The 109,553-nt window shown below is 65.7% G+C and carries 103 protein-coding genes and 1 tRNA gene (1 of these 104 cut by a window edge); 42 read left to right on the top strand and 62 right to left on the bottom strand.

The genetic code is table 11. From position 1 onward, the window contains the following. The first annotated feature begins 222 nt into the window (after positions 1–222). On the top strand, positions 223–2,958 hold the full coding sequence (locus tag IEW98_RS09465; protein ID WP_243450660.1) for a TonB-dependent receptor: 2,736 nt from the start codon (positions 223–225) through the stop codon (positions 2,956–2,958). A 46-nt stretch (positions 2,959–3,004) separates the two neighbouring features. Continuing rightward, the gene (locus IEW98_RS09460; RefSeq protein ID WP_207792540.1) at positions 3,005–4,591 is read left to right on the top strand and encodes a family 43 glycosylhydrolase; all 1,587 of its coding nucleotides are present in this window, start codon (positions 3,005–3,007) and stop codon (positions 4,589–4,591) included. On the opposite strand, the gene dacB is transcribed toward IEW98_RS09460, so the two are convergent. Both dacB and IEW98_RS09450 read right to left on the bottom strand, forming a co-directional pair. Then, entirely contained in the window at positions 4,492–6,093 is a 1,602-nt protein-coding gene (dacB, locus tag IEW98_RS09455; RefSeq protein WP_243450659.1) for a D-alanyl-D-alanine carboxypeptidase/D-alanyl-D-alanine endopeptidase, read from the bottom strand. The genes IEW98_RS09460 and dacB overlap by 100 nt on opposite strands. Before the next feature lie 59 nt (positions 6,094–6,152). Then, positions 6,153–6,530, bottom strand: a complete 378-nt coding sequence (locus IEW98_RS09450) for a winged helix-turn-helix transcriptional regulator (protein ID WP_188762685.1) — start codon at positions 6,528–6,530, stop codon at positions 6,153–6,155. A gap of 201 nt (positions 6,531–6,731) precedes the next feature. Between IEW98_RS09450 and IEW98_RS09445 the strand changes: the two genes are divergently transcribed. Further along, on the top strand, positions 6,732–8,189 hold the full coding sequence (locus tag IEW98_RS09445) for a nitrilase-related carbon-nitrogen hydrolase (protein WP_188762684.1): 1,458 nt from the start codon (positions 6,732–6,734) through the stop codon (positions 8,187–8,189). Positions 8,190–8,309: 120 nt separating this feature from the next. On the opposite strand, the gene IEW98_RS09440 is transcribed toward IEW98_RS09445, so the two are convergent. From IEW98_RS09440 to tldD, 7 genes are all read right to left on the bottom strand, one after another. Then, a complete protein-coding gene (locus IEW98_RS09440; protein WP_188762683.1) occupies positions 8,310–9,731 on the bottom strand; it encodes an ammonium transporter in 1,422 nt (473 codons plus the stop codon). A 29-nt stretch (positions 9,732–9,760) separates the two neighbouring features. Continuing rightward, the gene (locus IEW98_RS09435; protein WP_188762682.1) at positions 9,761–10,099 is read right to left on the bottom strand and encodes a P-II family nitrogen regulator; all 339 of its coding nucleotides are present in this window, start codon (positions 10,097–10,099) and stop codon (positions 9,761–9,763) included. A 180-nt stretch (positions 10,100–10,279) separates the two neighbouring features. Next, positions 10,280–11,074 carry a patatin-like phospholipase family protein gene (locus IEW98_RS09430; RefSeq protein WP_188762681.1) on the bottom strand — a complete coding sequence of 265 codons (795 nt, stop codon included), beginning with the start codon at positions 11,072–11,074 and terminating at the stop codon, positions 10,280–10,282. Between the two features lie 14 nt (positions 11,075–11,088). Beyond that, positions 11,089–11,289 (bottom strand): putative signal transducing protein, encoded by a 201-nt coding sequence (locus IEW98_RS09425; protein WP_188762680.1) that lies wholly within the window; start codon positions 11,287–11,289, stop codon positions 11,089–11,091. Beyond that, positions 11,280–11,621 (bottom strand): DUF2784 domain-containing protein, encoded by a 342-nt coding sequence (locus IEW98_RS09420; protein WP_279380361.1) that lies wholly within the window; start codon positions 11,619–11,621, stop codon positions 11,280–11,282. The genes IEW98_RS09425 and IEW98_RS09420 overlap by 10 nt, the downstream gene beginning before the upstream one ends. 26 nt (positions 11,622–11,647) lie before the next feature. After that, positions 11,648–12,196: a pyridoxamine 5'-phosphate oxidase family protein gene (locus tag IEW98_RS09415; protein ID WP_188762679.1), complete on the bottom strand. Its 549-nt coding sequence runs from the start codon at positions 12,194–12,196 to the stop codon at positions 11,648–11,650. Between the two features lie 19 nt (positions 12,197–12,215). Then, the gene (tldD, locus tag IEW98_RS09410) at positions 12,216–13,646 is read right to left on the bottom strand and encodes a metalloprotease TldD (RefSeq protein ID WP_188762678.1); all 1,431 of its coding nucleotides are present in this window, start codon (positions 13,644–13,646) and stop codon (positions 12,216–12,218) included. A 213-nt stretch (positions 13,647–13,859) separates the two neighbouring features. On the opposite strand from tldD, the gene IEW98_RS09405 reads away from it, so the two are divergent. Further along, positions 13,860–14,438 (top strand): hypothetical protein, encoded by a 579-nt coding sequence (locus IEW98_RS09405; RefSeq protein ID WP_188762677.1) that lies wholly within the window; start codon positions 13,860–13,862, stop codon positions 14,436–14,438. Positions 14,439–14,772: 334 nt separating this feature from the next. Then, positions 14,773–15,657, top strand: coding sequence for a trypsin-like peptidase domain-containing protein (locus IEW98_RS09400; RefSeq protein WP_188762676.1), 885 nt, complete (start codon positions 14,773–14,775; stop codon positions 15,655–15,657). A gap of 268 nt (positions 15,658–15,925) precedes the next feature. On the opposite strand, the gene IEW98_RS09395 is transcribed toward IEW98_RS09400, so the two are convergent. The 3 genes from IEW98_RS09395 to IEW98_RS09385 all read right to left on the bottom strand — a co-directional run bounded on the left by IEW98_RS09395 (position 15,926) and on the right by IEW98_RS09385 (position 18,139). Next, on the bottom strand, positions 15,926–16,855 hold the full coding sequence (locus IEW98_RS09395; RefSeq protein WP_188762675.1) for an IS1595 family transposase: 930 nt from the start codon (positions 16,853–16,855) through the stop codon (positions 15,926–15,928). Between the two features lie 73 nt (positions 16,856–16,928). Then, positions 16,929–17,831, bottom strand: coding sequence for a hypothetical protein (locus IEW98_RS09390; protein ID WP_188762674.1), 903 nt, complete (start codon positions 17,829–17,831; stop codon positions 16,929–16,931). Positions 17,832–17,890: 59 nt separating this feature from the next. Next, complete coding sequence (locus IEW98_RS09385; protein ID WP_188762673.1) at positions 17,891–18,139, bottom strand: zinc-finger domain-containing protein; 249 nt, start codon at positions 18,137–18,139, stop codon at positions 17,891–17,893. 200 nt (positions 18,140–18,339) lie between these two features. On the opposite strand from IEW98_RS09385, the gene IEW98_RS09380 reads away from it, so the two are divergent. The 6 genes from IEW98_RS09380 to nadB all read left to right on the top strand — a co-directional run bounded on the left by IEW98_RS09380 (position 18,340) and on the right by nadB (position 25,359). Continuing rightward, positions 18,340–20,652, top strand: coding sequence for a TonB-dependent receptor (locus tag IEW98_RS09380; protein ID WP_188762672.1), 2,313 nt, complete (start codon positions 18,340–18,342; stop codon positions 20,650–20,652). Between the two features lie 422 nt (positions 20,653–21,074). Then, positions 21,075–21,308: a hypothetical protein gene (locus IEW98_RS09375; protein ID WP_188762671.1), complete on the top strand. Its 234-nt coding sequence runs from the start codon at positions 21,075–21,077 to the stop codon at positions 21,306–21,308. Beyond that, complete coding sequence (locus IEW98_RS09370; protein ID WP_188762670.1) at positions 21,305–22,516, top strand: radical SAM/SPASM domain-containing protein; 1,212 nt, start codon at positions 21,305–21,307, stop codon at positions 22,514–22,516. The genes IEW98_RS09375 and IEW98_RS09370 overlap by 4 nt, the downstream gene beginning before the upstream one ends. Beyond that, positions 22,509–22,724, top strand: coding sequence for a hypothetical protein (locus IEW98_RS09365; protein WP_188762669.1), 216 nt, complete (start codon positions 22,509–22,511; stop codon positions 22,722–22,724). The genes IEW98_RS09370 and IEW98_RS09365 overlap by 8 nt, the downstream gene beginning before the upstream one ends. A 102-nt stretch (positions 22,725–22,826) precedes the next feature. Then, positions 22,827–23,744 carry an ABC transporter ATP-binding protein gene (locus IEW98_RS09360; RefSeq protein ID WP_188762668.1) on the top strand — a complete coding sequence of 306 codons (918 nt, stop codon included), beginning with the start codon at positions 22,827–22,829 and terminating at the stop codon, positions 23,742–23,744. Then, the gene (gene nadB, locus IEW98_RS09355; protein ID WP_188762667.1) at positions 23,737–25,359 is read left to right on the top strand and encodes an L-aspartate oxidase; all 1,623 of its coding nucleotides are present in this window, start codon (positions 23,737–23,739) and stop codon (positions 25,357–25,359) included. Before IEW98_RS09360 ends, nadB begins: the two co-directional genes overlap by 8 nt. On the opposite strand, the gene xth is transcribed toward nadB, so the two are convergent. The 4 genes from xth to ruvB all read right to left on the bottom strand — a co-directional run bounded on the left by xth (position 25,356) and on the right by ruvB (position 29,342). Further along, positions 25,356–26,126 (bottom strand): exodeoxyribonuclease III, encoded by a 771-nt coding sequence (gene xth, locus IEW98_RS09350; RefSeq protein WP_188762666.1) that lies wholly within the window; start codon positions 26,124–26,126, stop codon positions 25,356–25,358. The genes nadB and xth overlap by 4 nt on opposite strands. Positions 26,127–26,296: 170 nt before the next feature. Continuing rightward, positions 26,297–26,602, bottom strand: coding sequence for a GIY-YIG nuclease family protein (locus IEW98_RS09345; RefSeq protein WP_243450658.1), 306 nt, complete (start codon positions 26,600–26,602; stop codon positions 26,297–26,299). A gap of 103 nt (positions 26,603–26,705) precedes the next feature. Further along, positions 26,706–28,118, bottom strand: a complete 1,413-nt coding sequence (gene leuC, locus IEW98_RS09340) for a 3-isopropylmalate dehydratase large subunit (protein WP_188762664.1) — start codon at positions 28,116–28,118, stop codon at positions 26,706–26,708. 189 nt (positions 28,119–28,307) lie between these two features. Continuing rightward, on the bottom strand, positions 28,308–29,342 hold the full coding sequence (gene ruvB / locus IEW98_RS09335; RefSeq protein ID WP_188762663.1) for a Holliday junction branch migration DNA helicase RuvB: 1,035 nt from the start codon (positions 29,340–29,342) through the stop codon (positions 28,308–28,310). 60 nt (positions 29,343–29,402) lie between these two features. Between ruvB and IEW98_RS09330 the strand changes: the two genes are divergently transcribed. After that, positions 29,403–30,509 (top strand): dipeptidase, encoded by a 1,107-nt coding sequence (locus tag IEW98_RS09330; protein ID WP_188762662.1) that lies wholly within the window; start codon positions 29,403–29,405, stop codon positions 30,507–30,509. Between the two features lie 215 nt (positions 30,510–30,724). On the opposite strand, the gene ruvA is transcribed toward IEW98_RS09330, so the two are convergent. The 8 genes from ruvA to IEW98_RS09290 all read right to left on the bottom strand — a co-directional run bounded on the left by ruvA (position 30,725) and on the right by IEW98_RS09290 (position 35,199). Beyond that, complete coding sequence (gene ruvA, locus IEW98_RS09325; protein ID WP_188762661.1) at positions 30,725–31,318, bottom strand: Holliday junction branch migration protein RuvA; 594 nt, start codon at positions 31,316–31,318, stop codon at positions 30,725–30,727. Next, positions 31,315–31,818: a crossover junction endodeoxyribonuclease RuvC gene (gene ruvC / locus IEW98_RS09320; RefSeq protein ID WP_188762660.1), complete on the bottom strand. Its 504-nt coding sequence runs from the start codon at positions 31,816–31,818 to the stop codon at positions 31,315–31,317. The genes ruvA and ruvC overlap by 4 nt, the downstream gene beginning before the upstream one ends. Before the next feature lie 2 nt (positions 31,819–31,820). Next, positions 31,821–32,297 carry an endonuclease domain-containing protein gene (locus IEW98_RS09315; RefSeq protein ID WP_188762659.1) on the bottom strand — a complete coding sequence of 159 codons (477 nt, stop codon included), beginning with the start codon at positions 32,295–32,297 and terminating at the stop codon, positions 31,821–31,823. Positions 32,298–32,305: 8 nt separating this feature from the next. After that, the gene (locus IEW98_RS09310) at positions 32,306–33,046 is read right to left on the bottom strand and encodes a YebC/PmpR family DNA-binding transcriptional regulator (RefSeq protein WP_188762658.1); all 741 of its coding nucleotides are present in this window, start codon (positions 33,044–33,046) and stop codon (positions 32,306–32,308) included. A gap of 39 nt (positions 33,047–33,085) precedes the next feature. Beyond that, positions 33,086–33,871: an FAD binding domain-containing protein gene (locus IEW98_RS09305; protein WP_188762657.1), complete on the bottom strand. Its 786-nt coding sequence runs from the start codon at positions 33,869–33,871 to the stop codon at positions 33,086–33,088. After that, a complete protein-coding gene (locus IEW98_RS09300; protein ID WP_188762656.1) occupies positions 33,864–34,343 on the bottom strand; it encodes a (2Fe-2S)-binding protein in 480 nt (159 codons plus the stop codon). Before IEW98_RS09300 ends, IEW98_RS09305 begins: the two co-directional genes overlap by 8 nt. Positions 34,344–34,453: 110 nt before the next feature. Then, positions 34,454–34,696 (bottom strand): DUF2312 domain-containing protein, encoded by a 243-nt coding sequence (locus IEW98_RS09295; protein WP_188762655.1) that lies wholly within the window; start codon positions 34,694–34,696, stop codon positions 34,454–34,456. 176 nt (positions 34,697–34,872) lie between these two features. Beyond that, positions 34,873–35,199, bottom strand: a complete 327-nt coding sequence (locus IEW98_RS09290) for a DUF1244 domain-containing protein (RefSeq protein WP_188762654.1) — start codon at positions 35,197–35,199, stop codon at positions 34,873–34,875. A gap of 74 nt (positions 35,200–35,273) precedes the next feature. Between IEW98_RS09290 and pyk the strand changes: the two genes are divergently transcribed. Next, on the top strand, positions 35,274–36,725 hold the full coding sequence (gene pyk / locus IEW98_RS09285) for a pyruvate kinase (RefSeq protein WP_188762653.1): 1,452 nt from the start codon (positions 35,274–35,276) through the stop codon (positions 36,723–36,725). 143 nt (positions 36,726–36,868) lie between these two features. On the opposite strand, the gene IEW98_RS09280 is transcribed toward pyk, so the two are convergent. The 3 genes from IEW98_RS09280 to IEW98_RS09270 all read right to left on the bottom strand — a co-directional run bounded on the left by IEW98_RS09280 (position 36,869) and on the right by IEW98_RS09270 (position 38,742). Next, a complete protein-coding gene (locus tag IEW98_RS09280; RefSeq protein WP_188762652.1) occupies positions 36,869–37,744 on the bottom strand; it encodes an alpha/beta fold hydrolase in 876 nt (291 codons plus the stop codon). After that, on the bottom strand, positions 37,741–38,532 hold the full coding sequence (locus tag IEW98_RS09275) for a glutathione S-transferase family protein (RefSeq protein WP_188762651.1): 792 nt from the start codon (positions 38,530–38,532) through the stop codon (positions 37,741–37,743). Before IEW98_RS09275 ends, IEW98_RS09280 begins: the two co-directional genes overlap by 4 nt. A gap of 135 nt (positions 38,533–38,667) precedes the next feature. After that, positions 38,668–38,742 (bottom strand) — tRNA-Val (locus IEW98_RS09270). Positions 38,743–38,851: 109 nt separating this feature from the next. Between IEW98_RS09270 and IEW98_RS09265 the strand changes: the two genes are divergently transcribed. After that, positions 38,852–39,715, top strand: coding sequence for an N-formylglutamate amidohydrolase (locus IEW98_RS09265; protein ID WP_188762650.1), 864 nt, complete (start codon positions 38,852–38,854; stop codon positions 39,713–39,715). A gap of 229 nt (positions 39,716–39,944) precedes the next feature. Here the strand turns inward: IEW98_RS09265 and IEW98_RS09260 are convergent, their stop codons facing one another. The 4 genes from IEW98_RS09260 to IEW98_RS09245 all read right to left on the bottom strand — a co-directional run bounded on the left by IEW98_RS09260 (position 39,945) and on the right by IEW98_RS09245 (position 45,031). Then, on the bottom strand, positions 39,945–42,041 hold the full coding sequence (locus tag IEW98_RS09260; protein ID WP_188762649.1) for a TonB-dependent receptor: 2,097 nt from the start codon (positions 42,039–42,041) through the stop codon (positions 39,945–39,947). 113 nt (positions 42,042–42,154) lie between these two features. Beyond that, positions 42,155–42,721, bottom strand: a complete 567-nt coding sequence (locus IEW98_RS09255) for a cytochrome b (RefSeq protein ID WP_188762648.1) — start codon at positions 42,719–42,721, stop codon at positions 42,155–42,157. 16 nt (positions 42,722–42,737) lie between these two features. Further along, positions 42,738–43,502 (bottom strand): SapC family protein, encoded by a 765-nt coding sequence (locus IEW98_RS09250; RefSeq protein ID WP_188762647.1) that lies wholly within the window; start codon positions 43,500–43,502, stop codon positions 42,738–42,740. Between the two features lie 113 nt (positions 43,503–43,615). Beyond that, entirely contained in the window at positions 43,616–45,031 is a 1,416-nt protein-coding gene (locus IEW98_RS09245; protein WP_188762646.1) for an FAD-binding oxidoreductase, read from the bottom strand. 193 nt (positions 45,032–45,224) lie between these two features. Between IEW98_RS09245 and IEW98_RS09240 the strand changes: the two genes are divergently transcribed. The 5 genes from IEW98_RS09240 (at position 45,225) to IEW98_RS09220 (ending at position 53,729) form a co-directional block, all read left to right on the top strand. Continuing rightward, complete coding sequence (locus tag IEW98_RS09240) at positions 45,225–45,737, top strand: hypothetical protein (RefSeq protein ID WP_188762645.1); 513 nt, start codon at positions 45,225–45,227, stop codon at positions 45,735–45,737. A gap of 235 nt (positions 45,738–45,972) precedes the next feature. Continuing rightward, positions 45,973–48,987, top strand: a complete 3,015-nt coding sequence (locus tag IEW98_RS09235) for a TonB-dependent receptor (protein WP_188762644.1) — start codon at positions 45,973–45,975, stop codon at positions 48,985–48,987. Positions 48,988–49,161: 174 nt separating this feature from the next. Beyond that, complete coding sequence (locus IEW98_RS09230) at positions 49,162–50,895, top strand: DEAD/DEAH box helicase (RefSeq protein ID WP_188762643.1); 1,734 nt, start codon at positions 49,162–49,164, stop codon at positions 50,893–50,895. Between the two features lie 219 nt (positions 50,896–51,114). Beyond that, positions 51,115–51,573 carry a (2Fe-2S)-binding protein gene (locus IEW98_RS09225; RefSeq protein WP_188762642.1) on the top strand — a complete coding sequence of 153 codons (459 nt, stop codon included), beginning with the start codon at positions 51,115–51,117 and terminating at the stop codon, positions 51,571–51,573. Continuing rightward, positions 51,570–53,729, top strand: a complete 2,160-nt coding sequence (locus IEW98_RS09220) for a xanthine dehydrogenase family protein molybdopterin-binding subunit (protein WP_188762641.1) — start codon at positions 51,570–51,572, stop codon at positions 53,727–53,729. The genes IEW98_RS09225 and IEW98_RS09220 overlap by 4 nt, the downstream gene beginning before the upstream one ends. Positions 53,730–53,877: 148 nt before the next feature. Here IEW98_RS09220 and IEW98_RS09215 read toward each other — a convergent pair whose 3' ends face one another. The 3 genes from IEW98_RS09215 to aptA all read right to left on the bottom strand — a co-directional run bounded on the left by IEW98_RS09215 (position 53,878) and on the right by aptA (position 57,450). Then, positions 53,878–55,179: a cystathionine gamma-synthase family protein gene (locus tag IEW98_RS09215; RefSeq protein WP_188762640.1), complete on the bottom strand. Its 1,302-nt coding sequence runs from the start codon at positions 55,177–55,179 to the stop codon at positions 53,878–53,880. A 64-nt stretch (positions 55,180–55,243) separates the two neighbouring features. Then, positions 55,244–56,128 (bottom strand): right-handed parallel beta-helix repeat-containing protein, encoded by an 885-nt coding sequence (locus tag IEW98_RS09210; RefSeq protein ID WP_188762639.1) that lies wholly within the window; start codon positions 56,126–56,128, stop codon positions 55,244–55,246. Beyond that, positions 56,125–57,450, bottom strand: coding sequence for an omega-aminotransferase AptA (gene aptA / locus IEW98_RS09205; protein ID WP_243450657.1), 1,326 nt, complete (start codon positions 57,448–57,450; stop codon positions 56,125–56,127). The genes IEW98_RS09210 and aptA overlap by 4 nt, the downstream gene beginning before the upstream one ends. Before the next feature lie 199 nt (positions 57,451–57,649). On the opposite strand from aptA, the gene IEW98_RS09200 reads away from it, so the two are divergent. Next, entirely contained in the window at positions 57,650–58,030 is a 381-nt protein-coding gene (locus IEW98_RS09200; RefSeq protein ID WP_188762638.1) for a hypothetical protein, read from the top strand. Between the two features lie 36 nt (positions 58,031–58,066). Here IEW98_RS09200 and IEW98_RS09195 read toward each other — a convergent pair whose 3' ends face one another. Further along, positions 58,067–58,546 (bottom strand): glutathione peroxidase, encoded by a 480-nt coding sequence (locus IEW98_RS09195; protein WP_188762637.1) that lies wholly within the window; start codon positions 58,544–58,546, stop codon positions 58,067–58,069. Further along, complete coding sequence (locus tag IEW98_RS09190; protein WP_188762636.1) at positions 58,546–59,154, bottom strand: thymidine kinase; 609 nt, start codon at positions 59,152–59,154, stop codon at positions 58,546–58,548. Before IEW98_RS09190 ends, IEW98_RS09195 begins: the two co-directional genes overlap by 1 nt. A gap of 482 nt (positions 59,155–59,636) precedes the next feature. Between IEW98_RS09190 and IEW98_RS09185 the strand changes: the two genes are divergently transcribed. Further along, positions 59,637–62,213, top strand: coding sequence for a TonB-dependent receptor plug domain-containing protein (locus tag IEW98_RS09185; RefSeq protein ID WP_243450656.1), 2,577 nt, complete (start codon positions 59,637–59,639; stop codon positions 62,211–62,213). A 78-nt stretch (positions 62,214–62,291) separates the two neighbouring features. Next, entirely contained in the window at positions 62,292–62,786 is a 495-nt protein-coding gene (locus IEW98_RS09180) for a RidA family protein (RefSeq protein ID WP_188762634.1), read from the top strand. 281 nt (positions 62,787–63,067) lie between these two features. Here IEW98_RS09180 and IEW98_RS09175 read toward each other — a convergent pair whose 3' ends face one another. Genes IEW98_RS09175 through IEW98_RS09155 form a run of 5 tightly spaced genes read right to left on the bottom strand, consistent with a single transcriptional unit; the run spans position 63,068 to position 67,185 of the window. After that, positions 63,068–64,243, bottom strand: a complete 1,176-nt coding sequence (locus tag IEW98_RS09175; protein WP_188762633.1) for an acetyl-CoA C-acyltransferase — start codon at positions 64,241–64,243, stop codon at positions 63,068–63,070. A 50-nt stretch (positions 64,244–64,293) separates the two neighbouring features. Further along, positions 64,294–64,839 (bottom strand): carboxymuconolactone decarboxylase family protein, encoded by a 546-nt coding sequence (locus IEW98_RS09170; protein WP_188762632.1) that lies wholly within the window; start codon positions 64,837–64,839, stop codon positions 64,294–64,296. Positions 64,840–64,869: 30 nt separating this feature from the next. Beyond that, positions 64,870–65,328 (bottom strand): MaoC family dehydratase, encoded by a 459-nt coding sequence (locus IEW98_RS09165; RefSeq protein WP_188762631.1) that lies wholly within the window; start codon positions 65,326–65,328, stop codon positions 64,870–64,872. Positions 65,329–65,362: 34 nt separating this feature from the next. After that, a complete protein-coding gene (locus IEW98_RS09160) occupies positions 65,363–66,808 on the bottom strand; it encodes a M56 family metallopeptidase (protein ID WP_188762630.1) in 1,446 nt (481 codons plus the stop codon). Then, on the bottom strand, positions 66,805–67,185 hold the full coding sequence (locus tag IEW98_RS09155) for a BlaI/MecI/CopY family transcriptional regulator (RefSeq protein ID WP_188762629.1): 381 nt from the start codon (positions 67,183–67,185) through the stop codon (positions 66,805–66,807). Before IEW98_RS09155 ends, IEW98_RS09160 begins: the two co-directional genes overlap by 4 nt. A 124-nt stretch (positions 67,186–67,309) precedes the next feature. Here IEW98_RS09155 and IEW98_RS09150 point away from each other — a divergent pair, with 124 nt between their 5' ends. From IEW98_RS09150 to IEW98_RS09140, 3 genes are all read left to right on the top strand, one after another. After that, on the top strand, positions 67,310–67,945 hold the full coding sequence (locus IEW98_RS09150) for a glutathione S-transferase family protein (protein ID WP_188762628.1): 636 nt from the start codon (positions 67,310–67,312) through the stop codon (positions 67,943–67,945). A gap of 52 nt (positions 67,946–67,997) precedes the next feature. Continuing rightward, on the top strand, positions 67,998–71,024 hold the full coding sequence (gene putA, locus IEW98_RS09145; RefSeq protein WP_188762627.1) for a bifunctional proline dehydrogenase/L-glutamate gamma-semialdehyde dehydrogenase PutA: 3,027 nt from the start codon (positions 67,998–68,000) through the stop codon (positions 71,022–71,024). Between the two features lie 224 nt (positions 71,025–71,248). Next, entirely contained in the window at positions 71,249–72,007 is a 759-nt protein-coding gene (locus tag IEW98_RS09140; protein WP_188762626.1) for a Coq4 family protein, read from the top strand. On the opposite strand, the gene IEW98_RS09135 is transcribed toward IEW98_RS09140, so the two are convergent. Both IEW98_RS09135 and ygfZ read right to left on the bottom strand, forming a co-directional pair. After that, positions 72,004–73,200 carry a mechanosensitive ion channel family protein gene (locus tag IEW98_RS09135; RefSeq protein ID WP_188762625.1) on the bottom strand — a complete coding sequence of 399 codons (1,197 nt, stop codon included), beginning with the start codon at positions 73,198–73,200 and terminating at the stop codon, positions 72,004–72,006. The genes IEW98_RS09140 and IEW98_RS09135 overlap by 4 nt on opposite strands. Continuing rightward, entirely contained in the window at positions 73,200–74,015 is an 816-nt protein-coding gene (gene ygfZ / locus IEW98_RS09130) for a CAF17-like 4Fe-4S cluster assembly/insertion protein YgfZ (protein WP_188762624.1), read from the bottom strand. Before ygfZ ends, IEW98_RS09135 begins: the two co-directional genes overlap by 1 nt. A 160-nt stretch (positions 74,016–74,175) precedes the next feature. Here ygfZ and rpmG point away from each other — a divergent pair, with 160 nt between their 5' ends. Further along, complete coding sequence (gene rpmG, locus IEW98_RS09125) at positions 74,176–74,343, top strand: 50S ribosomal protein L33 (RefSeq protein ID WP_188762623.1); 168 nt, start codon at positions 74,176–74,178, stop codon at positions 74,341–74,343. 157 nt (positions 74,344–74,500) lie between these two features. On the opposite strand, the gene IEW98_RS09120 is transcribed toward rpmG, so the two are convergent. After that, positions 74,501–75,415, bottom strand: a complete 915-nt coding sequence (locus tag IEW98_RS09120) for a diguanylate cyclase (RefSeq protein ID WP_188762622.1) — start codon at positions 75,413–75,415, stop codon at positions 74,501–74,503. A 221-nt stretch (positions 75,416–75,636) separates the two neighbouring features. On the opposite strand from IEW98_RS09120, the gene IEW98_RS09115 reads away from it, so the two are divergent. The 5 genes from IEW98_RS09115 (at position 75,637) to IEW98_RS09095 (ending at position 78,638) form a co-directional block, all read left to right on the top strand. Next, positions 75,637–75,921, top strand: coding sequence for a DUF3572 domain-containing protein (locus tag IEW98_RS09115; protein WP_243450655.1), 285 nt, complete (start codon positions 75,637–75,639; stop codon positions 75,919–75,921). Next, on the top strand, positions 75,918–76,526 hold the full coding sequence (locus IEW98_RS09110) for an HAD family hydrolase (RefSeq protein ID WP_188762620.1): 609 nt from the start codon (positions 75,918–75,920) through the stop codon (positions 76,524–76,526). Before IEW98_RS09115 ends, IEW98_RS09110 begins: the two co-directional genes overlap by 4 nt. 1 nt (position 76,527) lies before the next feature. Continuing rightward, a complete protein-coding gene (locus IEW98_RS09105) occupies positions 76,528–76,995 on the top strand; it encodes a RidA family protein (protein ID WP_188762619.1) in 468 nt (155 codons plus the stop codon). Between the two features lie 83 nt (positions 76,996–77,078). Further along, on the top strand, positions 77,079–78,212 hold the full coding sequence (locus IEW98_RS09100) for a GNAT family N-acetyltransferase (RefSeq protein WP_188762713.1): 1,134 nt from the start codon (positions 77,079–77,081) through the stop codon (positions 78,210–78,212). Between the two features lie 39 nt (positions 78,213–78,251). Beyond that, positions 78,252–78,638 (top strand): hypothetical protein, encoded by a 387-nt coding sequence (locus IEW98_RS09095; protein ID WP_188762618.1) that lies wholly within the window; start codon positions 78,252–78,254, stop codon positions 78,636–78,638. A 93-nt stretch (positions 78,639–78,731) separates the two neighbouring features. Here IEW98_RS09095 and panC read toward each other — a convergent pair whose 3' ends face one another. Further along, entirely contained in the window at positions 78,732–79,580 is an 849-nt protein-coding gene (gene panC / locus IEW98_RS09090) for a pantoate--beta-alanine ligase (protein ID WP_371870765.1), read from the bottom strand. A gap of 73 nt (positions 79,581–79,653) precedes the next feature. Here panC and IEW98_RS09085 point away from each other — a divergent pair, with 73 nt between their 5' ends. From IEW98_RS09085 to pgmG, 3 genes are all read left to right on the top strand, one after another. Continuing rightward, positions 79,654–80,475: a division plane positioning ATPase MipZ gene (locus IEW98_RS09085; RefSeq protein WP_371870764.1), complete on the top strand. Its 822-nt coding sequence runs from the start codon at positions 79,654–79,656 to the stop codon at positions 80,473–80,475. Continuing rightward, a complete protein-coding gene (locus IEW98_RS16415; RefSeq protein WP_243450654.1) occupies positions 80,475–80,876 on the top strand; it encodes a J domain-containing protein in 402 nt (133 codons plus the stop codon). The genes IEW98_RS09085 and IEW98_RS16415 overlap by 1 nt, the downstream gene beginning before the upstream one ends. Before the next feature lie 70 nt (positions 80,877–80,946). Next, positions 80,947–82,341 (top strand): phosphoglucomutase/phosphomannomutase PgmG, encoded by a 1,395-nt coding sequence (gene pgmG, locus IEW98_RS09075; RefSeq protein WP_188762615.1) that lies wholly within the window; start codon positions 80,947–80,949, stop codon positions 82,339–82,341. A 227-nt stretch (positions 82,342–82,568) separates the two neighbouring features. Here the strand turns inward: pgmG and IEW98_RS09070 are convergent, their stop codons facing one another. Continuing rightward, a complete protein-coding gene (locus IEW98_RS09070; protein ID WP_188762614.1) occupies positions 82,569–83,003 on the bottom strand; it encodes a hypothetical protein in 435 nt (144 codons plus the stop codon). Positions 83,004–83,124: 121 nt separating this feature from the next. On the opposite strand from IEW98_RS09070, the gene IEW98_RS09065 reads away from it, so the two are divergent. From IEW98_RS09065 to IEW98_RS09055, 3 genes are all read left to right on the top strand, one after another. Continuing rightward, positions 83,125–83,634: a phasin family protein gene (locus IEW98_RS09065; RefSeq protein ID WP_188762613.1), complete on the top strand. Its 510-nt coding sequence runs from the start codon at positions 83,125–83,127 to the stop codon at positions 83,632–83,634. Between the two features lie 126 nt (positions 83,635–83,760). After that, positions 83,761–84,111, top strand: a complete 351-nt coding sequence (clpS, locus tag IEW98_RS09060) for an ATP-dependent Clp protease adapter ClpS (protein WP_371870768.1) — start codon at positions 83,761–83,763, stop codon at positions 84,109–84,111. Positions 84,112–84,233: 122 nt separating this feature from the next. Next, a complete protein-coding gene (locus IEW98_RS09055) occupies positions 84,234–84,917 on the top strand; it encodes an SDR family NAD(P)-dependent oxidoreductase (RefSeq protein ID WP_188762611.1) in 684 nt (227 codons plus the stop codon). A 53-nt stretch (positions 84,918–84,970) separates the two neighbouring features. Here IEW98_RS09055 and IEW98_RS09050 read toward each other — a convergent pair whose 3' ends face one another. Continuing rightward, a complete protein-coding gene (locus IEW98_RS09050) occupies positions 84,971–85,249 on the bottom strand; it encodes a hypothetical protein (RefSeq protein ID WP_188762610.1) in 279 nt (92 codons plus the stop codon). A 90-nt stretch (positions 85,250–85,339) separates the two neighbouring features. Here IEW98_RS09050 and IEW98_RS09045 point away from each other — a divergent pair, with 90 nt between their 5' ends. Further along, positions 85,340–86,698 carry an APC family permease gene (locus tag IEW98_RS09045; protein WP_188762609.1) on the top strand — a complete coding sequence of 453 codons (1,359 nt, stop codon included), beginning with the start codon at positions 85,340–85,342 and terminating at the stop codon, positions 86,696–86,698. On the opposite strand, the gene IEW98_RS09040 is transcribed toward IEW98_RS09045, so the two are convergent. After that, complete coding sequence (locus tag IEW98_RS09040) at positions 86,695–88,053, bottom strand: cryptochrome/photolyase family protein (RefSeq protein WP_188762608.1); 1,359 nt, start codon at positions 88,051–88,053, stop codon at positions 86,695–86,697. The genes IEW98_RS09045 and IEW98_RS09040 overlap by 4 nt on opposite strands. A gap of 54 nt (positions 88,054–88,107) precedes the next feature. On the opposite strand from IEW98_RS09040, the gene IEW98_RS09035 reads away from it, so the two are divergent. Then, the gene (locus IEW98_RS09035) at positions 88,108–88,974 is read left to right on the top strand and encodes a D-amino-acid transaminase (protein WP_188762607.1); all 867 of its coding nucleotides are present in this window, start codon (positions 88,108–88,110) and stop codon (positions 88,972–88,974) included. Positions 88,975–89,146: 172 nt separating this feature from the next. Here IEW98_RS09035 and IEW98_RS09030 read toward each other — a convergent pair whose 3' ends face one another. From IEW98_RS09030 to IEW98_RS09005, 6 genes are all read right to left on the bottom strand, one after another. Beyond that, entirely contained in the window at positions 89,147–89,698 is a 552-nt protein-coding gene (locus IEW98_RS09030; RefSeq protein WP_188762606.1) for a periplasmic heavy metal sensor, read from the bottom strand. Then, the gene (locus tag IEW98_RS09025) at positions 89,695–90,147 is read right to left on the bottom strand and encodes a hypothetical protein (RefSeq protein ID WP_188762605.1); all 453 of its coding nucleotides are present in this window, start codon (positions 90,145–90,147) and stop codon (positions 89,695–89,697) included. The genes IEW98_RS09030 and IEW98_RS09025 overlap by 4 nt, the downstream gene beginning before the upstream one ends. Further along, complete coding sequence (locus tag IEW98_RS09020) at positions 90,125–90,637, bottom strand: sigma-70 family RNA polymerase sigma factor (protein WP_188762604.1); 513 nt, start codon at positions 90,635–90,637, stop codon at positions 90,125–90,127. Before IEW98_RS09020 ends, IEW98_RS09025 begins: the two co-directional genes overlap by 23 nt. A gap of 53 nt (positions 90,638–90,690) precedes the next feature. After that, complete coding sequence (locus IEW98_RS09015) at positions 90,691–91,593, bottom strand: histone deacetylase family protein (RefSeq protein ID WP_188762711.1); 903 nt, start codon at positions 91,591–91,593, stop codon at positions 90,691–90,693. Between the two features lie 172 nt (positions 91,594–91,765). Then, positions 91,766–94,348 carry an aminopeptidase N gene (gene pepN, locus IEW98_RS09010; protein ID WP_188762710.1) on the bottom strand — a complete coding sequence of 861 codons (2,583 nt, stop codon included), beginning with the start codon at positions 94,346–94,348 and terminating at the stop codon, positions 91,766–91,768. A 162-nt stretch (positions 94,349–94,510) separates the two neighbouring features. Further along, positions 94,511–94,819, bottom strand: coding sequence for a hypothetical protein (locus IEW98_RS09005; RefSeq protein WP_188762603.1), 309 nt, complete (start codon positions 94,817–94,819; stop codon positions 94,511–94,513). A 401-nt stretch (positions 94,820–95,220) separates the two neighbouring features. Between IEW98_RS09005 and IEW98_RS09000 the strand changes: the two genes are divergently transcribed. From IEW98_RS09000 to IEW98_RS08990, 3 genes are all read left to right on the top strand, one after another. Then, complete coding sequence (locus tag IEW98_RS09000) at positions 95,221–95,700, top strand: PRC-barrel domain-containing protein (RefSeq protein WP_188762602.1); 480 nt, start codon at positions 95,221–95,223, stop codon at positions 95,698–95,700. Between the two features lie 147 nt (positions 95,701–95,847). Next, complete coding sequence (locus IEW98_RS08995; RefSeq protein ID WP_188762601.1) at positions 95,848–96,654, top strand: Rossmann-fold NAD(P)-binding domain-containing protein; 807 nt, start codon at positions 95,848–95,850, stop codon at positions 96,652–96,654. After that, positions 96,651–98,930 (top strand): xanthine dehydrogenase family protein molybdopterin-binding subunit, encoded by a 2,280-nt coding sequence (locus IEW98_RS08990; protein ID WP_188762600.1) that lies wholly within the window; start codon positions 96,651–96,653, stop codon positions 98,928–98,930. The genes IEW98_RS08995 and IEW98_RS08990 overlap by 4 nt, the downstream gene beginning before the upstream one ends. 232 nt (positions 98,931–99,162) lie before the next feature. Here the strand turns inward: IEW98_RS08990 and IEW98_RS08985 are convergent, their stop codons facing one another. From IEW98_RS08985 to der, 8 genes are all read right to left on the bottom strand, one after another. Further along, on the bottom strand, positions 99,163–99,585 hold the full coding sequence (locus IEW98_RS08985; RefSeq protein WP_188762599.1) for a hypothetical protein: 423 nt from the start codon (positions 99,583–99,585) through the stop codon (positions 99,163–99,165). A gap of 86 nt (positions 99,586–99,671) precedes the next feature. After that, the gene (locus IEW98_RS08980) at positions 99,672–100,481 is read right to left on the bottom strand and encodes a universal stress protein (protein WP_188762598.1); all 810 of its coding nucleotides are present in this window, start codon (positions 100,479–100,481) and stop codon (positions 99,672–99,674) included. A gap of 75 nt (positions 100,482–100,556) precedes the next feature. Then, a complete protein-coding gene (locus tag IEW98_RS08975) occupies positions 100,557–101,219 on the bottom strand; it encodes a Crp/Fnr family transcriptional regulator (RefSeq protein ID WP_243450653.1) in 663 nt (220 codons plus the stop codon). Between the two features lie 65 nt (positions 101,220–101,284). Then, the gene (locus IEW98_RS08970; protein WP_188762596.1) at positions 101,285–102,154 is read right to left on the bottom strand and encodes a DMT family transporter; all 870 of its coding nucleotides are present in this window, start codon (positions 102,152–102,154) and stop codon (positions 101,285–101,287) included. Positions 102,155–102,259: 105 nt separating this feature from the next. Beyond that, positions 102,260–103,270: a threonine aldolase family protein gene (locus IEW98_RS08965; RefSeq protein ID WP_188762595.1), complete on the bottom strand. Its 1,011-nt coding sequence runs from the start codon at positions 103,268–103,270 to the stop codon at positions 102,260–102,262. A 108-nt stretch (positions 103,271–103,378) separates the two neighbouring features. Next, a complete protein-coding gene (locus tag IEW98_RS08960; RefSeq protein WP_188762594.1) occupies positions 103,379–107,743 on the bottom strand; it encodes an autotransporter domain-containing protein in 4,365 nt (1,454 codons plus the stop codon). Between the two features lie 120 nt (positions 107,744–107,863). After that, the gene (gene maiA, locus IEW98_RS08955; RefSeq protein ID WP_188762593.1) at positions 107,864–108,505 is read right to left on the bottom strand and encodes a maleylacetoacetate isomerase; all 642 of its coding nucleotides are present in this window, start codon (positions 108,503–108,505) and stop codon (positions 107,864–107,866) included. Then, positions 108,502–109,553, bottom strand: partial view of a ribosome biogenesis GTPase Der gene (der, locus tag IEW98_RS08950; protein WP_188762592.1) — the 3' portion only. The gene runs 415 nt beyond the window's last position; the window shows 1,052 of its 1,467 coding nt (coding positions 416–1,467); the start codon falls outside the window, past its right edge; it ends in the stop codon at positions 108,502–108,504. Before der ends, maiA begins: the two co-directional genes overlap by 4 nt.

Genomic DNA, 109,553 nt, shown 5'->3' with positions numbered 1-109,553 from the left:
GGGGCTAGCCCCGCCATCGGAAACACTCCTACTGGCGGCATGATCGAAACCCGGGATTAGCTTAACTTCGCCGCCAAACTGTCCAAACAGACGGGACCACCTCAGTTCGACTATGCCAAGGGCGCCTTTGCCCTGTCCGCCGATGGCAACTACCAGAAGAACAGCGGTAAATGGTCGCCGCGCCTCGCCGGGCTGGTCTCGCGCAACTTTGCCGATGGCGCCATGGGGCTGTTGTTCTCGGCGGCGTACAGCAAGTCCGAAAACGAGATCGACCAGTACCGGCGCCAGGCCGGCCAATCGGATTTCGTCTATCGCGGCAGCACCTGGGCGGGCAATGAAAATCCCCAGCGCGCCGGATTTGCGGCCCCTACCGGTACCAACTTCGGGACTGCGATCACCAACCCCGAAGCCATCGCGCAGCTGTCGGGCTCGAACCCTGCCGCCTATGCCAAGCTGTTCCCCGGTGCGCCGTACAACACGCCCGGCCGCTTCGACGACACCACTGTCCGTTTTCCGTCGCTGCCATCGATCGAGCAGCAGGAAATCCAGACCGAACGCCTCGGCCTGACCGGGTCATATCAATGGCAGATTGCCGAGAAAACGCGCCTCAGCATCGACGGGCTGTATTCGCGTTTCAAGAACCGCAGCACTTATTACCAGGTCCAGGCCGTCGGGCTGAATCGCAACAACACCAACGCCGCCTTCAACACCGCCAATAACAGCCTCACCCCGCAGGCAGCGCGCGCGCTCTATCCCGGAACCTGCGTGCCTGCCGCTGCTTCCGACTTGCTGCCGGCGCAGGATTGCGGCCAAACGCTGTTCGGCACGACGCCGGCGTTCGCCACCGCGCTCAATGCCCAGAACCAGCTGGTCGGCGCGGTGCTTGCACCATCGGCAATCGTGCCGGGCGCCCTCGCCGCTGCCAATCCGGCGACATCGAACATCTTCAGCACCAATCCGTTCAACCTCGATCCCTATGACTATTACAACAACCCGGCTTCGGTCGGCTATATCCGGACCAGCAACCGGCTGGCCTTTCGCGGCGCCCTGATCGGTCGGCCGGCGGTCAAGATCGAGGATGTCAACGTCACCAACGGCAATGTCGATTATCTCGTTGCCACCAATGTCGACCTGCGCTCCGCTGCCGATCGCTCCGAATATACGACGACGTTCAAACAGGGCTCGATCCAGCTCGATCACGAATTCGCCGACAATTTCCGCACCAGTTTCATCGGCGGCATGTCGGAATCGAGCAACGTCACACAGGGTTTGCTGGTCGAGTTCAACCGAATGGATTCGCCGGGCCGCTTTATCTATGACGAACGCGAGGCCGGCAACATGCCGCGCGTCGACTTCGGCTTCGACGCCGCCGACCCCGCCAACTGGCAGACGGTGAAGGGCTTCTCGGCGATCCGCAACTACCAGCGCTATGTCAAGAATAGCTACAAGCAGGGCAAGATCGATTTCGACTGGGCGGTCAACGAAAGCTTCAACGTCAAGTTCGGCGGCAATTACCGCGAATATTCGTTCCAGACCGAGCTGTTCGAACGCAACAACGACCTGCTCAATCCGACCCTTGCGGAAGCCGGCACCAGTGCCGCGTCGGTCGGCCGCGTCGTCGATTTCGGCCAGGGCCTGACGGTCCCCGAAGGCACGCTGGCCAGCTTTTATGCCCCCAGCATCGAAAAGTTCAACGAACTGTACGATTTCACCTGCAACTGCGTCAATAAATGGGGCGACTGGCAGCTGACCAACCGGCGCAACGGTGGCCGCGAGAATTTCGAAGTGCTCGAAAAGGACACCGGCGTCTATCTCCAGTTCGACTGGAACGGCGAGCTGTTCGGGCGTCCATTCCGCGGCAATTTCGGCACCCGCATCGCCGTCACCGATGTCACCTCGAACGGCACCACCTCGGGCGGCCGCGCCATCGTCGGCACCAACAACTACACCGACTATCTGCCGTCGCTCAACATCGTCTACGAACCGATCGACGACGTGCTTGTCCGCTTCGGTGCGTCCGAAGTCATGTCGCGCCCCCTGCTCGGCAATCTGTCGCCGTCGATCACCGCAATCTCGGTGCCCAATACCGGCGACACCACCGGCGCCACGCTGACCATCGGCAACCCGCAGTTGAAGCCGTTCCGCTCGACCAACTACGACGCCAGCCTCGAATGGTATTTTGCCCCGGGCGGCCTGCTCAGCGTCGCGGCCTTCAGCAAGAACATCTCGAGTTTTCCCCAGACGATCTCCTTCGCCGCGCCGCTCTCCGCCTTTGCGGACCCTGAAACCGTGACCGCCATCCGGGCAGGCTTCACCAACCCGTTCCAGCTCGCCTATATCGACGCCAATCTGCCCTTTGTCGCGCGCCAGTTCCGCGATGCACCCGGCGGCTATCTGCGCGGTATCGAGCTGAGCTATCAGCAGGAGCTCGATTTCCTGCCGTGGATCTTCAAGGACCTCGGCCTCCAGCTCAACTACACCTACATCAAGTCGGAGCTGAACTATATCCTCGACCCGGGGTCCGCGACTGTCGCCCGGACCACCGGCAAGGGTCCGTTCCTCGGGGTGTCGCCGCACGCGGTCAACGGCACCATCTCTTATGAAACACCCAAGTTCCGCGCGCGTGTCTCGGTCGCCTATCGCAAGGGCTATTCAGCCACTTATCCGATCGCCGCCGGCTCGTGCGCGCCCGGCCTGCAGAACAGCCCCGCCAACCCGTCGGTCGCCGGCACGCCCTGTGACAGCCCCTTGGTCAACGACTTCACCTTCAGCGAAAGCACCACCAACGTCGACGCTTCGATGAGCTACATGATCACCGAAAACCTGTCGGTAACCGCGGAAGGCCTGAACCTGACCAACCAGGCCAGCGAGCGTTATGCCTATCAGGCCGCGAACGTCGTCACCCAATACGCCAGCTCGGGCCCGATCTATCGCATCGGCGCGCGCTTGCGTTTCTGACCGGCCGGCAACGGCGGGTTATGTTTCCACGAACAGGATTATCGATGTGACCATTACCCGCCGTGAAACGCTGACCGCCGCCGGAGCCGCGCTGCTGGCCTCCGGCGCACGGGCCGCGGCCCCCTGGCCGCCGCCCGCCAGCATCCCGGCGCGGCGCGGCGGCTTCGACAACCAGCGCATCGCCGATCTTGGCGATGGCCGCTTCCTCAACCCGGTGATGGCCGGCGACCATCCCGACCCAACCATCCTCAAGGACGGCCGCGACTATTACATGACGTTTTCGACGTTCGATTCCTATCCCGGATTGCTCATCTGGCACTCGCGCGACCTGATCAACTGGCGCCCCCTCGCCGCGGCGCTGCAGACCAATATCGGCGCGGTGTGGGCACCCGAGCTGTGCAAGCACGATGGGCGTTTTTACCTCTACATCCCGACCAAGAACCCGGCGACCAACTGGGTGATCTGGGCCGACCGCATCGAGGGTCCGTGGAGCGAACCCGTCGACCTCAAGCTGCACGGCCATATCGACCCTGGCCACGCCGTTGCCGAGGACGGCTCGCGCTGGCTGTTCCTGTCCGGCGGCGACCGCATCCGCCTCGCCGACGACGGCCTGTCGACCATCGGCGACGTCGAGCATGTCTATGATCCATGGCGCTACCCCGACACCTGGGACGTCGAGGGCTTCAGCCCCGAAGGTCCCAAGGTCATGCGCCGCGGCGACTATTACTATCTCGTCACCGCTGTCGGCGGCACCGCCGGACCCCCGACAGGCCACATGGTCATCGCCGCCCGCTCGAAAAGCCTGGCCGGACCGTGGCAGCATCACCCCGGCAATCCCATCGTGCGCACCACTTCGATCGACCAGAAATGGTGGTCGCGCGGCCACGCCACGATGGTCGAAGGACCGGACGGCAGCTGGTGGTCGGTCTATCACGGCTATGAAAACGGCTTGGTCACACTCGGCCGCCAGACCCTGCTCGACCCGGTCGAATGGACCGCCGATGGCTGGTTCACCATGGGCGGCGGCGACCTTTCGCAACCCATCGCCAAGCCCCGGGGCGGCACCGCCGTCCCGCATGGCCAACCCCTGAGCGACCCGTTCGAGACCATGGCTTTGGGCACCCGCTGGAATTTCTTCCGGCCCGGTCCCGGCGAACGCGGCCGCGTCCGCACCGAAAGCGGCGCCTTGCTGATGGATGCGCGCGGCAAGGCGCCGTCGGATTCGTCGCCGCTCCTGCTCATCGCCGGCGACCCGTCGTACCAGTTCGAATGCGATATCGAACTCGCCCCGGGCGGGACCGCCGGCTTGATCCTGTTCTACGACGACAAGCTCTACGCCGGGCTGGGCTTCGACGAGAAGCGCTTCGTCACCCACCAATACGGCGTGGAACGCGGCCGCCCGGCCAATCCCAATGGCCGCCGGATGCGGATGCGCGTCGTCAACACGCGCAACATCGTGTCCGTCCACACCAGCGCCGATGCCGGCAAGACCTGGGCGCGCTTCGACCGCGGCATGGATGTCTCGGGCTATCATCACAACGTCCGCGGCGGGTTCCTGATGCTGCGACCGGGCCTGTATTCGGCCGGGCAGGGAACGGCGCGCTTTCGCGATTTTCGGTATACCGCCATCTGATCGTGCAGCGATCCGGCGGCGCTAAAGTCCCTCGGCGATGACGACGAGCGCCCGATCGACGGCAGCGCTGGCCTGCCATCGGTGCCGTCGGGCATGTCGTTGGCCAGCACCGAAAATACCAGCGTGCGGCCGCTTCTGGTCGTCAGATAGCCGGACAGCGCGCGCGCGGCGTTGAGCGAACCGGTCTTGGCGAACAGCTTGCCCTCGAGGCTGGTGCCCTTGAAGCGGTTGCGCAATGTCCCGTCCTGCCCGGCGATCGGCAGCGTCTCCCGCCAGGCCGTGCCCCAGGGCTGGCGAGCGATCCAGGCAAGCAGGGTGGTCGCCGCACGCGGCGTGATGCGGTTGTACGACGACATTCCCGAACCATCGGCAAAGGTGAAGCTCTGGGCCGGGACCTGCGCCTGCGCCATCACCTGCTGCAACGCCGCCTGCCCGTCGGCGATCGACCCGTTGCCGGCCTGCCGGGCAATGCGGTGCAGCATCAGATCGGCGTGGAGATTCTGGCTCTGCTTGTTGATGATCGTCATGTCCGCCGCCAGCAGCGGGGCGGGCAGTGCCGCCAGCATCACGGGCAGCGGCGGCCGCGGCGCCGGCGCGCCGTCCCGAATGGCGGGATCGTCGGACGGAGCCAGCGGCCGGTGCCGCGTTCCGATATCGCCCGTCACCCTGACGCCGCGTTCGCGCAGCAGGTCGCGCATTCGCCATGCTGCATAATGCGCCGGATCATCGATGCTGAAATACCGGATCGCCGGCTTGGCCTCGGCGCCGATCGTCCCGGTCAGCCGGACGAGGCGCGTATTGGGCGCGCGCTCGGCAACGATCGCTTCCGCCGCGCCGGCAATCGTCACGATGCGGTTGTCGATCTGGTAATAGGCGGACGCTATGGCAGTCGGCGTGGCGCCGATGGCTCCGGGCGTGAAGGTCGCCGCGATCTCGTTGTTGTCCAGCGTCAGTGCCGAGATACCGGTGCCATAGCGGGACTGGATGTTATTCCAGCTCATGCCCGGTCCCCAGCGCTCGGCGGGAAACCAGCTATCGTCCCCGACGACATCGCGGACCTGCCGCGTCCTTGCCGCGACAGCGTCGGCGAGGGTCTGCAGGCAATCGGCGACACACTCCGGCGCGCTTGCCAGCAAGGCGTCGCCGCGGCCGTGAAGGACGACATCGAACGAGCCCCGACCGCTTGGTTCCATCCGTACGCCGGTCCCCATCGCCGCCAGCTGGAGCGCCGGGAGGTCGGCATAGGCGGCCGCGGTGGTGAACATCTTGGTGTTCGAGGCGGGAATGAAGCGTTGATCGGCGGCGATGGCGAGCAGCTCTTCGCCCTCGAGCGTCTTGACGACGAGACCATAGCGCGTGCCGGCCGGCCCCTGTGCCAGCAGCGCCTCGATGGCGGCCAGCAATGGCGCGGCGCGATCACGCTCCGCGGCGGCGGCGGCGGCGCCGGCTGCGGACGATTCCACCGGAATGGCAAAGGCGATGAGCAGGGAGGCGAGGCGCATCGGCAGGAGACTAGTCCGGAATAGCGCGGCGACGCCAGACGTCTCGACCAGGACCGTTCTCACCGGACAAACCGCGCACGCGCCGCCCTGAAATCCTTGGCTCGGCGTGTCGCCCATCTGGTCAGCGGATCGACATGCTCGATGAGTTCGAGCCCCAGTTCGGTCAGCGCATATTCGACCCGGGGCGGTACCTGGGCATAAATCGTCCGCGTCGCGAAACCGTCCCGCTCCAGCTGGCGCAGCGCCTGGGTCAACACCTTGGCGGTAATGCCGTCGACCCCGTCCAGGACCCGGCTGAACCGGATCGGGCCCTTGGCCTCGGCGAGAACGCACAACACGCCAAGCGACCAGCGCCCGGCCACTTGCCCCAGGACGTCACGCGCCAATGCGTCGTCATCGGCTATTTCGTTTTGCGCCAGCGACAACGCATGCGCCATATAAGTATCCTTTAGGTCACTATCGATCGATCAGGTGCTTTATTCCAAAAGTATACCGCCTCGTCTAGGTGTCGATACGGGGGCGACATCGCCCGGTCGGGGAACCCCATGGCATCGCTCGCAACGCGGCATATAGAGATAGTTCGACCGGGGCCGGACCGACTTCGGTTCCTGTGGCTGTGCATCGGCGCCGGCTTGTGGTTGTTCGCCGTCGGCGGGCCATGGGATATCGCCTTGGCGCCCTGGCTGTTCTCGGTTTTCCTGCTTCGTTTCTCACGAGACAGCTCGGCAATGGTCGCTATCGGGCTGACCTGGCTGGCTTCGACCGCGGCGGCGATGTTCTGGTTCTGGCAGGTCGCGATCCCGGTCGTGCCGGCCAGCATCGTCGGCGCCTTCGCCTATGGCACGTTGTTCGCCGTGCCGTTCATGCTCGACCGGCTGTTCTGGCGGCAACTGCCGCAGGCCGGCGCACTGCTGCTTTTCCCCGCCGCAGTGGCGAGCTGCGAGTTCATCACAGGGTCGTTCAGCCCGCTGGGCACGTCTTACGGCCTGTTGGCCGTCACCCAGGACAGCAACCTTGCACTGTTGCAGGTCGTTTCCGTTGCCGGTCCCTATCTTGTCGGTTTCTTGATTGGCTGGTTCGCAACGGTCGTCAATCTGGTCTGGCAAAACGGCGGTGCGTGGCGAAAAACACGGCGCCCGGTCATGGTCTACGGCACGCTCCTCGCGGCGATCACCCTGGGCGGCGCCTTGCGCCTGATCCTGTTCCCACCCCAAGCCAATTCTGTGCGGATTGGCGGCATCACGCCCAGCATGGAGGTCCTGGCCGCAGCCAACCGCGTCCTCGGCAAGGATGTCCTGGGGGCGAGCCGCCCCATCAGTGAAGCAGATCATGCGAAAATCGACCCGTCGAGATTCAGGCCGGCGTATGGACTGGTATGGGCCGAACTTCTCGGCAGTACGCGTGCCGCGACGCGGGCCGGTGCGAAAATCATTACATGGTCGGAAAATGCGGCGGTGGTGCGCGCCGAGGACGAGTCCGAACTGCTCGCCCTGGCGTCCGATGTCGCTCGGCAGGAGCAGGTCTACATCAATGTTGCAGTCAACGTCCCGTTCGCCCGCGATCGCACGCACCTGATTGCGCCAAGCGGCAAAGTCTTGTGGACCTATGACAAATCGCACCCCATTCCGGGCATGGAAAATTACGCACCGGGACCGGGCCGTCCAGCCGAGGCCCGGACGCCGTGGGGCCGGATCGCCAACGTCATCTGCTACGACGCCGATTTCCCCGCCATGATGCATGCATCGGCCGACATCATGCTTATTCCGGCTGGGGACTGGCCGCAGATCGGCCGCGTCCACACACTGAAAATGGCAAGCCTGCGCGCCATCGAAAACGGCTATTCGATATTTCGGCAGGACTATAACGGCGTGTCGGCAGCCATCGACCACCAAGGCCGCGTGCTGGCGATGCAGGACACGACAGGCCGCGGCGTGCACATGTTGATCGCGGACGTACCGACGCGGGGAGTCGTGACGCTGTACCGGGCAACTGGCGATGTATTTGCCTGGCTGAGCATGTCACTGACGTTGGCATTAGTCGCGCTGGCGGCGTGGAGACGCCGAAACAAAACCATGATTGCCCCGCCACAGCACTAGCGGACGCCCAACGCTTCAATGGTGCTGGAACGTAAAAAAGGCCCGGCGATTGCTCGCCGGGCCAGTAGGTTTCCTTGGGGAGGAACCTGTTGAGATGCTGGCCCTGTCGCGGGCCGTTCATCAATTGTTGTAGGCGCGCTCGCCGTGCTCGCCGAGATCGAGCCCTTCACGCTCGACTTCGGGCGATACCCGCAGGCCGGTCAGCGCCTTGGCGGCGTAGATGGCGATCGCGGTGCCGATGGCGGCCCAGACGATGGTGGTGCCGACCGCAAGGAACTGGGTAACCAGTTGCTTGCCCATGTCGAAATCGGCGCCGCCGGGCCCGCCGAAGCCGGGCGCATAGACGATGCCGGTACCGATGGCGCCGACGATCCCGCCGACACCGTGGATGCCGAAGGCGTCGAGCGAGTCGTCATAGCCGAGCCGCGGCTTCACGACGGCGACGAAGATGTAGCAGACGACCGCTGCGACACCGCCGAGGACGATGGCACCGAACGGCCCGCTGTTGCCGGCAGCCGGGGTGACGGCGACCAGGCCGGCGATGATGCCCGAAGCCAGGCCGAGTGCCGAAGGCTTGTGGCCGGCGATGCGCTCGGAAAGCATCCAGACCAGCGCTGCAGCAGCGGTGGCGACGAACGTGTTGATCATCGCGAGTGCCGCCGAACCATTGGCCTCGAGTGCCGAGCCGGCGTTGAAGCCGAACCAGCCGACCCAGAGCAAGCCGGCGCCGACCATGGTCAGCGTCAGCGAGTGCGGGGCCATCGAGTCCTTCTGGTAGCCGATACGCTTGCCGAGGATGATCGCCGCGACCAGCGCCGAGACGCCGGCGTTGATGTGAACGACGGTACCGCCGGCAAAATCAAGCGCACCCATTTCGAAGAACAGCCCGCCTGCAGCCCAGACCATGTGAGCGATCGGGAAATAGACGATGGTCAGCCACACCAGGGTAAAGACCATGACCGCCGAGAACTTGATGCGCTCGACGACCGAACCGAGGACCAGCGAGACGGTGATCGCGGCGAAGGTCATCTGGAAGGCGACGAAGACATATTCGGGGATGACGACCCCATCGGTGAAGGTGGCCGCGGTCGAGTCGGGCGTGATGCCTGCGAGGAACATCTTGCCGAAGCCCGAGATGTACGGCTTGAGGCCGTCCGAAGCGTCGGGGCCGAACGCCATCGTGTAGCCGTAGATCACCCAGATCAGCATCGCGAAGCAGGTCGCGGCGCCGATCTGCGTCATCGTCGACAGCATGTTCTTGGTGCGGGTGAGACCGCCGTAGAACAGCTGCAAGCCGGGCAGGATCATCAGCAGGACAAGTACCGTGGCGATCATCATGAAGCCGGTGTCACCCTTGTTGGGGACGGGCACGACTTCGGCCGGCACGGCGACGACGACTGTCGTGACCGGCGTTGCTACGGCCGGCGCAGCAGTCGTGACCGCATCGGCAACGGCCGCGGCTTCCTGTGCAAATGCCGGCGCGGCGACCAGCAGGCCAATGCCCGCGGCTGCCAGACCGAGCTTGTTCAGATCGAATTTCATGCTTCCCCCTCCCGTCATCGCGAAAGTCATCAGAGCGCCGTTTCGTTGGTTTCGCCGGTGCGGATGCGCACGGCCTGACCGATGTCGGCGACGAAGATCTTGCCGTCACCGATCGATCCGGTGTGCGCCGTCTGCTGAATGGTCTCGACGACCTTCGCGGCTTCGGCATCGTCGACGACGACTTCGATCTTGATCTTGGGCACCATGTTGGTGGTGTATTCGGCGCCGCGGTAAATTTCGGTCTGGCCCTTTTGCCGTCCGAAGCCCTTGACCTCGCTGACCGTCATGCCCTGCACCCCTGCAGCCGAGAGTGCTTCGCGCACTTCATCGAGCTTGAAAGGCTTGATCACTGCGATGATGAGTTTCATGGCCCCTCCCGACGCGAAAAACCGCGCTACGGATCGTTATGCATGGATCGTGCCAAGTGTTGCGATGCAGCATGAACCATTCATTGCGGCGTGTTAATACCTTCGAAACTGCCCGATTCTGCGGCATTGTCCTAAAGGTGGTGCAACTTTTAAGCAGGCGCACGAGCCGTTTCGGGAACTTTATAGCAGCTTGCGGATCGCATCCCAATTGTCGGCGATCGAAGCGGCGCCTAGCGCGATAAGCTCGTGCGCGCGCGTAAAATTGCGGACATCGATGTGCCCGATGGCCGGGGCGATCTCGAGGTCCGGCGGGTCGAGCAACAGGCTTTGCCGCGCCAGATGGGTCATCAACAGCGAGATGCCGGCACGGCCGACGCGGAACGGCGTCACCAGGCGCTTGCCGGGCGGCATTCCGGCTTCGGCGCGGCGCAAATAGTCGCCCTGGAGGTTGATCGCGAGCACCGGCGCCTTCGACAGCGCGCGAACGGCGCGGACCGGCACGGGGGTGATGACGCCGCCGTCGACGAGGATCATGCCGCCCGTATGGACCGGCGGAAAGACGCCGGGAATGGCGATCGAGGCGCGAATGGCGTCGACGATCGAGCCGCGGCTGAGCGCGATTTCCGCGCCACTGACAAGGTCGGCGGCGACGATGGCCACGGGCAGGAACAGGTCCTGGAGGTTACCATGGCCGAAGTGCTGGCGGAGTTGCGCGGTGACGGCGCGGCCGCCAAGGACCGAGCCGCGGCGGGGATCGATATCGATGAAGCGGACGACCTGGCGAGCGTTGATGGCACGGGCGATGTCCTCGAGCACGTTGAGGCGATCGGCGGCGAGGCAGACCGCCGCCACGGCGCCGATCGAAGTACCGCTGACGGCATCGACCTGGACGCCGCGTTCATGAAGCGCGTGGAGGACGCCGATGTGTGCCCAGCCGAGGCCGGCGCCGCCGCCGAGCGCCAGGGCAATCTTCATGTGACACCTATTGCCTAGATTTGTGACAGGAGTGCGCGCGCTGCGTCTTCGTCTTCATCGAGGACCATGAGCCGCACCCCGGACAACCCGCTGCCGATCAGCGAGACGATGCCGGCGTCGAAGATGACGGCGTCAATGCCGCCGGCTTCGAGGCGCATGCGCATGATCTCGGCCTCGACGGGATCGAAGATGGTCTGCAGGGTGATCAGCGGCATTGGCGGCGTTTCCAGAAAAAGCGCGCGTAGAACAGCGCGTTGATGCCGATCAAAATGGCGGCGAACAGTGCCTGGGTGCCGCGGGTCAGGCCCTGCGGGTAGATGATCGGGGTCAGATAATGGTCGATGAAGCCGCCGGTGTAGCCGCCCTGCCCTGCCGCTTCGCGGTAGTGCATTTCGATGGGCGTCAGCGGGCAGATGCGGCCCGACAACTCGATCCAGATGCCCCAGGCAAGCGCAGGAAGGTGAAGCCAGATGAGCGCCGGCCAGCGTACCAGTAGCCCGGCGCCGAGCAGCGCGAACAGGATGAAGGCGAAGTGCGCCGCCACCACCAGGTCGGCGGCGTGAGCGGGATTGATCAGGCGGGAACCTTCGTCGCCGGCCGAGTCGGCAATCCGTCGATGCTGCGGGTACGCCGCTCGAAGCTCTTGACCATCGCCTCGGGCGTCTTGGCGGCGTAATATTTGCGCAGCGTCTGGCGTTCCTTGTCGAAGGTCATGAAGGGCACCGCCCAGCCGCAGGAATCCTGGGTGGACTCGACGGCTATATCGAAGATCTGGCGGACGCCGGTCTCGATGGTGAAGTGCGCCGCGAGTTCCCCCCAAGCCGGGTCCTGCGGCAGGACAGGGACACCGCGGCCGTAAAGGCGCAGGATCAGCGCCGGCTGGTCGAAGGCGCAGAACATGATCGTCATGCGGCCGTCGGCGAGCAGATGCGCGTTGGTTTCATTTCCCGATCCGCCGAAATCGAGCCAGGCGACGCGGTTGGGGCCAAGGACGCGGAAGGCATCCATGCCCTTGGGGCTGAGATTGATACGGGCGTCGGGAGCGGCGGTGGCAACGAAGAACACCGGCTGGCGAGCGATGAACGCCGCCTGGTTGTCGGTAATGTGGTCGTAGAAGTCCATCCGCCGCCCCCAATAGTGTTTACGCCGCCGTGCCGCCGACCGTCAGGCCTTCGATGAGCAACGTCGGCTGGCCGACGCCGGCGGGGACGCTTTGCCCGCCCTTGCCGCAGATGCCGACGCCTTCATCGAGCGCGAAATCATTGCCGATCGCCCTCACGCGAGTCAGCACGTCTGGGCCGTTGCCGATCAACGTGGCGCCCTTGATCGGTGCGCCAAGCCGACCGTTCTCGATGCGGTAGGCCTCGGTGCAGCTGAAGACGAACTTCCCGCTGGTGATGTCGACCTGACCGCCACCGAAGCTCTTGGCGTAGATCCCCGACTTGGCCGAGCGCAGGATCTCGCCGGGGTCCTCGGTGCCATTCTCCATGAACGTATTGGTCATGCGCGGCATCGGCGCATGGGCGAAGCTTTCGCGGCGACCGTTGCCGGTGGCGGCGACGCCCATCAGGCGGGCGTTCAGACGGTCCTGCATATAGCCCTTGAGGATGCCGTCCTCGATAAGCACGGTGCGTTCGGTGGGGGTGCCTTCATCGTCGACGGTCAACGAGCCGCGACGGTTGTCGAGGCTGCCGTCATCGACGACCGTGACACCCTTGGCGGCAACGCGCTCGCCGATGCGACCCGAGAAGGCGCTGGTGCCCTTGCGGTTGAAATCGCCCTCGAGGCCGTGGCCGATGGCTTCGTGGAGCAGGATGCCGGGCCAGCCGGGCCCGAGCACGACGGTCATCTCGCCGGCCGGTGCAGCGACGGCATCGAGGTTGGTCAGGGCGTTGGCGAGGGCGATGTCGATGGCGCCGTTCCAGTTTTCGGGCGTGATCAGGCCATCATACAGGTAGCGGCCGCCGAGGCCGTGGAAGCCGGTTTCGCGGCGGCCATCCTTTTCGGCGACGATCTGGACGTTGAGACGAACCAGCGGCCGGACATCGCGGACGCGGTGCCCGTCGGCGCGGATGATCTCGACGACGCTCCAGCTGCCGAGCAGGCTGGCGCTGACCTGGACGACGCGCGGATCGCGGGCGCGGGCGGCGGCGTCGATGGTCTGCATCAGCGCGACTTTTTGCGCAAAGCTGATGCCGTCCAATGGGTTGGCGTCGGTGTAGCGGCGGGCGTTGGTGCGCTGAGGGGCGAGCGCCATCGTGCCGCCATGGCCGTCGCGGACGACGCGGATGGTGTCGGCGGCGCGGGTAATGGCGGCGTCCGACAGTTCGTTGGCGTGGGCGAAGGCGGTCATTTCACCCGCGACGCCGCGCAGGCCGAAGCCTTTTTGCGTGTCGAAGGTGGCGGCCTTGAGGCGCCCGTCGTCGAAGGAGAAGCTCTCCGAGACGGCGTACTGCATGTAGAGTTCGCCGTCGTCGCAGCCGTTGAGGGCCTCGGCGACGAGGCGCTCGGTGCGGGCGGGGTCCAGGCCGGTGTCGGCGTAGAAGATCGTGGCGGGGTCGAGATTGCTCATATCAGCAATATAGGGAGACGCAGGCGGGAGGCAAACAGGCGCGACGAAATGGTTTTAGAACGCGTGATCGATTAAGACGATTATAGGGGATTATGCACTTGAGATACCACGTTTGAAACTGTCTTGAGAACAAACCGGGGGTTTGTGGATAGGGTTGTAGGGTTTGCATTGTCGAGGCTTGCTGTTATACCAGCGCGACTCGGAGGCGCAACAATGGCAGGCAGATATCTAGAAGACGTGATTGCCTTGCGGGCTGATGCCCTGCGGGAATTACGCGAGTCCCCGGCGTTCGATGCGTTCGTCGCTTTAGATGCAGCAGCCGTGTCGCTTGGCGCTGAGCGCGCAACGCTCGATGGTCGGGCCTTTCAGGCCAATTCGCTCGGCGCCGTGCTTGTGGAACGAGCGCGCAATCGCTCAGAACTTCAGAAAGAGATATTGAGCGGTAAGCCGCCAAAGCCGCTCTCGCAGGGCGATGCTGCCGAGATCGTGTTGCGGACGACCGACATGCCCCTGCGCCTGGGCGACCTCTTGGCGGGCGTAGAGGAGCAGGGCCTTGTGCTCACAGGCGACAAGGTGGCGAACTTCCGGTCGAACATTTCACGGGACCGCCGCTTCTATTCGCTGAAGTTCGACGGTCAATATTTGTGGTGGTTCGCCGGGGTGGAACTGCCGAAGGCTTGGGTCGAAGCGACGGGTTATGATCTTGTGATCGAACCCGTCGCGTCGCTTCCATTCTCTAACCAGGAAGGGGGTGGTCCTGTTGCAACAACAGATAATACGTCTGTGACCTAGGCGCTTCCGGGTGTCAGGACGTTCGAGCGTTCTGACGTTCGCAGCCCCGTAGGGGAGCACTCGCAACGGTGATGAGCCGTCTTATCAACCTCAACCTCTAGTCGGCCTTACTTACGAGGGGCCGGCTAGAGCTGATTGTTTAACATAGCAGGACGAATCTGGCAAATGCCTGAGCAAGACCAGCCCGACGAGCCTCTATCAGAGGAAGAGGCGGCGCGCCTACGCGACGAGGTAATCAAGCGGATGCTGGCTACGCCGCCGAAGCCAAAAGCCAAATCTCCAAAACCGAAGTGATGAACTTGCATCGTAACGATCAGTAATTCATGCGCTGCACATGTTCAGAAATGCATGCGCGATTGCTCGCGAGTTCACCCGTCCTGTAATCCTGTGCCGCAAGACAGTCTCCGGGGTCTGCTCAAGCAGCATAGGGTCTTTCATCGTTCTAAATAACGAAGGCTGGATTCTGACGGCAGGGCACATCATCGACCAGTTGGACAAGCTCGTGGCCGAAGAGAAGGCCACTCGCGACCACCCGACTCGATTGGCGGCAATAAAATCAGACAGCACGCTCAGTAAGAAAGACAAGTACGATCTAATCAAAGCGCTAGGTAAAATAATGCCCGACGCCACGGAGCGGGCTGCGGCAAATTGGCATTTCCCTGGGGCTGTTCTCACTCAAGCCAAGCGTCATGGTGTCGTAGATATCGCTGTGGGCAAACTTGAACCTTTCGATCCGAGCTGGGTCACGACCTACCCGGTCATCAAAGATCCTCAGAAAGATTTTGAGCCTGGCGCAAGCCTTTGCAAATATGGCTATCCATTTCATACAGTTGTGCCCTCTTTTGATGATGCCGCAGGGAGCTTTACAGTCGAAGGAGACCCGCTTCCGCTTTTCCCTATGGAGGGGATTTTTACACGTGGTGTGAATTATGTGGTACCAGGCGGACCGCCTTCACCGTACCCGTTGATTTACTTGGAAACCTCATCGCCGGGTTTGAGAGGGCAAAGTGGAGGGCCTACATTTGATGTCCATGGCGCCATCTGGGCGATTCAATCTCAGACGCATCATTTACATCTGGGCTTTAATCCGCCAATTCCTGGTGGGAAGAACGGCGAAACTGAGCATCAGTTTCTAAACGTGGGATGGGGCGTTCATTCCACGACGATTTTGGGGGTGTTGGCGGAACTCGGTGTTACCCACACCGTTTCTGCATTTTAGGAGCTGAAGAATGCTTGAGATTGGATCGCTCGCGCCCAGCGCTGGAATCGTCTTAGTGGCATCCCAGTTTGGATATTCGACACCCGAAATATTTAGCCAATGCATTGGCGGCGACAGGGTCTTTGACTTGGTTCCCCCTTCAACGGGTTTGAACGATGTACTGCAAGCGTTAGCGGATAAGACCTTTTGCGTCGCAAGTCTCGTTCTCACCGCCGAAGCCTAATTCTATTTCCACCGTTGATTACGAGGCCGCTTGCCAGCGGGCTTTTCAGGCGGCGAGTCGGTTAGCTTGTTGGTAGGTCAACCGCTTGCCGACAACGCCGCGTAGGGCAATCACGGCCCGCTCGTTATCGTTCACGCCGTTGGCGATGCGGTTGGTATAACGGAAGTCGAACTCCGCCAGATAGCGATGCAGATGCTGTTCGCCGCAATGCTGGTAGATGCCGCGCATCCCACGCTTGAAAATTGAGAAGAAGCCTTCAATCGTGTTTGTGTGCGCCAGATCGCGGACATACTCGCCGCGTGCATGCGTCACGCGCTGGTGCGATGCGAACTCGCGGCCAACTGCCCAATAGAGGCGGGCTTCGTCGGTCATCAAGGTAGCTTCGCGGGCAACGTTGTTGCGGACGATGGTGGCGACCTCGCCGCCGGTGATGGCTTCCGAGTTGATCGAACGGACTTCGCCGGTGTCGCGGCAAACCAGCGACACTACACGCATCTTGTGACGGAAGCCGCCCTTTGGAGCGTCAACGCCCTTGCGGCGACCGATGTAGGTTTCATCGACTTCGACAAAGCCGCCAGCGCCGCCAAGCGGGCCGGTGTCGCCAGCCATCATTGCTTCGCGGATGCGGTGGGCCATGAACCATGCCGTGCGGTACGAGCCGAAGCCAAGCGTGCGGAACAACCGGTGGGCCGAAATGCCCTTCTTGCTTGACACCATCAACTGTGTCGCCAGCAACCACTTGTGCAGCGGAATGTGCGAGCGTTCGTAGATCGTGCCCATCGTGGCGGTGAACGGCTTGCGGCAATCCTTGCACTTGTAGAGGCCTGGGCGGGTCGTCTTGCCCTGCATCAAGGTCGAATTGCCGATGACGCCGCAATGGGGACAGACGCGACCATCGGCCCAACGGATTGCCTCGAAGTGCGCACGCGCCGCGTCTTCGTCATGGTAGATCGCGGCGGTGAGGTTCGTGGTCATGCATTCTACCTACGCTCATGGCGTGGTATGTCAAGTGCATAATCCCCCGATTATAACCTGTTTGGTTTCTTTGTCAAGTCCCGAAGGCGCAGGTGAGATGCCAGGCCTTGCCCGGCCGGTCGAATTCGATCCGCGAGCAATGGCTTAGCACATCGCCGCCCAGCAAAATCCAGGGGTTGCGGCCCTTCTTGCGGCTGGCGGTGACGGTAATGGTGTCATCGTCGTCCTCGACGGTGCTGGTGCCGGCCTTGGCCTGGGCGTCGAGGGCCTGGGCCTGGATTTCGGTGATGCGGACGCCGGGTTTCGACATCGGCAGTCCTAGCAGGGTGGCGCCGGGTGCGGGCGTCATGCGCTCAAAGGGCAGCGCAACTCCCGGAAAAGGCTTCCAGAATCCAACCAGGCCGTTGCGCTTCATGAGGCCGGCGGCGACAAGGGCAGCGGCGGCGCGGCCATTCATCACGGTGTCGGGGCTGTTGAGTTCGAGGGCGACGTCGATGTTCTCGTCGCCGATGCGGGCTTTGAGGCCGGCGTCGCCCTTGCCCTTGCGGGTGAGGGTGTAAACCTTTGAATTTGCAGCTTGCGGTCCAAGTTCGACGATGATGCGGTCGGCCTTGAGCACCGACAGCGCGAGCACGCCTTCGGCATCGGCGGCGATGGGGCGATCGACCCAGATCACCGGAAGTGTCGACTTTTTAAGGCCTTGCGGGGTGACGCCGAACAGATTGCCGCGGAAGGTGGCCTCGCCGCCGGGGATCAGCGCGCTTTTGAACGTGCGCTTGCCGATCAGCGGAAACGGCTTGAGGCCGGCGCGCTGGGCCGGCTCGGTGTTGAGGATGAGCGCCGAATCAAAGCTGAGCGCCAGCCGGATATCGAGCGTCGATTGCTTGAGGCGGACGGGAATATGGGGCTGTTTGCCGGGCGCGGCGGTGATGACGAAGGGTGGCTGCGGGGCGGTTTGCGCCCCGAAAGCGGGCATGGCGAGTATCGCGACGGCCAGTCCCAGGCAGGTTTGCGGAACAACGACCCGAGAAGGCCTCACCGCGTATCTGCTGGGCTGCCCGCCAGGATGAAGCGGCGGTCGCAATAACCGCAATCGGCGACACCTTCGCTACCGATCTGGAGCCAGACGCGCGGGTGGCCATCGGCACCCGACGGCGCGTGGACGGCGGCGTTGCCGGTCGGCGGGCCAGTCAGGATTGCTGCGATCGCGCCGGGCTCGTCCCCGTCGCAGAAAACGCGCGCCGCGTCGGTTACGAAGATTTCGGGTGGAGGAGGGGTCTGCATGCCACTTCCTATCGCGCGCACCGGCCAGTGTCACGCTGCCGTGATGACACGGCGCGTTGTGGCCGCCGGGCAACTGTGGCGAAATGCCTGTGGATCGAAACCAAAACGTCATCGAAGCGCAACCGCCGTGTCATCAGCATGCGTCATCCGCCCTGTTGCAACGCAGCAACGCCGCTGCCGGACAATCGGGGACCATCGTCATGCGCTATCGTCTTTTCGGCACCGCCGCCTTCATCGCGCTCGCCGCGCAGCAGTTGCCGGCGCAGGAAATCGCTGCCGCCGATACCGCCGATGCCGGTTTCGACGAGATCGTCGTGACGGCGCAGAAACGTTCGGAGAAGATCTCCAATGTTCCGATCACGATTACCGCGTTCACCGGTTCCCGGCTGCGCGAACTCGGCGTGTCGCAGTTCGATCAGCTGGCGGCGTTCATCCCCGGCCTCAACATCCAGGAGCAGAGCCCCAACAACCCGGGCTTCGTCATTCGCGGCGTCACGTCGGATTCGGGCTCGTCGCAGGGTTCGCCGGCGGTGACGGTCTATCTGAACGGCGTCGATGTCAGCCGGTCACGCGGGTCGTATTTCGACCTGTACGATCTCGAGCGCATCGAGGCGGTCAAGGGTCCGCAGGCGACGCTGTTCGGGACGGCAGCGGCAATCGGCGCGGTCAGCATCATCACCAACAAGCCGACGAAGGACGCCGGCGCCGAGCTGCGCGTCGCCTATGGCAATTTCAACCAGATGCGGGCCGATGGTTTCATCAATTCAGGCGGCGACGTGCTGACGGCGCGGCTGGCGTTCGCGGTCAAGCTGCGCGACGGCGTCGTCCCGAACATCGCGGGACGGCCGGGCTCGCAGACGCCGAACGGCCCCGAGATCGACGATCTCAACGGCCAGGGCCAATATGGGGCGCGGCTGTCGCTGCGCTATGAAAAGGACGACCTGCTGGTCGACCTCGTCGGCACCTATGACGGCCAGCGCGCACCGGGGACGGCGTTCAAGTCGGGCACCTATGCACCGACCGGCGGCACCACGTCGCCGTTCACCTATGCCGAAGTTGCAGGCTCGCCACTCAGTGAGCAGGTGCTCGGCGGATCGCAGCCCGAGCTGGTCCGCAACGTCTATGACGTCAATCTGACGGCGCGTTATTCGATGACGGACTCGCTCTCGGTGACGCAGATCCTGGGCTATCGCCGCTTCGATTCGAACGAGGTCTTCGATGCCGACGGGACGCAGGCCTGGTTCCTCGAATTCGCCGAGGACGCCCGCGGCGAGCAGTTCAGCAGCGAGACGCGGCTGAACTACGACAGCGACACGGTGCGGGCGTTTGCCGGGTTCAACTTCTTCCACGAAACGGGTTCGCAGACGGTGCCGTTTTCGACCGAGGAAGGCACGTACCTGCAATGCGCGGCGCGGCTGGTACCGGGGTTGCCGTGCATCAATGCGGCGGGCGTGGTGACGGCGGCGCAGGCGACGCGCATCCTGACCGGCGGGCGGGCGACGGTGATCCCGTACAGCTCGGTGTTCAGCAATTCGGCGACGACCAACACCTATTCGGCGTTCGCCGACGTGACGTGGATCCCGGTGCCTAGCCTTGAACTGACCGTCGGCGCGCGATTGCTGATCGAGGACCGGACCAGCGGCTTCTTTGCGCGGGTACCGAATTCGGTGATCACCGGCGCGCCGCTGATCCCGGGGCAGGTCGATACCAAGGGCCAGACCTTTAAGGCGCAGGGTGATTTCCAGGCGTTCCTGCCGCGCGCCAACCTGCTTTGGAAAGCGACCGACTGGGCGAATTTGTACCTGACCTATTCGCGCGGGCGCCGATCCCCGGTGGTACAGCTCGGCGTGCGGGCGGGCGGGTTGCCGAACCGCACCAACGTGGGCGCCGAAACGCTGACCAACTACGAAGGCGGCGTGAAGTTCTTTGCCGGCAATGTCAGCGGCAGCGTCGGGGCCTTCTATATCAAGTACCAGGACTTCCAGGTCAGCTTGGTACGGCCGGGGTTGCCGAACCTGACGGTGAGTGCCGGCAGCGCGACCAACAAGGGCGTCGAGGCCGAGGTTTCGGCGCGGGTCGGCAACAACCTGAGCCTGTTCGCCAACGGCGCCTATATCGACGCGCGTGTCGATAAGAACCCGGCGTATCCGACATTCTCGGGCGATCGTTTCCGCTTGCAGTCGGAGTGGCAGGCCGCGGCAGGCGGCACGTTGACCGTGCCTATCAACGACAGGATCGAGCTGGTCGCGACGCCGACGGTAACGTATCGCTCCGGGGTGTTCTTCGAGCTGCCGAACAACCCGGTGACGTCGCAGGGGCCGGTGACGCTGGTGAATTTGCGTGCGGGTGTGCAGGACCCGGGCGGCAAGTGGCAGGTGCTGGGGTTCGCCTCGAACCTGCTGGATAACGAATATGTGCTCGATGCGGGGAATACGGGGGGTGGCTTCGCGATTCCGACGTTTATCCGGGGGTTGCCACGGTTGTTCGGGGTTGAGGGTGTTGTGCGGTTTTGAGCAGCGCCGCGCGCGCGTAGCGCTTCCGCTACGCGCCGACAGGCGCAAGCACGGCCAGCGGGGCGGCGCGGGCGAAGCGCGCCGAACCCGTCTGACGACGGCGCGGGCTTTGCCCGTGCTCCTTGCTTGCGCTCTCGTCCTTTTACTGCAGCGACGGCCCGCGCGGTAAAGCTGGATGCCAGCCTTCGCTGGCATGACAGTGGGACCAGGGTTCGCTTCATTTTCATGGGGCGGGATTAGAAGCTAGGTCCCGGGTCGAGCCCGGGATGACATCATTCTGGATGGAACGCCCTTTCACCGGCACCACCAAAACCGTTAAGCCATCATCAAGATCTCATACCCCTTTATTGCAGTGATGCCGTAACGGTGAAGATCATGTATATTACGCCTGCTACTCACTCAGGTCGCAGGGGAGAATTTGCATGGCAGTTCCCAAGATGAGACTTGAAGCGCTTTCTTTGGAGCGACTCCACCGTTTGCTCGATCCGGGCCGGGTTTATTACCGGCCTGTTGTATTCGACATCTTCCAGCGCGGTGAATTGTCGGAGTTGCAGGCGCTGGTCGTCGGCGCCCGCGAGTTGAAGGAAGAATTCGGCGATTTCGATGGGTTGATCAAGGCGGCGGAGCAGGCGTCGCGCAAGGCCAGCGCGACGTGACCACCCTACGGGCGGATGTATCCCTGCCCGTTCGTTATTCCGGCATCGACGACATCATGAAGCGGATACCCGTCAGCGTGGTCTGGGAGATCACGCTGGCGTGTGACCTGGCGTGCCAGCATTGCGGATCGCGTGCTGGGCGGCGGCGGCGTGACGAATTGTCGACGGCGGAGGCGCTCGACCTGGTGGGGCAGATTGCCGAACTGGGCGCGCGCAGCGTCGGGCTGATCGGCGGCGAGGCGTATTTGCGCAAGGACTGGCTGCAGATCATCGCGGCGGTGCGCGCGGCGGGGATGGAGTGCGACCTGCAAACCGGCGGCCGGAATCTGACCGCGGCGAGAGCGCAGGCGGCGGCCGATGCCGGGCTGAACGCGGTGGGCATCTCGATCGACGGGATCGGGGCGACGCACGACCGGCTGCGCGGGGTGATCGGCTCGTATGAGCTGGCGCTGGCGGCGATGCGCAACGTGCGAGCGGCGGGGCTCGAGGTCGGGGTGAACAGCCAGATTAATTCGGCGACGCTGCACCAGCTGCCCGAATTGATGGACATCATCATCGCCGAGGGGTGCCGGAACTGGCAGCTGGCGATCACCACGGCGATGGGCAATGCGGCCGACCATCCGGATTTGCTGCTGCAGCCGTGGCAGATGATGGAGGTGATGCCGCTGCTGGCCGAGCTTGCCGAGAAGGGCCGCGCGCAGGGGCTGTTCCTCCAGCCGGCGAGCAATATCGGTTATTTCGGCCCGCATGAATCGCGGTTGCGCAACGTCATGAACGAGGAGATTCATTTCCACGGCTGCAACGCCGGCGACACCGTGCTGGGCATCGAGGCGGACGGGACGATCAAGTCGTGCCCGGGGCTGCCGAGCCCCTATGCCGGGGGGAATATCCGCGAGCGGCGGCTGCGTGATATATGGGAGAATGCCGAGCCGTTGGCGTTCAACCGGCGGCGGACGGTCGATGATTTGTGGGGCTATTGCCGAGGGTGTTATTACGCCGAGACGTGCCTGGCGGGGTGCACCTGGACGGCGCACGCGCTGATGGGGCGGGCGGGGAACAACCCGATGTGCCACCACCGGGCGCTGGATTTCGATGCGCGCGGGCTGCGGGAGCGGCTGGTCAAGGTCAAGGACGCCGAGGGGCGGTCGTTCGATCATGGCGAGTTCGAGATCGTGGTGGAGCGGGTGCCGGAGCGGGTGCATGGCTGAGCATGCCAATCGCGAGCCGGGACGCATACCCGTGCCGCTGCGGCTGTGCCGGGCTTGTCGGCAGTTCGTGCGGATCGAGAATGCGGACTGTGATTTTTGCGGGGCGGACCTGGAGGCGCTCGAGATCGCCCATGCCGAGGCGGTGACGGCGATGCGGGTGGCGGGGGATGCGTTGCGGGCGGCATTGGAAGGGCGTTTGCGAGGTTGATGGGAACCCCCACCCCGCTCGGCTGGGGCCGAGTCGCCCTGCCCGCAAGGGGGAGGGAGTCGGAGGGTTGCCTGGGATTGTGACCGGGCCTATCTCCGCTGCATGACACAATCCGCCATTTCGATCTGCGGCCTTGAAAAGACCTATGCCGGGGGGAAACAGGCGCTGCGCGGGATCGATCTCGAAATTCCGCGGGGCAGCATGTTCGGGCTGCTGGGGCCGAACGGCGCCGGCAAGTCGACGATGATCAATATCCTCGCGGGGCTGGTCAACAAGACCGCGGGAACGGCGAATGTCTGGGGGTTCGATATCGACGCGCACCCGCGGAACGCCAAGGCGAGCATCGGCATCGTGCCGCAGGAACTGGTGTTCGATGCCTTCTTCACGCCGTTCGAAACGCTGGAATTGCAGGCCGGACTGTTCGGCGTGCCCAAGGCCAGGCGGCGCACAATGGAGCTGCTGCGCGCCGTGCACCTCGCGGACAAGGCCCATGTTTATTCGCGGACGCTGTCCGGCGGCATGAAACGCCGCCTGCTGGTAGCGAAGGCGCTGGTGCATAACCCGCCAGTACTGGTGCTCGACGAGCCGACGGCGGGGGTCGATATCGAGTTGCGCCAACAGCTTTGGGAATATGTGCGGACGCTCCACGGTGCCGGGACGACGGTGGTGCTGACGACGCATTATCTCGAGGAAGCCGAGGCGCTGTGCGACCGGATCGCAATCGTCAACGATGGCGCGGTGGTGGCGAACGACCTGACATCGGTGCTGCTGGCGACGGCGGGGGACAAGAAATTGATCGTCACGGTCGATCGGGATTTGACTGAAGTGCCGGCGGGGCTGGAGGCGCGGACCGAGTTGAAGGGCGACCGGATATTGACGGTCACCTATGACAAGCGCGCGCGGAATGCCGGGCAGGTGCTGGCAGGGATCGCGGCGGCAGGGCTGGGCGTTATCGATGTGGCGACCGAGGAAGCCGATCTGGAGGACGTGTTTTTGGAGCTGACGCGTTCCCATGGCTAGGCGTCCGGCGCCCGAACCGCGGGCTTTCGATGTGGTGGTGATCGGGTCGGGTGCGGCCGGGTTGACGACGGCGCTCAACCTGGCGGCGCGGTTCAAGGTCGCGGTGCTGGCCAAGGGCGATGTCGCGGCGGGATCGACGGCTTGGGCGCAGGGTGGGATTGCCGCGGTGCTCGAGGCCGGCGACACGATCGAGAGCCATATCGAGGATACGATGGTGGCGGGCGCGGGGCTCAACGACCGGGCGGCGGTGGAGTTCGTGGTCGAGAATGCGGCGGCGGCGATCGACCGCCTGGCCGAACTGGGGGTGCCTTTCAATCCGGGCGATACTTTGAGCGAGCGTTGGCATCTGACGCGCGAGGGCGGCCATTCGCACCGGCGGATCGTCCATGTCGATGATGCGACGGGTTGGGCGGTGCAGCAGGCGTTGCAGGCGGCGGCGACGGCGCATCCGAACATCACGCTGGTGCCGGGGATGGTGGCGCTGGACCTGATTACCGAGCGCAATGTCGAGGGCGAGCGGTTTGCGCCGCGGGGCTGCCACGGCGTCTATGCGTTCGACACGGGGACGCGCCATGTGCAGGCGTTCGTCGGCAAGGCGGTGGTTCTGGCGACCGGCGGGGCGAGCCGGGTCTATCAATATTCGACGAACCCCGATGGCTCGACGGGGGATGGCGTGGCGATGGGCTGGCGCGCCGGGTGCCGGGTTTCGAACATGGAATTCAACCAGTTCCATCCAACGTGCCTGTTCCATCCGACGGTCAAGAACTTCCTGATTACCGAGGCGGCGCGGGGTGAAGGCGGACATCTGAAGCTGCCGGATGGGACGCGCTTCATGGACCGGTACGATGCCCGGCTCGAACTGGCGCCGCGCGATGTGGTGGCGCGGGCGATCGATGCCGAGATGAAGCGGCTGGGGCTCGACCATGTGCTGCTCGATATTTCGCGCCTGGGGGCGGATTTCGTCCGGCATCATTTTCCCATGATTCATGCGCGGCTGCTCGAGCTGGGTATCGATTGCACGGTGGAGCCGATCCCGGTGGTGCCGGCGGCACATTATTCGTGCGGCGGGGTGATGGTCGATCTGGCCGGGCGGACCGACCTGGCGGGGCTGTGGGCGGCGGGCGAGGTGACGCAATCGGGGCTGCACGGGGCGAACCGGCTGGCGTCGAACTCGATCCTGGAATGCCTGGTTTTCGGGCAGGCGGTGGCGGACGACATTGCGGCGCGCTGGGACGATGCGCCGGTGCCGGTAATCCGGGCCTGGGACGAGTCGCGGGTGACGGATTCGGACGAGGAGATCGTCGTCGCGCATAATTGGGACGAGTTGCGGCGCTTCATGTGGGATTATGTCGGCATCGTGCGGACCGACAAAAGGCTGCAGCGGGCGGCGCACCGGGTGAAGCTGTTGCGCAAGGAAGTGCAGGATTATTACGGCAATTTCCGGGTTACGCCGGATTTGATCGAGCTGCGCAACCTGGTGACGGTGGCGGATCTGATCGTGCGGTCGGCGCGGGCGCGTAAGGAAAGCCGCGGGCTGCATTATACTACGGATTATCCAAAGACGCTGGCGAAGGCGAAGGATACGGTGCTCGATCCGGTGGTGGGACGGCTTTAGTCCAGTTCGATCCAGACGGGGGCGTGATCGCTGGCGTGCGGCTGACCCCGGACGTCTCTGTCGACTTCGGCGGCGGTAAGGCGCTTGGCGAGGTCGGGGGTCAGCAGGAAATGGTCCAGCCGGAGCCCGGCGTTGCGGGTGTAGGCGTTGCGGAAATAATCCCAGAAAGTGTAGATGGTTTCGTCCGGGTGGAGGGCGCGGATGGCGTCGGTCCAGCCTTGATCCACCAGCTTGAACCAGGCGGCGCGGACTTCGGGGGCAAACAGCGCGTCCTCGTGCCAGCGTTCGGGTTTGTAGACGTCGTTTTCGGTCGGCATGACGTTGAAATCGCCGGCGAGGACGACGGGGGCGCCGGATCCAAGTAGCGATGCGGCGTGGGCGTGAAGGGCGGCGAACCACGCCATCTTGTATTCGAATTTCGGGCCGGGACGGGGGTTGCCGTTGGGCAGGTAGAGCCCGGCGATGAGGATGCCGTTTACTGCGGCTTCGAGGTAGCGGCTTTGGGTCGGATCGGGGTCGTCCGGTAGGCCGCGGCGGGTCTCGACGGGGTGGCTGCCCCGGGCGAGGATGGCGACGCCGTTCCAGCTTTTCTGGCCGTGCCAGATGGCGCCATAGCCGGCGGCCTCGAGCGCGGCGCGGGGGAAGTTGTGCTGTTGGGCCTTGAGTTCCTGGAGGATGACAGCATCGGGTTTTCGGGCGGCGAGCCATTCGAGGAGGATGGGCAGGCGGCCGTTGATACCGTTGACGTTGAAGGTGGCGATTTTCATGGCGTCGGTGGAACGCGGGACGCGGTCGGGTGGTGGCGCTGTTCGCTAAAACGATCGTCATGCCGAACTTGTTTCGGCATCCAGTGTGGGGCGAGGCGGGATAGTGCAGGCTTGGTACCGCGATGGATGCCGAAACAAGTTCGGCATGACGAACGATTGGTGGCGGAGCGTTACTTTAACGGCGGCGCAAGGTTCCAGGCTTCTGCGAGGTCGATCCAATGGGGGTTGCTCGCTTCGATCAGGTTGATCTTCCAATCGCGGTGCCAGTTCTTGGGCTGTTTTTCACGGGCAATCGCAATCGGCATGGTGGCCTGATTTTCGGCGAGGACGAGGCGGTGGACACCATATCGCGACGTGAAGCCTTGGATGAGGTCGTTGCGATGTTGTTGGAGGCGCTGGGCCAGGTTCGAGGTAACGCCGATGTAGAGGGTGCCGCGGGGTTGGCTGGCCATGATGTAGGTGACCGGCTGGCGCATTTTGGTCCCTTTAATGCGCTTGGCGGGTGGAGTGGTCCGTAAGTGCGTTGATTTGGCTTTGCGGGACGATGGATGCTGAAACAAGTTCAGCATGACGAACTCTTCACCTCATAAAATCCCGCACATCCGTCAGGTGTCCGGTAATCGCAGCGGCGGCGGCCATGGCCGGTGAAACGAGGTGCGTTCTCGCCCCCACCCCTTGCCGGCCGACGAAGTTGCGGTTGCTGGTGCTGGCGCAGCGTTCGCCGGCGGGGACCTGGTCGGGGTTCATGCCTAGGCACATCGAGCAGCCGGGTTCGCGCCAGTCGAAGCCGGCGTCGATGAAGATGCGGTCGAGGCCCTCGGCCTCGGCCTGGCGTTTGACGAGGCCCGAGCCGGGGACGACGAGGGCTTGCTTGATATGGGCAGCCACATGCCGGCCTTTTGCAACGGCGGCGGCGACGCGCAGGTCCTCGATGCGGCTGTTGGTGCAGCTGCCGATGAAGACGTTTTCGACCATGACATCGGCCATGCGGGTGCCCGCCGCCAACCCCATATATTCGAGGCTTTTCGCGGCGGCGGCGCGCTTGCCGGGGTCGGCGAAGCTGTCGGGGGCGGGCACGCTGTCGCCGATGGCGATGACGTCCTCGGGGCTGGTACCCCATGTCACCAAGGGTGCGATGGCGCTGCCGTCGATGATGATGGTCTCGTCATAGACGGCGCCTTCGTCGCTGGGCAGCTGCGACCACCAGGCGATGGCGGCTTCGAGTTCCGCGCCCTTTGGCGCGCGCGGGCGCCCGGTGACATAGTCGAAGGTCTTCTGGTCGGGCGCCACCAGCCCTGCCCGCGCGCCGGCTTCGATGGCCATGTTGCAGACCGTCATGCGGCCTTCCATGCTCATGTTGCGGATGATTTCGCCCGTATATTCGATGACATAGCCGGTGCCGCCGCCGGTACCGAGGCGGCCGATGACCGCCATGGCGACGTCCTTGGGCGAGATCGAGAAACCCAGTTTGCCGGTGATGCGGACTTCCATCGCCTTCGACTGGCGCAGCAGCAGCGTTTGCGTGGCGAAGACATGCTCGACTTCGGAGGTGCCAATGCCGAATGCCAAGGCTCCGAACGCCCCATGCGTGGCGGTGTGGCTGTCGCCGCAGACGATCGTGGTGCCCGGCAGGGTGAAGCCCTGTTCGGGGCCGATGACGTGGACGATGCCCTGTTCGGGGGCGTCGACGGCGATCATCTCGACGCCGAAATCGGCGCAATTCTGCGTCAGCGCATCGAGCTGCGCCTTCGACATCGGGTCGAGGATCGGCAGGTTGCGCGCCGTCGTCGGGACATTGTGATCGGGCACGGCGAGGGTGAGGTCGGGGCGGCGCAGGCGGCGGCCAGCCAGCCGCAGGCTCTCAAAAGCCTGGGGCGTCGTAACTTCGTGGATGAGATGGCGATCGATGAAGATCAGCGCGGTGCCGTCGTCGAGGCGGCGGACGATGTGATCGTCCCAGATCTTTGCATAAAGCGTGCGCGGATTGGTCATGGTGCCGTGTAGCCGCGAAATGGCGGTGCCATCAAGCGGGGAAGGCGATGAGCGGCGCCGGGTGGGCTGCGGAGGTAGAGCCATGCTGTCATCCCGGGCTTGGCCCGGGACCCAGTTTCTATCTGCGCGGAGAAGCAACTGGGTCCCGGGCCAAGCCCGGGATGACAGGTTGGAAGATGTCCTTAGGCGTCAGAGGATATCTTCGTCGAGCAGCGGCAGTTGCACCGGCACGCCGGCAGGCGGGGTCAGGCCAAGGTGCTTCCAGGCGCCGGGGTTGAGCATGCGGCCGCGCGCCGTGCGGGCGACGAGGCCGGACTGGATGAGGAAGGGCTCGATGACTTCCTCGATCGTGTCGCGGGCCTCCGACAGCCCGGCGGCGAGGGTTTCGACCCCGACCGGCCCGCCGCGATAAATGTCGGCGATCATCATCAGGTAACGGCGGTCCATCGCGTCGAGGCCGAGATTGTCGACTTCGAGGCGGTTGAGGGCGCGGTCGGCGGCGGTGCGGTCGACGGTGCTGGTGCCGGCGGCGGAGGCGAAATCGCGGACCCGGCGCAGCAGGCGACCGGCGATGCGCGGCGTGCCCCGGGCGCGGCCGGCTATCTCGCGGGCGCCGTCCGGGGTGAGGTCCAGGCCGAGCAATGCAGCGGCGCGGGTGACGACGCGAGTCAGCTCCTCGGTAGTGTAAAACACCAGCCGCAGCGGGATGCCGAAGCGGTCGCGCAGCGGTGTGGTGAGCAGCCCGGCGCGGGTGGTGGCGCCGACGAGGGTGAAATGCGGCAGGTCGATGCGGACCGAGCGGGCGGACGGACCCTCGCCGATCATCAGGTCGAGGACGCGGTCCTCCATCGCCGGGTAGAGGATTTCCTCGACGGCTGGCGCCAGGCGGTGGATCTCGTCGATGAACAGGACGTCGTGGTGATCGAGATTGGTCAACAGCGCGGCTAGGTCGCCCGCCTTGGCGATCACCGGCCCCGAGGTGGCGCGGAAGCCGACGCCGAGTTCGCGGGCGACGATCTGCGCCAGCGTCGTCTTGCCGAGGCCGGGCGGGCCGTGGAGCAGGACATGGTCGAGGGGTTCGCCGCGCTGTTTCGCGGCGGCGACGAAGACCGCGAGATTGGCGCGCAGGGCCTCCTGCCCGATGAATTCATGGAGGGTTTTCGGGCGCAGCGCCGCGTCGATATCGTCGGGCTTGCGCTGCGGGCTGAGAGGCGTGTCGGTCATTATGGCCCTGTCTAGCGGGTGATGGCGGTTGTAGCTATCGTTGCACAAAATGGGGGAATAATGCTGACAAGACGCGGGATACTGGGTGCTGCGGCGTTGGCGGCGGTGTTGCCGGGAATGGCGCGGGCGGCCAACCCGGGGATCATCATCGACGGCCTGACCGGGATCGCCGACCCCGACGGCAAGGAGGGCGATTTCGCGCTGTCGCCGCGAGCCGTGCGCGATTATCGCGAAAGCGGCCTGTCGGCAATCCAGGTGACGATCGGCGAGGTCGGCAATGCGCGGACGGGGTGGGACGCGGTGCAGGAGGGCGTGTCGATCCACAACCGGATCATCGACGCCAGTCCGGGAACGTTTGTAACCGGGCGGACGGCGGCGGATATTCGCGCCGCGAAGGTTGCGGGCAAGATCGCCATCGTGATGGGGACGCAGGATACCTCGATGGTCGGGCTTGACCTCGATCGGCTCGGAATCATGCAGGGGCTCGGCGTACGGGTCGTGCAGCTGACGTATAATCTGCGGAACCTGTCGGGGGACGGCTCGCTGGAGCCCGCGAACGCCGGGCTGTCGAAGCTGGGGCGGGCGACGATCGCGCGGATCGAGAAGGAGAAGCTGCTGCTCGACCTGTCGCACGGCGGGCAGCGGACGATCGCGGAGGCAATCGCGGCAACGACCCGGCCGATGACGATCAGCCATACGGGGTGCCGGTCGCTCCACGACAATCCGCGCAACGTGTGGGATGCGGAATTAAAGGCGGTGGCCAACAAGGGCGGCGTCGTCGGGATCTACTGGATGCCGTTCCTGGTGGCGAACAGCAAGCCGTTCGCGGCCGACCTGGTGCGGCACATGCGGCACGCGGTCGATGTGTGCGGGGAAGATCATGTCGGGATCGGCACCGATGGGGTGTTGCCGAAGACGGTGATCGATGCGGAGCGGCGGCGCAAACAGGCGGCGGAGAACCGGGACCGGGTGGCACGGGGGATAGCGGCGCCGGGCGAAGGGCCGGATGTGTTCACGATTATTCCGGATCTGGACACGCATCGGCGATTTGGGTTGCTGGTTGCGGCGCTGGAGAAGGACCGATGGCCGGCGGGGCGGATCGAGAAGGTGCTGGGGGGGAATTTGTTGCGGCTTTATGGGGATGTTTGGGGGGGGGTTAGCGGTTGAGGGTTGGGTGCTCGCATTCGACAATTGCGGGTTGACGCTCGCGCACGCTTTTCTGCCCGTCACCCCGGCGAAGGCCGGGGCCCATCTCCGGGACATGCAGGAGATGGGCCCCGGCCTTCGCCGGGGTGACGGGGAAGAAATGGGGTGACGAGGAGAGAACAGGCTGAGGTGGCGGGGAAGAGATCGGGGTGGGGGAAGCCCGGAGGTTTTGTAGCTTACCGCGCTGATTTCCTGAGCGCGACGCGGATAAGTTCGCTCACCCCTGCGCCGTCCCCGAGTTCGGCCTGGGCTTCAGCAACAGCCCGGCTAGCATCCATCGGCTTGAATCCCAGTCCCGCCAGCGCCGTCAGCGCGTCGGCTATGTCGCCGCGCTTGCTGCCGACCGGGAGCGGCGCGGAGGTCCCCAGCGCGACGGCGCCGAACTTGCCCTTCAACTCATTGGCGATCCGCGCGGCGAGCTTGGGCCCAACCCCATTGGCGCGCGCAATGCTGGCAGTATCCGAAGCAGCAATGGCGTGGGCAAGTTCATCCGGCCCGAGCACCGAGAGGATGGCCAGGGCAACACGGCCGCCAACACCTTGCACGGTTGTGAGCAGGCGGAAACTGTCGCGCTCCGACACCGAGACGAAGCCGAAAAGCTGAATGGCGTCCTCGCGGACCTGGGTTTCGATGTGCAGCGTCACCGGCCCAGGGGCAAGCGCACCCAGCGTCTTGGTCGAGGCGCTGACGAGGTAGCCGACGCCGCCCACGTCGATGATGCAGGTGTCGGCGCCGGCGCTGTCGAGCAGGCCGCGGAGTTTCGCAATCATGCGGTCGCCTTGATGCGCGCGGTCAGCGCCAGATGCGCACGCAGGTGGGCGTGCGAAATCGCAACAGCGAGGGCGTCGGCGGCGTCGGCGCCGGTAACCTTGGTGCCCGGCAATAGCCGCTCGACCATGGCGTGGACCTGCGCCTTGTCGGCGGCGCCGGTGCCGACGATGGCCTTCTTGATCAGGCGGGTGGCGTATTCGGCGACCGGCAGCCCGGCGCGCGCGGCGGCGAGCATGACGACGCCGCGCGCCTGGCCGAGCTTGAGGGTCGATTGCGGGTTCACGTTGACGAAGACTTCCTCGATGGCGGCTTCGACGCAGTGGTGCGCGGCGATGACGGTTTCGAGGCCAGCGTAGAGGGTGAGCAGGCGGTCGGCCAGCGGCTCGGAGGCGTGGGTTTTCACGGTGCCGTGGGCGATGTGGCGGAGGCGGTTGCCTTCGGAGTGAATGATGCCCCAGCCGGTGGCGGCGAGGCCGGGGTCGAGGCCGAGGATGATCATTCTCAAACTCCCCTCCCTTCTTCAAGGGAGGGGTTGGGGGTGGGTGAGTCTTTTGGCGCGCTGGCGTTTTCCGCAGAGTCACCCACCCCCAGCCCCTCCCTTGAAGAAGGGAGGGGAGTATTGCGGTCCTTGCGGCGGGGTTCGGCTTCAGTGAGGATAGTTTGGAGGACGCCGGGCAGGTTTTCGCCGACTTGCTGATTGCTGAAGCGGAGCACTTTCAAGCCCTTGCTGGCGAAGTTGGCGTCTCGCACCGCGTCCCGCGTGGTATCGTGCGTGCCACCGTCGATCTCGACGATGAGCGATGCCATCGGGCAGTAAAAATCCACGATCACGTTGCCGAAAACCGACTGGCGGCGGAACTTGAGGCCGTCGAGACGGCTGGCGCTGAGTTCATGCCAGAGCTTGCGTTCGAACGGCGTCGGCTCGTGCCGCATGGTTTCGGCGTATTCGCGCAGGCGGGGCAGGATGCGCGGTGGCAAGTCCGCTCCTAAAGTTTCGCCAGCACGTCTTCCGGCACGTCGTAATTGCCCCAGACGGTCTGCACGTCGTCGTCGTCATCCAGCGCGTCGATGAGCTTCATCAGCGTCGCCGCGTCGCCCTCACCAACGGTCACCATCACACCGGGCTTCCACGCCAGCTTGATGCCTTCCGGCTCCCCAAGCGCCTTTTCGAGCGCCTTGGCGACGTCGTGCATGCCGTCGACGGCGGTCCAGATCTCGTGGCCGTCCTCGGAGGACTGGACATCGTCGGCGCCGGCGTCGAGGGCGGCTTCGAAAATCTTTTCGGGATCGCCGGCCTTCACCGGATAAGAGATCAGCCCGAGCCGCTCGAAACCATGGCTTACCGAGCCCGAAGCGCCCAGGTTGCCGCCGTTCTTGGCGACCGCGGTGCGGACATTGGTGGCGGTGCGGTTGCGGTTGTCGGTCAGGGTCTCGATGATCAGCGAGACGCCGCCGGGGCCGAAGCCTTCATAGCGGACTTCCTCGTAATTCTCGCCGTCGGCGCCTTCGGCCTTCTTGATGGCACGCTCGATATTGTCCTTGGGCATGCCGCCCTGCCGCGCCGTGACGACCGCGGCGCGCAGCCGGGCGTTCATTGCCGGATCGGGCAGGCCCATTTTCGCGGCGACAGTAATTTCGCGCGACAGTTTGGAGAACAGCGACGAGCGCTTTTTGTCCTGCGCACCCTTGCGGTGCATGATGTTCTTGAATTTGGAATGACCAGCCATGTGGCAGGCTCTAGGCCAGCATTGGGGGCGGGCGCAAGATTAGCGCGCGTCCGTTATGGCCTTTGCCAGCATGACGCCGACGAGGTGCGCGCGGAATTCGGCGCTGGCGTGGATGTCGGTGTTGAGGTCGCTGTCGTCCAGCCTGAGCCCGGCGACGGCGGCGGGCTTGAAATCGGCAGATAGTGCGGCTTCGGCTTCGGGCCAGCGAAAGACGGCGGGGCCGGCTCCGGTAACGGCGACGCGGACGGCCGAACCGAAGCGCGCGACAAACACGCCGGCGACGGCGTAGCGCGAGGCAGGGTTGCGGAACTTGGCATAGGCCGAGGCTTGCGGAATCTTGAAGCCGATGCGGGTGACGATCTCGCCGTCGGCGAGCGCGGTGCTGAACATGCCCTGGAAGAAATCGTCGGCGGCATAGCTGGCGCGGTCGGTTTCGACAGTGGCATCCAGCGCAACCAGCGCGGCGGGATAGTCGGCCGACGGGTCGTTGTTGGCGATGACGCCGCCAATGGTGCCGCGATTGCGAACCTGCGGATCACCGATAAGCGCGGCCATCTGGGCAAGGCCGGAAATGACGCCGGCTTCGAGCGCGACGACGGCGTGGGTGGTCATCGCGCCGACCCAGAGGGTGTCGGCTTCGCGGCTTACGCCGGTCAGGCCGGGGATTGCCGACAGGTCGATGATCGTGTCGGGCATGCGCAGGCGGGACTTGATCGCCGGGAGCAGCGTGTGGCCGCCGGCGATGAAGGCGGCTTCGCCTCCGTTGGCGAAGGCGGCGGCTGCGTCGGCAAGCGACGTTGGGCGGGAGTAGTCGAAATCACGCATGAGCTTGTTCCCCCATGGCGCGGGCGCCGGCCTGAATGGCCTTCACGATGTTTACATAGCCGGTGCAGCGGCAGAGGTTGCCCTCGAGATCATGGGTGATCGTCTCGGCGCTCACGTCCGTTCCGTGGCGGCGGACGATCTCGAGACCGGCGATGACCATGCCCGGCGTGCAGAAACCGCATTGCAGGCCGTGATGCTCGCGGAAGGCGGCCTGCATCGGGTGGAGGGTTTCGCCTGACGCGATGCCTTCGATGGTGGTGATCGCCTTGCCGTCGACTTGTGCCGCCAGGATGGTGCAACTCTTGACCGCCTCGCCGCCCACAAGGACGTTGCAGGCGCCGCACTGGCTGGTGTCGCAGCCGATATGGGTGCCGGTCAGGCCGAGTTCGTCGCGGAGCAGGTCGACCAGCAAGGTCGCCGGGGCGACGTCGCGGCTATGGTCGGTGCCGTTGATGGTGAGGCGCGTCTGCATGGCGAAATCCCCGGGGCGTTTTGCGAGTCTTAGCGCAGCGATACGGAAAAGTAAGTAAGGACCCGCCCCCGACCCCTCCCTAGAAATAGGGAGGGGGGAAGCAAGGATCGTTAGTCGATCAGGCCGAGTGCGGTCTTGTAGGTGTCGAGCAGGGCTTCGGCTTCCTGGCGGGCGGCGGCTTCCATCTTGCGCAGGCGGACGATGGCTTTCATCGTCTTGGCGTCGAATCCGGTGCCCTTGGCTTCGGCGTAAACGTCCTTGATGTCGTCGGCGATGCCCTTTTTCTCTTCTTCAAGGGTCTCGATCCGCTCGATGAACAGCCGCAGCTGCTCGGCGGAAGCATTTTCGTTCATGGTTGCTCCGTGGATTGGTCGGGCGGGGTTAGCGCGGACGGGGGTGGTTGCAAAGGGGGTGGTTGTTTCCGGGAGCGTCACCCCGGCGAAGGCCGGGGCCCATCTCCGGAACGTGCAGGAGATGGGCCCCGGCCTTCGCCGGGGTGACGGGGAAAAAGCGGGGTGACGAAAAAAAGTTACAGCCCCGCCAGCTTGTTCCGCTCCAGCGACCCCGCCATGCGTGCCAGCTGCTTCGGCGTCGCTTCGGTCTGATGCTGCGTTTTCCAGTCGGACTGGTGCATCCCATAGACATGGCTGCGCGCCGCGGAATGCTCTAGCGACACGCCGGCCTCGGCCGCGGCCTCGTGAAGCCAGTCGCCCAGGCAGTTGCGGCAAAAACCGCCAACCCCCATCAAATCGACATTCTGCACGTCGGTACGGGCGCGCAGATGCGCCATCAAACGGCGAAAAGCAGCGGCTTCGATACGGTCGCGCACCGAATCGTCGGTAAAGGCATCGGACATTGGGTTCTCCCGTGGCGCTGGCTTCAACGAGCGGCTAAGGGGCAAGCCACCGTACCGAAGCGCAGGATCAATTCATGACCCACCATCTCCAACCGCGCGGCCGGCGCGTCAAGGTGTTGGCGACACTGGGGCCGGCTTCGGACAGCGAAGCGATGATCGGCGCGCTGCTCGAAGCCGGTGCCGACGCGTTTCGCGTCAACATGAGCCACGGCACGCCGGAAAGCCGCGGGGCGTTCATCGCCGCCATCCGTGCCGTCGAGAAATCGCACGGCAAGCCATTGACGATCCTCGCCGATCTGCAGGGGCCCAAGCTGCGCGTCGGGCGCTTTGCCGGCGGCTCGGCGATGCTGGAGAATGGCGCGCGCTTTCGGTTCGACCGTAGCGAAACACCGGGCGACGGGACGCGGGTCGTCCTGCCCCACAAGGAATTGTTCGCAGCGTTGCAGCCCGGCGCGCGGCTGCTGGTCGACGACGGCAAGCTGGTGTTGCGGGTGAAGTCTGTCGCACCCGACGCGATCGACTGCATCGTCGAGGTCGGCGGCAAGATTTCGGACAACAAGGGCGTCAACGTTCCCGACGTGGTGGTGCCGTTGCCGGCGCTGACGCCAAAGGACCGCGCCGACCTGACCTTTGCGCTCGAACACGGCGTCGACTGGATCGGGCTGAGCTTTGTCCAGCGGCCCGAGGATGTCGCCGAGGCGCGGCAGTTGATCGGCGGCAAGGCGGCTTTGCTCGCCAAGATCGAAAAGCCGGCAGCGCTCGAGCGACTGGCGGAGATCCTCGAGCTGGCCGATGCGGTCATGGTGGCGCGCGGCGACCTGGGGGTCGAATTGCCGCCGCAGCAGGTGCCGCCGGCGCAAAAGCGCATCGTCGCGATGGCGCGCGCACTCGGCAAGCCGGTGGTGGTGGCGACGCAGATGCTCGAATCGATGATCCTCAGCCCGTCACCGACGCGTGCCGAAGTGTCCGACGTGGCGACGGCGATCTATGACGGCGCCGATGCGGTTATGCTCTCGGCCGAAAGCGCCGCGGGCAAGTTCCCGGTCGAGGCGGTGTCGATGATGGACGCCATCGCGCGCGAGGTGGAGGCCGATCCGGGCTATTTCGGGCGGGTGCATTATACCGGGCTGGCGGCCGGCGAGACGACGGCCGATGCCATGTCGGAGGCGGCGGCATCGATCAGCCGGACCATCGGGGCCAAGGCGATCGTCTGCTTCACCATCAGCGGTTCGACGGCGCGGCGGGCAGCGCGCCACCGTGCGGCTGTGCCGGTGCTGTGCCTGACGCCGCGGATCGCCACGGCGCGGCGGATGGGGCTGGTCTGGGGTGTCAACGCGGTGGTGACACGCGATGTCGCCGGGTTCGAGGAGATGGTCGAAAAGGCCAAGCGCATGGCGCTGCGAACGCGGCTGGCGAAAGGCGGCGATGCGATCGTGCTGATTGCCGGGGTGCCGTTTTCGACACCGGGGACGACGAATGTCGTCCATGTGGTGCGGCTGACCGGGCAGGAACTGGCGGGGCATTAACCTTGTCCTCCCCCTCAAGGGGGGAGGCGAGAGACGCGTCTTCGCGGCCCGGGTGGGGGTGGTCCCCTGTCGGCGCAAGAGCACACCCCCACCCGCCGCGCCAAGAAGCGCGAGTCGCCTCCCCCCTCAAGGGGGAGGGCAAGTCAGGAAGTCAGAAACCCCCTCGCCTCCGCGATAAAATCCGCCGTCCGGTCATGGTGCACCCAATGCCCGGCCCGCTCATACGACGACACCGTCGCCGTATTGAAGTGCTTCAGCCGCCCATCCGTCTCCGGATTCGAAGCCCAACTCTCAGCCCCATAAACCAACAGCGTCGGACACGTAATCGCGCTCCACAGCTTCTCGAGATCGGCGTAAGGAATATCGACGCCCGAAAACGACCGCACGTAATTGTCGAACTTCCAGCTCCAGCTGCCGTCCTCGTTCTGCAGCATGCCGTGGACCGTCAGGTGGCGCGCCTGTTCGGCATTGAGGTGCTTGTTCTCGGCCTGCATGCGGGCCAGCGCCTCGCCGATGACGGCATAGCGCTTGGGCAGGCGGCGGGACAGGTCGCGCTGCTCGGTGATCCAGTTGCGCATCCGTTCGGCGGGGTCGCGGACGCCGCGCTCGGCGAGCATCTTGGGGGATGGCCCGAGTCCTTCGATGGCGATGAGTTTCGCCACCTTGTCGGGATACAGCCCGGCGTAGCGCAGCGCGATATTGCCGCCGAGCGAATGGGCGATGATCGACAGCGGCGCCATGTCCTTCTGGTGGATCAGCTGCGCCAGGTCATAGACGAAGGCCGCCATGGCGTAGTTGCCGTCGGGCGACCAGCCGCTGTCACCGTGGCCGCGCAGGTCGGGCGCGATGACATGCCAGTCACGCGCCAGGTCGGCGGCGACCCAGTCCCAGTTGCGGCAATGGTCGCGGCCGCCGTGGAGGAGCAGCAGCGGCGGCGCCTCGGGGTTGCCCCAGTCGACATAATGGAGCCGCAAGCGCTGCGAGATGAAACTGCCCGAGACGGGCCCGCCGAAGGTCACTTGATTTCAGCGCCGAAGCGGATGTTGCCGGCGGCCAGCCCGGCGAGCACGACATCGACCCCACCCGATCGCATCATCCATTCGAGGCGGTGGTCGCGGTATTCGCGCTTGAAGGCCCCGGAAGCGATGGCGCCGGGGACGGTTTTCGCCACCACCGCTGCGGCGGCATGCGCCTCGGCGGCGGTTTGCGCGACGCTGTCGCGCTTCATGCAGCGCGCCAGCCAGGCCTTGAGGTTCTCGCCCTGCGGCGGCGCGCCGAACCCGACCGCGCCGAGGACGAACGGCACCACGGCGATGTCGCCCCAGCCAAAGGCATCGCCGTTGAACCAGTCGGCGTCGCCCAACTGTCGTTCGAGCCAATCGTTGAGCCCCGCCACCTGCGCGATCGCCGTCGCCACCAGCGCCTCGCCGACCGGGCCCGTCGCGCGCCCGAAAACCTTGACCTCCATCATGCCCCAAGTGGTGGCCTCGTACTGGGTATCCATGACCTCCTCGATCATGCGGACGCGGGCGCGGGCGGCGGCGCCGGCCGGCAGCAGCGCCGGGATGGGCCAGCGGTCCTCGATATAGTCCTGGATGATCGTCGAATCGAAGACGCGGACGTCGCCGTCGATCAACGTCGGCACCTCGGCGCGCGGGTTGGCGGCGACAAAGTCACCCCCTGCCCCGCCGGCGCCCAAGCCGCTCGGGACGCCGCAATCGAAGGCGACGCCCTTTTCCCGAAGGGCGATCTTGTTCTTCTGCGCATAGGGCGAAAGCGGGTGTTCGTGGAGATATGGCTTGCTCATGGCGCATCCTTGCCGGGCGGCGCGGCCGAGGGCAATTGCCGCTATTGTCAGGTCGAGCGCCGCAACCCTGGCAGGCCATCGACCGACGACATTAAAAAGCCCGCGAAGTCGTCGGACTTCGCGGGCCTTGAATAATGGTGGGCACGGTAAGAATTGAACTTACGACCCCTGCGATGTCAACACAGTGCTCTACCACTGAGCTACGCGCCCACGTTGGCAGGCTGTTAGTCGGACACGCGCGCGGTTGCAACCCGGAAAGCAGGTCTTTGTGACACGAGGCCCACTGGCGAGGCGCGTTTGCCTCCCCTAACGTTGCAATATGAACGATTCGATGCTTCCCGGCTTCAGTGTCAGTGGCGACAGCGACGGCCGCTGGCCGGTGGTCATGGCGTCGCCGCATTCGGGCCGCGACTATCCGCCGGCGTTCCTCGCGGCGTCGCGGCTGTCGATGGCGCAGCTGCGGCGAGCGGAGGACCCGCTGGTCGATGCGCTGCTCGAGGGGATCGGCGACGTGCCGGTGCTGACGGCGCGCCACGGGCGGGCGTTTCTCGATCTCAACCGCGCCGAGGACGAGCTCGACCCGGCTATGTACGACGCGCCATTGCCGATCACGGCGCGGCAGACGGAACGCGTCGGGGCGGGACTCGGCGTGGTGCCGCGCGTCGCCGCACAAGGCCTCGACATCTATCGCCGCCGGATGCCGCCGGGGGAGGCGGAGGCGCGGCTGGCGGCGCTGCACCGGCCCTGGCACGCCCGCATCGCCGAGTTGCTGGCGCGGGCGCGGGCACGGCACGGCTTTGCCATATTGATCGATTGTCATTCGATGCCGCAGCCCAGCGGCGTGCTGCCACCGCAGATCGTGCTCGGTGATCGTTACGGGGGGAGCGCCTCGCCGGCGCTGATGAGCATGATCGAGGGGCATTTCCAGGCGGCGGGCTGGCGGGTGGGACGCAATATTCCCTATGCCGGTGGGCATACGACGGCGTTCCACGGTGCGCCGGGGGCGGGGATCCACGCGGTGCAGGTCGAGATCGACCGCGGGCTGTACGTCGATACAGGGCGGATGACGCCGACTGCCGGCTTCGCGGCGGTGGCGAGCGCGATGACCGGGCTGGCAGCGCTGCTGGTGGCCGAGGCGGCGTCGCTGGGGTTGGAACCACCGTTGCAGGAAGCTGCTGAGTAACTACACGATATTTGTCATCCCGGGCTTGATCCGGGATGACAACTTTAGTTGGCCCCCGCCCCATAAAATTCCGCCGTCCCGTGCAAGGCAGGGGACGGCGGGAGTTCAGGGAGGTTGACCGGGCGGACCCGGTCAAAGGGCGGCTGGTGCAAAGGGGGGAAGCACCAGCGCCAGCCCTTGAGATAGGATCGTTTTGCCGCAGTGCAAGGTCGTTTCGGAGACTATTTTCTCAGATCGTGAAGCGCAGCGAGAGGCGGATGTCGCGGCCCGGCAAGGGCGCGAAATCCTTGAGGAACGAGGCGTGGCGGCGGGCGTCGACGTCGAAGATATTGTTCGCCGACAGCACCAGCGAGGTGTTCGGCCGGTCGGCGAACGGCCGCACGCTGACCGAGGCATTGACCATCGTATAGCCGGCGGTCTCGGTCTCGAAGGCGGCGACCTTTTTCTGGCTGCTGCTGTGCTCGATCTCGGCGCGGGCGTCCCAGACCGGCCCGGTGGCGCCGATGCCCGCGAGCACGCGGAACGGCGGGATGCGCGGCACCGGGCCGAGGCCGCCGAGCAGTTTCGCATCGGTATAGTCGGCAAGTGCGTCGAGCTTGAGATCCTGGTCGCCGAACCGCGCCACGGTGATCTCGCCCTGCGCCTCGACGCCCAGATAGCGCGCCGAGGCCTGGTTGAACTGAAATACCGGCAAGCCATCCTCGACAGCGCCGGTCTGGCTTTCGTAGATATAGTTGGCGAAGCGGTTGTAATAGACCGAGGTTTCGAAGCTGTAGCCTTCACCGCGCCCGCGCAGCACGATTTCGGCGCCGTTCGAGCGTTCCTTGGCAAAGTCGGGGTTGCCGATCTCATAGGCCTGGGTTCCGGCATGGGGTCCGTTGGCGAGCAGTTCCTCGGCCGCCGGCCCGCGTTCGGTGTGCGACAGGTTGACGCCAATGCGCCAGACCTGGAACAGCCCGACACTGGCGCCCGCCGACCCCGAGAACAGGTCGAAGCTGCGATCGACGAAGACCGGCGCACCGCGGAAATCGCCGACGGCGGCACTCACCTTGGCGTTTTCGTAGCGGCCAGCAAATTCGGCCTTAAGTGCCCCGAAATCGAGCTCCTGCAGGGTGAACACGCCAAGCTGCGACGACTGGTTGCGCGGGATAAAGGCTTCCTCGCCGATGACGTTGAAGTCGCGCGTGAACACCTGCACGCCGCTGCCGCCCTTCCAGGTGCCGCCGCCGATGCTGCGCCTGGCCTGGCTGACTTCGAGGCGACCCTCGAGGCCGCGGTTGTAGAAAGTGGTGCCGATCTCGCCCGACGGCGCGAGTTCGGAATGCTGGTAGTCGGCGAAGCCGGCGCGGACCTTGATGGTGTCGATGATGTCGCCGCCGACGTTGACCTGCCCGCGGATGTCGAGGCGGTCCTGCTTGACCTTCAACCGGACGAATTCGCCCTCGCCGGTGGTGGTGTCGTAGCGGGCGGGCACGCCGTAGAGGCTGTCGTAATGGCCATAGCCGATGCCGAGCTCGCCGCCGGCATCGATGAAGGCGACGCCGGCGCCGGCGTTCCAGGTTTCGCCGGCCGTGTTTGGCAGGCGGTCCGCCAGCGATGCCAGCGCGCGGCCTTCGGGTTCGGGGCTGGCGAGGGCGGCGGCGCGCGCCGGGCCGGACAGGACGAAGCCGCCGATGCGCAGGTCGTCGGTCTTGTTATAGCTGCCGTCGACATGGACGACGAAGCGATCCCCCAGCGGCACTTCGGCGACACCGGCGATGTTGCGCTCGTTCGCCGCCGACGCATAGGTACCCAGAACGTCGAGATGGACGGCCTCCTGTGGCACTTCGCGCGGAATACGCTTGTCGATGACGTTGACGACACCGCCGATCGCCGACGAGCCATAAAGCAGCGAGGCCGGGCCGCGCAGGATCTCGATGCGTTCGGCAAACAGTGGATTGATGACAACGGCGTGATCGACCGAGGTGTTCGACACATCGAAGCTGCCGATGCCGTCGGTGAGAATGCGGACGCGCTCGCCCTGGAAACCGCGCAGGATGGGGCGCGAGGCGTTGGGGCCGAAGCTGGTCGAGCTGACGCCGGCTTGGCGCGACAGCGTATCGCCGAGGGTCGAGCGGAGCTGACGGGTGAGCTCGGTCCCCTGGAGGATGGTGATGCCCGACAGGACGGTGGCGCGGTCACGGGCGAAGGGCGCGGTGACGATGATCTCGGTGGACGGGGGGGCGTGCAGCTCGGTGTCGGGTGCATCGGTCACGGCATCGACGGCGAAAGCGGGGGTTGCGGCACCGGCAAGCAGCAGGGCGATAGCGGACAGGCGGTTGCGCATCGATGGAAGGCCTTTGTCGTTCTTATGCAAGCGACCGGGCTAGATGTGATACTATATCGTGTCAACGGGGTGTTTGGCGCATGACGGTGATTTCATGCACCGATCTGCCAAAGTCAGTCCCGCCGGGGCGGCAGCATCCGCGCCAGGAGGTCGTCACGGTCGAAGACATGGTGCTTGACCGCCGCCAGCACGTGCAGCGCGATCATCGCGATCGCCAGCCAGCCGAGCACCCCATGGCCCTGGCGAAAGACGCTGCCGAATGCCGGCGCCAGCGGCAACGGCGGGATCTCGGCGATGCCGAACCACGACATCGGGCGCAGCGGCAGTCGCGCCGACGACATCGCCCAGCCGCTCAGCGGCAGCGCCAGCAGCAGCAAATAGAAGCCATGGTGGCTGGCGCGGGCGACGATGATCTCGAGCCGCGTCATGTGCGCCGGCAGCGGCGGCGGCGGGTTGGCGATGCGCCAGCCGATCCGGAACAGCGTCAGTGCCAGCACCGTCAGCCCGAAACTGCGGTGAAGCATGATGACGTTGCCCCCGAGCGCCGCCTGTGCCGGATCGCCGCTGTCGAGCATGTCGCCGACCAGCAACCCGGCCACAAGGTTGCCGAGCACGATCAGCGCGGTCAGCCAGTGCAGCCCGATGGCGACGGTCGAATAGCGGCTGCGCCCGGCTGGCATCTCGATCCGGCCGGGATCAGCCCGGCACGGTCGTCGCGGCAACCTGCTTTTCGAACAGGCCCGAGATCAGCGACAGCGAGAACAGATGGGCATAGACGAGGCCCATCATCCCCGACTGGACCATCTTGCGCGACTGGTCGCCGCGCAGGCCCTGCAGCTTGTCCTCGGCAACCATGCGAAAGCCGCGATAGATCGCCGGATCGGCGACGCCGGGACGCTGGATGGTGACTTCGCCGTCCATCAGCAGGTCGAGCTTGGTCAGTTCCTCCATGAAGCTGCGGGTGCGGAACACCGCCTGCTCGAACTGCTCGCAAAAGGTCAGGATGTTCTTGGTCGTCTCGCTGGCATCGGTGCCGTCGAACAGCCGGTCCCCTTCGTCGGCGACGATCTGGTCCGAAGAATCGTCGAAGCACAACGACAGTTCCTCGCTGGTCGGCGACAGCCGCGCCAGCATGAACGGGTAACGGCGCACGAACGCCGGCACATATTGCCCGGCTTCCCACTGGTCGTCGGCGCCGAGGTAAAGGTTGTTGCCTTCCTCGAGCCCGACAAGGGCGAGCGGGGCCGGATTTTCGCCGAGGCCGAAGACGATCGGATAATGGCGCTGGGCAATGACGAATTCGTCGACCGTGATCGGAATGGCGTGGGTCTTGCGGGTGAAGGCAAGGTTGTCGCGCTGCTTGAGGCCGTGGTTGGGATGGAACTGCGACGACAACGGCACCACCGATTTATAGAACAGCGGCAGCGTCTGTTCAGGGGTGTTGGCGGGGATACTGGCCATGTCGTCGCATCTTTCCTGTGGGCGGGTCCGGTTCGCGGAACGGGGCTGTCTAGGGTCCGCCGCGGCATCGCGCAAGCCGGGTGCGTATCGAGCCGGGCCGCGCGCGCCAGTCACTATATCATCTTGCCCGGGTTCATCAGCCCCTGCGGATCGAGCGCTGCCTTGATGGCGCGAATCGCCGAAAGCTTGGCGGGGTCGCCGAGCCGCGCCAGTTCGGCGCGCTTGAGCACACCGATGCCGTGTTCGGCCGAAATCGAGCCGCCGGCCGCCGTCACCAGGTCATGGACCAGCGCCGAAATCGCCGCCGCACGATCGCCGATCCAGCGCGGGTCGGTCTCGCCCTCGCGCGCGCGCACGTTGAAATGGAGATTGCCGTCGCCCAGATGCCCGAACGCGATCACCCGCGCGCCGGGAAATTCGGTTTCGACACGGGCGGTCGCCGCCAGCGTGAAACCGGGCATCGCGGCCACCGGCACGGCGATATCATGGTGCACCGCCGGGCCCTCGCGGCGCTCGGCCTCGGGCAGTTCCTCGCGGATACGCCACAGCGCCGCCGCCTGTGCCACCGAAGCAGCGACCACCGCATCGACGACATCGCCCGCCGCCGCCGCATCGGCCAAGCAATCGGCCAGCAGCGCGTCGAGGCTGGCCGGCCCGGCGAGCTCGACCAGCACATGCCAAGGGTGCCTACCCCCCAGCGGTGCACGGTGGCCGGGCAGATGGCGCAGCACCAGTTGCAGCCCGATGTCGGGGATCAGCTCGAAACTTTCGACCTGGCCGCCCGACGCGCGCCGCAACCGCGCCAGCAGCGCCAGCGCCGCCTGTGGCCCCGGCACCCCGGCCCAGCCGATGGCGCGAAACGCCGGCGCTGGCACCAGCCGCAGTGCAGCGGCGGTGACGATGCCGAGCGTGCCCTCGCCGCCGATCAACAGCTGCTTGATGTCATAGCCGCTATTGTCCTTGGCCAGCCCGGTCAGCTGGTGGAGGACCTGGCCATCGGGCAACACCGCCTCGATCCCGGCGACCAGCGCGCGCATGGTGCCGTGGCGCAGCACCTGGACGCCGCCGGCGTTGGTCGAAACCAACCCGCCGATGGTGGCGCTGCCCTTGGCGCCGAGCGACAACGGAAATTCGCAGTCCACCTCGCGCGCTGCGTTGTGGACGTTTTCGAGGATGACCCCCGCCTCGGCGGTCAGCACCAGCCCGGCCGGATCGATGGCGCGAATGCGGTCCATGCGCGCCATCGAGACGAGCACCGCGCTGGCGTCGGCGGGCGGGATGCCACCGCCGACCAGCCCGGTATTGCCGCCTTGCGGGACCAGCGGCACGCCGTGCTCGGCAGCGGCGCGGACGATGGCGGCGGTGGTTGCCGTATCGCGCGGCAGCAGCAGCAGCGGCGAAGCGCCGTGGAACTTGCCGCGCCAGTCGACGAGGCGCGGCGCCAGCACGGCGGCATCGTCACTCCAGTTGCCGGACCCGGCCGCAAGCTTGAGCGCCGCGAGCGCCGATCGGGGGACAGGATTCGCCATCGACGATCACTAGCCGAGCGCGGCGTCGTCCGGAAGCAGACTGTCGATGCCATCATATTGACGGCGGCTTATGTCCCGTTAAGGTTGGTGATAAGTTCAGGGTTCGTTCAACCTGCGCAGGGCAACCGGACGCGGTGGAAACCGGGACAGATAACAGTGACGGGGTTGCCGGCTTTGGACGTTCGTTGACAGGGTGACCTTCGTTGTCCGTCAGATTTTCGGTCTTGCCGCGTGCGGTGTCCTGGCAATTGCCGGCGCGCTGCCGCTTGCAGCCGCTGCCGCCGCCCAGCCCGGCGAACCGCGCTCGCCGGCGGGCGAGCGGGCAGCGGGCGACAAACAGGCAAGCGAGAGGGCGGCCAGCGAGAGTCTGGGCGGCGCCTGGGGCCGGATGACGGTGCTGCCCGGCGGACCTGTCGACATGCGCCCGGTACCGCCGCGCAAGGGCCGCGACCGTTGCATCGCCATGAACGGCATCGCCGGTGCCCAGATGTTCGGGGACCGCGCCATGGAGCTGACGATGCGCAACGGCGGTCGATTCCGCTTGTTCTTCTCCAGCGAATGCCCGGCGCTCAGCTTCTACCAAGGCTTTTATTACCGCCGGTCGAAGGCCGGGCAGTTGTGTGCGGGCCGCGACGCCATCGGCGCACGATCGGGCGGCGAATGTGCGATTGCGAGCATTATCGCGATGCCAAAAACGCGCAGATAATGGCTGACTAGCACTTTTATCAGGGCAAATACTGGCGCTTAGCCCCTCGAATAGTGACGTATTTACCACGGTCGGCAACAGCTTGCATAAATTGTCTGTAAATCTGTCCGGAGACTGGACAAAGCCGCGGCAAGCGACGCAAGGTCACTTTGAACATGGCTCGGGACAGACCCGCCCATGACCTCGCGATCTCCCGGCACAGGGCGACCGGGGAAAGTCACCTGGGGAGGATCACATGTCCAATATTTCTGCAATCCGCACGCGCGGCATTCGTAACGCTCTCGTGGGCAGCGTATCGCTGCTCGGCTTCATCGCGGCACCGGCGTTCGGCCAGGCCGCAACGGCACCGGCCGCAACGGCCCAGGCCGCACCTGCCTCGCAGGATGGCGGCATCGAGGAAATCGTCGTCACTGCCCAGCGGTCGGCGCAAAGCCTGCAGGACGTGCCGATCGCGGTTTCGGCATTCAGCTCCGAAGCGCTCCAGCGCCAGCAGATCCAGAACAGCACCGATCTTCAGCTGACCCTGCCCAACATCACCTTCACCAAGGGCAATTTCACCGGTTCCAGCTTCACCATCCGCGGTATCGGCGATCTTTGCGTCGGCGTTACCTGCGACAGTGCCACCGCCATCCACGTCAACGGCAGCCCGCTGATCGCCACCCGCCTGTTCGAAGCCGAATTCTTCGATCTCGAGCGCGTCGAAGTGCTGCGCGGCCCGCAGGGAACATTGTTCGGCCGCAACGCCACCTCGGGCGTCATCAACTTCATCACCGCCAAGCCTGACCTCACCAAGATCGGTGCCGCTGGCGAAGTCGATTACGGCAACTATAATTCGCTGCGCGTTCGCGGCATGTTCAACCTGCCAATCACCGAAACGCTCGGTGTCCGGCTGGCAGGCTTCTACCTCAAGCGTGACGGCTATACCCAGAATCTCTACAACGATACCGAGATCGATGGCCGCGACATGTACGCCATCCGCGGTTCGGTGCGCTGGGAACCCACCGATAATACCCGCATCGACCTGATGGGCTATTATTTCAAGGAGGACGACAACCGCTCGCGCATCCAGAAGCAGCTGTGCCAGCGTGATCCGACCGGCGTTCTGGGCTGCCTTCCCGGCCGCCTCGACTTCGGCAAGCTCAACGGCAACTCGACCTTCGTTGGCGTCCTGACGTCGCGCGAACTGCTTCGCATCTCGGGCGGCGCTGCATTCGGCGGGCCGCTGTCATCGGCCGGACTGGGCAGCCTTTACGGTCCCGATTCCTATGCTGGTTTCCAGGAACCCAACGACGTCCGCCAGGTCCGCACGGCATTCACACCCGAATATGCCGCACAAGAACAACAATATCAGGCGCGTATCGAGCATGATTTCGGCGCTGTCAAAGCGCAGGTCACCGGGCTCTATCAAAAGACCGCGGTCGATTCGCGGGTCGATTACAACCTCGGCATCCAGAACCCCGACGTTTTCAAGCCGGGCCTCACTGGCCTTCAGGGTCTGGCTGCTGCACCCGGCATCGGTGCGTATTTCAACCGCATCCCGGCGGCGCTCTATCCCAACGGCGTCAACGGTCCCTATTGCACATCGGACACCGACCTGGCCGGCAATGGTGCCTTTGACGGCAGCAAGATCTGCAGCGCCGTGCCAATCAACTTCGATCGTTCGAACGAGGAACGCCGCACCTGGTCGGTCGAAGGCATTTTTTCGACCCAGTTCGACGGGCCGCTCAACTTCCTGCTCGGCGGCATCTATCTTGACTCGAAGCTGCCCGAGAACAGCTATTTCGTGAACGGCTTCGGCATCGACTATGTTGCGGGCGTCCTTGGCGGCGCCACTGGGCTTGGCGGCGGCCTGCCACCCGGCTATCTCGGCACGCCCTTCTTCCGCAACAACACCGATGAAACGACGCTGAAATCCTATGGCATCTTCGGCGAGGCCTATTGGGACATAAACGACAGCATCAAGATCACCGCGGGCCTGCGCTACAACAACGACAAGAAGACGGTAAGGGCGCGATCGACGCTTGCCAGCTTCTACGTGCCGTTCGGTGTCGCTGACCCGTTCGCATCGCCCTATGCCGCCGGCTTTGACGCCGATCCAGGCTCGGTCTGCGCCCGTCCGGGCACGACCGTACCGGGCACCATCGGTTCGGTAGCCGGTTGCGAAGCGTTCCAAGAACGCAACGTAGGCTTCGGTGAGTTCACCGGGCGCTTCGTCATCGATTGGAAGATCACCGACGAAAACCTGATCTACGCATCCTACTCGCGCGGCTACAAATCGGGCGGCGTCAACCCGCCGCTGCAGCCGATCTTCGCGGTGCCAGAATCCTTCAAGCCGGAATTTATCGACTCGTTCGAGGTCGGTACCAAGAACACCTTCCTCGACGGCACGTTGCGCGCCAACCTGACCGCGTTCTATTACAAATATTCGGCGCTTCAGCTCAGCCGTATCGTCGCCCGCACATCGGTCAATGATAACGTCGACGCCGAAGTCTACGGCGTGGAAGGCGAATTCATCATCCAGCCAACCCGCGAACTGGCGATCAACTTCGGCGCCAGCTATCTCCACACCAAGGTTTCGCAGGACAAGTTCCTGTCCAACCCGCGTGATCCCTCGGGCGGCCGCAGCGACACCGTCATCATCAAGGACATCACCAACGGCTCCAACTGCGCCGTCGTGCCCCGCACGGCCGGCAATGCCGCTGCCGCCAATGGCTATGTCGCGGCCGTCAACGCCGCCCTTGGCTTGCGGGCACCCACGGCGTTCCCGTCGGACGCTGGCCTGACATCGACCGGCGCCTTCGGCATCTGCAGCGTGCTCGCAGGCACCAACGGGGCTTCCGCTGCCGCTGCCGGTCTCGACGTGCTGTTCGCCGGGGTCGAGGTCAACATCAAGGGCAACTCGCTGCCACAGGCACCGGACTTCAAATTCTCTGCTGGTGCCCAGTACACGCTCGAGTTCGACAACGGCATATCGGTCGTGCCGCGCGCCGATCTCGCCGTGACGGGAACCCAGACCGGCAACATCTTCGGTGGCTTCGTCAACCGCATCCAGAGCTACTCGATCGTCAACGCGCAGATCCAGGTCAACGGCCGGGATGACCGCTGGTACGCCCGCGCCTATGTGCAGAACCTGACCAACAGCAACGCCACCACGGGCCTTTATGTCACCGACCAGTCGTCGGGCCTGTTCACCAACATCTTCACCCTCGAACCGCGCCGTTACGGCGGCGCCATCGGCTTCAAATTCTGAAGCCGGCGGAAATCGAACTGCCGGAGGGGCGGGAGGCAACTCCCGCCCCTTTGCATTTGTTAAATTCGGTCGTCCGACACATTGCGCATGGATTGACTTTTACCGCCAAAGTCGCGCATGGCGCACACGGCGAAGCCTATCCGGAATTTCGGACAGGCGCGTCCAAGGAACCGCATGACCTTTGCTAATCTGGGCCTGTCGGAGGAACTGCTCCGCGCGGTTGCCGACAGTGGCTATAACGATCCGACGCCGATCCAGCGCCAGGCCATCCCGCCGGTGCTGATGGGGCGCGACATCATCGGTGTCGCCCAGACGGGCACCGGCAAGACGGCATCCTTCGTGCTGCCGATGATCGACATTCTCGCCGAAGGGCGCAGCCGCGCCCGGATGCCGCGCTCGCTGATCCTCGAGCCGACGCGCGAACTGGCGCAGCAGGTTTCCGAGAATTTCGACAAATACGGCAAATATCACAAGCTCAGCATGGCGCTGCTCATCGGCGGCGTCTCGATGGGCGACCAGCTCGCCGCGCTCGAAAAGGGCGTCGACGTCCTGATCGCCACGCCGGGCCGCCTGATGGACCTGTTCGGCCGCGGCAAGATCATGCTCAACCAGTGCAGCCTGCTGGTCATCGACGAGGCCGATCGCATGCTCGACATGGGCTTCATCCCCGATATCGAGGAAATCTGCACCAAGCTGCCGAGCCCGCGCCAGACCCTGCTGTTCTCGGCAACCATGCCGCCGCCGATCAAGAAGCTGGCCGACAAGTTCATGAACGAGCCGCGCATGATCCAGGTCGCGCGCCCGGCGTCGACCAACACCTCGATCACGCAATATGTCGTCGAGACGACCCCGCGCGGCAAGCGCGAGGCACTGCGCACCATATTGCGCGATCCCGAAGTCAAGAACGCCATCGTCTTCTGCAACCGCAAGCGCGACATCAAGGAGCTCGTCGAAGCTTTGAAGCGCGCCGGCTTCGCCGTCAGCCAGATCCACGGCGACATGGAGCAGTCCGACCGGATCCGCGAGCTCGATCGCTTCAAGTCGGGCGACATCACCATCATCGTCGCGTCGGACGTCGCGGCGCGCGGGCTCGACATTCCCGGCGTCAGCCATGTCGTCAACTACGACGTGCCCCACCACGCCGAGGATTACGTCCACCGCATCGGCCGCACCGGACGCGCCGGCAAGACCGGCATCGCCTACACGCTGATGACCGAGGCCGAGTCCGAAAACCTCGCCGAAGTCGAAAAGCTCATCCAGCAGAAGATCAAGCGCTTCGGCGCCGAAGTCCTCGAAGAAGTCGTGCTCAAGCCCGCCGCAGTCACGCTGCCGGTTGCAGCAACCGAAGACGACGAAGACGATGCGCTCGAGGCCGGCGACAGCGAAGCCGTCCTCGAACCGGCCGGCGATCGCCCCCGCAAGCGCCGCCGCGGCGGCCGTGGCCGCAAGCGCGAAGGCAGCGAAGTCCGTGCCGACGCAGAAACCGCACCCGAGGCCGAAATCGCGCAGCCCGCTCGCGCACCCCAGCCGCGCCGCGAAGAATCGCGTCGGGATGAACCGCGCCGCGACGAGCCCCGCCGCGAGGAATCACGTCGCGACGAGCCCCGCCGTGACGAACCGCGCCGTGAGGAATCACGCCGCGATGAACCTCGCCGTGACGAACCACGCCGCGATGACTCCCGCCGGGCTGAACCTCGCCGCGAAGAACCCCGCCGCGACGATTTCCGCGCCGCGCCGCGTGAAGCCTCGCGCGACCCGATCCGCGACTATCGCGGCACCCGCGACGAACGTGGCCGCAACGGCCGGCGCGACGATCGCCGCGACCGGGAAGACGGCGAAACCTTCATCGGCTTCGGCCCAGAAGGCACGCCCGAATTCCTGCTCCACAAGGCAACGATCGCCCGCTAAGCCCGCCGGCGAAATTCGCGCCGGTACGCCACCCCCTCCCGTCACCCCCGCCCCTTCCGTCACCCCCGCGAAGGCGGGGGCCCATCTCGCGTATTCGCCGGAAAACACCTGCCCGCAAAACCAAGCAAACGTCAAAAATCGTGCCCCTACGCACATCACCCACTCCCGCCCCGCAACAATCCCGCTAAGGTAGCCCCGCGGACAGCGGGGAAAAGCGGCATGACCAGGCTCAACATCAACGGCAAGACGATCAACGTCACCGCCGATCCCGAAATGCCCCTGCTCTGGGTCCTGCGCGACGTGGTCGGCATGACCGGCACCAAGTTCGGCTGCGGCGCGGCGCTCTGCGGCGCCTGCACCGTCCATCTGGATGGCGCGCCCGTCCGCAGCTGCCAGACCCCGCTCTCCGCCGTTGGCACCGCCGCCGTCACCACCATCGAGGGCCTGTCCGCCTCCCCCATCGGCCGCAAGCTGCAGGACGCCTGGGTCACCCTCGATGTCCCCCAATGCGGCTATTGCCAGGCCGGCCAACTCATGAGCGCGGCCGCGCTGCTCAAGGAAACCCCAAAACCAACCGACGCCGACATCGACGCCGCGATGAACGGCAACCTCTGCCGCTGCGCCACCTACATCCGCATCCGCGCCGCCATCAAACAGGCTGCCGGGGTCACAGCATGATCACCCTCAGCCGCCGCAACCTCCTCGTCGCCGGCGCCCTCACCACCGGCGGCCTCTGGCTCGGCTATGCCCCCGCCGAAGCCGCAACGACCGGCGGCCTCAACCCCTGGGTCCGCATCGCGCCGGATGGCATCGTCACCATCCTCGCCCACAATCCCGAGATCGGCCAGGGCATCAAGACCTCGATCCCGATGCTTGTCGCCGAGGAACTCGACGTCGACTGGACCCAGGTGCGCATCGAACAGGCCATCGCCGACAGCAAGATCTACGGCCGCCAGGTCGCCGGCGGCAGCATGGCCACCACCCTGCAATACGACGCCCTGCGCCGCGTCGGCGCCGGGGCGCGCGCCATGCTCGTCGCCGCCGCCGCCCAGCAATGGAGCGTGCCCGCCGCCGACCTCACCACCGCCAGCGGCAGCGTTCGTCACGCCGCGTCGGGCCGCACCGCCTCCTATGGCAGCCTCGTCGCGCTCGCCGCCACGCTGCCCGCCCCCGCCGCCGAATCGCTCGTCCTCAAGGACCCCAAAACCTTCAAGCTCGTCGGCAAGCCGATCGCCGGCGTCGACAACCGCGCCATCGTCACCGGCAAGCCGCTGTTCGGCATCGACACCGTCCTGCCCGGCATGAAATTCGCTGTCTTCCACAAATGCCCGGTCTTCGGCGGCACCGTCGCCAAGGCCGACCTGAATGCCGCCAAATCATTGTCCGGCGTCCGCGACGCCTTCATCGTGCCCGGCACCGGCGGCATCGAAGGCCTTGTCGCCGGCGTCGCCATCGTCGCCGACAGCTTCTGGGCCGCCAACCGCGCTCGCGAAGCGCTGGCGGTCGAATGGACCCCCGGCTCCGGCGCCACCCAATCAAGCCCCGGCTTCGCCGCCGAAGCCGCCGCCCGCGCCAAATCGCCCGCCCAGAAGGTCATCACCAACGAAGGCGACTCCGCCGCCGCACTCAAGGCCGCGGCAAAAACCGTGAAGGCCGATTACGCCTATCCCTTCCTCGCCCACGCCCCGCTCGAACCGATGAACTGCACCGCGCGCGTCACCGGCAACAAGGTCGAGATCTGGGCGCCGACACAGAATCCCGAGAATGGCCGGCAGCTTGTCGCCAAGTCGCTCGGCATCCCCGAAACCGACATCACCGTCCACATGATGCGCTGCGGCGGCGGTTTCGGCCGGCGCCTGCAGAATGAATACATGGCCGAGGCCGCATGGATCGCCCGCGCCGCCGGCGTTCCGGTCAAGCTGGTCTGGACCCGCGAAGACGACATGACCCAGGGCAACCTCCGCCCCGGCGGCTTCCACCATTTCGAAGCCGGGCTCGATGCCGCCGGTAAGGTCACCGCCTGGACCGACCATTTCGTCAGCTACGGCGCCGATGGCGAATTCGTCCGCGCCGCCGGCATCGACGCCACCCAGTTCCCGGCGCGCTTCATCCCCAACTTCCGCCTCGATGCCTCGCTGCTACCGTTGAAGGTCCCGACCGGCTTCCTCCGCGCCCCCGCCAACAACGCCTTCGGCTTCGTCATGCAGGGCTTCATCGACGAACTCGCAGAGGCCGCCAACGCCGATCCGCTCGCCTTCCGCCAGGCCTTGCTCGGCGATGCCCGCCTCGTCGGCGAAGCCGGCAAGCGCGACAGCTACGACGCCGGCCGGATGCGCGCTGTCCTCGACAAGGCCGCGGCGATGGCCAGATGGGGCCGCAAGCTGTCGCCGCGTTCGGGGCTCGGCATCGCCTTCCACTTCAGCCACCTCGGCTATTTCGCCAACGTCATCGAGGCCAATGTCGACAAGGACGGCGGCGTCCGCGTCGCCAAAGTCTGGGTCGCCGGCGACGTCGGCCGTCAGATCGTCAACCCCTCGGGCGCCCTCAACCAGGTCCAGGGCTCGGTCCTCGACGCCATCGGTGCGGCGCTCGGTCTCGCCATCACGATCAAGGACGGCGCCATCGTCCAGCAGAACTTCGGCGAATACCCGATCATGCGCATGGCCGACGCACCCCCGGTAGAAGTCGCCTTCATCACCTCGGACAACAACCCCACCGGCCTCGGCGAACCCGCCTACCCCTCGGTCGCCCCCGCCCTGGCCGGCGCCATCTTCGCTGCAACCGGCATCCGCCTCCGCCAACTCCCCTTCGAAGCAGCACAGCTGAAAGCCTAAAAATCTTGTCCTCCCCCTCAAGGGGGGAGGCGAGAGACGCGACTTCGCGGCCCGGGTGGGGGTGTCCCCCCGTCGGCACAAAAGCCCACCCCCACCCGCCGCGCAAACGCGCGAGTCGCCTCCCCCCTCAAGAGGGAGGTAAACAAACCTAAACCGCGTCCAAAGCCTGCTCAAAATCAGCAATCAAATCATCCGCATCCTCGACCCCAATCGAAACCCGAACCAGATTATCCGTAATCCCCAGCTCCAGCTTCCGCGCCGGTGCCACCGACAAATGCGTCATCGCCGCCGGATGCGACGCCAGGCTCTCCGTCCCACCCAAACTCACCGCCAGTTTCACCAACCGCAGATTATCGAGCAACCGGAACGCCTCCGGCTCACCCCCCTTCACGATCACCGAGAACGTCGACCCCGCCCCCGAGCAATGCCGCGCATAAATATCCGCCTGCCGCGACCCGGCCTCCAGAAACCCCAGATACCCGACCCGCTCGACCTTCGAATGATCGCGCAAGAACGCACAGACCTTGGCGGCATTCTCTCCCGCCCGGCTCATCCGCAGCTCGAGCGTCTCCAACGACCGCAACAGCATCCACGCCGTATGCGGATCGGTAATCGTGCCGATCGTGTTGCGCATCATCCGGATCGGCGTCAGCACCGATTTCGCCCCGATGCAGGCGCCGGCGACAAGATCGGAATGCCCGCCGACGTATTTCGTCAGCGAATAGATCGTCACATCGGCACCCTGCGCCAACGGCTGCGCCCACAATGGCCCCAAAAATGTATTATCGATGACGATCGGCGGCAATTCATCCGCTCCGCCGAGCACCGCCGCGCGCGCCGCGAACACCGCCTCGACATCGACCAGCGCATTCGTCGGATTGGCCGGACTCTCCAGGTAAATCGCCGCAATCCGCCCCTTGGCCTTGGCCGCCTCGATGACCTTCTCGATCTCGGGCTGCGTCGCCCCAGCCGGGAAATCGAGCCATGTCACCCCCAGCTTGCCCAGGATCCGCCCGATCAGCGTCTCCGTCGCCGCATACAACGGCGCCGAATGCACAATCACATCGCCAGGCTTGACCAGCGCCAGGAACGTCGTCGCAATCGCCGACATGCCGCTCGAAAACGTCAGCGCCTCCTCGGCATCCTCCCAAAGCGCCAGCCGATCCTCGAGAATCTCCTGGTCGGGCCCATTGAACCGCCCATAAACCAGCCCCTCCGCCCCGCCCGGCCGCACCCCGGTAACGCCCTCGAAGAACCGCTTCCCGTCCGCCGCACTCTCGAAAACGAACGTCGAGGTCAGGAAAATCGGCGGCTTAAGCGCGCCTTCCGACAGCCGCGGATCATAACCATGGCCCATCATCATCGTCGCCGGCTTCAGCTTGCGGTTACCGATGCTGCGCGCCTGGTGATGCATCAGGCGTTTCGGGCGAGCATTTGCGTCGTCGGTCATCGTACACACTTTCCTATAAGCATTCCGCCATCATAGCGCAGATCGCGGCACTTGAACTGCCCGATCAACACCGCTGCGACGCCTTCATCCGCGGCAGATCTGGCACGGTGTTCCCGCACGAAATGCCGGTGCCGCGCCGGGCGAGCACTTTGGCCCGGAACCGCGCGCCCGGCAGCGACGTCACCTTGTTGTAGCGAATGATGCAATCGCGGCAATCGATAGCGACGACGCCGTTGGGGAACAGCGTTTCCACAGTGTTGTTCTCGATCCGGACGCGGTCGAAGCCGGGGTCGCCGACAGGCTTGCGAGTCGGGACATTGCCGAAATAGATGCCCTGCGCGCGGCCCTTGGCGATGTTATTGGTGACGACGATATCGGACACCGGCCGCCCGGGCCGGCTCCAGCCCTGGTAGCAATCGGGGTGCGCCTCGCCGGTATTATAGGTCTCGCAGTAATTGCCGTCGATCGTCACATGATGGCTGCCGCTGCCGATATTGAGCCCGTCGATGGTCATGCCGATCATGCGGTTTTTCGAGATCAGCACGTCGCTCGATTCGCCGATCACCATGGCGCGTACGGTGTCGGTGATCAGCGTATCGCGGATGGTGATGCCTTTCGACTGGGCAATAAACACCGCATAACCCGCGCGCCCACGGCCGTCGACGGCGGGCGACTTGATCGTGCCACCCCGCCACACCAGCCCCTCGACTCCCTCCAGCTTGAGCCCCCCAACCCGCGCCGCCCGTGCATCGATGGTGATCGGCGACGAAAACACCCGCTCCTTCACCGCCAGCAGCGGATAATCGCCCGCGACCAGCGTGATCGTCTCGCCGCCGCGTGCGCCTGCAATCACCGCCGCCAGCGTGCTCGGGGTGGCAACAAGCGCCCGCTCGGCCGCAGCCACCGGCATCGCGGCAAGCACAAGCGCAACAGTCAACAACCGCATCATACGGTCTCCGCCAGCACGCCCGCCAGCGCCGCCACCATCGTATCGATCTGCGCTTCCTCCACGATGAGCGGCGGCGACAGCGCGATGATATCACCCGTCGCCCGCACCAGCAGCCCGGTGTCGAAAAGCCGCCGGAACACCTCCATCCCCCGCGCCCCCGGTGCCCCCTCGCGCGGCGCCATTTCAATACCCGCGACCAGCCCCATATTGCGGATATCGATGACATGCCGGCCCTCGGCCAACCCATGCACCGCCGCCTCCCAATACGCCTCCAGCCCCCGCGACCGCTCGAACAGCGCCTCGTCGCGGTACAAATCGAGCGTCGCCAAAGCCGCCGCACACGCCAGCGGATGCGCCGAATAAGTATAGCCGTGGAACAGCTCGATCCCCGCCGCCTGCGCCATCGCGCCGGTCACGGCGTCATAGATGCCCCGCCTGCACGCCACCGCCCCCATCGGCACCGCGGCGTTGGTGATGCCCTTGGCCATGGTGATGATGTCCGGCGTCACGCCCAGCCGCTCGGCCGCCGTCGCCGCGCCGATCCGCCCGAACGCCGTGATGACCTCATCGAATATCAACAATATGCCATGCTTCGTACAAATCTCGCGCAGCCGTTCGAGATACCCGATTGGCGGCACCAGCACCCCCGTCGACCCCGCCATCGGCTCTACGATCACCGCCGCAATCGTGTCGCCGCCATGGAGCGCAACCAGCCCCTCCAGCGCATCGGCAAGATGCGCGCCGTGCGCCGCCTGCCCCCGCGTAAAGGCATTGCGCGCCAGGTCATGCGTGTGCGGCAGATGGTCCGATCCTGGCAGCCCCGGGCCGAATGTCCGCCGGTTCGGGCCGATCCCCCCCACCGCGATGCCGCCGAACCCGGTCCCGTGATAGCCCCGCTCGCGCCCGATCAGTCGCGTCCGCGTGCCCTCGCCGCGCACCCGGTGATACGCCAGCGCGATCTTGAGCGCGGTATCGACCGCCTCCGACCCCGAATTGGCGAAAAACACCCGGTCGAGATCGCCCGGCATCATGCCGCCGACGCGTGCCGCCAGCTGGAATGCCAGCGGATGGCCAAGCTGGAACGTCGGCGCGAAATCGAGCCGCCCGGCCTGTTCGCGGATCGCCTCGACGATCGATTCGCGGCCGTGCCCGGCGTTGACGCACCACAGGCCAGCCGTGCCGTCCAGGATTTCGCGGCCTTCCGGCGTCTGGTAATACATGCCCCGGGCCGAAGCCAACAGGCGCGGATTGGCCTTGAAATAACGGTTGTCGGTGAACGGCATCCAGAATGCATCGAGGTCGTTCGGCGGTGACTGCAACATCGGTCTGACCTTGGATTGCGAACGAGGACGCCTCCCTCAAAGCACGCGGATGGGCACCGCGCAACGTTCACCTGCTACGCTCCGACACCACCATAACCCCCGGGTGTGACATGATGGCACCGCCGGAACCCGCCTCCGGCAAACGGCTTTTCATAATCGCCTGCACAGCCGTCGCAGTTTGTTCCCACAGAGTTAAATCATGGCCGTTCGTTTCGCCGCCACCTTTAACGCCTTCAATCGAGGCATCGAGGATACCAAGCCTGCCAGCGCCGTTTCGATGATCGAAGACTGGGAAACCGCACTCGCCGATATCGACGTTCCCGGCACCAAGGGCATCGCCCGCGATCTCACCGCCTTGCGCAAGCAGCTCGAGAGCAAGGAGCCCGATGGCGCCCGCGTCTCGGCCATCGTCGCCCGCCTCGGGGACGCCGTCACCAAGATCGCCGGCCGCGCCGAAACCAACGGCGAAAAGCTGACACAGCTCGGCTCGGCACTCAGCGACGCCGGCGAAGCCCAGGGCGACGAGGAAGTCGACACCGAAGCCGCCGCCAACCCCCGCGGCCGCAAGAAGGCCGCGTAAGCCCGAATGCCCCTCCCTGCAGGGAGGGGCAATCACCTATAGGAGTTTCTCGATATCGGCTGCGATGTCCGCAGGCTTGGTCGTCGGCGCATATCGATCGACGACATTGCCCGCCCGGTCGATCAGGAACTTGGTGAAGTTCCACTTGATGCCTTCGCTGCCCAGCAACCCGGGCGCGGCCTTCTTGAGCGCGCGGAACAACGGATGCGCATTGTCGCCATTCACATCGACCTTGGCGAACATCGGAAAATCCACATCGTAGGTCAGCTTGCAAAAGCTGGCGATCTCCGCCTCGTCGCCCGGCTCCTGCGACCCGAACTGATTGCTTGGAAAACCCAGCACGGCAAAGCCGCGTGCGCCGAAATCCTTCTGCAGCTTTTCCAGCCCTTCGTACTGCGGCGTGAACCCGCATTTGCTCGCGGTGTTGACCACCAGCAGCACCTTGCCCTGCCATTCGGCCATCGACACCGTCGACCCGTCGATCTTCATCGCCTCGATATCGTAGATGCCGCTCATCACACTCTCCCCTGTTGAACTTTCGCGCCCATCAGCGCCGCCGTGAAATGCCGCCGGCACAGCGCCACATAGCGGTCGTTGCCGCCGATCTCGGTCTGCGCTCCCGCCGCCACTGCAAGGCCTTGCGCATCGATCCGCAGGTTCATGATCGCCTTGCGTCCGCACATGCACACCGCCTTGATCTCGGTCAGTACGTCGGCGAGCGCCAGCAACCACTGGCTGCCCTCGAACAGATTGGCCTGGAAATCGGTGCGCAGGCCATAGGTCAGCACCGGGATACCGAGCTCGTCGCAAACCCGCGCCAATTGCCAGACCTGCGCCTTCGTCAGGAACTGCGCCTCGTCGACCAGCACGCAATGCACCGTTTGCGCCGCGTGTTCGGCGACCACGATCCGATACAGGTCGGTCCCGGCATCGAACGCCGCCGCATCCGCCGTCAGCCCGATTCGCGAGGCGATCGTACCCAGTCCCTTCCCGGCACGGTCGTCGATCGCAGCCGTGAACAGCATCGTGTGCATGCCGCGCTCGCGATAGTTGAAGCTCGATTGCAGCAGGATCGTCGATTTCCCGGCATTCATCGACGCATAATAGAAATACAGCTTGGCCATCTATGCCGCTTGTCGAACGCCGACGCCGCCGGGTCAACCATGCCTCGCGAATCGCGCCGCCCGTGTTGCCGCGGGGCTTGGGCCGGCGACCAAAGCCCATGATCAGCCAGAATTTTCAGCTCCTTGGCCGCGCTCCTTGTTACATATTTGTCACAGGCCAGCCTTGATTTGCAGTAATCGCAAAAACCCTATTGTAAAAAGTCTGCAAATCCATCCAGATTAGGTTTCGAGGAAATGCTGCACACAAGCCATGAGGCGTGGCGGCACCGATTTCGGGGGAACATATAGTTTGGTTTTGCGTCGGCCTTGTGCCGACGTTCAGGGAACTGCGCTTTTTTTGCGGCCACAGAGCTGCAAAGTGCGGTTTTACTGGGGAGGTTCGACGCTTTTCTTGCAAGGGGTCGTTCACGATGAATACAAGATACCGAATTACTTTGCGACATGGCGCCGCTATCTCATTATCTGTTTTCGCAATAGCCAGTTTGTCGGCCACAGCCAGTGCGCAGGTCATTGCCGCCGCCGCCGACGCCCCCGACGATAGCGCCGCGGTCGATCCCACCAGCGAAATCATCGTCACCGGCACCCGCCGAACCGATCGCACCGTCACCGAATCCGCCGTCCCGGTCGATGTCTTCACCGCCAAGGACCTGTCGGTACAGGCCAGCCCCAGCCTGCAGACCATCCTCAAGAACCTCGTTCCCTCGTTCAACCAGCAACGCAACGCCGGCGCGGACGGCTCGGCATTCGTCCGCCCGCCAACCCTTCGCGGCCTCCCGCCTGACCAGATCCTCGTCCTCATTAACGGCAAGCGCATGCACCGTTCGGCGCTCGTCCAGGTCGCGGGGGATTCGCTCTCGGCCGGCTCGCAAGGCCCCGACCTGTCGCAGATTCCCGCCGTCGCACTCGGCCGTATCGAAGTCCTGCGCGACGGCGCCGCCGCCCAATACGGGTCGGATGCCATCGCCGGCGTCATCAACCTCGGGCTGCGCACCAACGACAGCGGCTATGAAGTCAACGCCCGCTATGGCCAGACCTATGAAGGCGACGGCAAGGACATCCAGGTCTCGGCCAATGCCGGCTTCAAGCTGGGCGAAGGCTTCGTCAACCTCAGCGCCGAGTTCAACGACCAGGGGCTGTTCAACCGCGCCCTCGATCGACCCGACGCCGCACCGTTGCGCGCCGCCGGCATCGACGTGCCGAGCCCGAGCACCCGCTATGGCCAGCCCGAAAGCCGCAGCTACCGCTTCGTCATCAATTCGGCGATCCCGGTCGGCGACAAGGACGAAGTCTATTTCTTCGGCAACTACGGCTTTGCCAAGCAGGAAGTCGACTTCAACTATCGGCGGCCATTCGCGGTCTCCGTCACGCCCGGCGCGGCGGCGGTCCCGGGCGCCGTGCCCGCGGCGTCGTTCACGCTCGGCGAATCGATCGGGCCGATATACCTCGATACCATCCCCGGCCTGCGCACCGCTTCGGGTGCACCCGTCTACAACGCCAACGGGCGCATCTTCCGCGGCAGCACCTTCTTTCCCAACGGTTTCACGCCGTTGTTCAAGAGCGACAACGAGGATTATTCGGGCGTCATCGGCTATCGCGGCGAAACCGCGTTCGGCATGAACTTCGATTTCAGCGCCGGCACGGGCCGCAATCGCATCTCGTACGACATGACCAACACGCTCAACCCGTCGCTCGGGCCGCAATCGCCGACCAGCTTCTTCCTCGGACGGCTCGAACAGCGTGAAACCAACATCAACCTCGATCTCAGCTATCCGGTCGAAGTCGGCTTCTTCAGCCCGCTCAACATCGCCGGCGGTCTCGAGTTCCGGCGTGAAACCTATGCCGTCGGCATCGGCGACCCGGCCTCCTACGCCATCGGGCCGTACGCCTCGCAAACCGTGCAACGGACCGACGGCACGCGCTTCGTGGTCAATGCCGCACTCGGCGCCAACGGCTTTCCGGGCTACAGCCCCGATGCCGCCACCGAGAACTCACGGACCAGCTACTCGGCCTATGTCGATCTCGAGGCCGATGTCGCCCAAGACTTCACCATCGGCATCGCCGGCCGCTACGATCATTTCAGCGATTTCGGCGGCACCGTGAACGGCAAGGTCAGTGCGCGCTGGGCGATCGACCCGGCGATTGCGGTGCGCGGCGCCGTGAGCACCGGCTTCCGGGCACCGACACCCGGCCAATCGGCGACCGCCAACGTCCAGACGGCGTTCCCCAACGGCAGCGTCGTTCCCGTCGCCGTCGCCACGGTGCGCGCCGACAGCGTTACCGGCATCTACTTCGGCTCGCAGCCGCTCGATCCGGAAAAGTCGCTCAGCTTCTCGGGCGGCTTCGTGCTCACCCCGGGCAGCGGCTTCACCGGCACGTTCGACTATTACAACATCGCCGTGCGCAGCCGGATCGCCATCACCTCGTCGTTCAACGTCACCCCTGCCGACCGTGTCGCGCTGGCGGCGCTGGGGGTCGTCAATGCCGCCGACCTGGGCCAGGTGAATTACTTCACCAACGGCTTCAAGACCAAGACGCAGGGTGTCGACGCGGTGCTCTCGCATCGTGCCAGCGTCAGCGCCGGGGTCTTCAACACCTCGCTGGCAGTCAACTACAACAGTACCGACGTGACCGAGCGCACCATCCCGGCAGCGATCGACGTGCGCCGCAGCCTCAATATCGAGGGGCTGTCACCGAAATGGCGCGGTGTCCTGGCTGAATCCTGGACGTCGGGCATGTTCGATGCCACCGCCCGGCTCAACTATTACGGCTCGATCACCTCCTACAACGACAATCCCAACGCTGCCTGGGTCATCAACCCTGCCAGCATCCAGGAGTTCGGTGCCGACTGGAGCTTCGATCTCGAAGTCGGCGTCACCTTCGACGAACGCTTCCGCGTCGCCGCCGGTGCCGAAAACCTGTTCAACCGCTACCCGGACCGCGACGTCCGCAACCTGTTCTCCCAAACCGGAGCAGCAGCGAACGGCCGGATCTACAACGACGCCTCCCCCCTCAGCTACATGGGCGGCTTCTGGTACCTCCGCGCTTCGGCCAAATTCTAGGACGTTCCAGTTGCAAGGGTGGGCGGCAGGACTATCCTGTCGCCCATCTTGCTGTTCGATCACAAAGGGGACCCCCGCATGAAGTCACTCGCCATCGCCGCGCTGCTCGTCGCCGCGCTACCGGCCGCCGCCAACGCCCAGGTCGTCAACCGCATCGGCAACACACCCCAGGCACGCATCCTCACCGGCGCCATCGTCGCCCCCGGTGCCGAGATCTTCCACCTTTCCGGCCAGCTCGCCTCCCCGATCGACCCGTCAAAACCCGCCACCACCGTCGAAGCCTTTGGCGACACCAAAACCCAGACAATCAGCATCTTCAACAAGATCAAGACCATCCTGGCGGCGCAAGGCTATACGATGTCGGACATCTTCAAGATGACCGTCTTCGTCACCGCCGCCCCCGGCATGGACGGCAAGATGGACTTCGCCGGCTTCAACGCCGGCTATGGCGAATTCTTCGGCGCCGCCGAAAACCCCAACAAGGTCGCCCGCTCGACGGTTCAGGTCGCCGGGCTCGCTGGCCCCAACTTCCTCATCGAGATCGAAGTGACGGCAGCGCGGGCGAAGAAGTAAGCGCCTTCGGCAAGCAGGGGGCCGCGCCCCCTGCACCCCGGTTCTTGACACTTAGAACCAAAACGGTTAAATGCGGCGCTCGTCATGCTGAACTTGTTTCAGCATCCACCGTCCCACAGGCAGCAGTCCGCCAAAAAAACACCGGCACGCGAATGACCATTCGCGTCCCAGTGAACTTGAAGGGGTCAACCCCCTGTTATCAAACGCTTTTCTCAAAAACCCCCGACGCCATTTTTTTTAAAAATGGGGTCTGGGGCCAAGGCCCCAGCCGCCGGAGGCCCTTAATAGACCTCAAACAACCCGGCAGCACCCATCCCACCGCCGACACACATCGTCACGACCACATATTTGGCCCCGCGGCGCTTGCCTTCGATCAACGCATGGCCCGTGCAGCGCGCCCCGGTCATCCCATACGGATGCCCGATCGAGATCGCCCCGCCGTTGACGTTGAGCAGCTCGGGATCGATCCCGAGCGTATCGGCGCAATACAGCACCTGCACGGCAAAGGCTTCGTTGAGCTCCCACAGTCCGATGTCGTTCATCGTCAGGCCGTTGGCTTTCAACAGCTTGGGGATCGCATAGACCGGCCCGATGCCCATTTCGTCAGGCTCGAGGCCAGCGACGGCCATGCCGCGATACGCACCCAGCGGCGTCAACCCGCGCCGCGAAGCCTCACCGGCTTCCATCAGCACGCTCGCCGACGCACCGTCCGAAAGCTGCGAAGCGTTACCGGCGGTAATGACCCCGCCCTCGATGACGGGCTTCAGCCCCTTCAGGCCTTCGAGCGTCGTCTCGGGCCGATTGCCCTCGTCCTTCGAAGTCGTCACTTCGTGCTTGGTGACTTCCTTGGTCTCCTTGTTGACCATGACCATGGTGGAGGTCATCGCCACGATCTCGTCATCGAACTTGCCGGCCTGCTGGGCAGCGGCAGTCCGCATCTGCGACTGATAGCCATATTCGTCCTGGCGATCGCGGCTGATGTTATAGCGCTTGGCAACGATTTCAGCGGTTTGCAGCATCGGCATATAGATGGTCGGCACCATCGCCACCAGCGAGGGATCGCCCTCGACGCGCATCTTGTCGTTCTGCACCATCGAGATCGAATCGATGCCGGCACCGATGGTGATCTGCATGCCGTCGACGATGATCTGCTTGGCCGCGGTAGCGATCGCCATGACGCCCGACGAGCACTGGCGGTCCATCGACTGGCCCGACACGGTCACCGGCAGTCCGGCGCGCAACAGGGACGTGCGCGCGATATTGCCGCCCTGCACACCCTGCTGGAGCGCTGCGCCCATGACGACGTCGTCGACCTCGCCGCCCTCGATCTTGGCCCGCGACACGGCATGCTTGATGGCATGGCCACCCAGCGTCGGCGACGGCGTCGCATTGAACGCGCCGCGATAAGCCCGGCCAATCGGGGTCCGCGCCGTCGAAACGATAACTGCTTCACGCATCGTATAATCCTTGTTCTGCCCCCTCTCTTGGAGAAGGGAAGGTTGGTAAATCAGGCCGTCGGAAACCGCCCCATGCCAGGCTCGCTCGGCAAGGCAATCGCGCCGGTAATCAGCGCAACCCCATGATAAAACGCCACCAACTGCACGATCTCCAGGATCTGCGCCGTATCGAAATGCCCAGACAACCGCGCGAATTCGGCATCGCTCAGCTTCTTGCGAACCAGCAGCGCATCGACACTGGCGATCGCCGCCGCATCGGCCGGCTCCCAATTGCCGTCATCGGCATGGCCGTCGAACGTCGAGCGCACCTGCGCCTCCGACAGCCCGGCCTTGCCGGCGAGCATCTTGGTATGGATGCCCCATTCATACTCGCAACCGGTCTGCGCCGCGGTGCGATCGATGACGATCTCGCGGGTATGGAAATCGAGCGCGCCCTTGCCGGCAACCGCGCCGCCGAGGAAGCGATCGAGCGCCTTCTGGCTCTGCCCGATCGAGGTAAACAGCGTCAGCGGCTCGCTGCCCGGCGCCGCGACCTTGGCGGCAACCGCCTCGAACGCTTCGGGCCAGGGCTTTTGCAAAAGACCAATACGGCTCATGATTCTAATCCCTTAAAGATACTGACCTGATCACAGATATTGCAACGTGATCCACTCGGCGGCCAGCGCCGGCTTGGTCTCGCCGTCGATCTCGACCATCACATTGGTCGTCGTCTGCCACGCACCATCGGGACGCTGCGTCACATCGGCGAGCGTGAAACGGCCGCGGACCTTGCTGCCGCTCTTCACCGGCGCCATGAAACGCACTTTGTTGAGGCCATAATTGACCCCCATCTTGGTGCCCTGGATGCCGGGCATCGCGCTATAGGCGAACACCGAGCACAGGCTGAGCGTCAAATAGCCATGGGCGATCGTCGTGCCGAACGGCGTCTGTTTGGCCAGTTCCGGGTTCACATGGATGAACTGGTGATCGCCGGTCACTTCGGCGAAGGCGTCGATTTTGGCCTGGTCGACCAGGATCCAGTCGGACACGCCGACTTCGGTCCCGACAAGCGCGCGATAATCGTCGAGCGGTAGAGCTTTGGCCATCGTGTCAGCTTCCCAAGGTTGATTTTGCGGCAACCTAGGCGCTGGCTAACGTGAACGTCAACCGGGACGATGGACAGCTCCCATAGTTTGTGTCGAGACTTGCCAACTCGGGGTCGGGCTTCGCCATGGCTTTATCGATCCTGTCCAGCGCGTGGTCTCGCCTGTCCTCGTCGAGCCCCTCCGATGCTTCGACCGACCACCGCGCCGCGGCCAGGGATTTGCGCACCGACGCATGGATCCGCGCCTTGAATTGCGGGCCGCAGGTCGCCAGCGTCCGCATGTCGGCGCCCGCGGCAACCGGCGTTCCCGCCGCCGCGCAGTCCGCCGACATCTGCGCCCGGGCTGCCGCCAGCGATGCGGCGACCTCCGCCCGGACCGCCGACCGGTGCGCCGCGCCGCTATCATGCACCGTCGCCCAATCGTGGCCCGGCGCCGTGCTGGTCGTCACGCTCCGCACGGGCCGGACGCGTACCGGAGCAGCCGGCGGCACGGCGACCGGCGCGACGGGCGGTGCGATCAAGGCAGGCGCAACCGGCGCAACCGGCGCCGCAGGTGCAACAGGCGCCACCGGCGGTGCCGCACTTGCCGTCACCAGCAAGCCGCCGCCGACCAGCAACAGCGCACACAAGCCGCCGAGCAGATGGCGCAGCACGCCCATCGGCCGGTCCTTCATCATCACGATCCGCTGCTTCAACTGCGACTTGTGGTTCATCGCGCACGCCGCCGCCGGCGTCCGGCTGCACGCCGATTTGAGCACTGCCGAGCCATAGGCAATCCGCAGGTCGGGCGCTGCCCCCGCCAGCACCGTCGCATCGCAGGCCAGCTCCTGGTCGGCCCGAAACGCCCGCCACGCCTTGTGCGCAATCGGGTTCCACCAGTGGAGTGCCACCGCTGCCAGCCCGATGAAATTGGCCAGCAGGTCGCCGCGATCATGGTGCGCCCCCTCGTGGAGCAGCGCCAGCCGGCGTTCACCGGGCGAATAGCGCGTCTGGAAATCGGCGGGCAGGAAGATCCGCGGCCGCATCACCCCCGCCGCCATCGGACCATCGACTGCCGGCGTGATCCAGATTTCGGTGCCGCCCTGCCGGGTCAGCAGGCGTCCCGCCGCAAGGGCGCCGCGCAGGAAGACATGATAGCGCAGCGCCTGCCAGCCGATCCACACGGCAGCACCGGCCGCCCACACCAGCAGCGTCACCAGCACCCAGTCGATCGTCGCGGCCGTGATCGGCAGCGGCGGCAGCGTCGCAGCGTAAGCGGTGTCGGTGAGCCCGGTCATCACCGGACCATGGCCCCGCGCCACCGGTGGATAGAAAGCCGTCCAGCCCGGGATCGGCGGCAACACCAGCCGCAGCACCGGCAGCGCCCATAATGCATAGGTAATCCGCGGCCCGAACAGTTGCGCCACCGGCCGCCGCACCGCCAGCACCGCGAGCATCAACACCGTCGACGCGACCAGCGTCTCGACCAGCCAGAAACTCATTTCCGCAACTCCCGCACCAGTGCTTCAAGTTCGGCAATATCGTCGTCCGACAACGCATGGTTTTCGGCGAGGTGCGCCACCAGCGGCGCCGCCCGCCCACCGAACAGCCGGTCGACAAGCTGCCGTGTCGACCCCGCCACATGCGCCGCGCGCTCGACCAGCGGCCGATACAGATACCGCCGGCCATCCTCCTCGAACGCCAGCACGCCCTTAGCGAGCAACCGCCCGAGCATGGTCTTGACCGTCCGGTCGCTCCAGCCCCGCGCCGGATCGATACGCTCGGCAACATCCATCGCAGTCAACGGCGCATCGGCCCACAGCACTTCCATGACGGCAAGTTCCGCTTCGCTGATCCGTTCGCTCGCCTGTTCAGCCATTTCGACTCATTCTGGATTACAAGCGTAGTCGTAATGGATTACACGCGTAGTCGTCAATATGGATTGGGCGGCTCCCGAAAATTTCGTTATCTAGGCGCCGCGACGCAATTCGGAACCGGCAACGATGACCGAGCTTGTCTTCTACACCCATCCCCTCACCTACGGCCGCATCGCGCGCTGGATGCTCGAGGAGGTCGGCGCACGCTACCGCACCGAAGTCGTCGATATCGAGGCCCGGCGCACGTCCGCGTTCCTCGCCCTTAACCCGATCGGCAAGATGCCCGTGCTCGTCCATGGCAACGCCGTCGTCAGCGAATGCGCCGCGATCTGCGCCTATCTGGGTGACGCCTTTCCGCTCGCCGGCCTTGCACCCGCATCCGGCACGGCGGCACGCGGCGACTATTACCGCTGGCTGTTCTTTGCCGCCGGGCCGCTCGAAACCGCGACAACGCTGTCCTCGATGGAGTTCGCCGCGCCGCCGCTGGCCGACCAGCGCGCCGGCTGGGGCAGCCTCGACCGCGTCGTCGACATGCTGGACACGGTGCTGTCGCAGCGCGATTGGCTCGCGGGCGGTCGCTTCAGCGCCGCCGATCTCTATCTCGGCGCCTTGCTCGATTGGGCGATCCGCTTCGGCACAATCGCCGAGCGGCCGGTGTTCGGCCGCTACCTGGCGCGCATGGACGACCGCCCCGCCCGCCAACGCGCCGAGGCGCTCGACGACGAACTCGCCGGACGGGCGATCATGACCCCGGCCCGCTGATCGCGGCGTCACAGCGCTTTCTTCGCCGCCGCCCCCGCATTAAGGACTGGTCATGACCAGCCTGTCCGCTTCCCGCGCCCACATGCGCGACCTCCACCGTGCGCCCGAGCCCGACGTTCTCGCGCATCTGCTGCCTGCCGCGACCCTTGCGCCGACCGTCCGCGATGCCGTCGTCGGCCGCGCCCTCGGGTTGCTGGCCGACCTGCGCGCTGCGCAAAACGAGGGCTGGGTCAACCGCTTCCTCCAGCAATACCGCCTCAACACCGCCGAAGGCGTCGCGCTGCTGTCGCTCGCCGAGGCGTTCCTGCGCGTCCCCGATGCCGAGACCGCCGACGCCCTCATCCGCGACAAGATCGGCACCGCCGACTGGAGCGCCCACAAGGGCCAGTCCGACTCGCTGCTCGTCAACAGCGCCACCTGGGGCCTGGTCATGACCCGCGCGCTGATGGGCAACGATGCGCAACCCTCGGTCCTGCGCCGTCTCGTCGCCCGCTCCGGCGAGCCCTTCGTCCGCCAGGCCGTCGGCGCCGCGATGCGCATGATGGGGCAGGTCTTCGTCATGGGCCGCACCATCGACGAAGCTCTGGAACGCGCCGCCGACAAGGACAATCGCGGCTTCACCGCCAGCTTCGACATGCTCGGCGAAGCGGCGCGCACCCGCGCCGACGGCGAACGCTATTTCGCCAGCTACATGGCGGCCATCCGCGACACCGCCAAGGCCGCCAAAGCCAACCACATCACCGACCGCCACTCGGTCTCGGTCAAGCTGTCGGCACTCCACCCACGCTACGAAACCGCCCACGCCGCGACCTGCGTCCCCGAACTCACCGACATGGTCCGGCAACTGGCTGCCGAAGCTGCCAACAGCGGCATCGGGCTGACCGTCGACGCCGAGGAATCCGAACGGCTGGTGATGAGCCTCGACATCATCGAAGCAACCGCCCGCCGTCCCGAGCTCAAAGGCTGGGACGGTTTCGGCATGGCCATCCAGGGCTATGGCAAGCGCGCGCGTCCGGTCGTCGCCTGGGCCAACGAACTCGGCCGCGACACCGCGCAGCGCCTGACCGTCCGCCTCGTCAAGGGCGCCTATTGGGACAGCGAGATCAAGCGCACCCAGGTCGAAGGCCTCGCCGGCTATCCGCTGTTCACCCGCAAGGCCGCCACCGACGTGTCGTACCTCGCTTGCGCCCACGACATGCTCGCCGCGCCCAACATCTATCCCGCCTTCGCCAGCCACAACGCGCTGACCGTCGCCACCATCCTCGAATGGGCCGGCGAAACGCGCGATTTCGAGTTCCAGCGTCTTCACGGCATGGGCGAGGGCCTGTTCGAGCGCCTCGTCCGCGAGCACGGCTATAAATGCCGCACCTACGCCCCTGTCGGCGGCCACCGCGACCTGCTCGCCTATCTCGTTCGCCGCCTGCTCGAAAACGGCGCCAACAGCAGCTTCGTCCACCAGCTCGCCGACGCCAACATCAGCGACGACACACTGCTCGCCGACCCCGCCGCCAAGGTCGCCAGCGTCGCCGGCAGCCCCCACCCGTCGATTCCCCTGCCGATCCGCCTCTACGGCAACAGCCGCGACAACAGCAGCGGCATCGACCTCGCCGACGAACAGGTGCTGGGCACGCTCGCCACCAAGATCGCCTCACCTCTCCCCTCGCGGGAGAGGTCGGACTCGGCCCCTTCGCCGAGCCGGGAGAGGGGGCCCTCCGACGTCGCAGCAGCCGTAACCGCCGCCCAAGCCGCTTTCCCCACCTGGTCCACCACCCCCCCGGAATCCCGCGCCGACGCTCTGGAGCGCCTCGCCGACCTCCTGGAACGCGACCGCGAATCCCTCATGGCGATCTGCGTCCACGAAGCCCGCAAGACCATCCCCGACGCCCTTGCCGAAGTCCGCGAAGCCGTCGATTTCTGCCGCTACTACGCCGCCGAAGCCCGCACCCAGTTTTTGCCTCTCCAGCTCCCCGGGCCGACCGGCGAACGCAACGAGCTTCGCCTCGAAGGCCGCGGCGTCTTCGCCTGCATCGCGCCGTGGAACTTCCCGCTCGCCATCTTCCTCGGCCAGGTCGGCGCGGCGCTCGTCGCCGGCAACACCGTCGTCGCCAAGCCCGCCCCGCAAACCCCTCTCATCGCCGCCGCCGCCGTCGCCCTCGCCCACGAAGCCGGCATCCCCGCCGGCGCGCTGCAACTCGTCACCGGCGGCGGCGAGATCGGCGAAGCCCTCGTCCGCGATCCGCGCATCATGGGCGTCGCCTTCACCGGCAGCACCCCCACCGCCCGCCGCATCGCCCGCGCGCTCCTCGATGACGAATCGCGCCCCCTCGTGCCGTTCATCGCCGAAACCGGCGGCATTAACGCCATGATTGTCGATTCGACCGCGCTCACCGAACAGGTCGTCCAGGACGTCATCACCAGCGCCTTTCGCTCCGCCGGGCAACGCTGCTCGGCGCTCCGCCTGCTGCTGGTCCAGGACGATGTCGCCGACCGCACCCTCGAAATGCTGGGCGGCGCCATGGACACGCTGGTCATCGGCAACCCCGCCGACCCCGCCACCGATGTCGGCCCGGTGATCGACGACGCTGCCTTCACGCGCCTCGAAACCTACCGCCAGGCCCAGCAACCCCGCTGGCTCCACGCCCTGCCCGCGCCCGCAACGGGCGATTTCGTTGCCCCCACCGTCATCGCCCTCGACGCGATCGCCGACCTCAAGGAGGAATGGTTCGGGCCCCTCCTCCACGTCGTCCGCTGGAAAGCCGGCGAGCTCCCCGCTACCATCGCCGCCGTCAACGCCCTCGGCTACGGCCTGACCATGGGCCTCCACAGCCGCATCGCCTCGGTCGCCGCTGTCGTCACCCATGGTGCGCACGTCGGCAACCTCTATATCAACCGTTCGATGATCGGCGCCGTCGTCGGCAGCCAGCCGTTCGGCGGCGAGGGCCGGTCCGGCACCGGCTTCAAGGCCGGCGGGCCGCATTACCTGCTACGCTTCGTCCACGAGCGCACCGTCAGCACCGACACCACCAGCGCCGGCGGCAACGCCAGCCTGCTCAGCATCGAGGATGTCGCCGGCATCTGACCGCCGCATCGCCGCCGCCGCGATCCTGCACTAGCCTTAACAGTAGAGGGGGCAGGAGTGCATCCTGACTGCGGGCTGCGTGTCCAGCTTCACCAGCACCGTCTATGGACCAATCCAGGAACAGGCCATCCAGGCGACACCGACGCCCCGCAGGGTTCAACCGCAGGATTGAATTGAGCTACACTCCATTTACACGCTCCGTGTTTTGCGTATAACTACTCCGTATGACCGCACAGACCCGCATCGTCGCCGCTCCCGAGCCTGAATTCCTGCCGATACCCCGGCTGGAATGGGGCGCCGCCTGGCGCGCCCTCCAGCGGCTGTTGCGCGACAAGGACGACACCGCCGAAGTCTTCGAGATCATGCGCGCCCTCAACGGCAAATCGACTCGCAAGGGCTATTACAAGCTGCTGCGCACCACCCAGGGCGGCCGCATGGCGTACCAGCGCGAGGAACTCGCCGAACGCCTGTCCGACCGCGCCTGGCTGGCGACCCTCCCCGCCGGCAGCCTCGGCGCCGTCTACCGTGATTTCACTGATGACGGCGGCGTTACCCCGATGGGCCTCGTCGAAGTCTCCGGCCAGACCATGATCGGCCTCGAACACCCCGTCGCCTGGTATGGCCGCCGCATCCGCGACGCCCATGACCTGTGGCACGTCACCACCGGCTATGGCCTCGATTCGCTCGGCGAAGCCTGCCTCGTCTCCTTCTCCTATGCCCAGACGCGCTCGCTCGGCTGGGCCTTCATCGCCGTCGGCGCCGCCTTCAAAAGCCGCAAGGCCCCCGTCCGCCAGCCCTATGTCGCCGCCATCCGCGAAGGCTATCGCCGCGGCAAGGCCGCGCGCTGGATGCCGGCACAGGACTGGATGGCGCTGCTGCCGCTGCCCATCGAGGACGTCCGCGCCCGTCTCGGCCTGACCCCATCGCCGATCTACGAGTCGATCCCGGTGCAGTTCCGCGGCGACGCCGTTCCCAAGGGCTAGGCCGGCCGCGCCTGTGCTCCCGGTTCCGGCTGATCCCGGCGCTTCTCCGGGATGGGCCGCGGATCGATAATCGTGCCATCCGCCAATGCGGCAAAGCTCGTCTGCGTCGGATGCGCAAAGCTGATGCCCAGCCCGGCAAAGCGCCGGATGATCCCCAGCGCGATCAGCTGGCGCTCGTCCATCATCGTCACCAGGTCGGGCACCACGACATGATAGGCGATCTCGAAATCGAGTGATGACGGGCTGAACTGGATGAAGTGCACCCGATCGAACCGGCACAGCTCGCGCGCCCGGATCATCGCCTCGATCTCGCGCGGGATCGCCTCGAGGAGGTCAGGGCTGGTCTGATAGATCACGCTGATGATGAAGGCGACCCGCCGCTCCTCGATGCGCCGCAGATTGGAGATCTGCTGGTCGAGCAGCTTGGCGTTGGAGATGACCAGCTGCTCGCCCGAAATCGCCCGCACCCGCGTCGTCTTCAGCCCGATCGCCTCGACAGTGCCGGTGTTGCCGCCATAGCTGATGACGTCACCCACCTTGAACGGCCGGTCGAACAGGATCGCCAGTGCCGCGAAAAGATCGCCGAATATTCCCTGTGCTGCAAAACCGATGGCGATGCCGCCGACGCCGAGACCCGCCACCAGTGCCGTGACATTGACGCCCAGATTGTCGAGAATCAGGATCGTTGCCACCACCCAGACGACGACATTGACCATCACCTTGATGATGCCGATGGCGCTCGCCAGCTCGTGGCTCGCTTCGCTGTCGGCCGCCCGCCGTTCAACGAGCGCCAGCAACAACTCGCGCACCCACAGCGCACCCTGGACGGCGAACGAGATCGTGAATGCGGTGTTGACCACGCGCTGCAGCAGCCCCGGCATCGGGATGACGCGCGTGACCAAGTAGATCGACGCGATGGCGATGAAGACACTGCGCGTTCGCCGCACGATCCTGCCGACAAAGCCCCGCCAGGTCGTTACCTCGTGCGAATCACTAAGCACCCGCCCGATGGCCCAACGGATACCGTAGAATATGGCATACAGCCCGAACGCGAAGCCGATCGCGGTCAGCGCCAGCCCGCTGTCATGGGCCACCCATGAATATGTGTCGGCCGCCAGTGTCTCGACCTGGTGTCCAAAGCCGTCGATCGAAAAGGACTTCTCCACCGGCGATGGCGCGGGGGTCACGCCCATTAAACGTCCCCGATCACGGCCGGCCCGACCGCAGCCAGCAGCGCCGCTTCCAGCCACGCCGGCCGTTCCGCGCTCATCGGCGCCCCGCCAAGGCTGAGCGGGCCGCCGGCTGCCTCCAACCGCAAATGCGCGATCCCCGCCCCGCCACGGTGGCTGCGCAGCGTCCCGGCAATCCGCCCCGCGCCGTCGCGGACGATACCGTCACCGGGGTCGCCGGCGAATCGCACCGGCACCAGACGCCGCCGCACCTTGTCGCGGTAATGCATGCGCGCGGTGTTCTCCTGTCCGACATAACAGCCCTTGGTGAAGCTCACCCCGTTCAGCAAATCGGCGCCGGTCTCCAGCCACAGCAACTGGTCCTCGCCGATATCGGCGCTTCCCGGCACGCCCACCGCCAGCCGATGCACGTCGTACACCGCCGCACCCGCCTCCCCGGCGTCTTCCGCCAGCCAACGCGCGCCGAGCCCGGCGAAACGCGCGTCCGGCGCCTGCCCGGCTTCGCCGCCGTCCCAACCGGCAAACACCGCCAGCAGGCTCGTTTCGATCGTCACCGCCTTGCGCATCCGGTACATCGCCAGCCGTTTCGCCAGCGCCGCCACCCGCGCCGCAGCGACATCGACGAACACGTCATCGCCATCGGCAAACAACAACATGTCGAACAACGCCTTGCCCTGCGGCGACAGCAGGCCCGCATACAAGGGCCGGTCCGGCGCCAGCGTATCGACATCGGCGGTCAGCAACCCCTGCAGGAACGGCCGCGTGTCGGCGCCGGCAATGCGCAGCACGGCGCGATCTTCAAGCTGGACGATGGTCATCGCCCCCGAATAGGGGTTTGCGCCCGGCTTGCCAAATCGGCGCGAAATGCACGGCTTGCCACCGCGCGGCTTGACTTTCGCCCCCCGCGCCGCCATTGGACGCCGCTTCCCGTGCCGGGCAAACCCGCGTGCGTCATCTATACTTTTTTCGGGACCTGTCATGGCCAAGCCGACAACCATCAAGATCAAGCTCGTTTCGAGCGCCGACACCGGCTATTACTACGTCACCAAGAAGAACCCGCGCACGCAGACGGAAAAGCTCAACTTCCGCAAGTACGATCCGGTTGTGCGCAAGCACGTCGAGTTCAAGGAAGCTAAGATTAAGTGAAGCGCCGCGCTCGCGCCTAGCGCAGCGTAGCGCGCCGACAGGCGCAAACTCGGACGGCGTGGCGGTGCGATCTTCACGCACCAAACTCGTCCGACGTCAGCCGCGGCTTTGCCGCGGCTCTTTCCTTATCTTCCGGTCGCCGTAGCCGACCCCAGCCTCAAGCAGCCTCAGCCACCCGGTTCCGCCCGGCCCGCTTCGCCGCATAAAGCGCATCGTCCGCCCGGCACAACAGCGCCCGCGAATCGCCATCCTGCTCGCCCAGCGTCGCCAGCCCGATACTCACCGTAATCCCGCCCGGCCCGTCCCCCGCCCGCCCGATTCGGGTCTGCGCGACCACATCGACCAGCCGCGCCGCGATCGCCCGCGCCGTTGCATGGTCGGTATCGGGCATCACCACGACGATCTCGTCGCCGCCATAGCGCGCGATCGTATCGGTCGGCCGCACGCTCGATTGCAGCGCCTCGGCGACGGTCCGCAACACCCGGTCACCCGCCGCGTGTCCCCAGCGATCGTTGAACGGCTTCAGCGCATCGAGGTCGATCATCAGCACCGCCAGCGGCCGCCTGGCATCGCGGGCCACGTCGATCGCCAGCGGCAGGACGGTGTCGAGATGATGCCGATTGTGCAGCCCGGTAACCGGGTCGAGCACCGCCATCCGCCACGCCGCGCGGGTCTCGGCGGCCTTGGCGAACGCCGCGTGCCGACGCCGCACCAGGATCGCCATCCGGGCGCGAACCTCGTTGGCGTCCATCGGCAGACAGGCGACGTCGGCGGCGCCCAGCGAAAATGCTCTTACGAGGGCTTCAGGGTCGGCGCGCGGCACCAGCGCGAGCACCGCGATCGGATGTTCTTCGCCGGCCACCTGCAATTCGAGCAAACGCTGCAACGGCTCATGCCACGGCAACCCGGTCAACGCGACAATCAGCACGGTCAACCGGTGCGAGACGATCAGTTCCTTAGCGGCCCCGACGGTCAGCATCTCGAACGTCGCATCGGCCGGGATCAGTCCGCGCACGGCTTCGCCGATGCTCAATGCCCCGTCGCTGCCTACAAATCCGATACGATCCGTCATGCCCCTGGCTATCGATCCCATATCGTCACAGCCCTGGAAAAACGCTCCAGGCCGGCATTCGCCCGGATTTCAGTTAAAACTCTTGCCTCGCCACCGCAACCCCCACCGTAATGACCTGCACAAGCCCTCGCCCTGCAGCGATCTGCCCTCCCAGCGAGGCTTGGCAAATTGCCGCCAAGCCCCCTACTGAGGACAGATCGGGTTACAGGAACACCATAGCCGTGTTGCACCACAAAAGTCTTAACGCCGCACCGCCGGCCGTGATTGCGCTCCAGGCGCTGGCGCATGTCGCCGGCGATCCCGATCTCGGGCCGCGCTTCCTCGCCTTGTCGGGCCTCGACGCCGCCGAGCTGCGCGCCAGCGCCGGCGACCCGTCCTTGCTGGCGGCAGTCATCGACTTTCTCCAGGCCCGCGAATCGGATCTCATCGCCTGCGCCACCGCCATCGGCATCAAGCCCGAGCAACTCGTCCATGCCGGCACTGTGCTGTCGCAGGGCGAAGCATGACCCGCCCCCTCATCATCTCCGACTGCGACGGCGTCCTGCTCGAGTTCATCGATCCGTTCGTCGCCTATCTCGATGAAGTCCACGACCTGACGCTCAAGTTGACCTCGTTCGCGCTGGTCGGCAATATCCGCGACAAGGACGACCAGCCGGTCGCCGCGGAGCGTTTCCCGGCGCTGCTCGACGGGTTCTTCACCACCCACATGCCGACCCAGACGCCGATCGACGGTGCCGCCCACGGCCTCGCCACCCTGGCACAGGACTGCGACGTCATCATCCTGACCAACATCGCCGATCACCACGCCGTCTCGCGCACGCTCGAACTGGCGCAATTCGGCATGCCGTACCGCGTCATCGGCAACCATGGTCCCAAGGGTGGCCCCATATTGGCGCTGCTCGACGAATTCCAGCCCTCGGCCGCGGTATTCATCGACGACCTGCCGCCGCATCACAGTTCGGCCAAGGCGCTTGTCCCGCATGTCCACCGCCTCCACATGGTCGCCGAGGAATCGCTGCGCACGCTGATCCCGCCCGCCGCCGACGCCCATGTCCGCATCGACGACTGGCACCAGGCGCTCGCCCATATCCAGACCGTCCTGAAAGGCTGAAATGACCGACACCCCCGCCACCCGCCTCGCCGCTCTTGGAATCACCCTGCCGGTCGCCGCCCCCCCCGCCGCCAACTATGTGCCTGCGGTCGCCATCGATGGCCTACTCCACATCTCCGGCCAGATCCCGTTCGACGACGCCGGCGCGCTCATCAAGGGCCGCCTCGGCGATGGCGTCAGCGTTGCCGAAGGCGCCGAGGCCGCGCGGCGCTGCGCCATCGGCCTCATCGCCCAGATGCAGGCCGCGCTCGGCGACCTCGGCCGCGTCCGCCGCATCGTCAAGCTCGGTGTCTTCGTCGCCTCGGCCCCCGATTTCACCGACCAGCCCGAAGTCGGCAACGGCGCCTCCAACCTGATGGTCGAGATCTTCGGCGAAGCCGGCCGCCACGCCCGCTCGGCCGTCGGCGTCTACGCCCTGCCCCGCGGCGTCGCCGTCGAAATCGACGCCATCATCGCCATCCGGGATTAGGCCCAGGTGCGGCGCTTCCCCTGCTGTCATCCCGGGCTTGACCCGGGACCCAGTTTCTTTGCTTGCGCCGCACCTCGCTCCTGATGCCCGAAATCCGCGCCCGCATCCTCTCCGCCGCCGCCGACATCTCCACTGCGGACTGGAACGCCTGCGCCGGCGCCGACAACCCCTTCGTCTCTCATGAATTCTTCCACGCCCTCGAGGCGTCGGGCAGCGCCTGCGCCCGTACCGGCTGGCAACCCGCCCATATCGTCGTCGACGACGCCGCCGGCACCCCGATCGGCATCCTGCCCGCCTATCTGAAATCCCACAGCCAGGGCGAATATGTCTTCGACCACGGCTGGGCGGAGGCCTGGGAACGCGCCGGCGGCGAATATTATCCCAAGCTCCAGTGCGCCGTGCCCTTCACCCCCGCCACCGGCCCCCGCTTGCTGCTGCGCGATCCCGCCGCCGCGCCGGCGCTGCTCGCCGCGGCACAGGCACTGGCAGTCCAGAACAAGCTGTCGTCGGTCCACGCCACCTTCATCACCCCCGAACAACAGCCGGCGTTCGAGGCGCAAGGCTGGCTGATGCGCATCGGCGAACAATTCCATTGGTCGAACGACGGCTATGCGACCTTCGCCGATTTCCTCGCCGCGCTGTCGTCACGCAAGCGCAAGGCCATCCGCAAGGAACGCGAAGGCGCCCTCGCCAGCGGCGTGGAGATCGTCCACATCACCGGCGCCGAACTCACCGAGGCGCATTGGGATGCCTTCTGGGAATTCTACCAGGATACCGGCATGCGCAAATGGGGCCGGCCCTACCTCACCCGCGCCTTTTTCTCGCTGCTCGGCGAAACCATGCCCGACCGCGTCCTGCTCATGCTGGCGCTGCGAGACGGCCGACCCGTCGCCGGTGCGCTCAACCTCATCGGCGGCGACTGCCTCTATGGCCGCTACTGGGGATCGACCGAAGACATCCCCTTCCTGCATTTCGAGCTCTGCTACTACCAGGCCATCGACTGGGCCATCGCCCATGGCCTCGCCCGCGTCGAAGCCGGCGCGCAAGGCTCGCACAAGCTGGCGCGCGGCTATCGCCCGGTCGCCACCGTCTCGGCGCATTTCATCCCCAACTCCAGCTTCCGCAGCGCCGTCGCCGACTTCGTCGCCCGCGAGGGCGAGATGGTCGAGGCCGATATCGAAGCCTTGGACATGGCCACCCCGTTCAGGAAAGGCTAAGACAGCACAGGCGCTTATGCGCCGCGAAGAGGGATATCGATGTTTCTGCGCGCGTTGACTGTCGCCGCTCTCGCTGCCGCCCCGGCGCTCGCCACCGAGCCCAAGGTCTACAGCCTGACCCCCGCCGAGCGCGACGCCGCCATCGCCAACGCCTCGCGCCAGCCCGAATCCACCGCACTCCTCCCCGACCCCGAGCGCGACCGCGTCCTGAACAACAGCCTCTACGCCGAGGACGAACCCCGCGATCGCAAGGTCCACGGTGAAATGTCGATGTTCATCGGCACCGGCGGCGCCCGCGGCATCGCCGGCACGGTCGGCATGCCGATCGGCGAATCGGGCTTCGCGCAATTCTCGTTCAACAACAGCCGCTACCCCCGCTACTACAACGACTACCAACCCTACCGCTGGCAACAACAACGCCGCTAACCTCCCTTGTCCTCCCCCTGGAGGGGGGAGGCGAGAGACGCGCCTTCGCGGCCCGGGTGGGGCTGTCCCCCCGCCCAGAATGAAGCCAGCCCCCTAAACCGCAGCGTTATCAATCAACCGCGTCGTCCCCACCACCCCCGCCGCCATCAACCGCGCGCCCACCGCCACCGCATCGAGCGGCATCAACGTCTCGCCATCCACCAGCTCGACATAATCCACGCGATTAAACCCCGCCTGCGCCAACGCCAGATGCGCCGCCGCCAGCACCGGCGCCACCGCCGCCCCGCCATTCAGCGCCTCGCGCGCCGCAGCCAGTGCCTTGGGCAATGCCAAAGCCTGCGCCCGCTCACCGACGCTCAAATACATGTTCCGCGACGACAGCGCCAAGCCATCGTCATCCCGCACGATCCCCGCCCCGATGATCCGCGTCCCCAGGTCGAGATCGGCCGCCATCCGCCGGATGATCGCCAGCTGCTGCCAGTCCTTCTCGCCGAACACCCCAACGTCGGCACGCGACGCCGCCAGCAGTTTCGACACTACCGTCGCGACGCCATCGAAATGCCCCGGCCGCACCGCCCCGCACAGCCGGTCGGGCAAGCCCGCCACCTTCACATAGCTGGCGAATCCCGGCGGATACATGTCGGCCAGCGACGGCGCATACAGCAACTCGCACCCCGCCGCCTGCAGCTTGGCCGCGTCCCCGGCCTCGTCGCGCGGATATTTGTCGAGGTCTTCTAAAGGCCCGAACTGCTTGGGATTGACGAAGATCGACGCCGCCACCTTGTCGGCATGCTTCAACCCTTCCGCGACCAGCGCCAGATGCCCGGCATGGAGCGCACCCATGGTGGGCACCAGCGCGACTCGATACCCCGATCGCTTCCACGCCTCCATGGCCGTGGTCAGTGCACCCGGAGTGCGAACGATACGAAACTCTGCAGGCAAAGGCCGGCCTTTCGGTTGACACAGGCCGGCGGCTGTGTCGGAAACGGACGCATTAGGCAAGTTTCGGGGCATTATGGGATCAATGACAAAATCCGCGGCACAATCCGCGGCCAGATCCGCACACGTCATCGTGCTCGGCAACGAAAAGGGCGGATCGGGCAAATCCACCACCGCCGTCCACATCGGCGTCGGGCTGGCGCACGCCGGCTTTCGCACAGCCATGATCGATCTCGATTCGCGGCAGCGCACCGTCGCGCGCTATCTCGAAAACCGCGTCGCCTTCGGCACCAAGCGCGACCTCGTCCTGCCCACCCCCGATGTCGCTGTCATCGCCGACGGCCCCGACGCCGCCGCCGAACTGGCGCTGCGCCTCGATCAGGCGTCGGGCTTCGACTTCATCGTCGTCGACACCCCCGGCCGCGATTCAGAACTCGCCCGCGCCGCCCTCGCCCGCGCCGACACCATCGTCACCCCGATCAACGACAGCTTCGTCGATTTCGACCTCATCGGCCAGGTCGACCCCGAGACCTTCGCCGTCCGCCGCCCCAGCTTCTACGCCGAGCTGATCTGGGACGCCCGCCGCGCCCGCGCCAAGGCCGACGGCACCCAGGTCGACTGGATCGTGCTCCGCAACCGCCTCTCCACCCTCGAGGCGAAGAACCGCAAGCGCGTCGGCGCCGCCCTCGAGGAACTGTCGAAGCGCGTCGGCTTCCGCGTCGTCGGCGGCCTGTCGGAGCGCGTCATCTTCCGCGAATTCTTCCCGCGCGGCCTGACCCTGCTCGATCGCAACGCCCTCGAGGATTTCAGCCTCAGCCATGTCGGCGCCCGCACCGAGCTCCGCGCGCTACTGGCCGGCCTCAACCTCCCCGATTGGGACCCGAGCAAGCTCGCCTGATGGGCTTGTCGCTCATCCTCGCGGCGGCGCTGGCGTGGTGGCTGCACAAGGATGGCAAGCTCGTGCCCAACCTCTGGCGCCTCGGCGGCACCGCTGCCGCCGGGCTGCTGGCGGTCCGCCTGCTGACAACCGGCCAACCCGTGCTGGCGCTCGTCGCCGCCGGCCTCGCCTATGGCTGGTGGCTCACCCAGAAACGCAAACCGGCGAAAACCCCCGCCATCACCGACGAAGCCTCCGCGCTCGCCCTGCTCGGCCTCCAGCCCGGCGCCGATGCCGATCTCATCAACGCCGCCTGGCGCGCCCGCATGCAGGCCGCCCACCCCGACGCCGGCGGCAGCAACGACGCCGCCCACGCCGCCACCGCCGCGCGCGACCTGCTGCTCAACAAGCAACGAAAGTAGCGCACCGCGCGTAACAAGATCTTGGTAATTACCCGCTAAGCGCAGTTGCCGACCATTCCCGGAGACCATCGTGACACCAGCTGCAAATCACAATTTCGACCCCACCACCCTGCGCGAATACGACATCCGCGGCATCGTCGGTGAAACCCTCAAGGACGCCGACGCCAACGCCATTGGCCGCAGCTTCGGCACCATCATTCGCCGCTCCGGCGGCTCCCGCGTCGCCGTCGGCTACGACGGCCGCACCTCCTCGACCGGCTTTGAGACCGCGCTTGTCGCCGGGCTCAACGCCGCCGGCATCGAGGCTGTCCGCATCGGGCTCGGCCCCACGCCAATGCTTTACTACGCCGTCTACGAACTCGCCTGCGACGGCGGCATCATGATCACCGGCAGTCATAATCCGCCGGCCTGGAACGGCTTCAAGATGATGCTCAAGTCGCGGCCTTTCTTCGGCGCCGACATTCACGGCCTGGGCAAGATGGCCGCCGCCGGCGACTGGGAGACCGGCACCGCGACCAACGAAGCCATCGACATCATGGACCGCTATGTCGATCGCCTGCTCCAGGGCTTCGACGCGACCCAAGATTTCACCATCGCCTGGGATTGCGGCAACGGCGTCGCCGGGCCGGTCGTCGAGCGCCTGGTGAGACGCTTGCCCGGCACCCATCACCTGCTGTTCACCGACGTCGACGGGACCTTTCCCAACCATCATCCCGACCCCACCGATGAAAAGAACCTTGTCGACCTCAAGCGCGCCGTCGCCGAAAAGGACTGCGACTTCGGCGTCGCCTTCGACGGCGATGCCGACCGTCTCGGCGCCGTCGATGGCCAGGGCCGCGTCGTCTGGGGCGACCAGCTGCTCGGCATCCTCGCCGAACCCGTCCTCAAGGACCTCCCCGGCGCCACGATCATCGCCGACGTGAAGGCCAGCCAGGCGCTCTACGACCGCATCGCCGAACTTGGCGGAAAGCCGCTGATGTGGAAGACCGGCCACAGCCTGATCAAGGCCAAGATGCAGGAAACCGGCGCGCCGCTGGCCGGCGAGATGAGCGGGCACATCTTCTTCAAGCATGAATGGTACGGCTTCGACGACGGCATCTACGCCGCCGTCCGCCTGATCCGCGCCGTTGCCCAGCTGGGCGGCTCGCTGACCGACCTCAAGGACGCCATGCCCCCCATGGTCAACACCCCCGAGCTGCGCTTCCAGTCGTCCGAGGACCGCAAGTTCAAGGTCGTCGAGGAAGTCCTTGCCCGCCTCAAGGCCGCAGGCGCCACCGTCGATGAAACCGATGGCGCCCGCGTCACCACCCCGGACGGCTGGTGGCTGCTGCGCGCTTCCAACACCCAGGACGTGCTCGTCGCCCGTGTCGAGGCGCGCAGCACCGAGGCACTCGCCCGGCTGCAGCATGACCTCGATTCGGCCCTGGCGGAATCAGGCGTTGCTCCTACAATCGTCGGTCATTAAAGTTATCCCATCATTTCGGGCACGACCCGGATCGGGTTCGATTTCTGCATGAATTGAGCCGGTTCGCGTAACAAATCGTCGTTCTGCACCAACTAATTGCGCGAAAATCGCGTGAACTACCTATAAAGCGCCATGTTGCAGTGCAACATTGCGCTTGCGCCGATATGATTTTTCGCTATGTTGCACCGCACCATGAATGTGGAGCCCGCAATGTCCGCCAAGTCCGATCAAAAGCCAGGCGTCGCCGCACCAGTGTCGAAATCTGTCGATGCCGTGGCCAAGGCAATCGCGGCGGCACCCGTTCTGTCGCCCCCGGCAAAAGCGAAAAAGGCTGCGGCAACCAAGCAGGCGCCCCTGATCCTCAAGCCCGCCGTGCCTGCACCGACGCTCGCCGAACTGAAGGCCACCGTACCGGCCACGCCTGTCTTGACGACCACGCCGCCGGCCCCGCCGACGCCCGTCGACACTATACCAACCGTTGCACCGGCCCCGGTCCCGGCATCCGCCGCGGCGAAGCCGGCTTTTACCGCGTCGAAGCCGACGCCAGCATTTACCGCGCCGAAGCCGACGCCAGCACCTACCGCGCCGAAGCCGACGCCAGCGCCAATCGCGCAAGAACCCCCGGCGCCGATCGCGCCCCGACCAACCTCGGCACCCAACACGCCGAAGACCGAAGCGGCGCCGGTAGCGCCGACACCCAGTGCGCCGGCCCCCGTTGCGACGGACCTGTCCCGCCCTGTTCTGGCTGCTGTCCCAACCCAAAAAAAACCTCAGGAGAATCCCATGGCAACTGCATTCGATACGAACCCCGAAAAGATCGCCGATTCGATGAAGTCTGGCGTTGCCCAGCTCACCACCGCTGCTGAATCGGCCATGACCAGCGGCAAGGCTGCGATGGAGCAGATCACCGCCAAGTCGAAGGAAGCCGTCGAGAACAGCATGAAGTCGCTCGACGAGATGACCGAAATGGCCCGCGGCAACGTCGAGGCCCTGCTCGCTGCAGCCCGCGCTGCAACCGCCGGCATCGAATCGATCGCTGCCCATGTCGGTGAAGTCTCGAAGAAGAATTTCGAAACCACCTCGGTCGCGGTCAAGGCGATCACCGCCGCCAAGACCCCGAACGAAATGCTCCAGCTGCAGGGCGAATTCGCCAAGGCGCAGTTCGACGCTTCGGTCGCCGAAATGTCCAAGCTCACCGAAATGATGATGAAGCTTGCCGGCGAAGTCTTCGAACCGGTCCAGAACCGCGTTGCGATCGCCACCGACAAGATCAAGACGACCTTCAACAAGTAAGTCGTTTTCATCTGCGGACGTCAAAAGGGCGGGTGCGGTCACGCACCCGCCCTTTTCGTTGCGCGCTTTCCAACCTATATTATAGGTTCGCTCCCAGCCCGGACAGGCCACCCACCGATGATCCTGATGCCAACCGCCAGCGATGGCGATCGTGATTCCGATACGCCCGGCGGCAACAACGGCACCGGTGTCGGTGTCGCCACCAAGACCAAGCCCAAGACCGCCAAGCCGGCGCTCTACAAGGTGCTGATGCTCAACGACGACTATACGCCGATGGAGTTCGTCGTCCTCACGCTGCAACGCTTCTTCAAGATGACCATCGAGGACGCCACCCGCGTCATGCTCGCCGTCCATCAGCGCGGCGTCGGCGTCTGCGGCATTTTCACCTATGAAGTCGCCGAAACCAAGGTCAACCAGGTCATCGATTTCGCCCGCGAACACCAGCACCCCCTCCAGTGCACCATGGAAAAAGACTAGCGCTGTCCTTCCCCCCTCCATTCTTCAAGGGAGGGGTCGGGGGTGGGTGACTCCGCCCCGCCAAACCCGCCTGCGCCACAAAGCGCCTCGCACCCCCATCTCCGTCGCGCTAATCAGGCGCAATGATCCCAACTCCACCCCGCCATGCCGTCATCATCGGCGCCACCGGCGGCCTGGGCACCGCCCTCGCCGACCTCCTGTCCACAAACCCCAACACCCGAATAACCCGCCTCTCCCGCAGCACCGGCCTAGACCTCACCAGCCCCGCCAGCATAACCGCCGCAGCCGCAGCCCTTTCCACCCCGCCCGACCTGGTCATCGTCGCCACCGGCCTCCTCCACGCCGAAAGCCTCGCCCCCGAACGCGCCCTCCGCCAACTCTCCGCCGCCGCCTTCACCCAGGCCTTCGCCATCAACGCCATCGGTCCGGCGCTCATCGCCCAGGCTTTCCTCCCGCTGATGCCCAGGAACCGCCGCACCGTCTTCGCCGCGCTTTCCGCCCGCGTCGGCTCGATATCGGACAACCGCCTCGGCGGCTGGCACGCCTATCGCGCCTCGAAATCCGCCCTCAACCAGATCCTGTGCACCATCGCCATCGAGCAGGCGCGCACCAACCCCGAAAACATCGTCCTCGGCCTCCACCCCGGCACCGTCGACACCGGCCTGTCGAAGCCCTTCCAGCGCGGCGTCGCGAAACTGTTCACCCCGGCCGAAAGCGCCGCCCACCTCCTTGCCGTCATTGCCTCGGCGACCCCGGCGATGTCAGGCCGCATCTACGACTGGCAAGGCACCGAAATCGCGCCCTGAAGAAAACTGTCATCCCGGGCTCGACCCGGGACCCAGCGTCTCATCCCGCACCCTCAAACCGAAGGCGTCGCCCCAGCCTCCGGAATCGTCCCCTCATCAGCAATCCCAGCCCCGAACGAAGCCGAGTCATCGCTCCCATCCGCCCGGTGCGCCTTCGGCTCGCCGCCTGCACTCCCGCCCGCATCCCCGCCCGCATCGGCGGCCGCGCGCTTCTGCGCAAACCACGCCACAGCCGCTGCGCCCGCCAGCACAACCCCGAGCAACTTGCCCAGCCCGCGTTCCTTGCGTCCCGCATGCTTATGTCCAAACGGCGTCTTCATCATCATCTCCATCCAAATCCACTCCCCTCTTAATTCCCGCCGCGCCGATGGGTTTCGCCGCTTGTCTTGCACCGTCCCAACCCACCGCTTAACCATGTCGCAATGCCGGAACCCGCCGCCGCCAGCCCAGCGTCCCCAACCGCATCCCGCGACGCCGGCCTCATCCGCGGCGTCGGCCCCGTCGCCCTCACTGCCGCCTTTGTCGGCATGCTCGTCGGCAGCGGCATCTTCACCGTCCCCGCCGCGATGGCCGCCGCCGTCGGCAGCTACGCCCCGCTCGCCTATGTCGCGTGCGGCCTCGCCGTCGGCGCCGTCATGCTGTGCTTCGCCGAAGGCGCCAGCCGCGTGCCCACCAGCGGCGGTGTCTCGGGCTTCGTCGGCATCGCCTTCGGGCCCTATTGGGGCTTCCTGACCGGCATGTTCAACTATGCCAGCGCCGTACTCGCCTCCGGCGCCATCGCCGCTGCTGCCGCCGACGTCATCGGCACTGCCCTTCCCGCCCTTGCTACAGGTCCGATCCGTGCCATCGCCATCACCATCTGGTTCTTCGGCCTAGCCCTCATCAACATCGCCGGCGTCGGCATCGCGGCCCGCTTCGTCACCATCGCCACCAGCATCAAGATCGTCCCGCTGGCGCTGTTCATCGCCATCGGCGTCTGGTTCATCGTCCCGGCACAGCTCGCCCTCGCCATGCCCGCCGGCGGTGCCGATATCGGCCGCGCCGCCATCCTCGGCATCTTCCTGTTCACCGGCATCGAGGCCTCGCTCGCCGTCTCGGGCGAAGTCCGCAACCCGGCGCGCACCATCCCGCACGCCATCATCGCCTCGATGCTCGGCTATGCCGTCATGTGCGTCATCGTCCAGCTCATCGCGCAAGGCCTGCTCGGCGACGCTCTCGGCGCCTCCCCCGCGCCCCTCGCCGAAGCCGCCGCCCGCCTGTCGCCCCTGCTCGGCATCATCCTCGGCGCCGGCGCCGCCATCTCGATGCTCGGCTGGAATGCGTCGGACTCGCTATCCTCGCCGCGCATGTTGTTCGCCATGTCCCGCGACGGCATCCTGCCCACTGCGCTCGGCCGCACCCACCGCCGCACCCACGCCCCGTGGATCGCCAGCCTCGTCCACGCCGCCATCGCCGCGACCATCGCCGTCTCGGGCACCTTCACTTCGCTCGCCATCCTCGCGACTTTGTTCTGCGTGCTGATCTATTTCCTCGGCAGCGCCGCCGCCCTCAAACTGCGCCGCGACAACATCGCCCACGCCGGCCCGCCCGTCCGCATCCCCGCGCTCCTCCCGGTCGCCCTCGCCGGCAATGCCGCCATGCTCTGGGTCGCCTTCCAGAGCACCGCCCCCGAAGCCATCGGGATCGCCCTCTTCATCGCCGCCGCCAGCTTGCTCTATTGGGCGCGCCGCTCTGCTCCCCTCCCTTCTTCAAGGGAGGGGTCGGGGGTGGGTGACTCTTAACCCGTTCCCTTGACCGCCGCATAAGCCGCCAACGCCCGCGCCCGCCCCTCGGCATGCCCGACGATCGGCGCCGGATACCCAGCCACCCCGCCGACCTCCCAGGGCGCATGGATCGCCGCATCCGACAGCCCGCGCAACTCCGGCACCCATTCCCGAATATACCCCGCCGCATCGAACTTGGCGCTCTGCGACACCGGCGCAAACACCCGGTTGAACGGCGACGAATCCACCCCGGACCCCATAACCCACTGCCACCCCAGCGAATTCGACCCCAGATCAGCATCCACCAGGCAATCCCAGAAAAACTGCTCCCCGGTCCGCCAATCGATCAGCAAATGCTTCACCAAAAACGACGAAGCAATCATCCGCACCCGGTTGTGCATCCATCCGATCGTCCACAGCTGCCGCATCCCCGCATCGACGATCGGATAGCCCGTCATCCCCCGCTGCCAAGCCGCCAACTCGTCCGGCGCGCTCCGAAACGCCAGGTCATCGAACTGCACCCGTCCCGGCACATCGCCATGCTCGGGAAACTGGTCGAGGATATTCGCTGCAAAATCCCGCCACCCCAGCTCGCGCAGATACGGCTCGGCCGCATCCGCCGGCACTGCGTCGGCCACCGCATGCCACACCGTCCGCACCGAAATCTCCCCCAGCGACAAATGCGGCGACAGCCGCGAAGACCCCTCCTGCGACGGCAAGTTCCGCCCCGCAGCATAATCCCGCGCCACATCCAAAAACGCTGCCAACCGCTTCGCCGCCCCCGCCTCGCCCGGTTCCCAAACATCAAACCCGCCCGCCCAGTCCGGCTTCGTCGGCAACAATTCCCAATCCGCCAGATCATCCCCCGCCGGCACATCGCCGAACACCAGCTCCGGCGCCTTCATCGGCAACGGCGGCGGCAGTTCCGCCCGCAGCTTGTTCCACCACGGCGTAAAGATCCGATACCGCCCGCCGCCACCCGCCGTCACGCTCCCCGGCGCCGCCAGCAACGCCCCATGATAGCGCTTCAATTCGGTCGCCTTCGCCACCGCCGCATCCTGCAGTTTCGCCCAGGGCTCGTAATGCGTCAGCGTATGCACCGCCGCCGCCCCGATCGCCGCCGCCACCTCGGGCACCACGACCCCCGCCTCGCCCCGCCGCAACACCAACCGGCCACCCAGCGATTTCGCCAAAGCCGCCAGGCTGTGATGCAGCCACCACCGCTGCGCCGCGCCCATCTTCCAATGCCCCGGCGTCACATCGTCGAGCACATACAGGCACACCACCGGGCCGGCCTTCGCCGCCGCCGCGACCGCCGCATGATCGGCCAATCGCAAATCGTTTCGGAACCAGATGAGATGCGGTGCTGACATGCCCCCTGCATACCGTCTAAAGCCGCCTCACCAAAGCCCAAGGAAAGCGCTCAAATGCCGCAACTGGCCTATGTCGACGGACGCCTGACCCCGCTGCGCGATGCCCATGTCCATGTCGAGGACCGCGGACTCCAGTTCGCCGACGCGCTCTACGAAGTCACCGCCGTCCTCAATGGCAAAATGCTCGACTGGCCCCACCACATCGCCCGCCTGCGCCGCAACTGCGCCGCGCTGTTCATCGATTTCGCCATGTCGGACGCCGCCCTCACCCTCCAGGCCCGCCGTCTCATCGCGGTTAACGGCCAGGCCGACGCGCTTTTATACCTGCAACTCAGCCGCGGCACCGCCAAACGCGACCATGGCTTCCCCGCCAACCCCCGCCCGACTCTCGTGATGACCGTCCGCCGCTTCGACTTCCACCAGCGCACCGCACAGCAGAAAACCGGCGTAAAAGTCATCACCGTCAACGACATGCGCTGGCGCCGCGTCGATATGAAGACCACCGGGCTTCTGGCAAACGTCCTCGCCAAGCAGGACGCCCGCGCCGCCGGTGCCTTCGAAGCCTGGCTCGTCGCCCCCGACAACACCGTCCGCGAAGGCGGCTCGACCAACGCCTATATCGTCAAGGCCGGCCGCCTCATCACCCACCCGCTGTCCGAATCGATCCTCCCCGGCATCGCCCGCGCCACCCTCCTCCGCCTCGCCCGCGAAGCCCAGATCCCCATCGACGAACGCCCCTTCTCGCTCGCCGAGGCCCTCGCCGCCGACGAGGCCCTGCTGACCTCCACCACCGCCCCCCTCCTCCCGGTCGTCCGCATAGACGAAAACGCCATCGGAACCGGTTCCCCCGGCCCGATGGCGTCACGTCTCGCAGCATTGGTCAGCGCCGAAATCACCGCCCAAACCGGCTGGCGCCCTTAATTTCGCCCTGTCATACCAGCGAAGGCTGGTATCCAGCCTATCCGCGCGGCCACTCCAGCCAGAACAGAACCCCGAGCCGCCAAACCCTATTCCTCCTCAGCTGTCATCCCGGGCTCGACCCGGGACCCAGTTACTTCTCTGCAGAACCAACCAAACCCCGAGCCCCGAACCCTCAGACAGCAGGCGCCGGCGCCGGCGGACCCCGGCGATCCCCCGGACCACCCTTGCCGCGCCAATCCTTCATCCGCCCCTCCATCCGCGTCTTCATCGCCCGCGAATCCGCCACGAACGCCTTGCGATCCGCCACCGACAGCTTGGTGAACCCGGCCAGCATCGACGCCTGGTGGCGTTCGCGCCCGGCACTGGCGACCTTGCGCTCCTCGTCCATCGCCCGCTTCAGCGCCCCGGTATCGAGCCGGTCGGCCTCGAGCAGCGTCAGCATCCGGTCACGCGCCGCCTTGATCGCCTCGCGGTCCGCAGCCCGCTCGCCGCCGGCCTGCATCGCCTCGCGCATCACAATCCGCCCGGCCTCGCTCATCGATGCAAAACGCTTGTGGCCGCGCATACCCCGCATACCGCCCCGCATCCCATGCCCGTCCGGCCCGGCGTGCACGCCCGCAGCAGGCGCTGCCGGAGCCGCCGGCACAGCCACCTGGGCCAGCACCGGCGCTGCCGTGCCAAGCATCAGCAACACAGCCGCGCCGCGCAATTTCAAAGTCATCATATCAATTCGTCCTCATCGATCGTCGGCGTAAACACCAAGGCGAAGTCGTCGGCATCGCTGCCCGACACATCGCCCTCAACCGTGGCCGACGGCACGGGAGAATTCGTTGCAATCTCTGTCGTCACCGGCCTCGGCACCACCAGCGCCAGCCCCACCGCCACCGCCACCGCCAGCGCACTGCTGGCGAACCAGCGCCGCACCGGCGACGTTCGCGGCATCACCGGCACCTGCGCCGTCGCCATGATCGCCTCGGCATCGAACCGCCGCGGCGCCACGTCGCCGGCCCAGCCCGCCAACCACCCATCCAGCCCGCGCGCCTCGGCCAGCGCCGCCGCGACACCCGCATCGGCCGCCACCAGCGCCAGCACACCGCCGCGCTCGGCATCGGGCCAGCGCCGCGCATCGGCGCCATAGGCCGCGATGATCTCAAGGGCGCGTTCGCTGTTCACTTGGGGTGTCCACTCCGATCAGGTTTCGTAATTCCATACGTGCCCGGCCCAGCAATCCCTCGACGGCCTTGGGGCTGGTCTCCAGCGCAGCGGCGATCTCGGCCATCGTCATGCCCTCGCCGTGGAACATCGCCAGCGCCGCGCGTTGCCGGGGCGCCAACCGCGCCATGCCGGCGCTCATCCGCGCGCGCTGGTCGTTCGCCGCCGCCGCTTCATAAGGATCGGGCGCGCTGCTCGCCACGTCATCGGCCTCGGCCAACGGCGCCACCAGCTTCAGCGACCGCCGCCGGTCGAGGCAAAGATTGACGACAATCCGCCGGAACCAGCCCTCGACCGACCCCCGCGCCGGATCGAACCGCGCCGCCATCGTCCACATCCGGGTCAGCGCGACCTGCACGACATCCTCGGCGCCGACGCGATCGTTCAGCGTCCGGTCCGCCAGCCGCAGCCCCTGTCCCTCGAGCGCCGCAACCAGCCGCGCGATCGCCATCGGCCACCCGCGCCATCAACAGCGCCAGCGGCGACGAGTCCCCGGTTTCCCGATCAGGCACCTTGAGCACGGGGATGACATGCATCGTCATTTTCACCCGGCATACGCGCCACCTTCGGAAAATCCCTTGCCGCGCCCCACTGCGCGATCAACCCCGCCGCATGCCGCCGCGCCACCGTCATCCGGTCGGCGGCATAGCCACCCCCCAATGTCGAGGCCAGCGGCACCCCCGCCGCCCGGCACATCCCGACAACCATGGCATCCCGCGCCGCCAGCCCCGCATCACTCAACGCCAGCCGTCCCAGCCTGTCATCCACATGCGGATCGACTCCCGCCTGAAACAGCACCAGGTCCGGCTTCACCTCCGCCAGCAAGCCGGCCAATTCGCGCTCCAGTATCGCCAGATACTCCGCATCGCCGCAGCCATCCGCCAGTTCGACATCGCGAAAACTCCGCGCCTTCCGCACCGGAAAATTCCGCCCCGCATGCATCGAAAACGTCAGCACATCGTCCCGCCCGGCAAAGATCACCGCCGTCCCGTCGCCCTGATGCACATCGAGATCAACGATCAGCACCCGCCGAACCGGCCCTTCGACCACCAGTAGATTGGCCGCAATCGCCAGATCATTCGTCACGCAATACCCCGCCCCGCCATCGGGCAGCGCATGATGACTACCTCCCGCCCCATTCGCCGCAAACCCATGCTCCAGCGCGTACAATGCCGCCCCATACGTCCCCCCAGCCACCGCCAGCGTCCGCCGCGCCACCGCCGCCGTTACTGGAAACCCGATCCGCCGCTCGCGCTCGGCCGGCACCCGCGCCGCCATCACCGCCGCCACATAATCCGGATCATGCACCGCCTCGACCCATTCAAGCGCCATCGGCTCCGGCGCAAACACCTCGATCGCCTGCCCCGCCTCCGCCAGCGCATCGAGCAACAACGAATATTTGCCCATCGGAAAACTATGCCCGACCGGCAACGCCGCCACATAATCCGCATGATGAAACAGCGGCAACGGGGGCAGCAAGGTCACCAATTCAAACCTGTCATACCAGCGAAGGCTGGTATCCAGCCGCGCCGCCAGGCCCACACCAACCGACACACGCCCACATCACCGGCAACGCCCCCTAAACCAAAGCCCGCGAAGCCATCTCCAGCACATCCCGGCTCACCCGCGGCGTCGCCGTAACCCGCTCCAGCTGCGCCCGCATGAGCGCCCCCCGCGCCGCATCGAACCGCCGCCACCGCCCCAGCGGCACCGCCAGCCGCGCCGCGCTCTGCGGATTGATCCGGTCGACCGCGAGCAGCTGGTCGCCCAGCAACCGATACCCCGCCCCATCCGCCGCATGAAACCAGCGCTGGTTCGCCGCAAACGCCCCCACCAGCGACCGCAGCCGATTAGGATTGGTAATCGAGAAATCCGGATGCCGCGCCAATGCCTCGACCCGCGCCAAAGTATCCGGCCGCCCGCTCAACGCCTGCACCGTGAACCACTTATCGATAACGTCGTTATTTCCGGCAAAGCGCGCATGGAAATCCGCCAGGCACGCATCGCGCTCGGGCGTATCGGTCCCCACCAGCGCCGAAAGCGCCCCCATCCGGTCCGTCATTGTCGCCGCCGTTTCATACTGGATCCGCGCCGCCGCCAACGCCTCGGCCGATCCCGCGCCAACGAGATACGCCAGTGCCACATTGGCCAGCCGGCGCGCGCCCTTCGCCGCCGGCGTCAAAGCCGTCCCGCTCCCCGAATACGTCCTCAGCGCCGCCCACCACTCAGCCTCAAGCCCGGTTGCAATCGCCAGCCGCGCCGCCTCCCGCCGCCGGTGAATCCCCTCGACATCGACCATCGCCGCCTGGTCACCGATAAAGCTCTCGGTCGGCAACAACATTGCCTCGCCGACGAACGCCGCATCAAGCTTGCCAGCCGTGCCATCCATCAGCGTCGCCGCCACCGCACTCACCAGCGCCGCCGGATCGTCGTCGGTCGCCAGCACACTCAGCGCCAGCCGCTGCATCGCCTCCCAGCGCGCGGACGGATCGTCGTCATGCCCCGCAAGGAACGCCAGTTCGGTCCGCGACGCTTCCGCCTCGATGATCACCGGCGCCGAAAACCCCCTGTTGAGCGACAGCAACACCGGCTCATCCACCGCATCGAACTCCACCCGCGTCACCGCCTCGCGCATCTCGACGACCCGCTCCTCGCCGATCCGCCTGCCGCTGTCCCGCCCGATCAACGCCATCCGGAACGGCATGTGCACCGGCAGCTTCACCGCCTGCCCAGGCGTCGGCGACTGGCTCTGCACCAGCTCGACGATCACCTTGCCGGCCTCGCGCCGCTCGTGCACCGCCACCCGCGGCGTCCCCGCCTGCTCGTACCAACGCCGGAACTGCCCCAGGTCGCTGCCGGTCGCCGCCTCCATCGCGGCCACCCAATCCTCGCACGTCACCGCCTGGCCATCATGCCGCTCGAAATACAAATCCGTACCGGCGCGAAACCCCGCCGCGCCCACCAAGGTATGGAGCATCCGGATAACCTCAGCGCCCTTGTTATAGATCGTCGCCGTATAGAAATTGGCGATCTCGACATAATGATCCGGCCGGATCGAGTGCGCCAGCGGCCCCGCATCCTCGGGAAACTGCACCGCCCGCAAGCCCCGCACATCCTCGATCCGCCGCACCGCCGCGCTGCCCTGGTCCGCCGAAAACTGCTGGTCGCGAAAGACCGTCAGGCCCTCCTTCAAGCTCAGCTGGAACCAGTCGCGGCAGGTCACCCGGTTGCCGGTCCAATTGTGGAAATACTCGTGCGCGACAACCCCCGCGACACCATCGAAATCGCTGTCGGTCGCGGTCTCCGGATCGGCCAGAATATACTTCGAATTGAAGATATTCAGTCCCTTGTTCTCCATCGCCCCGGCGTTGAAATCATTGACCGCGACGATGTTGAACGCGCCCAGGTCATACTCCCGGCCATAGATCGCCTCGTCCCATGCCATCGACGCCTTCAACGCCGCCATCGCATGGGCGCAGCGCGGCACGTCTGCCGCCGACGTCCAGATCGCCAACTCGACCTGGCGCCCGCTCATGGTCGTGAAACCATCCCGCAGCGCCGACAGGTCGCCGGCAACCAGCGCGAACAAATAACAGGGCTTGGGCCAGGGATCGGTCCAGGTCACCGCATGGCGGCCGCCCGCCAGCCCCGTCTCGACCGCGCCGCGATCGCCGTTCGACAACAGCACCGGGTACAGGGCCGCGTCGCCCTCGATCCGCACCGTATAGACCGACAGCACATCGGGCCGATCGGGAAACCAGGTGATGGCGCGAAAACCCTCGGCCTCGCACTGCGTCACCAACCGGCCTTCGCTTTCGTACAGCCCCATCAGCCGGGTGTTGAGCGCCGGCGAGATCTCGACCTCGAACTCCACAATCGCCGCATCGCCGACAATCGCAATCTCGAGCCGCTCGCCGACCGGCACCACGTCGATCGGCTCGCCGTCCAGCATCGCAAACGACGTCTTCAGATTCTGGCCATCGAGCACCAGCGGCCGGTCGTGGTTGCCATTGCGCCGGACCACCAGCCGCGACGTTACCCGCGTCGATCCGGCCGACAGCCGGAAATCCAGGCTTACCTCGGGCACCAGCCAGTCCGGCGGGGCATAGTCGGCAAGGCGTATGGCGCCGGGCAGTTGCGGAATTGACTGGGCATCGAGCATCTTCATGACCTTGTTTTGCCAGTTCACCCCGCCAATGTCCAAACTACCCCAAACAGGCAGCGCCAGCGGCATGACCGGGACCGGACAGCACAACGCCGGGCCACTGGGACCCGGCGTTGCTACGCAATTGCGCCCATACTCCGGCGCAGCAGGGTGTAACCCTTACTTCGTTTCGGTCGCGGTGCCGGTCGCGCCCTCTTCGATCTTGTCGGCCTTGGCTTCGCCGGCATCCTTGACTGCATCGGCCTGATCGCGAATGGCATCAGCCTTCACTTCGGCATTGTCTTCGACGACACCGCCAACGGCCTCACCCTTGTTCTCTATGGTGTCGGCAGTCGTTTCGATCTGCGCTGCAGCGCCTTCGGTTTCGGCACGTGCCACATCGGCGGCCTTGTCGGCTGGCGACTTGTTGCAGGCGGCGAGCGTCAGGCCGGCGGCAAGGATCATCATGGTTGGGGTCAAAGTCTTCATTTCGGCTCTCCTGTTGGGTCCGGACTGCAAAACGGCCTTGCCGCCGCTAGGTTCCGAAACGTCCGCAGAACATTTCAACTGCGCGACGAACGCCATCAAATCGGCGACAAATCGAATATTGGGTGGACCCGGCCATAATCGGGGGGCGTTCATAGCCGGGTCCGGTACGGGCAGCGAAAGCGGGGGGACTGATCGCGCTGCCTTGCCGATGATTACGCATGGTTTCGGGGCTGGTTGCATCGCAGCGTAAGAAATGACGGAAATTCCTTCGCGCATTCGAGCAACATCTCGGACGGTGCGGAACTAAAGATAATGCCGCCGGTTTTCGCAAACGTCTGCCGGTTCGGCCGGCGGGCTGTTAGGCACAGCCGCCCCACGCGGGCGCACTTGGGAGCAAGATCATGTCCAGCGAAACACCCACCGCAAGCAGCTACGACACCAGCCGGGCGCCATCGGCGCTGATCGCCGCCGACCGCGTCAAGGGCACCCCCGTCTATAACGCCAATGATGAAAAGCTCGGCAGCATCGATTCCATCATGATCGACAAGCGCAGCGGCAAAGTCGCCTATGCCGTCATGTCGTTCGGCGGTTTCCTCGGCATCGGCGAGCAATATCACCCGCTGCCCTGGGACGTCCTCGATTACGACCCCGAGATCGGCGGCTACCGCGTCGCCCTCGATCGCAGCACCCTCGAAGGTGCCCCGTCCTACGAACGCAACGCCATCGACGAGTTCGACTATGACAGCCACGGCGGCGTCATCGACAATTACTACGGCGTCGAGATCGCCCGCCGCTCCAACTTCCCCGGCGCTCCCGAACCCGATGTCGCGCGCGGCACCCGCACCGATGCCAACGGCAACCAGACCACCGACCGCTATTGAGGACGCCTGTCATCCCGGGCTTGACCCGGGACCCAGTTCCTTCTCTGCAACAATAGACCGCAGTTCGAAACCTGCCGCCCCGTTCCTCGCCGAACGGGACGGCTTTTTCGTTTCCACGCGGCCCCGCTCTTTGCCAAGGTGCCGCCGATGCACATGCTCATCCTCGGCCTCGGCTACACCGCCGCACACATCGCCGACGCCTTTCGCGCCCGCGGCGGCACCGTCACCGCCGTCCGTTCGCGCGCCGCCGCCGGCGTCCTGTCCCTAAACGACCCCGCCATCCCCGCCTTGCTGGCCAAAACCAGCCACATCCTGTCCTCGGTGCCCCCGTCCGATACCGGCAACGACCCCGTCATCGACCGGCTGGGACCGCAAATCGCCGCCGCCCCTGCCCGTTGGGTCGGCTATCTCTCCTCCACCGGCGTCTACGGCGACGCCGCCGGCGCCTGGGTCGACGAGGCCTCGCCATTGAAGGGCCGCCGCTCCGGGCGTCTTGCTGCCGACCTCGCCTGGCAAGCCCTCCACCCTCAGGCGCGCATCTTCCGCCTGCCCGGCATCTACGGCCCCGGCCGCAGCACCCTCGACCGCCTGCGCACCGCGCCGGTCGCCCGCATCGACCTCCCCGGCCACATCTTCAGCCGCATCCATGTCGCTGATATCAAAGGCGCAATCGACGCCAGTCTCGACCACGGCGACCCAGGCGTCTACAACCTCACTGACGACGAACCCGCCCCCGGCGAAGCCGTCACCGCCTATGCCGCCCGGCTCCTGAACCTTCCCATTCCGCCGCTCCAGACCCTCGCCCAGGCCGCGCTATCCCCGATGGGCCGTGCCTTTTACGGCGAATGCCGCCGTGTCGCCAATGGCAAGATGTCGCGCGATTTGCGCTATGAATTGCGCTATCCAGACTACCGACAGGGCCTGACCGCCTGCTTGAAGGAGCTAACCCCATGAAATTCGGTGCTGGCCAATCCGTAAAGCGCGTCGAAGACGCGCGCCTCCTCACCGGCAAGGGCGCCTTCACCGACGACCTGCAACGCCCCGGCATGCTCTACGCCGTCACCCTGCGCTCGCCCTATGGCCACGCCGAAATCACCTCGATCGACACCGCCGCCGCGCTCGCCCTGCCCGGCGTCGTCGCCGTCTATACCCATGAAGACATTGCCGAATATGGCCCGGTGCCGTGCATGGTGCCACTGTCGGGCGACATCAAGACCGACCGCCCCATGCTGGCCAAGGACCGCGTCCGCTTCGTCGGCGACGGCGTCGCCTTCGTCATCGGCGAAACCCGCGAAGCCGCCCGCGCCGGCGCCGAAGCCGTTGAAGTCGAATATTCCGAACTCCCCGTCGTCGCCTCGCTCGCCGCCGCCATCGCCCCCGGCGCCCCGCAGATCTGGCCCCTGGCCAAGTCCAACACCCTGTTCGACTGGGCGGTCGGCGACAGCGAAAAAACCGAAACCGGCATGGCCTCCGCCGTCCATGTCACCCGGCTCCGTGTCGTCCAGAACCGCATCGCCCCGACCTCGATGGAAGTCCGCGCTGCGCTCGGCGAATACGAGGAGGAAACCGGCTTCACCCTCTCGGTCGGCAGCCAGGGCGTCGCCGGCATGCGCCAGATCGTCGCCGGCCCCGTCTTCAAGATCGACCCCGAACGCGTCCGCATCGTTACCGGCGACGTCGGCGGCGGCTTCGGCATGAAAAGCTTCTTCTACGCCGAATACGGCCTCGTCCTCCACGCCGCCCGCGCCCTTGGCCGCCCGGTCAAATGGACCGGCGACCGCGGCGACGCCTTCCAGACCGACACCCACGGCCGCGCCATGGTCAGCGATGCCCGCCTCGGCTTCGATGCGGCTGGCCGCATCACCGCCATGGCGGTCGAAACCTGGTCCGACCTCGGCGCCTATCAATCGCAATTCGGCCCCGCCATCCAGACCATGGCCGGCGGCCGCATCATGGGCGGCGTCTATCGCATCCCGTCGATCCACAATCTCGTCCACGGCGTCGTCACCAACACCGCCCCCGTCGACGCCTATCGCGGCGCCGGCCGTCCCGAATCCGCCTATATCATGGAGCGCCTGATCGAAGCCGCCGCCCGCGAACTCGGGCTCGGCGTCGACGAAATCCGCCGCCGCAACTTGCTCATCCCCGCCGAACTCCCGCACGACAACGGCATCGGACTGACCTTCGACATCGGCGATTTTCCCGCCGTCCTCGAAAAAGCCCTGCGCCAGGCCGACTGGAACGGCTTCCCGGCGCGCAAGGCTGCCGCTGCGGCAAAGGGCCTGCGCCTCGGCCGCGGAATGGCCTATTATGTCGAGATCGCCGGCGGTGGCGGCACCGACGAATTCGCCGATGTCCGCGTCGCCCCCGACGGCAAGGTCGAGATGGCAGTCGGCACCCAGTCCAACGGCCAGGGCCATGAAACCGCCTATGCGCAAGTCCTCAGCGAACGCCTCGGCATCGACATGGACGACATCCGCATCGTCCAGGGCGACACCGTCCGTCTCGAAGCCGGCAACGGCACCGGCGGCTCGCGCTCGATGGCGTTCGGCGGCGGCGCCGTCCTCGCCTCGGCCGATGCCCTTGTCGAACGCGGCATCGAATTGTCGCGGACCGACCTCGGCGCCGACGACATCGATTATGCCGACGGCGTCTTCCGCGCCCGCGGCACCAACGCCACCCGCAGTCTCGCCGAGCTTGCCGCCGCCCACCCCGGCGCCCTCGACGGCCGCAGCAAATACACCACCGGCAAGCCCGCCCCCAGCTTCCCGAACGGCTGCCACGTCGCCGAAATCGAGCTCGACCCGCAGACCGGCAAGGTCACCATCACCCGCTATTCGCTCGTCGACGATTTCGGCAATTTGGTGAACCCGATGCTTGTCGAAGGCCAGATTCACGGCGGCGTCGCGCAAGGGTTGGGCCAGATCCTGCTCGAGGACATCGTTTATACGGACGATGGCCAGCTGGTGACCGGCAGCTTCATGGATTACGGCGTGCCGCGCGCCGACGACATGCCGTCGGCGATCGGCTTCGACACGCTCGGCACCCCAAGCCCGACCAATCCCCTGGGCGTCAAGGGCTGCGGCGAAGCCGGCACCATCGGCGCCATGCCCTCGGTGATGAACGCCATCATCGACGCCCTGGACGGCACCCAGATCGAAATGCCCGCCAGCATCGAGAAACTCTGGCGCGTCGCCCGCTCGCTCGAACTGGCGGTCGCCGCCGAATAGGCGCGGCTGTCCTACACGCCCGGTTTGCACTATCATGCCCGTTCACCTTCGACGCGCGCGCTCTTTGACATCGTCAGCACGACAGCCCGCATAATTGTCGCGTAAAATAGAGGCTTCATCGCGAAAACGACGACCAGCAGGAAACTGCCGAAATCGGAAAATGCGGAAAATGTTAACCAACTGAAGACTGTGATCCCGGGCTTGACCCGGGACCCATTTTATCTCCGCAGTCCTACTGCAGAAAGGCGATGAAGATCGCCCAGGCCAGTATCAGCAACGGCACCGTCATCACCTGCGCCCAGGCTGCCCCGCCGGGCAAATGACCGCTCGCCGTCTCGATTCCCCAGCCCTTCGCCTTGACCGCACGTTGGGCTGGCCGACCCATGCGACTCGCCCGCGCCATCACTACCGGCAAGCCGTAGTAGCCCGCGAACACCATTGCGGACACCGCGAGCACCAACCCGATCCCGGTGCCGCCGCGAAACGCCAGCCCCATGACCAACAGAAAACCCGCCGCCGTCGCCACCAGCTGCAACAGCAGCGACTGCGGCAGGTCGAACTCCAGCACCGGTGCCGCACGCGCGGGTGTGACCAAAGTCTCGACAGGTGCCCGAACCGCCGCGCCCGTATCCAGAAGCTCGAACTCGATCCGCATTGTCTTCACTCCCTACCCCGGCACCGCGCCGGATCAGGGAGACATTACCGCCAGCGAATCGAGCCCGCCTTGATCTGGATCAAACGCTAATGGCTGAGCACCAGCGGCACCGGCGCATCGGCGAGCAGCCCGCGCGTCACCCCCCCGAACAGTGTCTGCCGCCACCGCGAATGACCATAGGCGCCCTGCACCAGCCACGCCGACTGGCGCTCGGCCAGCACGTCGCGAATGACCGACTCGATGGTCTGCCCGCCACTCCCGCGCTCGATGACTTCGGCGCCCACACCGTGCCGCGACAGCCACGCCGCCGCATCGCGCGCCCGATAGTCGGTTTCCTTCTCCTCGACCGTCAGAATATCGACCGATTCGGCCAGCCGCAGCATCGGCAGCGCGGAACGCATCGCCTTGGCCGCTTCCTGCGAGCCATCCCATGCCACCAGCGCCGCCCCGGTCACCGCCAGGCCATGGCTGTCGGTGGGAACCGCCACCACCGGAGACGGCGCATGGATCGCGACATCGCCGGTCACCGCCAGCCGCATGCTCGCCATCTTGCCGAACGGACCGCTGTTCATCACCACGACATCGGCCAGCCGCGCCGCTTCGCGCACCCGCTCCACGGCATCGCCGTCGCGGGTAATCCAGTCCCATCCGATCCCCTCCTGCGCCAACTGCGCCTCGACTGCAGTGCGCTCGTTGCGCTTTTCCTGCTCAATCGCCTCGATCATCGCCGTCACCGGAAACGCCCCCATCGACGGCTCCCCCAGCGCATAGGCGGTATAGGGCGTCACCTGCAGGCAGGTCAGGTGCCCGCCGAACGCCCGTGCCAGGTCGAAGGCCGCCTGCAGGCGCGCGCCCTGGCCTTCATCATTGTTGACGGGCACCAAGATTGTCTTCATCGCGCTCTCCTTCACAGGGCGAAATCAACCCCTGCATGGCTTGAGCGCAAATCCTGCGCCTTGCATTGATGTCGATCAAACCGTTTCGTCGGCCGCAGCCGCAAGCGCCGCCGCATCGCGAACGACAATCATCCGCCCGCCCGGCAGGTCGATGACCCCGGCGGCGCGCAACAGCGTCAACTGCCGGCTGACGGTCTCGATGGTCAGCCCGAGCAGATCGCCTATCTCGCTGCGGCTCAGCGGCAGCTCGAAACTCGCCGCCGGCACTGCGGCTGCATCGCGCCGGCAATCGTTCACCACCGCCAGCCGCCGCCCCATATCGCCCAGGAACCCCGCCACCCGCGCCCGCGCCGAAGCCCGGCCGATCCGCACCAGCCAGCGCCGCGCCCGTGCCAGCTCGATCATCGTCCGCTCGAGCAACAGTCGCTCCATCCGCTGGTGGTCGGCCAGGCTGGCCTCGAACGCCGCCCTCGGGAACATGCACAGTTCGACATCGGTCAGCGCAGTCACGTCATGCTCCGCCGGTGCCGCAAACGGTCCCCCGATGAAATCGCCGGAATAAAGCAGCCCGACGATCGCCTCGTCGCCGGCGGCGGTGACGCTGGCGATCTTCATCACCCCGGCCTGGACGTTGGCGCAGGCCAGCGGCGGATCGCCGGCGCGCACCAGCACATCGCCGCGCACCAGCCGCCGCTGCACGCCAAGCTTGGCCAGCCCCACCAGTTCTTCGTCGCTCAATGTTCCGCACAGCGCCGAGTCGCGTACGCCGCAGTCACTGCAAGTCCGGGCCATCACCGTCTCCCCTATCCACGACTCCGCAGTGCGACCACCAGCCCCACCATCGCCAGCGCGCCGCCGGCGACCGCCATGCCGCTCCACACATAGCCTTCGAACATCGTCGACAACGCCATCGCCACCAATGGCACGACGACCCCGGTATAGGCCGCCTTGCCAGGCCCGACGGCACGGATCAGCGCATAATAAAGGCTGAAGGCTACTGCCGAAGCGACGATTCCCAGATAGGCCAATCCGGCCAAGTACGCCGGCGACCAGTCGATCACCGGTGCCCCCGAAATCACCAGCGCGGCCACGGTGTTGATGATGCCGCCGTACAGCATCGACCACGCCAGCCCGCCCTCCAATGGCAACGCGCGCCCCGCCGGGCTGGCCTGCATGACATTGCCGACGCTCGCGCACAGCACCCCGGCCACGGCAAGCGCCAGTCCGAGCACGACCTCGCTGCCGTCGAGGCCCGGCGCCATCACGTCGCGCGCAAACATCATCCCCACGCCGGCGATGCCCATCGCGCCGCCGAGCAGGAAGCGCGGCGTCACCTTGATCCCGAGAAATACCGATCCCAATAGCGCATTGGGCACCATCAGCAGTGCAAAGCTCAGCGCCACAAGCCCCGAGGTGACATGTTCTTCGGCGCGGTAGACGAGATTGAAATTGAGCGAAAACTGCATCACCGCGACGATCAGCGCAAAGCCGTGCCCGCGCCAATCGAGCCACAGCGATTTGCCCCGCACCAGGCACATGACCATCATCACGCCGCCGCCGAGCAGGAACCGCCACGCCACCGACCACGACGTCGGCACCACCCCGAGCTGGGTCTTGATGACCAGCCAGGTCGACCCCCAGATCAGCGTCACGATGGCGAAATAGACCAGCATCCGCGGGGTGAACCCCGTAGCGTCAGGCCGTACATTAGAAACAGGTGCGTGCATGACCAATGCCTAGAGCCTTTCACGCCCCACTGTCTGCCCCGCGCCGAAACTTTACCCGGCCAGCGCCGCCGTTAATGCCGCGATGTCCGCGGCGCTGCTGTCCCACGCCACCACGAAGCGCGCCTCGTTCGATCCCGCCGCGCCCCAGTCGTAGAATGCAAAGCCGAGGCTGCGCAGTCGCTCCGGCTCGCCGGCCCGCAGGCGGACGAACACCTCGTTTGCCTCCACCGGATACATCACCCGGTCGCCGGCCGCCGCCGCCAGCCGCGCCGCGCCGGCATTGGCTTGCCCGGCATTGCGCAGCCAGACATCGTCCTTGATCATCGCCAGCAACTGCGCCGCCTGGAACCTGCCCTTGCTCGGCATCTGCCCGGCGCGCTTGCGGCGAAACCGCAGGTCGTCGGCTAGCGCCAGGTCGAACAGCACGATCGCTTCCGCCGTCATGCCGCCGTTCTTGATGGTCCCGAAACTGAGCACATCGACCCCGGCACGCCAGGTAATATCGCCCGGATGACAGCCAAGGTGTGCCACCGAATTGGCAAAGCGCGCACCATCGAGATGCACTTTCCACCCACGCCCACGTGCATATTCGCCCAGCGCCGCCAGTTCCGCCGGCGAATAGACCGTGCCGGCCTCGGTCGCCTGCGTCAGCGATAGCGCCCGCACCTGGACCTGATGGGCATCGCCGCGATACGCCGAAAGCCCGGCCTCGATCCCGGCGGGGGTCAGCTTGCCGGCCTCGCCCCTGACCAGCAACAGGCTGGCGCCGCCGCTGAAGAAACCCGGCGCTCCGCATTCGTCGACCTGGATGTGCGCTTCCTCGTGGCACACCACCGCGCCATAGGGCGGCACCATTGCCGCCAGCGCCAGCGCATTCGCCGCGGTCCCGGTAGATACCGGCAGCACGACGCACTCGCACCCAAACAACGCCCCGAATGCCGCATCGAGCTGCTGCGAGATGGCATCGCCGTCGTACCCCGGGCCCGATGCAGGTGCCGCCACGCCGATCGCGGCGAGGACTTCGGGACAGGGCGCGGCGCTGTTGTCGGACAGGAAATTCATGCCTCCCGGCTAGGGCCGCACACCGCGCCGGTCAACGGCCATGCACCGCGCACGAACGAAAACGGCAGCACCCTTTGGCACTGCCGTTTCATACGCCGAAATCGGAGCCTAGAAGCCGAACGACAGGGTCGCCCGCGCACCATGGTCCTGGTTGTTGGACCCGATGATGCCGCTATAGCCGGCGCCGATCTTGATCATCGGGGTGATGCTGTAATTGGCCTGGGCTTCGAGGGCCACGGCATCGCGATCGAGTTCAACGGCGCGGATGAACGACTGGGTGTTCAGCCCACCCAGCGAGCTGTAGGTGATGCCGTTGCGATCGCCCGAAGTGCGGTGCCACGCCGCAGAGCCGGTGAAATCCACCTCCCCCGCCGTGATGCCGCCGCGCAGACCCACATCGACCCATGTCATCTCGTTGCGCTGGCCGGGGATATGCCGGGCAGCCATACCGCCAGCCTCGGTCAAGGCATTCGACTTAACCTGGGCATGGGCGACACGGCCGAACGGCTCGATCCGGCTGTTTTCCGCTGCCAGCAGGTCGAAGGCAACTTCACCGAAGATCTGGTAGGTCGTGCCGCTGACGCGGCTGGTCAGCGTTTGCGCCAGACCCGGAATGGTGATCGAACGCACACCTTCGGCGCGGTTGCCCGCCATCGATCCGCCAAGGCCGACCGCGAAACCCGCGCCTGGCTGGCGGTAGCCGGCATAGATGGCGCCACCCGTCGACTCGACGGTCGATTTGCCCAGCGTGGCAAATTCTATGTCGGTCTCGAGATAATAGAACATCGCGCCTGCCTTGAAGCCGTTCGTCGCGAAATCCATGCCGGTCAGCACGCCGCGCTGCTCGGTCTCGAACGCACTGCCGACGCCGTCGGCATCGGCCTGGCCCCAGGACCCCGCGGCACGCAGCCAGACCGTCGTTGCCAGGTCGCCGTCGTCGGCGGTTACCGACTGGGCCCCGGCGATGGCGCTCAACCCGGCATTCATGCGATCCCAGGCCGTCTCGCGAACGACGCGGCTATCCTCGAGCAGCACCCGGCGTTCGGCCGAATGAAGCTCGCCCGACAGCTGGCTGAGCGCGGTCGAAAAATTCGCACCCTGGGTGAAAAGCGCGAAGTAGGGCGACGGATTATATCCGGTCGTCACAGCGCGATCGAACGCCAGCGCGACCTGCAACGGGTTGCCGGTCAAATTGCCGAGCGACGCGAGCGACGTCGGCGTGAGGCTGAGCACAACCGAAGTTGAGGTATAAAGCAGCTTCGAGGTGATCGCCGGGCCGAACAAGCTGGCAACCGACGCGTCATTGGCAAATGTGCCGGTTCGTGCGCTCGACGACAAGATGATGGTTTCGCCGAAGCGACCCGCAGCCGCGGGCACCACCGAAATGTTGCCGGCGATCGATGCGGGACCCGTCGCCGTGAGACGGTCGACCGAGGCCGGGCCATAGTCGACGATGAAGGTCGAGCCCGCCAGCAGTGAAACCGCGCCGTTGACGTTGAGCGTGCCGACGCTGCCGACCGCCGCGCCGGGCGATATCGCCGAACCCGACTGTGCCGTCAGCGCGCCGACCGTGCCGGTGCCGGCCAGGGTTGCGCCGCTTTGCACCGTCGTCGCCGACTGCGCGATAGACCCGATGATGTTCAGCCGCCCCGCCGATACCGTCGTGGCACCCGTCAAGCTGCTGACCGCAGTCAGGTTGAGAACGCCAGTGCCGGTTTTGGTGATATTCCCTGCGCCGCCCATGGTACCGCCCAGGGTCAACGCGCCGCTGCCGACGTTGACGACGCCCGAGGTGGCGACCTGGATCGCATTGTTGAGCGCCAAACCTGTAACGCCGGCGGCAAGCGTGCCGCCATTGTCAATCGCGATCGGACCAGTGCCTGCCGAGGTGTTGGTGCCGATAGTCACCATACCGGCGGCAATACCGAGCCGGCCGAAGCTGTTGTTGCCGGTCAGCACCAGATTGCCCGGCCCGACCTGCGTGATCGAACCGCTCCCCGAAATCGTTCCCGCCAGCGTGAGCACGTCGGTCGCAACTGTGCCGGCCCGGACCATGTCGTTGCCCGTAGCGACGATGTTGTTTGCAAGGCTGCGGCTGGCGCCCGCCGAGGCCAGCGTCGTGCCCGATGCCATCGTCAATGCGCCGGCGCCGAGCGCGGTGTTGCTCGCGGCGGTAATAGTGCCCTGTGCAAGTGTCGTTCCGCCAGCATATGTGTTGGCGCCGTCCAGCACGAGGGACCCGGCACCCGTCTTGGTCAGGCCGTTGCTCCCGGACACCACGCTGTTAATCGTCGTCGTGCCGGTATTCGCTGTCTCGAGCGTACCGCCATTGATCGCCAGCTCGCCGCCGTTCAGGACATAGCCAGCCGTCTGGAAGCTCAATGCGGTGAAACCCTGAACACCAGCCACGGCAACCGTGCCGGGCGCGCCTGCGAAGATCCCGGTGGTATTGCCCCACGACAGGTTCGCCGAGCCATCGACATTGGTCCAGTTGGTCGCCCCCGACGCCCAGGTGCCGTTGCCGCCGTCGATGACGCCATCGCCGACGACATCGGCACCGTCCCAATACCGGACGCCCGCGAAGCCGACGAGCAGATTGACCTGGCCCTGGACAGACGTATCGATCGTGAAGTTGAAGCCGACCGGTACCGTGCCGGCATCAAGGCCATTGTTGGTCAGCGCGCCGCCATAGTTGATGACGCGAAAAGTCCCGACATCGAAACCCGGCAAGCCGACGACATTGATCGTGCCGTCGAGCGTCAGGCTATTGTTCACGGCGATCAAATCGTTGATCCCGCCACCGATCGCGCCGGCCGTCTTCAACTCGAAATCGAGCACCGAGCCGGCACCCAGCACCAGGCTGCCAAGCGTCAGCGTCCCGGCACTCGTACCCGGCGCAATCCTCGCGCCGTCGGCAACGGTCACGACGCCGCCGATCGAGCCCGAGCCTGCGAGAATAGCGCCGCTGCCGATTGCGGCGTCGCTGGTTATGCTGCCATTCATGGTCAACTGGCCGGTGATGATCGTCGCCGGTCCGGTAAAGCTGCTTACCCCGGTCAGCGTCAGATTGCCGTCGCCGAGCTTCTGGAAGCCGCCGGCAACATTGGTGTTGTTGATGATGGCTCCCGTCAACGTCAGGTCATATCCGCGCGTGTCGATCCGCAACGCCGGGCCAAGATGGATCCTGTTCGCGACAACGAGGTTGTCAGCATAAGCTGCGATGCCTGCACCGCCACCAGTGCTAAGAATTCCAAATCCGGCCGCCGTACTGGTGCCGAGACCAAGGGTGCCGGTTGCGAGTGAAAAGTGCCCGGTAAAGCCGTTGTCGCCGGTCAGGAGCAAAGTACCCGGACCCTGCTTCATGTACAGGAAGCCGCCACCCGAGATCGGGCCCGAGAGCTCGAGCACGCTGGCCGCATCGAGCAGCTCGAAGTTGAGACCGCCGAGGAGCACGACCCGGTTGCGCAGCACTGCCGACAGATTGCCCACGGTCGACATCGACGCCTGGCCTGCCGAGACGACGAGATCGCCACTACCCAATGAGCCCGTCGCGATGACAAGCTGTCCGTCCTGGAGATCGACGCCGCCGGAAAAACTGTTCGCTCCGCTCGAAAGCGTCAGGTTGCTCACCGTAGTCTTGATGAGGCGCCCGGTTCCCGAAATTCGGCCGGCCAGCTCCATCGACGCGCCTGACACCTCCAGATCGCCGCCAAGGCTGAAATCATTGGCAATGCGGCGACCCATGATGGCCGGCAGCAACACCGCCGCCCCAGTCACGTCGATCGCGCCGGTGCCCAGCGAGTCGTCCCGCGTGAAGCGAAGAATACCTGACCGAAGCTCGGTACCGCCGGTATAGGTATTGGACCCTCCGAGACTTTGCTGGTCCGCACCGGTCTTGACCAGGCGCAGATTGCCCTCGATGACGCCGCGGTAATTATACGTCCCGGCAGCCCCCACCGTCAGCAGGCTTGTCGTCGCCGTGCTACTGCGAACGATGCCAAAGCCGGCCAATCCGGCAACAGCCTGGCGGTATCCGCGAAGATCGAGCACGCCGGGGGCTGCCAGCGTCACGACCGAGTTCGGTGACAGGACATTGACATTGCCCGCAAACACCGCGCCATCGCTGATGGTCGTTGCGCCCGAATAGGTATTAAGCCCCGATCCATTCAGCGTAAGCGAATGCTGGCCGAGTTTGGTGAGCGCAAACACGCCGAGGCGGTCGTTCAAAGCGGCATCGATGGTCACGCCTCCGACCGCTGGCGTCAGCCGCAATATGCCGTTCGTGATTTCAGTCGCGCCGGCGACCGTGCTGCGGGCCGGCGATATGCCGTTCAAATTGAGGACTTCGGCACTTGCCGGTGCCAGCGCCGTTCCCGCCAGCATCAATCCGGTGACCGACAGGCCGACCTTGATGCGCCGGTACAGAACGGACGACGGCCTGGAGGCCCGATGTTTCTGGACCGCAACAATCATTACCAACCCCAATCAGACGTGCCCACATCTTAACACTTTGTGAGGTTTAGCCGAATTCGGAGTAAACACAAGGGTGAAACGTTTACTTTGTAAGCTCGAATGGGGCCGTTCAGACTTGGTTCAGGTCTGGTTTGCCGGATGGGCAAGCGCCAATTCGGCGTTTTCGCGTAGCTTTGCGTCGATCGCGAGCAATCGACCGTATTTTGAAAGGTCCGTTTCTACCCGACGGGCGTTATAAAGTTGCGGCATCAAGCACACATCAGCAATTGTCATTGACTCGCCGAACAAGAATCGTCCACCGAACTGCTCGGCAAACCGTTCGAGAGTCTCCAGTCCAGCATTTATCCAGTGCCGCGCCCAAGCATCGGCCTGCAGCTGCGACGCCCCGAGTTCTTCCTTGAGATACCGCAGCACCCGCAGGTTGTTGATCGGATGCACATCGCTGCTGATCGTCTGCGCGGCAGCACGTACCCGCGCCCGCCCGACGGCATCGCCCGGCAACAGCGGCGGCTCGGGATATACTTCGTCGAGATACTCGATAATCGCCAGGCTCTGTGTCAGCGAAACCTCGCCAATACGCAGCAGCGGCACCAGCCCCTGCGGGTTCAGCGCGGTATATTCCGGTGCCGATTGCGCCCCGGTTCGCAAGTCGATCGGCACGACATCATACGCCAGCCCCTTCCAGGCCAGCGCCAGCCGCACGCGATACGCCGCCGACGACCGCCAGTAACTGAAAAGCGTCAGTTCCGGCGCGGTCGTCATCGTTTCGGCGGTCCGCGGCGATGACTGTCCGGCTTGGGCCGCGGGCTGTCGGGCTTGCCGCGCGGGCTGTCGGCGAACGGGTTCTTGCTGCCGCGGAAGTTCAACCGGATCGGCACGCCTTCGAAATCGAGATCGTCGCGCAGGCTGTTGACCAGATAGCGGCCATAGCTTGCCGGCAAATCCTCGGTGCGATTGCCGAAAATGATGAACGACGGCGGCCGCGCCGCCACCTGCGTGACATAACGCAGCTTGATCCGCGTCCCCCCGGCGGCCGGCGGCGGGTTGCGATCGAGCGCATTCTCGAACCAGCGATTGAGCTGCGACGTCGAGACCCGGCGCGACCATTTCGTCCGCGCCTCGGTGACCGCCTTCATCATCAAATCGAGCCCCTTGCCGGTTTGCCCCGACAGCGCCACCAGCGGCACGCCGCGGATCTGCGACAGGCCATCGTCGAGCGCCTTGCGCACTCCCTGGAACAGCGACGACTGGTCGTGCGCTACGTCCCATTTGTTCAGCGCAATCACCAGCGCCCGGCCTTCGGACAGCACCAGGTCGGCAATCCGCAAATCCTGACTTTCCAGGCCCAGCGTCGAATCGAGCAGCAGCACCACGACTTCGGCGAAATCGATCGCCAGCTTGGTATCCGTCGCTGCCATCCGCTCGAGCTTGTCGCTTACCTTGGCACGCTTGCGCAGGCCCGCGGTATCGACCAGCCGCACCGGCATGCCGTGGTAATCCCACGGAATCGCAATCGAATCGCGCGTGATGCCGGCCTCGGGCCCGACCACCAGCCGCGCTTCGCCGAGCAAAGTGTTGATCAACGTCGACTTGCCCGCATTCGGGCGTCCGACAATCGCCAGCTTCAGCGGCCCGGTGGGTTCGACATCGAGCTCGATCTCGCCATCTTCCAGGCCTTCGCCGAGCGCCTCTTCCTCAGGCTCATCCTCGACCGGGGCATCGATATGCGGCATCAGCGCTTCGAACAAATCGGCCATGCCTTCGCCGTGCTCGGCCGAAATCTGGATCGGATCGCCCAGCCCGAGCGCGT

The sequence above is a fragment of the Sandarakinorhabdus glacialis genome, assembly GCF_014643455.1.
GTDB classification, from domain to species: Bacteria; Pseudomonadota; Alphaproteobacteria; order Sphingomonadales; family Sphingomonadaceae; genus Sandarakinorhabdus; species Sandarakinorhabdus glacialis.
The sequence above is the reverse complement of the archived record's forward strand: the minus strand, read 5'-3'. Positions and strand labels throughout refer to the sequence as shown.

Bases quoted from the DNA above. Each gene is read 5' to 3' on its own strand.
- IEW98_RS09260 (WP_188762649.1), bottom strand. From the start codon at position 42,041: ATGCGCAACCGCCTGTCCGCTATCGCCCTGCTGCTTGCCGGTGCCGCA.
- IEW98_RS09120 (WP_188762622.1), bottom strand. From the start codon at position 75,415: ATGACGGATCGTATCGGATTTGTAGGCAGCGACGGGGCATTGAGCATC.
- IEW98_RS09305 (WP_188762657.1), bottom strand. From the start codon at position 33,871: ATGCGTGATTTCGACTACTCCCGCCCAACGTCGCTTGCCGACGCAGCC.
- IEW98_RS09405 (WP_188762677.1), top strand. From the start codon at position 13,860: ATGGCAGGCAGATATCTAGAAGACGTGATTGCCTTGCGGGCTGATGCC.
- IEW98_RS09180 (WP_188762634.1), top strand. From the start codon at position 62,292: ATGAAGTCACTCGCCATCGCCGCGCTGCTCGTCGCCGCGCTACCGGCC.
- ygfZ (WP_188762624.1), bottom strand. From the start codon at position 74,015: ATGACCATCGTCCAGCTTGAAGATCGCGCCGTGCTGCGCATTGCCGGC.
- IEW98_RS09195 (WP_188762637.1), bottom strand. From the start codon at position 58,546: ATGAGCGGCATCTACGATATCGAGGCGATGAAGATCGACGGGTCGACG.
- IEW98_RS09360 (WP_188762668.1), top strand. From the start codon at position 22,827: ATGACACAATCCGCCATTTCGATCTGCGGCCTTGAAAAGACCTATGCC.
- IEW98_RS09160 (WP_188762630.1), bottom strand. From the start codon at position 66,808: ATGAGTTTCTGGCTGGTCGAGACGCTGGTCGCGTCGACGGTGTTGATG.
- nadB (WP_188762667.1), top strand. From the start codon at position 23,737: ATGGCTAGGCGTCCGGCGCCCGAACCGCGGGCTTTCGATGTGGTGGTG.
- aptA (WP_243450657.1), bottom strand. From the start codon at position 57,450: ATGTTGCAGTCACCGCCGAACGACCTCGATGCATTCTGGATGCCGTTC.
- IEW98_RS09450 (WP_188762685.1), bottom strand. From the start codon at position 6,530: ATGGCGCATGCGTTGTCGCTGGCGCAAAACGAAATAGCCGATGACGAC.
- IEW98_RS09190 (WP_188762636.1), bottom strand. From the start codon at position 59,154: ATGGCCAAGCTGTATTTCTATTATGCGTCGATGAATGCCGGGAAATCG.
- tldD (WP_188762678.1), bottom strand. From the start codon at position 13,646: ATGAGCAATCTCGACCCCGCCACGATCTTCTACGCCGACACCGGCCTG.
- IEW98_RS09165 (WP_188762631.1), bottom strand. From the start codon at position 65,328: ATGGCCAAAGCTCTACCGCTCGACGATTATCGCGCGCTTGTCGGGACC.
- IEW98_RS08960 (WP_188762594.1), bottom strand. From the start codon at position 107,743: ATGATTGTTGCGGTCCAGAAACATCGGGCCTCCAGGCCGTCGTCCGTT.
- IEW98_RS08995 (WP_188762601.1), top strand. From the start codon at position 95,848: ATGCACATGCTCATCCTCGGCCTCGGCTACACCGCCGCACACATCGCC.
- IEW98_RS09170 (WP_188762632.1), bottom strand. From the start codon at position 64,839: ATGAGCCGTATTGGTCTTTTGCAAAAGCCCTGGCCCGAAGCGTTCGAG.
- IEW98_RS09465 (WP_243450660.1), top strand. From the start codon at position 223: ATGGGGCTGTTGTTCTCGGCGGCGTACAGCAAGTCCGAAAACGAGATC.
- IEW98_RS09095 (WP_188762618.1), top strand. From the start codon at position 78,252: ATGTTTCTGCGCGCGTTGACTGTCGCCGCTCTCGCTGCCGCCCCGGCG.
- IEW98_RS09150 (WP_188762628.1), top strand. From the start codon at position 67,310: ATGACCGAGCTTGTCTTCTACACCCATCCCCTCACCTACGGCCGCATC.
- IEW98_RS09330 (WP_188762662.1), top strand. From the start codon at position 29,403: ATGCTGACAAGACGCGGGATACTGGGTGCTGCGGCGTTGGCGGCGGTG.
- IEW98_RS09140 (WP_188762626.1), top strand. From the start codon at position 71,249: ATGACCGCACAGACCCGCATCGTCGCCGCTCCCGAGCCTGAATTCCTG.
- IEW98_RS09365 (WP_188762669.1), top strand. From the start codon at position 22,509: ATGGCTGAGCATGCCAATCGCGAGCCGGGACGCATACCCGTGCCGCTG.
- IEW98_RS09440 (WP_188762683.1), bottom strand. From the start codon at position 9,731: ATGAAATTCGATCTGAACAAGCTCGGTCTGGCAGCCGCGGGCATTGGC.
- IEW98_RS08985 (WP_188762599.1), bottom strand. From the start codon at position 99,585: ATGCGGATCGAGTTCGAGCTTCTGGATACGGGCGCGGCGGTTCGGGCA.
- IEW98_RS09265 (WP_188762650.1), top strand. From the start codon at position 38,852: ATGAACGATTCGATGCTTCCCGGCTTCAGTGTCAGTGGCGACAGCGAC.
- IEW98_RS09300 (WP_188762656.1), bottom strand. From the start codon at position 34,343: ATGCAGACGCGCCTCACCATCAACGGCACCGACCATAGCCGCGACGTC.
- IEW98_RS09395 (WP_188762675.1), bottom strand. From the start codon at position 16,855: ATGACCACGAACCTCACCGCCGCGATCTACCATGACGAAGACGCGGCG.
- ruvB (WP_188762663.1), bottom strand. From the start codon at position 29,342: ATGACCGACACGCCTCTCAGCCCGCAGCGCAAGCCCGACGATATCGAC.
- IEW98_RS09210 (WP_188762639.1), bottom strand. From the start codon at position 56,128: ATGATGCGGTTGTTGACTGTTGCGCTTGTGCTTGCCGCGATGCCGGTG.
- pyk (WP_188762653.1), top strand. From the start codon at position 35,274: ATGACCCACCATCTCCAACCGCGCGGCCGGCGCGTCAAGGTGTTGGCG.
- IEW98_RS09055 (WP_188762611.1), top strand. From the start codon at position 84,234: ATGATCCCAACTCCACCCCGCCATGCCGTCATCATCGGCGCCACCGGC.
- leuC (WP_188762664.1), bottom strand. From the start codon at position 28,118: ATGACCAATCCGCGCACGCTTTATGCAAAGATCTGGGACGATCACATC.
- IEW98_RS09220 (WP_188762641.1), top strand. From the start codon at position 51,570: ATGATCACCCTCAGCCGCCGCAACCTCCTCGTCGCCGGCGCCCTCACC.
- IEW98_RS09255 (WP_188762648.1), bottom strand. From the start codon at position 42,721: ATGCCAGCCGGGCGCAGCCGCTATTCGACCGTCGCCATCGGGCTGCAC.
- IEW98_RS08980 (WP_188762598.1), bottom strand. From the start codon at position 100,481: ATGAAGACAATCTTGGTGCCCGTCAACAATGATGAAGGCCAGGGCGCG.
- IEW98_RS09015 (WP_188762711.1), bottom strand. From the start codon at position 91,593: ATGGGCAAATATTCGTTGTTGCTCGATGCGCTGGCGGAGGCGGGGCAG.
- maiA (WP_188762593.1), bottom strand. From the start codon at position 108,505: ATGACGACCGCGCCGGAACTGACGCTTTTCAGTTACTGGCGGTCGTCG.
- IEW98_RS09035 (WP_188762607.1), top strand. From the start codon at position 88,108: ATGCCGCAACTGGCCTATGTCGACGGACGCCTGACCCCGCTGCGCGAT.
- IEW98_RS08970 (WP_188762596.1), bottom strand. From the start codon at position 102,154: ATGCTGGTCTATTTCGCCATCGTGACGCTGATCTGGGGGTCGACCTGG.
- IEW98_RS09040 (WP_188762608.1), bottom strand. From the start codon at position 88,053: ATGTCAGCACCGCATCTCATCTGGTTCCGAAACGATTTGCGATTGGCC.
- IEW98_RS09020 (WP_188762604.1), bottom strand. From the start codon at position 90,637: ATGGCGATCGCGCGGCTGGTTGCGGCGCTCGAGGGACAGGGGCTGCGG.
- IEW98_RS09425 (WP_188762680.1), bottom strand. From the start codon at position 11,289: ATGCCGCTGATCACCCTGCAGACCATCTTCGATCCCGTCGAGGCCGAG.
- IEW98_RS09380 (WP_188762672.1), top strand. From the start codon at position 18,340: ATGCGCTATCGTCTTTTCGGCACCGCCGCCTTCATCGCGCTCGCCGCG.
- IEW98_RS09050 (WP_188762610.1), bottom strand. From the start codon at position 85,249: ATGGAGATGATGATGAAGACGCCGTTTGGACATAAGCATGCGGGACGC.
- IEW98_RS09105 (WP_188762619.1), top strand. From the start codon at position 76,528: ATGACCGACACCCCCGCCACCCGCCTCGCCGCTCTTGGAATCACCCTG.
- ruvC (WP_188762660.1), bottom strand. From the start codon at position 31,818: ATGATCATCCTCGGCCTCGACCCCGGCCTCGCCGCCACCGGCTGGGGC.
- IEW98_RS09065 (WP_188762613.1), top strand. From the start codon at position 83,125: ATGGCAACTGCATTCGATACGAACCCCGAAAAGATCGCCGATTCGATG.
- xth (WP_188762666.1), bottom strand. From the start codon at position 26,126: ATGAAAATCGCCACCTTCAACGTCAACGGTATCAACGGCCGCCTGCCC.
- IEW98_RS09045 (WP_188762609.1), top strand. From the start codon at position 85,340: ATGCCGGAACCCGCCGCCGCCAGCCCAGCGTCCCCAACCGCATCCCGC.
- IEW98_RS09310 (WP_188762658.1), bottom strand. From the start codon at position 33,046: ATGGCTGGTCATTCCAAATTCAAGAACATCATGCACCGCAAGGGTGCG.
- IEW98_RS16415 (WP_243450654.1), top strand. From the start codon at position 80,475: ATGGGCTTGTCGCTCATCCTCGCGGCGGCGCTGGCGTGGTGGCTGCAC.
- IEW98_RS09200 (WP_188762638.1), top strand. From the start codon at position 57,650: ATGGCCGTTCGTTTCGCCGCCACCTTTAACGCCTTCAATCGAGGCATC.
- IEW98_RS09295 (WP_188762655.1), bottom strand. From the start codon at position 34,696: ATGAACGAAAATGCTTCCGCCGAGCAGCTGCGGCTGTTCATCGAGCGG.
- IEW98_RS09390 (WP_188762674.1), bottom strand. From the start codon at position 17,831: ATGCCCGCTTTCGGGGCGCAAACCGCCCCGCAGCCACCCTTCGTCATC.
- IEW98_RS09400 (WP_188762676.1), top strand. From the start codon at position 14,773: ATGTTCAGAAATGCATGCGCGATTGCTCGCGAGTTCACCCGTCCTGTA.
- IEW98_RS09375 (WP_188762671.1), top strand. From the start codon at position 21,075: ATGGCAGTTCCCAAGATGAGACTTGAAGCGCTTTCTTTGGAGCGACTC.
- rpmG (WP_188762623.1), top strand. From the start codon at position 74,176: ATGGCCAAGCCGACAACCATCAAGATCAAGCTCGTTTCGAGCGCCGAC.
- IEW98_RS09290 (WP_188762654.1), bottom strand. From the start codon at position 35,199: ATGTCCGATGCCTTTACCGACGATTCGGTGCGCGACCGTATCGAAGCC.
- IEW98_RS09175 (WP_188762633.1), bottom strand. From the start codon at position 64,243: ATGCGTGAAGCAGTTATCGTTTCGACGGCGCGGACCCCGATTGGCCGG.
- IEW98_RS09085 (WP_371870764.1), top strand. From the start codon at position 79,654: ATGGGATCAATGACAAAATCCGCGGCACAATCCGCGGCCAGATCCGCA.
- clpS (WP_371870768.1), top strand. From the start codon at position 83,761: ATGCCAACCGCCAGCGATGGCGATCGTGATTCCGATACGCCCGGCGGC.
- pepN (WP_188762710.1), bottom strand. From the start codon at position 94,348: ATGCTCGATGCCCAGTCAATTCCGCAACTGCCCGGCGCCATACGCCTT.
- IEW98_RS09030 (WP_188762606.1), bottom strand. From the start codon at position 89,698: ATGATGACTTTGAAATTGCGCGGCGCGGCTGTGTTGCTGATGCTTGGC.
- IEW98_RS09245 (WP_188762646.1), bottom strand. From the start codon at position 45,031: ATGGCGAATCCTGTCCCCCGATCGGCGCTCGCGGCGCTCAAGCTTGCG.
- IEW98_RS09385 (WP_188762673.1), bottom strand. From the start codon at position 18,139: ATGCAGACCCCTCCTCCACCCGAAATCTTCGTAACCGACGCGGCGCGC.
- IEW98_RS09430 (WP_188762681.1), bottom strand. From the start codon at position 11,074: ATGAAGATTGCCCTGGCGCTCGGCGGCGGCGCCGGCCTCGGCTGGGCA.
- IEW98_RS09135 (WP_188762625.1), bottom strand. From the start codon at position 73,200: ATGGGCGTGACCCCCGCGCCATCGCCGGTGGAGAAGTCCTTTTCGATC.
- IEW98_RS09415 (WP_188762679.1), bottom strand. From the start codon at position 12,196: ATGGACTTCTACGACCACATTACCGACAACCAGGCGGCGTTCATCGCT.
- IEW98_RS09000 (WP_188762602.1), top strand. From the start codon at position 95,221: ATGTCCAGCGAAACACCCACCGCAAGCAGCTACGACACCAGCCGGGCG.
- IEW98_RS09110 (WP_188762620.1), top strand. From the start codon at position 75,918: ATGACCCGCCCCCTCATCATCTCCGACTGCGACGGCGTCCTGCTCGAG.
- putA (WP_188762627.1), top strand. From the start codon at position 67,998: ATGACCAGCCTGTCCGCTTCCCGCGCCCACATGCGCGACCTCCACCGT.
- IEW98_RS09100 (WP_188762713.1), top strand. From the start codon at position 77,079: ATGCCCGAAATCCGCGCCCGCATCCTCTCCGCCGCCGCCGACATCTCC.
- ruvA (WP_188762661.1), bottom strand. From the start codon at position 31,318: ATGATTGCGAAACTCCGCGGCCTGCTCGACAGCGCCGGCGCCGACACC.
- IEW98_RS09250 (WP_188762647.1), bottom strand. From the start codon at position 43,502: ATGGCCAGTATCCCCGCCAACACCCCTGAACAGACGCTGCCGCTGTTC.
- IEW98_RS09155 (WP_188762629.1), bottom strand. From the start codon at position 67,185: ATGGCTGAACAGGCGAGCGAACGGATCAGCGAAGCGGAACTTGCCGTC.
- IEW98_RS09345 (WP_243450658.1), bottom strand. From the start codon at position 26,602: ATGCGCCAGCCGGTCACCTACATCATGGCCAGCCAACCCCGCGGCACC.
- dacB (WP_243450659.1), bottom strand. From the start codon at position 6,093: ATGCGCCTCGCCTCCCTGCTCATCGCCTTTGCCATTCCGGTGGAATCG.
- IEW98_RS09275 (WP_188762651.1), bottom strand. From the start codon at position 38,532: ATGAGCAAGCCATATCTCCACGAACACCCGCTTTCGCCCTATGCGCAG.
- IEW98_RS09235 (WP_188762644.1), top strand. From the start codon at position 45,973: ATGTCCAATATTTCTGCAATCCGCACGCGCGGCATTCGTAACGCTCTC.
- IEW98_RS09435 (WP_188762682.1), bottom strand. From the start codon at position 10,099: ATGAAACTCATCATCGCAGTGATCAAGCCTTTCAAGCTCGATGAAGTG.
- IEW98_RS09005 (WP_188762603.1), bottom strand. From the start codon at position 94,819: ATGAAGACTTTGACCCCAACCATGATGATCCTTGCCGCCGGCCTGACG.
- IEW98_RS09230 (WP_188762643.1), top strand. From the start codon at position 49,162: ATGACCTTTGCTAATCTGGGCCTGTCGGAGGAACTGCTCCGCGCGGTT.
- IEW98_RS09215 (WP_188762640.1), bottom strand. From the start codon at position 55,179: ATGACCGACGACGCAAATGCTCGCCCGAAACGCCTGATGCATCACCAG.
- IEW98_RS08965 (WP_188762595.1), bottom strand. From the start codon at position 103,270: ATGAATTTCCTGTCCGACAACAGCGCCGCGCCCTGTCCCGAAGTCCTC.
- IEW98_RS08990 (WP_188762600.1), top strand. From the start codon at position 96,651: ATGAAATTCGGTGCTGGCCAATCCGTAAAGCGCGTCGAAGACGCGCGC.
- IEW98_RS09225 (WP_188762642.1), top strand. From the start codon at position 51,115: ATGACCAGGCTCAACATCAACGGCAAGACGATCAACGTCACCGCCGAT.